The sequence below is a fragment of the Natronomonas salsuginis genome (genome assembly GCF_005239135.1).
Taxonomy (GTDB): Archaea; Halobacteriota; Halobacteria; order Halobacteriales; family Haloarculaceae; genus Natronomonas; species Natronomonas salsuginis.
This window is the reverse complement of the sequence record NZ_QKNX01000005.1, coordinates 57672-172055: the sequence shown is the minus strand read 5'-3', so window position 1 is coordinate 172055 and position 114384 is coordinate 57672. Positions and strand designations below refer to the sequence as shown.

The 114384-nt window shown below is 56.2% G+C and carries 108 protein-coding genes and 14 pseudogenes (1 of these 122 cut by a window edge); 79 read left to right on the top strand and 43 right to left on the bottom strand.

What is annotated here, in order from left to right:
* Positions 1 to 1114, top strand: the 3' portion of a protein-coding gene (locus tag DM868_RS12465; RefSeq protein WP_137277163.1) for a carotenoid oxygenase family protein. The gene continues 365 nt to the left of window position 1, outside the view; only the last 1114 of its 1479 coding nucleotides appear in the window; the start codon falls outside the window, past its left edge; it ends in the stop codon at positions 1112 to 1114.
* 396 nt (positions 1115 to 1510) lie between these two features.
* Here DM868_RS12465 and DM868_RS12460 read toward each other — a convergent pair whose 3' ends face one another.
* Positions 1511 to 1906 (bottom strand): PKD domain-containing protein, encoded by a 396-nt coding sequence (locus tag DM868_RS12460; protein WP_137277162.1) that lies wholly within the window; start codon positions 1904 to 1906, stop codon positions 1511 to 1513.
* A 364-nt stretch (positions 1907 to 2270) separates the two neighbouring features.
* Here DM868_RS12460 and DM868_RS12455 point away from each other — a divergent pair, with 364 nt between their 5' ends.
* Both DM868_RS12455 and DM868_RS12450 read left to right on the top strand, forming a co-directional pair.
* Positions 2271 to 3266 carry a ParA family protein gene (locus DM868_RS12455; RefSeq protein WP_137277161.1) on the top strand — a complete coding sequence of 332 codons (996 nt, stop codon included), beginning with the start codon at positions 2271 to 2273 and terminating at the stop codon, positions 3264 to 3266.
* Positions 3263 to 3706 carry an acyl-CoA dehydrogenase gene (locus DM868_RS12450; RefSeq protein WP_137277160.1) on the top strand — a complete coding sequence of 148 codons (444 nt, stop codon included), beginning with the start codon at positions 3263 to 3265 and terminating at the stop codon, positions 3704 to 3706. Before DM868_RS12455 ends, DM868_RS12450 begins: the two co-directional genes overlap by 4 nt.
* Positions 3707 to 3737: 31 nt before the next feature.
* Here DM868_RS12450 and DM868_RS12445 read toward each other — a convergent pair whose 3' ends face one another.
* Positions 3738 to 4130, bottom strand: a complete 393-nt coding sequence (locus DM868_RS12445; RefSeq protein ID WP_137277159.1) for a winged helix-turn-helix domain-containing protein — start codon at positions 4128 to 4130, stop codon at positions 3738 to 3740.
* 112 nt (positions 4131 to 4242) lie between these two features.
* Between DM868_RS12445 and DM868_RS12440 the strand changes: the two genes are divergently transcribed.
* Positions 4243 to 4911 (top strand): DUF7509 family protein, encoded by a 669-nt coding sequence (locus DM868_RS12440; RefSeq protein WP_137277158.1) that lies wholly within the window; start codon positions 4243 to 4245, stop codon positions 4909 to 4911.
* 92 nt (positions 4912 to 5003) lie between these two features.
* On the opposite strand, the pseudogene DM868_RS15355 reads toward DM868_RS12440, so the two are convergent.
* From DM868_RS15355 to DM868_RS15815, 3 pseudogenes are all read right to left on the bottom strand, one after another.
* A pseudogene (locus DM868_RS15355) lies at positions 5004 to 5567 on the bottom strand (hypothetical protein); the annotation flags it as partial.
* 35 nt (positions 5568 to 5602) lie between these two features.
* Positions 5603 to 6875 (bottom strand): annotated as a pseudogene (locus DM868_RS15715) (RNA-guided endonuclease InsQ/TnpB family protein).
* A 118-nt stretch (positions 6876 to 6993) separates the two neighbouring features.
* Positions 6994 to 7403, bottom strand: a pseudogene (locus tag DM868_RS15815) (hypothetical protein); the annotation flags it as partial.
* A gap of 219 nt (positions 7404 to 7622) precedes the next feature.
* Between DM868_RS15815 and DM868_RS12420 the strand changes: the two are divergent.
* Positions 7623 to 7925, top strand: coding sequence for a hypothetical protein (locus DM868_RS12420; protein ID WP_137277157.1), 303 nt, complete (start codon positions 7623 to 7625; stop codon positions 7923 to 7925).
* Between the two features lie 157 nt (positions 7926 to 8082).
* On the opposite strand, the gene DM868_RS12415 is transcribed toward DM868_RS12420, so the two are convergent.
* Positions 8083 to 9150, bottom strand: coding sequence for a 2,3-butanediol dehydrogenase (locus DM868_RS12415; RefSeq protein WP_137277156.1), 1068 nt, complete (start codon positions 9148 to 9150; stop codon positions 8083 to 8085).
* Positions 9151 to 9251: 101 nt separating this feature from the next.
* On the opposite strand from DM868_RS12415, the pseudogene DM868_RS12410 reads away from it, so the two are divergent.
* The 4 genes and pseudogenes from DM868_RS12410 to DM868_RS12395 all read left to right on the top strand — a co-directional run bounded on the left by DM868_RS12410 (position 9252) and on the right by DM868_RS12395 (position 11855).
* A pseudogene (locus DM868_RS12410) lies at positions 9252 to 9886 on the top strand (IS6 family transposase).
* Between the two features lie 266 nt (positions 9887 to 10152).
* Positions 10153 to 10350, top strand: a pseudogene (locus DM868_RS15540) (hypothetical protein); the annotation flags it as partial.
* A complete protein-coding gene (locus DM868_RS12400) occupies positions 10328 to 10777 on the top strand; it encodes a universal stress protein (RefSeq protein WP_137277155.1) in 450 nt (149 codons plus the stop codon). The pseudogene DM868_RS15540 and the gene DM868_RS12400, both read left to right, overlap by 23 nt.
* Positions 10778 to 10949: 172 nt before the next feature.
* Positions 10950 to 11855, top strand: a complete 906-nt coding sequence (locus tag DM868_RS12395) for a hypothetical protein (protein WP_137277154.1) — start codon at positions 10950 to 10952, stop codon at positions 11853 to 11855.
* A gap of 22 nt (positions 11856 to 11877) precedes the next feature.
* Here the strand turns inward: DM868_RS12395 and DM868_RS12390 are convergent, their stop codons facing one another.
* The 3 genes and pseudogenes from DM868_RS12390 to DM868_RS12380 form a co-directional block, all read right to left on the bottom strand.
* The gene (locus DM868_RS12390) at positions 11878 to 12699 is read right to left on the bottom strand and encodes an IS5 family transposase (protein ID WP_137277153.1); all 822 of its coding nucleotides are present in this window, start codon (positions 12697 to 12699) and stop codon (positions 11878 to 11880) included.
* 71 nt (positions 12700 to 12770) lie between these two features.
* Positions 12771 to 13050: pseudogene (locus DM868_RS12385) on the bottom strand (ParA family protein); the annotation flags it as partial.
* A 431-nt stretch (positions 13051 to 13481) separates the two neighbouring features.
* Positions 13482 to 15065: a transposase gene (locus tag DM868_RS12380; RefSeq protein WP_137277192.1), complete on the bottom strand. Its 1584-nt coding sequence runs from the start codon at positions 15063 to 15065 to the stop codon at positions 13482 to 13484.
* A gap of 356 nt (positions 15066 to 15421) precedes the next feature.
* Here DM868_RS12380 and DM868_RS12375 point away from each other — a divergent pair, with 356 nt between their 5' ends.
* From DM868_RS12375 to DM868_RS12365, 3 genes are all read left to right on the top strand, one after another.
* On the top strand, positions 15422 to 15646 hold the full coding sequence (locus tag DM868_RS12375) for a DUF411 domain-containing protein (protein ID WP_137277152.1): 225 nt from the start codon (positions 15422 to 15424) through the stop codon (positions 15644 to 15646).
* 61 nt (positions 15647 to 15707) lie between these two features.
* A complete protein-coding gene (locus DM868_RS12370; protein ID WP_137277151.1) occupies positions 15708 to 16079 on the top strand; it encodes a hypothetical protein in 372 nt (123 codons plus the stop codon).
* A 7-nt stretch (positions 16080 to 16086) separates the two neighbouring features.
* Positions 16087 to 16959 (top strand): class I SAM-dependent methyltransferase, encoded by an 873-nt coding sequence (locus tag DM868_RS12365; protein WP_137277150.1) that lies wholly within the window; start codon positions 16087 to 16089, stop codon positions 16957 to 16959.
* Between the two features lie 10 nt (positions 16960 to 16969).
* Here DM868_RS12365 and DM868_RS12360 read toward each other — a convergent pair whose 3' ends face one another.
* The 4 genes from DM868_RS12360 to DM868_RS12345 are packed head-to-tail and all read right to left on the bottom strand — an operon-like array spanning position 16970 to position 21356.
* Positions 16970 to 17632: a class I SAM-dependent methyltransferase gene (locus DM868_RS12360; protein ID WP_137277149.1), complete on the bottom strand. Its 663-nt coding sequence runs from the start codon at positions 17630 to 17632 to the stop codon at positions 16970 to 16972.
* The gene (locus DM868_RS12355) at positions 17629 to 18771 is read right to left on the bottom strand and encodes a succinylglutamate desuccinylase/aspartoacylase family protein (RefSeq protein ID WP_137277148.1); all 1143 of its coding nucleotides are present in this window, start codon (positions 18769 to 18771) and stop codon (positions 17629 to 17631) included. The genes DM868_RS12360 and DM868_RS12355 overlap by 4 nt, the downstream gene beginning before the upstream one ends.
* On the bottom strand, positions 18768 to 19385 hold the full coding sequence (locus DM868_RS12350) for a methyltransferase family protein (RefSeq protein WP_137277147.1): 618 nt from the start codon (positions 19383 to 19385) through the stop codon (positions 18768 to 18770). Before DM868_RS12350 ends, DM868_RS12355 begins: the two co-directional genes overlap by 4 nt.
* A 15-nt stretch (positions 19386 to 19400) precedes the next feature.
* A complete protein-coding gene (locus DM868_RS12345; RefSeq protein ID WP_137277146.1) occupies positions 19401 to 21356 on the bottom strand; it encodes a heavy metal translocating P-type ATPase in 1956 nt (651 codons plus the stop codon).
* A gap of 24 nt (positions 21357 to 21380) precedes the next feature.
* Here DM868_RS12345 and DM868_RS12340 point away from each other — a divergent pair, with 24 nt between their 5' ends.
* Positions 21381 to 21599, top strand: coding sequence for a hypothetical protein (locus DM868_RS12340; RefSeq protein ID WP_137277145.1), 219 nt, complete (start codon positions 21381 to 21383; stop codon positions 21597 to 21599).
* A gap of 277 nt (positions 21600 to 21876) precedes the next feature.
* Here the strand turns inward: DM868_RS12340 and DM868_RS12335 are convergent, their stop codons facing one another.
* Positions 21877 to 22074, bottom strand: coding sequence for a heavy-metal-associated domain-containing protein (locus DM868_RS12335; protein ID WP_137277144.1), 198 nt, complete (start codon positions 22072 to 22074; stop codon positions 21877 to 21879).
* Between the two features lie 134 nt (positions 22075 to 22208).
* On the opposite strand from DM868_RS12335, the gene DM868_RS12330 reads away from it, so the two are divergent.
* From DM868_RS12330 to DM868_RS12290, 9 genes are all read left to right on the top strand, one after another.
* Complete coding sequence (locus DM868_RS12330) at positions 22209 to 22799, top strand: AsnC family transcriptional regulator (RefSeq protein ID WP_137277143.1); 591 nt, start codon at positions 22209 to 22211, stop codon at positions 22797 to 22799.
* A gap of 93 nt (positions 22800 to 22892) precedes the next feature.
* Complete coding sequence (locus tag DM868_RS12325) at positions 22893 to 25499, top strand: heavy metal translocating P-type ATPase (RefSeq protein ID WP_137277142.1); 2607 nt, start codon at positions 22893 to 22895, stop codon at positions 25497 to 25499.
* A 22-nt stretch (positions 25500 to 25521) separates the two neighbouring features.
* A complete protein-coding gene (locus DM868_RS12320) occupies positions 25522 to 25746 on the top strand; it encodes a DUF7123 family protein (RefSeq protein ID WP_137277141.1) in 225 nt (74 codons plus the stop codon).
* Complete coding sequence (locus DM868_RS12315) at positions 25743 to 26744, top strand: DUF63 family protein (protein WP_137277140.1); 1002 nt, start codon at positions 25743 to 25745, stop codon at positions 26742 to 26744. The genes DM868_RS12320 and DM868_RS12315 overlap by 4 nt, the downstream gene beginning before the upstream one ends.
* 11 nt (positions 26745 to 26755) lie before the next feature.
* Positions 26756 to 27205 carry a hypothetical protein gene (locus tag DM868_RS12310; RefSeq protein WP_246049105.1) on the top strand — a complete coding sequence of 150 codons (450 nt, stop codon included), beginning with the start codon at positions 26756 to 26758 and terminating at the stop codon, positions 27203 to 27205.
* Between the two features lie 13 nt (positions 27206 to 27218).
* Positions 27219 to 27956 carry a DUF1405 domain-containing protein gene (locus DM868_RS12305; protein WP_137277138.1) on the top strand — a complete coding sequence of 246 codons (738 nt, stop codon included), beginning with the start codon at positions 27219 to 27221 and terminating at the stop codon, positions 27954 to 27956.
* A complete protein-coding gene (locus tag DM868_RS12300) occupies positions 27953 to 28687 on the top strand; it encodes a CPBP family intramembrane glutamic endopeptidase (protein ID WP_137277137.1) in 735 nt (244 codons plus the stop codon). The genes DM868_RS12305 and DM868_RS12300 overlap by 4 nt, the downstream gene beginning before the upstream one ends.
* A 135-nt stretch (positions 28688 to 28822) precedes the next feature.
* Positions 28823 to 29131, top strand: a complete 309-nt coding sequence (locus tag DM868_RS12295; RefSeq protein ID WP_246049103.1) for a cupredoxin domain-containing protein — start codon at positions 28823 to 28825, stop codon at positions 29129 to 29131.
* Positions 29132 to 29208: 77 nt separating this feature from the next.
* Entirely contained in the window at positions 29209 to 29649 is a 441-nt protein-coding gene (locus DM868_RS12290; protein ID WP_137277136.1) for a cupredoxin domain-containing protein, read from the top strand.
* Between the two features lie 135 nt (positions 29650 to 29784).
* Here DM868_RS12290 and DM868_RS12285 read toward each other — a convergent pair whose 3' ends face one another.
* From DM868_RS12285 to DM868_RS12275, 3 genes are all read right to left on the bottom strand, one after another.
* On the bottom strand, positions 29785 to 30306 hold the full coding sequence (locus DM868_RS12285) for a metal-dependent hydrolase (RefSeq protein WP_170964507.1): 522 nt from the start codon (positions 30304 to 30306) through the stop codon (positions 29785 to 29787).
* 60 nt (positions 30307 to 30366) lie between these two features.
* On the bottom strand, positions 30367 to 31596 hold the full coding sequence (locus DM868_RS12280; protein ID WP_246049102.1) for an APC family permease: 1230 nt from the start codon (positions 31594 to 31596) through the stop codon (positions 30367 to 30369).
* Positions 31597 to 31761: 165 nt separating this feature from the next.
* Complete coding sequence (locus DM868_RS12275) at positions 31762 to 32061, bottom strand: hypothetical protein (protein ID WP_137277134.1); 300 nt, start codon at positions 32059 to 32061, stop codon at positions 31762 to 31764.
* Positions 32062 to 32093: 32 nt separating this feature from the next.
* On the opposite strand from DM868_RS12275, the gene DM868_RS15195 reads away from it, so the two are divergent.
* Positions 32094 to 32243, top strand: a complete 150-nt coding sequence (locus DM868_RS15195; protein ID WP_170964506.1) for a hypothetical protein — start codon at positions 32094 to 32096, stop codon at positions 32241 to 32243.
* A 374-nt stretch (positions 32244 to 32617) separates the two neighbouring features.
* On the opposite strand, the gene acnA is transcribed toward DM868_RS15195, so the two are convergent.
* Together acnA and DM868_RS12265 are read right to left on the bottom strand one after the other, a co-directional pair.
* On the bottom strand, positions 32618 to 35395 hold the full coding sequence (acnA, locus tag DM868_RS12270; RefSeq protein WP_137277133.1) for an aconitate hydratase AcnA: 2778 nt from the start codon (positions 35393 to 35395) through the stop codon (positions 32618 to 32620).
* A 101-nt stretch (positions 35396 to 35496) separates the two neighbouring features.
* The gene (locus tag DM868_RS12265; protein ID WP_137277132.1) at positions 35497 to 36231 is read right to left on the bottom strand and encodes a hypothetical protein; all 735 of its coding nucleotides are present in this window, start codon (positions 36229 to 36231) and stop codon (positions 35497 to 35499) included.
* A 120-nt stretch (positions 36232 to 36351) separates the two neighbouring features.
* Here DM868_RS12265 and DM868_RS12260 point away from each other — a divergent pair, with 120 nt between their 5' ends.
* Complete coding sequence (locus DM868_RS12260; RefSeq protein ID WP_222845537.1) at positions 36352 to 36909, top strand: hypothetical protein; 558 nt, start codon at positions 36352 to 36354, stop codon at positions 36907 to 36909.
* 34 nt (positions 36910 to 36943) lie between these two features.
* On the opposite strand, the gene DM868_RS12255 is transcribed toward DM868_RS12260, so the two are convergent.
* Complete coding sequence (locus tag DM868_RS12255; protein WP_137277131.1) at positions 36944 to 37594, bottom strand: plastocyanin/azurin family copper-binding protein; 651 nt, start codon at positions 37592 to 37594, stop codon at positions 36944 to 36946.
* Between the two features lie 116 nt (positions 37595 to 37710).
* Here DM868_RS12255 and DM868_RS12250 point away from each other — a divergent pair, with 116 nt between their 5' ends.
* The 3 genes from DM868_RS12250 to DM868_RS12240 are packed head-to-tail and all read left to right on the top strand — an operon-like array spanning position 37711 to position 38629.
* Positions 37711 to 38061 carry an ArsR/SmtB family transcription factor gene (locus DM868_RS12250; RefSeq protein WP_137277130.1) on the top strand — a complete coding sequence of 117 codons (351 nt, stop codon included), beginning with the start codon at positions 37711 to 37713 and terminating at the stop codon, positions 38059 to 38061.
* Between the two features lie 2 nt (positions 38062 to 38063).
* The gene (locus tag DM868_RS12245; protein WP_137277129.1) at positions 38064 to 38351 is read left to right on the top strand and encodes a DUF7521 family protein; all 288 of its coding nucleotides are present in this window, start codon (positions 38064 to 38066) and stop codon (positions 38349 to 38351) included.
* A gap of 2 nt (positions 38352 to 38353) precedes the next feature.
* A complete protein-coding gene (locus tag DM868_RS12240; RefSeq protein WP_123115045.1) occupies positions 38354 to 38629 on the top strand; it encodes a DUF7521 family protein in 276 nt (91 codons plus the stop codon).
* Between the two features lie 104 nt (positions 38630 to 38733).
* On the opposite strand, the gene DM868_RS12235 is transcribed toward DM868_RS12240, so the two are convergent.
* Both DM868_RS12235 and DM868_RS12230 read right to left on the bottom strand, forming a co-directional pair.
* Positions 38734 to 39639: a universal stress protein gene (locus tag DM868_RS12235; protein ID WP_137277128.1), complete on the bottom strand. Its 906-nt coding sequence runs from the start codon at positions 39637 to 39639 to the stop codon at positions 38734 to 38736.
* 16 nt (positions 39640 to 39655) lie between these two features.
* On the bottom strand, positions 39656 to 39898 hold the full coding sequence (locus DM868_RS12230; RefSeq protein WP_246049101.1) for a hypothetical protein: 243 nt from the start codon (positions 39896 to 39898) through the stop codon (positions 39656 to 39658).
* 375 nt (positions 39899 to 40273) lie between these two features.
* Between DM868_RS12230 and DM868_RS12225 the strand changes: the two genes are divergently transcribed.
* The 11 genes from DM868_RS12225 (at position 40274) to DM868_RS12180 (ending at position 48034) form a co-directional block, all read left to right on the top strand.
* Positions 40274 to 41662: a permease gene (locus DM868_RS12225; RefSeq protein ID WP_137277127.1), complete on the top strand. Its 1389-nt coding sequence runs from the start codon at positions 40274 to 40276 to the stop codon at positions 41660 to 41662.
* Positions 41663 to 41770: 108 nt separating this feature from the next.
* Positions 41771 to 42472: a DUF7546 family protein gene (locus DM868_RS15920; protein ID WP_449289572.1), complete on the top strand. Its 702-nt coding sequence runs from the start codon at positions 41771 to 41773 to the stop codon at positions 42470 to 42472.
* A gap of 192 nt (positions 42473 to 42664) precedes the next feature.
* On the top strand, positions 42665 to 43261 hold the full coding sequence (locus DM868_RS12220) for a helix-turn-helix transcriptional regulator (protein WP_123115214.1): 597 nt from the start codon (positions 42665 to 42667) through the stop codon (positions 43259 to 43261).
* A 408-nt stretch (positions 43262 to 43669) separates the two neighbouring features.
* Entirely contained in the window at positions 43670 to 43810 is a 141-nt protein-coding gene (locus DM868_RS12215) for a YHS domain-containing protein (RefSeq protein WP_123115048.1), read from the top strand.
* 89 nt (positions 43811 to 43899) lie between these two features.
* Positions 43900 to 44490, top strand: a complete 591-nt coding sequence (locus DM868_RS12210) for a winged helix-turn-helix transcriptional regulator (protein WP_123115049.1) — start codon at positions 43900 to 43902, stop codon at positions 44488 to 44490.
* A 235-nt stretch (positions 44491 to 44725) separates the two neighbouring features.
* Positions 44726 to 45046, top strand: coding sequence for a hypothetical protein (locus tag DM868_RS12205; protein WP_123115124.1), 321 nt, complete (start codon positions 44726 to 44728; stop codon positions 45044 to 45046).
* Between the two features lie 55 nt (positions 45047 to 45101).
* Positions 45102 to 45464 (top strand): SHOCT domain-containing protein, encoded by a 363-nt coding sequence (locus DM868_RS12200; protein ID WP_123115050.1) that lies wholly within the window; start codon positions 45102 to 45104, stop codon positions 45462 to 45464.
* A 531-nt stretch (positions 45465 to 45995) separates the two neighbouring features.
* Positions 45996 to 46415 carry a DUF302 domain-containing protein gene (locus DM868_RS12195; RefSeq protein ID WP_123115051.1) on the top strand — a complete coding sequence of 140 codons (420 nt, stop codon included), beginning with the start codon at positions 45996 to 45998 and terminating at the stop codon, positions 46413 to 46415.
* A 2-nt stretch (positions 46416 to 46417) separates the two neighbouring features.
* Positions 46418 to 46789 carry an SHOCT domain-containing protein gene (locus tag DM868_RS12190; protein WP_137277126.1) on the top strand — a complete coding sequence of 124 codons (372 nt, stop codon included), beginning with the start codon at positions 46418 to 46420 and terminating at the stop codon, positions 46787 to 46789.
* Positions 46790 to 46965: 176 nt separating this feature from the next.
* Positions 46966 to 47274 carry a thioredoxin family protein gene (locus DM868_RS12185; protein ID WP_123115053.1) on the top strand — a complete coding sequence of 103 codons (309 nt, stop codon included), beginning with the start codon at positions 46966 to 46968 and terminating at the stop codon, positions 47272 to 47274.
* Between the two features lie 25 nt (positions 47275 to 47299).
* Complete coding sequence (locus tag DM868_RS12180) at positions 47300 to 48034, top strand: plastocyanin/azurin family copper-binding protein (protein ID WP_123115054.1); 735 nt, start codon at positions 47300 to 47302, stop codon at positions 48032 to 48034.
* 95 nt (positions 48035 to 48129) lie between these two features.
* Here the strand turns inward: DM868_RS12180 and DM868_RS12175 are convergent, their stop codons facing one another.
* The 3 genes from DM868_RS12175 to DM868_RS12165 are packed head-to-tail and all read right to left on the bottom strand — an operon-like array spanning position 48130 to position 50334.
* Positions 48130 to 48882 carry an ABC transporter permease gene (locus DM868_RS12175; protein WP_137277125.1) on the bottom strand — a complete coding sequence of 251 codons (753 nt, stop codon included), beginning with the start codon at positions 48880 to 48882 and terminating at the stop codon, positions 48130 to 48132.
* Positions 48879 to 49616, bottom strand: a complete 738-nt coding sequence (locus DM868_RS12170) for an ABC transporter permease (protein WP_123115055.1) — start codon at positions 49614 to 49616, stop codon at positions 48879 to 48881. Before DM868_RS12170 ends, DM868_RS12175 begins: the two co-directional genes overlap by 4 nt.
* Complete coding sequence (locus tag DM868_RS12165) at positions 49609 to 50334, bottom strand: ABC transporter ATP-binding protein (RefSeq protein ID WP_137277124.1); 726 nt, start codon at positions 50332 to 50334, stop codon at positions 49609 to 49611. The genes DM868_RS12170 and DM868_RS12165 overlap by 8 nt, the downstream gene beginning before the upstream one ends.
* A gap of 238 nt (positions 50335 to 50572) precedes the next feature.
* On the opposite strand from DM868_RS12165, the gene DM868_RS15190 reads away from it, so the two are divergent.
* The 4 genes from DM868_RS15190 to DM868_RS12150 all read left to right on the top strand — a co-directional run bounded on the left by DM868_RS15190 (position 50573) and on the right by DM868_RS12150 (position 51856).
* A complete protein-coding gene (locus DM868_RS15190) occupies positions 50573 to 50737 on the top strand; it encodes a hypothetical protein (protein WP_170964505.1) in 165 nt (54 codons plus the stop codon).
* Positions 50738 to 50836: 99 nt separating this feature from the next.
* Complete coding sequence (locus DM868_RS12160) at positions 50837 to 51058, top strand: hypothetical protein (protein ID WP_058365172.1); 222 nt, start codon at positions 50837 to 50839, stop codon at positions 51056 to 51058.
* A 126-nt stretch (positions 51059 to 51184) separates the two neighbouring features.
* Positions 51185 to 51553 (top strand): SHOCT domain-containing protein, encoded by a 369-nt coding sequence (locus tag DM868_RS12155; RefSeq protein WP_058365173.1) that lies wholly within the window; start codon positions 51185 to 51187, stop codon positions 51551 to 51553.
* Positions 51554 to 51562: 9 nt separating this feature from the next.
* Positions 51563 to 51856 (top strand): hypothetical protein, encoded by a 294-nt coding sequence (locus tag DM868_RS12150; protein ID WP_058365174.1) that lies wholly within the window; start codon positions 51563 to 51565, stop codon positions 51854 to 51856.
* Positions 51857 to 52066: 210 nt separating this feature from the next.
* Here DM868_RS12150 and DM868_RS12145 read toward each other — a convergent pair whose 3' ends face one another.
* A complete protein-coding gene (locus DM868_RS12145; protein WP_123115056.1) occupies positions 52067 to 52591 on the bottom strand; it encodes an ArsR/SmtB family transcription factor in 525 nt (174 codons plus the stop codon).
* Positions 52592 to 52788: 197 nt separating this feature from the next.
* On the opposite strand from DM868_RS12145, the gene DM868_RS12140 reads away from it, so the two are divergent.
* From DM868_RS12140 to DM868_RS12120, 4 genes are all read left to right on the top strand, one after another.
* On the top strand, positions 52789 to 53004 hold the full coding sequence (locus tag DM868_RS12140; protein WP_006667201.1) for a heavy-metal-associated domain-containing protein: 216 nt from the start codon (positions 52789 to 52791) through the stop codon (positions 53002 to 53004).
* 4 nt (positions 53005 to 53008) lie between these two features.
* Positions 53009 to 54928, top strand: a complete 1920-nt coding sequence (locus DM868_RS12135) for a heavy metal translocating P-type ATPase (RefSeq protein WP_123115057.1) — start codon at positions 53009 to 53011, stop codon at positions 54926 to 54928.
* Positions 54929 to 54940: 12 nt separating this feature from the next.
* Positions 54941 to 55594, top strand: coding sequence for a hypothetical protein (locus DM868_RS12130; protein ID WP_089769851.1), 654 nt, complete (start codon positions 54941 to 54943; stop codon positions 55592 to 55594).
* Positions 55595 to 55793: 199 nt separating this feature from the next.
* Complete coding sequence (locus DM868_RS12120; protein ID WP_235853656.1) at positions 55794 to 56006, top strand: stress response translation initiation inhibitor YciH; 213 nt, start codon at positions 55794 to 55796, stop codon at positions 56004 to 56006.
* Positions 56007 to 56094: 88 nt separating this feature from the next.
* Here the strand turns inward: DM868_RS12120 and DM868_RS12115 are convergent, their stop codons facing one another.
* On the bottom strand, positions 56095 to 56535 hold the full coding sequence (locus DM868_RS12115) for a TRAM domain-containing protein (protein WP_058365043.1): 441 nt from the start codon (positions 56533 to 56535) through the stop codon (positions 56095 to 56097).
* A 46-nt stretch (positions 56536 to 56581) separates the two neighbouring features.
* Positions 56582 to 57157, bottom strand: coding sequence for a hypothetical protein (locus DM868_RS12110; RefSeq protein WP_058365044.1), 576 nt, complete (start codon positions 57155 to 57157; stop codon positions 56582 to 56584).
* Positions 57158 to 57289: 132 nt separating this feature from the next.
* Here DM868_RS12110 and DM868_RS12105 point away from each other — a divergent pair, with 132 nt between their 5' ends.
* The 8 genes and pseudogenes from DM868_RS12105 to DM868_RS12070 all read left to right on the top strand — a co-directional run bounded on the left by DM868_RS12105 (position 57290) and on the right by DM868_RS12070 (position 64391).
* A complete protein-coding gene (locus DM868_RS12105) occupies positions 57290 to 57721 on the top strand; it encodes a hypothetical protein (RefSeq protein ID WP_058365045.1) in 432 nt (143 codons plus the stop codon).
* Between the two features lie 376 nt (positions 57722 to 58097).
* Entirely contained in the window at positions 58098 to 58598 is a 501-nt protein-coding gene (locus tag DM868_RS12100) for a DUF7342 family protein (RefSeq protein ID WP_137277123.1), read from the top strand.
* Positions 58599 to 58770: 172 nt separating this feature from the next.
* Positions 58771 to 59046: a hypothetical protein gene (locus DM868_RS12095; protein WP_137277122.1), complete on the top strand. Its 276-nt coding sequence runs from the start codon at positions 58771 to 58773 to the stop codon at positions 59044 to 59046.
* A gap of 97 nt (positions 59047 to 59143) precedes the next feature.
* Positions 59144 to 59893 (top strand): helix-turn-helix domain-containing protein, encoded by a 750-nt coding sequence (locus DM868_RS12090; protein WP_137277121.1) that lies wholly within the window; start codon positions 59144 to 59146, stop codon positions 59891 to 59893.
* A gap of 72 nt (positions 59894 to 59965) precedes the next feature.
* Positions 59966 to 61870, top strand: a complete 1905-nt coding sequence (locus tag DM868_RS12085) for a heavy metal translocating P-type ATPase (RefSeq protein ID WP_137277120.1) — start codon at positions 59966 to 59968, stop codon at positions 61868 to 61870.
* 4 nt (positions 61871 to 61874) lie between these two features.
* A pseudogene (locus DM868_RS15805) lies at positions 61875 to 62030 on the top strand (MFS transporter); the annotation flags it as partial.
* A 125-nt stretch (positions 62031 to 62155) separates the two neighbouring features.
* Positions 62156 to 63160 carry a Cdc6/Cdc18 family protein gene (locus tag DM868_RS12075; RefSeq protein ID WP_137277119.1) on the top strand — a complete coding sequence of 335 codons (1005 nt, stop codon included), beginning with the start codon at positions 62156 to 62158 and terminating at the stop codon, positions 63158 to 63160.
* A 97-nt stretch (positions 63161 to 63257) separates the two neighbouring features.
* A complete protein-coding gene (locus tag DM868_RS12070; RefSeq protein WP_137277118.1) occupies positions 63258 to 64391 on the top strand; it encodes a CRISPR-associated protein Cas4 in 1134 nt (377 codons plus the stop codon).
* Between the two features lie 29 nt (positions 64392 to 64420).
* On the opposite strand, the gene DM868_RS12065 is transcribed toward DM868_RS12070, so the two are convergent.
* Positions 64421 to 64858, bottom strand: coding sequence for a MarR family transcriptional regulator (locus DM868_RS12065; protein ID WP_246049100.1), 438 nt, complete (start codon positions 64856 to 64858; stop codon positions 64421 to 64423).
* A gap of 416 nt (positions 64859 to 65274) precedes the next feature.
* Here DM868_RS12065 and DM868_RS12060 point away from each other — a divergent pair, with 416 nt between their 5' ends.
* Positions 65275 to 67044, top strand: a complete 1770-nt coding sequence (locus DM868_RS12060; protein ID WP_137277116.1) for a transposase — start codon at positions 65275 to 65277, stop codon at positions 67042 to 67044.
* A 406-nt stretch (positions 67045 to 67450) separates the two neighbouring features.
* On the opposite strand, the gene DM868_RS12055 is transcribed toward DM868_RS12060, so the two are convergent.
* Positions 67451 to 69046 carry a transposase gene (locus DM868_RS12055; protein WP_137277115.1) on the bottom strand — a complete coding sequence of 532 codons (1596 nt, stop codon included), beginning with the start codon at positions 69044 to 69046 and terminating at the stop codon, positions 67451 to 67453.
* A gap of 266 nt (positions 69047 to 69312) precedes the next feature.
* Here DM868_RS12055 and DM868_RS12050 point away from each other — a divergent pair, with 266 nt between their 5' ends.
* On the top strand, positions 69313 to 70134 hold the full coding sequence (locus DM868_RS12050) for an IS5 family transposase (RefSeq protein ID WP_137277114.1): 822 nt from the start codon (positions 69313 to 69315) through the stop codon (positions 70132 to 70134).
* A 74-nt stretch (positions 70135 to 70208) separates the two neighbouring features.
* On the opposite strand, the gene DM868_RS12045 is transcribed toward DM868_RS12050, so the two are convergent.
* Positions 70209 to 70658 carry a low molecular weight phosphatase family protein gene (locus DM868_RS12045; protein ID WP_394347531.1) on the bottom strand — a complete coding sequence of 150 codons (450 nt, stop codon included), beginning with the start codon at positions 70656 to 70658 and terminating at the stop codon, positions 70209 to 70211.
* Between the two features lie 625 nt (positions 70659 to 71283).
* Between DM868_RS12045 and DM868_RS12040 the strand changes: the two genes are divergently transcribed.
* The 4 genes from DM868_RS12040 to DM868_RS12025 all read left to right on the top strand — a co-directional run bounded on the left by DM868_RS12040 (position 71284) and on the right by DM868_RS12025 (position 75057).
* Positions 71284 to 71961 (top strand): metal-dependent transcriptional regulator, encoded by a 678-nt coding sequence (locus DM868_RS12040; protein WP_137277112.1) that lies wholly within the window; start codon positions 71284 to 71286, stop codon positions 71959 to 71961.
* A 128-nt stretch (positions 71962 to 72089) separates the two neighbouring features.
* A complete protein-coding gene (locus DM868_RS12035) occupies positions 72090 to 73349 on the top strand; it encodes a multicopper oxidase domain-containing protein (RefSeq protein ID WP_137277111.1) in 1260 nt (419 codons plus the stop codon).
* A 1-nt stretch (position 73350) separates the two neighbouring features.
* On the top strand, positions 73351 to 74607 hold the full coding sequence (locus DM868_RS12030; RefSeq protein WP_137277110.1) for a ZIP family metal transporter: 1257 nt from the start codon (positions 73351 to 73353) through the stop codon (positions 74605 to 74607).
* Positions 74608 to 74631: 24 nt separating this feature from the next.
* A complete protein-coding gene (locus DM868_RS12025; protein WP_137277109.1) occupies positions 74632 to 75057 on the top strand; it encodes a plastocyanin/azurin family copper-binding protein in 426 nt (141 codons plus the stop codon).
* Between the two features lie 133 nt (positions 75058 to 75190).
* Here DM868_RS12025 and DM868_RS12020 read toward each other — a convergent pair whose 3' ends face one another.
* The gene (locus tag DM868_RS12020) at positions 75191 to 75976 is read right to left on the bottom strand and encodes a sulfite exporter TauE/SafE family protein (protein WP_137277108.1); all 786 of its coding nucleotides are present in this window, start codon (positions 75974 to 75976) and stop codon (positions 75191 to 75193) included.
* Positions 75977 to 76110: 134 nt separating this feature from the next.
* Here DM868_RS12020 and DM868_RS12015 point away from each other — a divergent pair, with 134 nt between their 5' ends.
* The 4 genes from DM868_RS12015 (at position 76111) to DM868_RS12005 (ending at position 80266) form a co-directional block, all read left to right on the top strand.
* Complete coding sequence (locus tag DM868_RS12015) at positions 76111 to 76329, top strand: DUF7350 domain-containing protein (RefSeq protein ID WP_449289571.1); 219 nt, start codon at positions 76111 to 76113, stop codon at positions 76327 to 76329.
* A gap of 558 nt (positions 76330 to 76887) precedes the next feature.
* Positions 76888 to 77178 (top strand): heavy-metal-associated domain-containing protein, encoded by a 291-nt coding sequence (locus DM868_RS15530; protein ID WP_246049098.1) that lies wholly within the window; start codon positions 76888 to 76890, stop codon positions 77176 to 77178.
* 135 nt (positions 77179 to 77313) lie between these two features.
* Positions 77314 to 79560 (top strand): heavy metal translocating P-type ATPase, encoded by a 2247-nt coding sequence (locus DM868_RS12010; RefSeq protein ID WP_246049097.1) that lies wholly within the window; start codon positions 77314 to 77316, stop codon positions 79558 to 79560.
* Positions 79561 to 79606: 46 nt separating this feature from the next.
* Positions 79607 to 80266, top strand: a complete 660-nt coding sequence (locus tag DM868_RS12005; protein ID WP_246049096.1) for a cation diffusion facilitator family transporter — start codon at positions 79607 to 79609, stop codon at positions 80264 to 80266.
* Between the two features lie 702 nt (positions 80267 to 80968).
* On the opposite strand, the gene DM868_RS11995 is transcribed toward DM868_RS12005, so the two are convergent.
* From DM868_RS11995 to DM868_RS11985, 3 genes are all read right to left on the bottom strand, one after another.
* Entirely contained in the window at positions 80969 to 81247 is a 279-nt protein-coding gene (locus tag DM868_RS11995; protein ID WP_137277107.1) for a DUF7521 family protein, read from the bottom strand.
* Positions 81244 to 81621 carry a winged helix-turn-helix domain-containing protein gene (locus DM868_RS11990; RefSeq protein ID WP_137277106.1) on the bottom strand — a complete coding sequence of 126 codons (378 nt, stop codon included), beginning with the start codon at positions 81619 to 81621 and terminating at the stop codon, positions 81244 to 81246. Before DM868_RS11990 ends, DM868_RS11995 begins: the two co-directional genes overlap by 4 nt.
* 146 nt (positions 81622 to 81767) lie before the next feature.
* Entirely contained in the window at positions 81768 to 82028 is a 261-nt protein-coding gene (locus DM868_RS11985) for a TFIIB-type zinc ribbon-containing protein (protein ID WP_137277105.1), read from the bottom strand.
* A gap of 444 nt (positions 82029 to 82472) precedes the next feature.
* Here DM868_RS11985 and DM868_RS11980 point away from each other — a divergent pair, with 444 nt between their 5' ends.
* From DM868_RS11980 to DM868_RS11970, 3 genes are all read left to right on the top strand, one after another.
* The gene (locus tag DM868_RS11980; RefSeq protein ID WP_246049095.1) at positions 82473 to 83138 is read left to right on the top strand and encodes a CPBP family intramembrane glutamic endopeptidase; all 666 of its coding nucleotides are present in this window, start codon (positions 82473 to 82475) and stop codon (positions 83136 to 83138) included.
* 267 nt (positions 83139 to 83405) lie between these two features.
* The gene (locus DM868_RS11975; RefSeq protein WP_137277189.1) at positions 83406 to 85247 is read left to right on the top strand and encodes a multicopper oxidase family protein; all 1842 of its coding nucleotides are present in this window, start codon (positions 83406 to 83408) and stop codon (positions 85245 to 85247) included.
* 214 nt (positions 85248 to 85461) lie between these two features.
* Positions 85462 to 86556 carry a hypothetical protein gene (locus tag DM868_RS11970; protein ID WP_137277103.1) on the top strand — a complete coding sequence of 365 codons (1095 nt, stop codon included), beginning with the start codon at positions 85462 to 85464 and terminating at the stop codon, positions 86554 to 86556.
* A gap of 70 nt (positions 86557 to 86626) precedes the next feature.
* On the opposite strand, the gene DM868_RS11965 is transcribed toward DM868_RS11970, so the two are convergent.
* The 3 genes and pseudogenes from DM868_RS11965 to DM868_RS11955 all read right to left on the bottom strand — a co-directional run bounded on the left by DM868_RS11965 (position 86627) and on the right by DM868_RS11955 (position 93938).
* Complete coding sequence (locus DM868_RS11965; RefSeq protein ID WP_137277102.1) at positions 86627 to 89116, bottom strand: heavy metal translocating P-type ATPase; 2490 nt, start codon at positions 89114 to 89116, stop codon at positions 86627 to 86629.
* An 837-nt stretch (positions 89117 to 89953) separates the two neighbouring features.
* Positions 89954 to 92416: a heavy metal translocating P-type ATPase gene (locus DM868_RS11960; protein ID WP_137277101.1), complete on the bottom strand. Its 2463-nt coding sequence runs from the start codon at positions 92414 to 92416 to the stop codon at positions 89954 to 89956.
* Positions 92417 to 92994: 578 nt separating this feature from the next.
* Positions 92995 to 93938: pseudogene (locus tag DM868_RS11955) on the bottom strand (arsenic resistance protein).
* Between DM868_RS11955 and DM868_RS11950 the strand changes: the two are divergent.
* The 6 genes and pseudogenes from DM868_RS11950 to DM868_RS11925 all read left to right on the top strand — a co-directional run.
* Positions 93835 to 94128, top strand: a complete 294-nt coding sequence (locus DM868_RS11950) for a hypothetical protein (protein ID WP_222845533.1) — start codon at positions 93835 to 93837, stop codon at positions 94126 to 94128. The pseudogene DM868_RS11955 and the gene DM868_RS11950 overlap by 104 nt on opposite strands.
* A gap of 57 nt (positions 94129 to 94185) precedes the next feature.
* Entirely contained in the window at positions 94186 to 94575 is a 390-nt protein-coding gene (locus DM868_RS11945) for a cupredoxin domain-containing protein (RefSeq protein WP_246049093.1), read from the top strand.
* A 109-nt stretch (positions 94576 to 94684) separates the two neighbouring features.
* The gene (locus tag DM868_RS11940) at positions 94685 to 97315 is read left to right on the top strand and encodes a heavy metal translocating P-type ATPase (protein ID WP_137277099.1); all 2631 of its coding nucleotides are present in this window, start codon (positions 94685 to 94687) and stop codon (positions 97313 to 97315) included.
* 50 nt (positions 97316 to 97365) lie between these two features.
* The gene (locus tag DM868_RS11935) at positions 97366 to 98301 is read left to right on the top strand and encodes a cation diffusion facilitator family transporter (RefSeq protein ID WP_137277098.1); all 936 of its coding nucleotides are present in this window, start codon (positions 97366 to 97368) and stop codon (positions 98299 to 98301) included.
* A 289-nt stretch (positions 98302 to 98590) separates the two neighbouring features.
* Complete coding sequence (locus DM868_RS15525; protein WP_342776396.1) at positions 98591 to 99037, top strand: CPBP family intramembrane glutamic endopeptidase; 447 nt, start codon at positions 98591 to 98593, stop codon at positions 99035 to 99037.
* A 165-nt stretch (positions 99038 to 99202) separates the two neighbouring features.
* Positions 99203 to 99811, top strand: a pseudogene (locus DM868_RS11925) (multicopper oxidase domain-containing protein); the annotation flags it as partial.
* Positions 99812 to 99876: 65 nt separating this feature from the next.
* Here DM868_RS11925 and DM868_RS11920 read toward each other — a convergent pair.
* On the bottom strand, positions 99877 to 100878 hold the full coding sequence (locus DM868_RS11920) for an arsenic resistance protein (protein WP_137277096.1): 1002 nt from the start codon (positions 100876 to 100878) through the stop codon (positions 99877 to 99879).
* A 169-nt stretch (positions 100879 to 101047) separates the two neighbouring features.
* Here DM868_RS11920 and DM868_RS11915 point away from each other — a divergent pair.
* Positions 101048 to 101617 (top strand): annotated as a pseudogene (locus DM868_RS11915) (multicopper oxidase domain-containing protein); the annotation flags it as partial.
* A 148-nt stretch (positions 101618 to 101765) separates the two neighbouring features.
* Positions 101766 to 102968 carry a hypothetical protein gene (locus DM868_RS11910; protein WP_137277095.1) on the top strand — a complete coding sequence of 401 codons (1203 nt, stop codon included), beginning with the start codon at positions 101766 to 101768 and terminating at the stop codon, positions 102966 to 102968.
* A gap of 145 nt (positions 102969 to 103113) precedes the next feature.
* Here DM868_RS11910 and DM868_RS11905 read toward each other — a convergent pair whose 3' ends face one another.
* Both DM868_RS11905 and DM868_RS11900 read right to left on the bottom strand, forming a co-directional pair.
* Positions 103114 to 103299 (bottom strand): DUF7333 family protein, encoded by a 186-nt coding sequence (locus DM868_RS11905; RefSeq protein WP_137277094.1) that lies wholly within the window; start codon positions 103297 to 103299, stop codon positions 103114 to 103116.
* Between the two features lie 164 nt (positions 103300 to 103463).
* A pseudogene (locus DM868_RS11900) lies at positions 103464 to 105961 on the bottom strand (heavy metal translocating P-type ATPase).
* A 648-nt stretch (positions 105962 to 106609) separates the two neighbouring features.
* Between DM868_RS11900 and DM868_RS15800 the strand changes: the two are divergent.
* The 3 genes and pseudogenes from DM868_RS15800 to DM868_RS11880 all read left to right on the top strand — a co-directional run bounded on the left by DM868_RS15800 (position 106610) and on the right by DM868_RS11880 (position 110226).
* A pseudogene (locus DM868_RS15800) lies at positions 106610 to 107110 on the top strand (winged helix-turn-helix domain-containing protein).
* 102 nt (positions 107111 to 107212) lie between these two features.
* Positions 107213 to 107470: pseudogene (locus tag DM868_RS11890) on the top strand (site-specific integrase); the annotation flags it as partial.
* Between the two features lie 716 nt (positions 107471 to 108186).
* Positions 108187 to 110226, top strand: coding sequence for an archaea-specific SMC-related protein (locus DM868_RS11880; RefSeq protein WP_137277093.1), 2040 nt, complete (start codon positions 108187 to 108189; stop codon positions 110224 to 110226).
* A 66-nt stretch (positions 110227 to 110292) separates the two neighbouring features.
* Here the strand turns inward: DM868_RS11880 and rdfA are convergent, their stop codons facing one another.
* Both rdfA and DM868_RS11870 read right to left on the bottom strand, forming a co-directional pair.
* A complete protein-coding gene (gene rdfA, locus DM868_RS11875; protein WP_137277092.1) occupies positions 110293 to 110946 on the bottom strand; it encodes a rod-determining factor RdfA in 654 nt (217 codons plus the stop codon).
* Between the two features lie 347 nt (positions 110947 to 111293).
* Positions 111294 to 111912, bottom strand: a pseudogene (locus DM868_RS11870) (IS6 family transposase).
* A gap of 1135 nt (positions 111913 to 113047) precedes the next feature.
* Here DM868_RS11870 and DM868_RS11865 point away from each other — a divergent pair.
* Complete coding sequence (locus DM868_RS11865) at positions 113048 to 113821, top strand: IclR family transcriptional regulator (RefSeq protein ID WP_137277091.1); 774 nt, start codon at positions 113048 to 113050, stop codon at positions 113819 to 113821.
* Positions 113822 to 114384 lie beyond the last annotated feature (563 nt).

Here is a 114384-nt window from a genome sequence, read left to right as displayed (position 1 = left end):
TACGAACATCATTGCCGAGCGGGTCGACGGCGAGTACGTCGCCCTGACCGAGTCGCCGCGAAAAGTTCGATTCGATCCGAACACCCTCGACACCCTCGGTCACGTCGAATACGACGACGGCCTGGCCGGGCATCTGTCGTGTGCACATCTCAAGCGCGATCCCTCCTCAGGGGTTCTGGTCAACGTCGAGACAGCGTTTGGCCGCCGGAGTCAGTATCACGTCCACGCGACGACGCCCGCGGGCAAGCGGCGACACATCGGGAGTGTCGACACCGACAAACCCGCATACATGCACAGTTTCGCGCTGACGCCACACTACGTCGTGCTGACGGAGTTCCCCTTCCGTCTCGATCCACGGCGGTTTCTCAAACCGGGTCGACAGGCCCCCTTCATCGAACAGTTCGAGTGGGAACCCGACCGCGGCACCCGTCTCATCGTCCTGGACCGGACGAGTGGTGCGGTCGTCGCAGAGCCGGTGACAGACGCTCTCTTTGGGTTCCACCACGTCAACGCCTTCGAGCGAAACGAGGGGAGCGAACTCGTCTTCGATCTCGAAACGGTCCCGGACGCGACGACGATCGATTCACTGTATCTGGAGCACCTCCGGGCTGGCGAGTTGAGTGCCATCGCCGGGCGCATCGAACGCTTCACGGTCGACCTGGGGTCTGCGGGGCGTCGACGGCGCTACGGGATCGGCGAGCCGACCGTCTCCCGTGAGTTGCTCTCCGAGGATGGCACTGCACTGCCGACCGTCTCCCCCTCGCGGTGGTGTCGTCCCCACCGGTACGTCTACGCGATGGGGATGGACACGCCGGTCACCGAGTGGGCGCAGCGCATCCTCAAACTCGACACCCGGACCGGCGCTCTCAAGGCCTTCGACGAGGGCGGTGAGTACTTCGGCGAGCCGATTTTCGTCCCCGCACCCGACGCCGAGGCCGAAGACGACGGCGTCGTCCTGACGGTTGCCCTCGACACGACGGCAAACCGCTCGCGCCTTCTCGTTCTCGACGGCGAGACGTTCTCGGAGCGGGCGCGTATCACCCTGCCACACGCAGCCCCCTTTGATTTTCACGGCCGGTATTTCCCCGAACTTCGGGCGGCCTCTCCTGCGTGAACTGGGTCGGGAGGCCCCGGACACGAGCCACGTAGCGTCCGGATTGATCGAACCACTGCTTCCCTGTTCCGTAGGCGTCTCGCAGACGAGGCTGCCGGTGGGGTGCTCCCTCCAGGGCTGCTCTTTTCCGGGGTCTTCATCCTTCTCGGCTTGTGGGGGCTCCACAGAGCGCTCTTGCATCCAGACTACACGGTCACTCTCCGTGGTGGCGGCGGGGGTGGGAGACCCTAGAGCAGGGGATACTGTGGCAGGACTCGTCTCATCGCCGACTCCTCACACATTCGTTGAACACCCGTCGCGACCCGGATTACCGTGACCCCGTCTCCCCTCGCGACTTCGTCGCACTCTGCATCGGCAACGACTGTTCGGTGGTGGGTAACTGACCCGTTCGAACAGTCACATCTCATCCCCACGTCGTCGCCAGACAATCAGCCCCGCAGCCAGCAAGACGAGGAGTGCGAACGCCGGCCCGAACGTCAGGAGTGGGCTGGACGACTGCGCCGGTTCATCGTCCGACTCGTCTGTCGCGGTCGTCTCTTCGCCCGACTCGTCTGTCGCCCCGGGTTCATCGCCAGTCTGGACACTCAGGGTTGCGGTTGCTGTCGACGTCTCTCCGGCATCGTTGCGGATTATCAACCTAACTGTGTATTCGCCGGGCTCGTTCACCTCGAGGGTCGCCGTCTCACCGGTGAGTTCCTGATCTGCAATTGACCACTCGTAGGCCACGATCTCACCGACAGAGGGGCCTGATAATAGGACGAGCCGAGACCGGCCTTCGTGGGTAGGAGAAATACGAGAGGCTCACCTCATCAAACAATTGCAAGCCGAGAATCAATCGCGATCTGTTATTGGCCCATGATGAACGTCTGTAACAGCTATCTGTAACAATTTGATGGATGCCAGCTGCATACCCACAAGTTCGCCACGGATATCTATCACAGAATTCTGTAATTGTTATCTGTAACGACTATCTGTAATAAATGAAGTTGTACAAAATCACGAGACTTCCATGATTACAGCTATCTATTAAAGCTATCTGCTACAGCTATCTATTACAGCTATCTATTACAGCTATCTATTACAGCTATCTGCTACGGAAAGAAGGTACAGATGTCTGACACAGATTTATGCTATAGGAGGTGAAATTACGAGGCGTATGATTACGGCCGTGGTTTACTCGGAGTCAGGTGGAACGTACAAGACGACAATGACAGCCAATGTCGCAGTCGCGCTCAAGCGCATGGGTCAGAATATCCTCGTGCTGGATCTTGATCCACAAGAAGGGAATCTGACCAGTCTCTTCGATGTCGGCGAGCGCCGGGGTGATCCAGAAGCAGATAATCTGGTCAAACACATTCTCGACATGCCAGACGGAGACTTCCGCGATCTCATCGAAACAACTGCTGAAGGCGTCGATATCATCCCAAGCCACGATATGCTCAGCGATTTTACATCCAACCTAGAGCAGAAAATCTCCTACGAAACGGGAATGCAGAACATGAGCCGCGAAGAGTATCCCCGGTATGAGCTGTTGTATGAATTGCTCTGGAACAAGCAGGAACTACACGAGGAATATGACGCCGTCCTTATCGATCCAAATGCACGAGCGGAGGATCTACTCTATAACGCCATTTTCGCACTGCGGACACTCGTCGCACCCGTCAAACCAGCTGGGAAGGGGAATCTAAGTTTGGAAGGACTGGAGGAACTCGTCGGGAACATGGAGAGTCAATTGGATATCGAGATCGGACTGTCCTGTGTCGTTCCGTCAGGTGTTGGTCAAACGAACGCCCACCAGCAATACCAGCAGCAGTTCGAGGACACCGAGGCATTTGCCACCCCCGTCACCATCGGGAATCGAGAAAGTCTCATGGATGCCATGTGGGAGGCCAGAGGATCGGCGTTCAAGGTGATCGAAGAGCGATGGAAAACCTTCGAGAAGGATGGTAAGATGGTAAGTGAACCCGGCCAGCGACGAGTGCGTGACAGAGAAATAGAGACGCTACAGAAATTGTATGAACTTGCCTGGTTCATTGCAACCGACACGTTCGACGCCGACGTCGACCCAGTACTGGAACTCGAGATTCAGGATCACGAAAAGAAGATCATCAACCTACGAGAGGCCGATACAACGGAGGTGACAACCGCATGAGTAATTTCAAATCCGGCTCGGGGAATCTTGATTTCGGCGGGAGCGACGGAACTGATGAAGAGGACGAAGCTCCCGCCGAAACAACGGAGACTCAGGCCGAGGAGGAAAAGCCCAAATCGAAACCGGCGGAACAGGCCCCCCCAACTGCACCGACGCAAGGAACCACAGAAGAGTCAGAAGCTGGTTCTCCAACCGAGGAATATCCGTATTTTGTTCGGCGAAACAACGTCGGGGACGAACGCGACACGCGGCTCGAAATCCATGTTCGAGACAAAGTAGCGGATCAGGAAGCCGAATTCCGAAATGCAGTTGCCAACCAGCTCGGAGTGAACGAGATCTCGAAAACAGACGCTCGAGAGTTCGCCCTTCTCGCCGCGTTTCACCATCCCGAGCGTGTCGCTGAACTAATGCGGAACGAGGGGTTTGGTGCCCTCGGTTGACGTCCTCCTGCGACTAACGCGGAGGAGGATATCATGAATAAGCGTCGTTGAATTCGCGTTCACGGCGCATCAGTTCCTCAACGCCGTGCTCGAGGATGCCGCGCCCCATCGCTGTCGGCCGATAGTACGTGTAAAAGCCCTGGCTGTCGGCGGTCCGTCGCTGTCGCTTGTCGACGAGCCCGACGTCGACCAGTTCGTCGAGATGGTAGTGGAAATTGTGGGATTCGACATCGACCGCGGCCTTGAGATCGGCAGCACTCAGCTCGTCGTTGGCGACGAGCGTGCGGAGGATCCGGAACCGCGTCGGGTGACCGATCGCCTGTTGCATCGCGAGGTACTCCTCGAGCGTCAGCCCGCTATCTTCGGGAAGAGGTGGCTCCGGCTGGCGAACCTCCTCTGTTGGCTGGTGATTGGTTTCAGACATCTGAGGGTGCCTCAGGTCCTACGTTGGGACGCCACGTACTTAGTCGTTCTCGACTAGAATATTCCTGAAAACACCGATATTTATACACTGCCGTTCCGAATCGACGAGTCGAATGCGGCAACGGATTATCGACAACCTCCCCCGTGCCGCCGGTGATTCAGCTGCGCTCGCTCCAGTCCAGCGGGAACAGTTTCTCGTCTATTTGATGGGCCCATACCGGACGTTCGATGTCGACGCGCTGCTGCCGGCGGACGCCGATATCAAAACCGATGCCCCGTCGTTTGCGACGTGGGACGAGACCAGCGGCGAGTACGCCGAAGATGATGTCTTGCGGCTCCTCCAGGAAACGCGGGATTGTCTCCGCGATCGTGGCTTCAATGCCTTCCTCGCGATCGACGTGGGAATCCCGCTCGACAAGATGGATGCTGCCACACAGAGTATCGCCTTTGCGCAGGCGAGTAATGCAACGATTTTCATCGCCCCACAGGTCGGCGATAATCTCGGTGTTGGAATCGAGATCGGCAGCGTCCTCGAGGATATTCTGTCGACAGCTGGAATGCAGGGGCCGGCAACCGACGCGACGCCACCAGAGCGCACACGGCGGGTCATGGTCGCGACCGAACCATCGGTTCGAAGTGCAATGCTTGGCGCCGTCCACGCACGTTGGGACGCCGGTGTCCGGACGTTCAGCGATGCCGCGAACTGCTGTCGGCTCTGCGCGCAGTTCTGCACCCACATTCAGAACGAGGAGCTCTATGGCTCGCTTGATCGCCTCGACTGATCGGACTCGCAGTCAGCTAGGAATGTTCGATTGAGAAGCTGTCGCCGCCGGATCTGCTGCGAGCGTTACCCGGCAGCGATACTCGTCATTCCTCACTGCACCTCGGAACCAGTACGAAAGCTCGTGAGTTCGTCGATCCGCTCTTCCAAGTCCTCAATCTCGCTACGGAGGACATCCGCCTCCTCGCTTTCAGTGGTCGCGAGTCGGTCCTTCAATCCCTGCAATCACGTCGCTTTCACGTCCTCGTTGACGTCGGCCTTCCTGACGTACGCCCGCTCGTCAATGTCGTAGACGTCCTGCTCGTGGCGGTCAGTCACGTCAAGTGCGTCATCGACCTTGTCCGGGTCAACGCCGAGTACACGATCCCGATCGATACCGGCATCCTCCACCGCGGCGAGGACCTCTGTATCGTCCTTCAGTGAGTTCGAGCGGCGAGAAGTTCGCTGGACGGAGCCGCACTGGGCATGAACTGGCTGGTCGTGATGGACGCGATCAAGGAGGCTGCCGGCGATGTCTTTCCGAAGGTCGTTCGCGCCACGTTGCACGTCCGAGAGTAGCGTGTAAAGGTCGATGAGGGTCTCCGTCTCCAAGGTGTTCATGCGGGTCGGATCGTGGCGTTCTATTGCGTCGATCAACAGGAGCGCATCAGCGTGAACTACCACGGGCGCGGTGGCCCGTGGCTTCCTGTGGATTAATCGGACACACCCGCGACACCATCGGCGTGATGACCTATAGCGGTGTCGTGGGTTACGGTCGGCTGGTTCACACAGCCCGATGCCTGCCGTCGCATCTTTCGTACGTTGGGAAGCGTCTTGAGAGCAGGCACATCTCGATTCAGTTTCTCCAACCCTTTCTTGGCGACGTTGATAGCCGCATTCCGGTCAGCGTGGTCTTGTCGCCCACACTCCACACACTTGAACCGCTTCTTGTCCCGATTTGCACGAGTCGTATGCTCACACTCAGTGAGCGAACACGACTGACTCGTATATTCAGGTTTAATCTCCTCGCTCGGGATGTCTTGAAACGCGGCCTTGTACGTGATGAAATCCCGGAGTTTGCGGAACGGGAGACTGTGGAGACGACGGTTCAGCCGGGTGCCGTAGTCAATCGAGTCCCGCATCTCTTTGAGGTCTTCAAAGACGATGACAGGACAGTCGAACTGCGACACCCACTCCACCACTCGTCGTGATACTTTGTGGAGTTGGTCATGGACGAACCGTTCTTCTTTTTGCTCGAACGCCCGGTCGAACGATAACTTCTCGGCGTTCTGCATCCGTTTCCGCATCGTGAAGTATCGATGTCGTTCTTCCTTGATTTCCGGGTAGTCGATGACAACCGAATTAACGATGTCGTATTCATCGAGCGCGGCGAGAGCAACACAGTCCTCGTTGATGTCCACACCAATCACCGTCTGTTGAGTCCTGCTTGTCCCGAACGCTTGCCTCCGTGTGGGTGATGTTGATGTGGAGTTCGTAGTTGCCGTTACGCTTCATGGCTTCCGCTGTACCGACACGCCACGCATCCGATTCGATAGCGGTTCGGAGTTGTCCAAGGGCATCGGGAGAACCGTGGAGAGTTCCCTTCACCGGGTGGTACGGCTTCGCGCTAATTCGGTAGCGGATGCAGTCGTCTTCGAGGAACAGGTTGTAGCCTTCCTCGTAGTTCGACCGGAGCGGATACGCACCGTCTTTGGTGTGGCTAGGTTGGTTGTAGTCGTCGTACTCGTAGTAGTTCTCCATCGCTCCCAGCGATTTCTGTACGACGAGTTGCGCCGTGTTATTCACGAGGTCAGCGTCGGACTCCAAGTCCTCTCGAATTTCTCCCCAGTCATCACCGTGTTTCGCTCTGCGGATTGTTTCGTTATATGTGCGGCGGGATTCGAGGAAGGCGTCGTTCAGAAGTTGCGGACCATTCTCGTCGGGGTCAAGTTCGAAGACGAGTGTTTTGGTCAGCGACTTCTGCATATTTGAATCGTGGTACTGCGGTATTGTAAACATATGGACTACAGGTTATGGGTTGGTCGAGTGTCAGGCTTCATCCCCGACCACGGTAGGTCGGGGTACTCGCCCTCGCCCTTCTAGTATAGACGCCGACATCCGGCTCAGTTCTATCGGCAGTCTCGGCAGGGCCATCATCAATCGCCTGGGTCGAATCTGGAGCGTCCGTTTCAACGAGTATCCCGGCATCCTCGTCAATCTCGAATTACGGATGGAGCGTTAGCATGGCAGCATAGGGTTCGGCATCCGGCGGAAGCCGGTCAAGCTCAAAGCCGCCACTCGCATCCTGAACGCGTCGATAGAGCGTTTCGAACTGGTCGCGCTGGAGCGGCTGAGAATCGTCCGAGTCAGAATTTCGATGATGACGCGGTGTTCTTGTATATCGGTGATACGAAACTTCGTGTGTGAAAGCGGTGTGATGAGAGTGGCATCCGAAGAAAGCTCCTCGGCCGCTTCGAGGAGTGTGTGCCAGTTTCCGCTGAACGACGTATCTATACTCTCGCTGCTGAGAGCTTAAAATCCCCAGTCCGGCTAGGTTGCAGGGTGGACAGAGCTGTCGACAGAAGCTCGTCGTACTCGTGTACATCCCAATACGATCCACTCGCCACTATCATAGTCCGTCAATACGCGTGAGCGAATCAACAGCGGAGCGGACGAACCTGCAGGAATCATGCGGTCCGCGCATACTTGTACGAACGGGTGGTAGCATCGGCCATGACGGATGAGGATGAGCCGGTCCAGGATTGCACTCTGGACGAGCCGGTGGATATCCCAGCAGCACTCGAGGCGGCCGCAGTCGAATATCTTGATGTCGACGACCAGCGGACGATCGTGATCTATCAGCACGCGATTCTGATGGTTATCGCCAGTACGGGACGAGTAACGGAAACACGAGAATTTACAGTCGAACTCTGGGAAGAGCCGCCGGACGGCCTTCCTCGAGACCCGAATGATCTCGTCACAGCATTCCTCGATGAACTACTGGCAACCACCGATGCAGTTCGTACTGAACCCTGAATTCCGCCCACTACGGAAGGATATTGACGAGCACGACGGTCTAGCCTTTTGTATAGAGAGCCATCGTAGAACCGAGAAAGAAGAGGGACCGATGGCACAGGCACCGACTATCACCGAGGCAGCGATCCGCATCCTCGCTCGACCTAACTTGCTGCCGTCAGGGCGAGACGAGGATCTTCACCTGTTCGCCCGGTTCGGTGAGCGCTTCGAAGCCGTCTTCGACCACGTCGTCGAGGTCGATCCGCTTCGTGACGAGCGGATCTGGGTCGAGTCGGTCGTCCGATAGCGCCTCCAGCACGGCCGCGAACTCATATTCGGCGGCCCGTGGCCCGGTCCGGTAGGCGATCGAGCCGACGATCGACCGCTCGGCCATCATCAGGTAGTTCGGCTGAATCGTCGCCTCGTCTTCGAACACGCTGACGAGCAGTACCTCGCCACCGCGGATCGTCGTCCGGATTGCGGTTTCGAGCGCCGGTTCGACGCCTGCCGCCTCGTAGGCCACGTCAGTACCTCCGTTCGTCCGACTCGATATCCAGCGGACGGGGTCGACATCGGTCGGGTCGATGCCTCTCATGCCGAGTTCGTCGGCGACGGCCCGACGGCCGTCCTGCGGTTCGCTCACGTAGACGCGCCTCGCCCCGGCCAACCGACTGGTCTGGGCGATGCCGAGGCCGATCGGTCCGGCACCGAAGACGGCGCAGTCGTCACCGGACTGGAGGCTCGACCGACGGACGGCGTGCAGTGCGACGGCGTACGGTTCGGTGAGTGTGGCATAATCGAGGCCAACGTCGTCGGGGACGGGGACGACTTGCGAGGCAGGGACCACGGCTCGTTCGGCGAGACCACCACCCCATCCAGCGAGGCCGATACTCCCGCCGGAGACACAGCGGTGGTAATTGCCCTCCTGACAGAACCGGCATTCGCCACACCAGATAGCCGGGTTGACCGTGACGCGGTCACCGACAGTGACGTCATCGACGGCTTCCCCCGCGTCGCTCACGGTCCCGCTGAACTCGTGGCCCAGCGTTAGTGGTAGGGTTTCGTCGGTGAGCGAGTGCGTATTCTCATCCGGAATCGCGATGGGGCCGGCCGCGTACTCGTGGACGTCGGAGCCACAGATACCGCAGTAGGCGACCTCGATTGCCACGTCGTTCGGACCGACGGACCGGGGTTCGACGTTTTCGACTCGCACGTCTCGTTGACCGTGGTAGACTGCAGCACGCATACACGGCTGTTCCGGATGCCTGTTTAAATAAGTGTGCTCCGCCTAAGGGGCGGTGTTCAGATAAGGATGAAGAGTGAGGCGGTTCGTTTTCTGAGTGCTCTATGCCCGAAAACGACCGCCTCGACAGCTGTTTGAGCGATATCGAGTTAGGTTTTGTGGAACGAGAGGCGACACCGAAACTGCTGATGAAGCTCGGTATTCAGCTCCATCATGCTGGCTTATCACTTTCGAATACCGTTTCGATTCTTGAAATATTCGGTGTCAGTCGAGCTCGGTCCACCGTTCACAACTGGATTCACAAAGCAGAGCCACAGCCTGAATCTGGTCGGAGTCCGGATCACGTCGCGGTCGACGGAACTGTGATCCGACTCAACGACGAGCAGTATTGGCTGTACGCTGCTATCGATCCCGAAACAAACGAATTACTGTATACAACGCTTGAACCAACCACAAACAGCGTAATCGCTCAAACGTTCTTTGCTGAACTCCGCGAGAAACACGACGTTGGCAACGCCGTGTTTCTCATCGATGGTTACCACTCATTGAAATACGCCTGTCGCCGTCACAGCCTCGATTTCAGATATGAAAAACATAGACATCGGAATAGTGTCGAACGTCTATTTTGAGAGATAAAACGACGAACACCAGTTTCTCAAACTGTTTCAGCAACGCCGAAGCAGACACCGCCGACAATTGGCTTCGATCCTTCGTTTTCGCATGGAATCAGCTTATCTGAACACTACCGGATCATCCATTTCGATCACCTCGAATCGAGGCTCTCATCGACGATCGCCTGCATTGTCTGGTGCCCTGCGCCCATCTGACGGGCGCAAAAACAACATATCATTAACCAACATTGGGCCCAGAAAGCGAGCGCCTGTTGGTTAATTAACCCACGGGCCGCAACGATCCAACGCTACCCTTTCTCGGTCTCAGAACAGGGGAGCCTGATCAGTTCCGAAGTCGGAGCCAACGGATGAGTTTACCGGCAGTTTATTCACTCGCTCGAACGTGGCGTCGGTGTTTTTCGGTTTGCGGCAGCGACACGGTGAGACGCTGTGGGCGAGAACGTGGTTCGGTCAATTCCGCGAACTTGTCATGGGATCAATGGTGCGAAACTTCGAACGCGCCACCGAGTATGCAAATCTATTTGCCGTTTTGGATGAAGAATACTGGTATGGCAATACTCGCTGCAATTGATGAAGATGAACGGTCCAGAATCGTCGCCAGAATCGCGTTCAATCTTGCGGAAGCATATGATGACACTCTTGTTGCTTTACACGTAATTCCGGAGGAAGATTTTGAGGCACATAAAGAGTCTTTAAAAAGTATACCCGAGTTTCGGGACTATTCGTTTACACAGGCCGCGGATGCCGCGGCAGACTTCGCCGAGGACTTCGTGCTGGAGACGGTCGATGATATGGATTCGCAACAACTCGAAGGTCGGGGGCGTATGGGAGATGTCGCACAAGAAATTTTGTCAGAAGTTGACTCTCTTGCCCCTCGCTTTCTCGTCATAAGCGGACGGCGTCGATCGCCTACTGGGAAAGCGTTATTTGGGGACACAGCTCAGAAGGTCTTGTTGAATGCTGAGTGTCCTGTCGTGACACAAATGAACGAACAATGAGTATCAAGAATACACAATCCATCATTGAGTAATCTGGCTCTGTTGAAATCCTATTGTTCCGACAGCTTTCCCGCTGAAACAGCTGTTGGGTAGGTGTGCAGACAGAGCAACTAGTAATACTTCCTGAATGACCAGTCTTATATGTGATTTATGACTGCCAAGAAAAAACGTGATGGGAGATCCGGTTGGCTCTGACGAGATTGGTCAACACTACGCCGACCTTGCCGAGGATGTATCGGCCCGGGAAAGGCAGTTGCGGGAAGAACTTCCGATTGAATCGACCGCAGAGATCCATACGCACCTGCGTGGGGTCGTCAACGACTGGGAGAGCGGACGGAAGTCCGTCCGGACGGTCCCGGTCTGTAAAGTCTATACCCAGGAGTTAGGCAAGCCGCTGGAGGAGTCGCTGACACAACTCCTTACGGGACTCGATGCCAGTATTAACGTTCTCGATGATATCATAGACACGCAAGAACTCACGCCTCAGGTCAGGATCGGTCTCACGGTCAACGCGTTGTTTTCGGCGGTTCTCCTCGCCGAGAACTGCCCACCAGGAACTCATGACGAGGTGGGAAACCAGCTACGCGAGTATTTCACCGCGCTATTCCAGATCCCCCTGGTCGAACAGCGGCTATTTGCGTCGATGGAAGATGCTGGGGCGGAGTATCAACGACAGCAAGCAGCCGAGCAGATCTATGCGTACCGATCCCGAGACATCGATGCGTTCGCAGACACAGCTGCCGTCGTCACCGACCTCGACACTGAAACCAAACCGCGGGTCCGCCACGATCTCCGAACGTACCGTGCGCGTCGCCTCTTGTTCAAAGATATCCGTGACGTGGAGCGAGATTTACGTGATGACAATATGACGCCCGTAGTGCAACTTCTTCGGCATCACGAAACAACAGATGAGACTGTTGCCGCAGTAATGGACCTGTATCGTCGCTTCTCGTATTCTGAGGCAGGAAACGAACGGTACATCGATCGGCTCTACGAATTAGAAGGGAAACCAGACGACCTTGAGTCACTACTAACTGAGGCCGAAGAGCGTGTTGACGCAGTTGGGGCCGTCCGATAATTGAGCCCTCTGTATCTAACGTTCAGAGTGTCTTGTCGATGTTGTGAGTGAGACAGCCGACAATGAGTTCCCGGAACTGCTTCCACCAGTGGCTTGAGCGAATGAATGCACCGTACTTTCGTTTGATGCGAGAGTTCACCGTCTCGTTCTGACTCCGTTGGCCGTGGAGGTCGCCGTCCAACCGAACGTTCCACGCTTTGTGGAGTGGCGAGAACTCGCGGGGCTTGATCAGGGGACGAACACCATCTTTTCGAGCTAGGGCACGAACCTTCTGGTCGTCATATCCTTTGTCGCCAAGGAGAACCGCTATTTCGCTGGAATTTCGCTTGATGAGTGACGGCGCAATCTGTGAGTCGTGTTTCCGTGTCGTCGTTACGTGTACGTCGATAATCGCGTTCGACTTTGTGCCTACGAGAAGCGTGACTTTCAACTGCTGAATCGTCAATTTCGCTCGCTTCGTGTAGTGCTTCGAGGCGTAACTGCGGTCAAATCCGGAAGCGTCGATCCCGACGACACCGTTAGTCGGGAGAAGCGTAATTGAGAGGTTGAGAATAACACGCCAGACTGCCATATCGAGCCGGCTACACGCTTTACACAACGTTGAGGGTGACGGGAGTTCGTCCAGATTGATGGCTTTCCGAATGCGGGGCATCTCGATGAGTTCGTCGAGGAGCGTCCTGTAGGTCGTGTTCTTCCGAACTTTGAGACAGAGTAGAACGATGTGCTGGTGGAGTGTGTAGCGTCGTTTTGAGAACTTCGAGGAGTAACGAGCGACAGCTCGACGTGCCAAGTACATCGCTTGCTCAACGAATCGGAGCAACCGCGATTTCAGGAGGGTTTCCATCCGGTCAGACTACTGGCTGAATCTGTAACTCCCTGAGGATTTCAACAGAGCCAGTAATCTCTGATCAGCGTCAGGTCGGAGCCGCTACTCATCGGCGGCTCCTTCCCCTCGACAGTTCGAATGAGGCCATCGAAGTCCCCCTTTGGTCGCCGGATCATATGACGAACGATATTATCGGCAGACTCTGTCCGCTCGTCGTCGACGCGAAATAACCGAGAGAGATCGCCATCCTGTGGAACGAGCGGGACGACAAGCGGTTTTAGACCCGCGCGCGTGCGAGACGGCCAAGTTCGCTGCCGTGGTGGTTTTCCCGACGCCACCAGCCTCGCTGTACGTTGAGTACGCCAACATACGACATTCATCGATTTCAATCATGTTGAGTGTTCGTCAGACATATATTGCACAACAATGTATTGTTCAATTTAATAGATACGTATTGTTCACTTGCATAGTTATGTGTTGTAACTGGCGTGTGGTATTATTAATTAATTGTTTAGTAAAACACAAATAATGAATGTCTGTAGTGAAGATTACTGTTTCTATGGCTTGAAGCGACTAATAACTAGGTTTTCAAGCGTTTGTACCGTTAGCAACACAGTTTCGGAGGATAGGCCAGTTTCAGGTCGAATTATCATCAATTCGTGGTTCCTCTCACCGACCAGTCCTGATTTGGATCCCTACTGGTCGCATCTACCGGACGAGCGTAGGAAATTGCGCGGATTTTGGCGCTGCTGAATACGGTTGTCACTCTTGAGCGGCGGACCCAGCGAGATCTCAGCGGGTTAGTCGTGTGGAATCAACGACGAGGCAACGAGCTCAACACACTCACCCGCAGTCAACACGGGTGCGTAGTCCATCTCTCCGTCGACACCTGCTTTCAGCAGGAAATCGGTGAGCCGCCAGATATTGTACAAGAGGATCGCGAACACGAAGTAGAACAGGCGAACGCGGTAGTCTTTCGAGGAGGTCTTGGCGAGAAAGTCACCTTTGATCGATTTGTACTCACTCTCGATCTGCCACCGGCGGCTGTAGCGCTGACAGAACGACTCGGCTTCCTCCGGACCGACTCGGAGATTCGTCGCGAAGACGGCCGTCCCCTCACCACTCGTCGACGGCACGTACAGGAGCCGCATTGGATGCGATCCAGATTCCACATGGACAGAAGCTGACTCAACGGCCACCTCTTGGTCGTCTTCCTCCATTTGTTCGAGTACATCCCGTTCAGAGCTGGAGACTCGCTTCGGAATGAGGTAGTTCACATCGAGGTTTGAGAGCGTCTGAAACACGCGTATCGAATCGAACTCCCGATCACACAGCACTGTCTCGATCGGAACGTGTTCTTTCGCTCGTCGAACCAGTCGCCGCACAGTGCGATGAATCTGATTCGACGAGTTCTCATCCCACTCAGAACTCTCTCGAACCGGCTCGACAGCTAAGATCAGCGGAATGTTCTGTCCGATGATCGAAAGCGTCGCAAATTTGAACGCGCGACCCCCATCATCTTTCGTCCCGCTGACCATCGGCATCTCCTCGACATCGCCGTAGTACGGAATAGTCGTGATGTCGATCGCAGCGGTTACTGGTCGACGAAAGGATGCTTCGGAGGCGATAACTGAGAGCAAGCGATCTGTCGTCTCATTGAATCCATCTACGAGATTTTCAGAGTCGAACTGCTTGACAGCACGAAGGTGCGTGTCACCGTGTGGTCCGTACTCCGCGCCGCGCCGATACTGGAAGCGCGCAGCTCCTTGGGCGGTGCCGCACCGAACCATCCCCATGAAGGTCTGTAACTCGAAGAACCGCGTGTCCTCGTAGGACGCGTTGTCGGCCCGCCCAGATTCGAAGTAGCCGAAGGCGTGATCGCGTGCGAGGCGCGTCGTCTGGACGATCTCGTCCTGTGAGAAATGGTCATTCTCCACTGAGTCCTCCTCTACTGGAGGCTCGTCGACGATTTCTGCCTTGGGGCGAACCTCAGGTGCAGGGATGTCGGAATCGTGGACCTCTTTGACGACGAAGTGAGCCGCGGTCTGCACGTACTCCTGAACAGCGTTGTCGAATCGATTCCGCCACGCCCGCGAGAATGCTGATTCGTCAGGAACACGGCCGAATCCGAAGATTGTGGTGACTTCGGGTTGTCGCGTCAATCGACGTGTGAAGGCTGCGTAGGAGTCGCCTGTGATCTCCATGAAAATGAACGAGAGCACCATCGCGCGAAAGGAAAGCGGGGCAGGATGCCACGCTGGATACTCGTCTTCGATGGCATCGATTGATTGATCGAGACGCTCGAACGCGGTGACGAGGTCAGTTTCAGGGAGATTATTTCGGATAGCTATCCCAATCTGATACGCTTCGCACAGATAGCGCATTCGTGGACTCTCACGAGGATGCGAGCCGCTAGAACCACTCATGCGAGGTATTGGGAAAGATTACAAAATCAACGCTTCGGAGCTTGGTAAGGGTTTGTGGATAGTCTATAATTCAGCTGCTGAGGTCTATAACTAAACCTTCGTGTCCGTGTTCGTGCTGTACAACGTTTGGCAGCTCGTAGATTTGTTGGTCAAACTCGTCATTAATGGCGAGAACTCGACATAGGAACCGCGTGTGGACGCGAACCAAGTCTTGACAGTGGCAAAAGTACTACAGTCTCGACTCGCCGGACTAACGACAGATGTCGTTGCGTGTCTACTGCTTGCTGAGCGGCGGCACTGTTTGTTGACCGCTTCTGAATCAGAGTTATCACACCCTCGTTCTCGACGAGTACGTCGTCGAAGGACACGTCCCTGACGAGGTCATCGCGGCAATGCTCAACGAAAACCCGGCGATCGACGGCATCTCGTTGCCCGGTATGCCGGCCGGGTCGCCGGGGATGGGCGGGACGAAGTCCGGCTCGTTCACCGTCTACGCACTCGGTGGCGGGAAGACAGGTGAGGTGTACGCCGAAATATAGGTGCCTGATCGAGTGAGCACCTGGTCAAGATACTTTGGGACGGCGGACGACGGTCTGAACGATGATTAGACGACTCCTCCACGACATCGGATATGTGATCGCATATGTTCTCTTTGTCGGCGCGAATACACCGGAATCGGTCGTCAAGCGTCTCCGCGTGGCGTACCGAATCGTCGGCGTCCGGATCGTCGAGACGCCGCAAGTCGATTCAGTTGAGCGGACGATCTTCCTGTGTCCATACCGGAATTTGGCTGCCAACTGGTTTGGTGAGAAGTGGATTTGTCACGACATTCTCGACCGCGTTGACGACGGATACGTGACGTATCTCCGCCGGCACAAGGGAATAGAGTACCAGCGCCCCCGCGGGTGTGCCGACCTCGCTTACTGCGACGAGTCCGAGTACTGTTACTCGGAGGTTTCCGGACTCGAGTAGGCCTTCTATGGATAAGAACCCCCTCCGCAAGCGTATCACCGACCAGTTCTCCTACCGCGGTGATCGGGCCGGCATCTGGCGGGCGTTCGACCTCCTGCTCGACACTGACGAGTTTCTTAATCTCGGCTACTCGGAGTGGTACCAACCGCATGTCGTCGGGTCGAGTCAGCGTCGCCTTGTTGGGGAGGTCGGATCGAGGGTCGCGTCGTACCTGCCCGCCACGGACGGCATTCGGCTCCTCGATGTGGGGTGTGGACGGGGTGGTCCGGCGATCCACCTCGCCGATCGATTCGGATTCAGCGTCACTGGACTAGACCTCGTTCCGTACAACATCGAGCGGGCAACCGAGAACGCACGTGAGGAGCACGTCGAGGCCGGATTCGTCGTCGGCGATGCGACGCAACTTCCGTTCACGGAGGCATCGTTTACCGCGTGTACAGCCATCGATGCGCTCGTGTATCTCCCCGACCGGAAAAGCGTCTTCGCCGCGATCGCAGATGTCCTCGAACCTGAGGGGGTCCTCGTGCTTTCCGATCTCGTGATGCAGTCCGACGTGGGCGAGAAGGAACAAGTGTTTGTCGACTCGTTCGCAGACGCGTGGGATATGCCGTCGTTAGGTACTGTCGAGGGATACAAATCCGCTCTCGACAATGCGAGTTTTGAGGTTAAAACGGTCGAAGATATCACGCGACACAGTGTTGGACGATTCCGGAAATGGACGACGCTGTACCTCCAACTTCTCAGGAGCCCGATCCGGCCTCTCTTGGAGCGACTGTTACGAGCGTATGATCTCGATCCATCGGCGATTACCAAGCAGGTGAGAAATGCGCACCACGCGTTGCCGTTCCTCCAGCACGTCATCCTTGTTGCGAAGAGGTGACCTTCGCTCCTCACACGAACCGAGAAAGAATCGAGCCTCCGCGTCGGCGTTTGAGCGTTCCACGGACGATTGGAACGACCTGCGGGATGTTCTCCAGTCGCGTGTAATCGACGAGTTCGAATCGCTCGTCGTCCCGGAATATCTCGTGGGTGTTGCGATTCAGGTGACAACCGCCAGCGACGGTATGCCACGCTGGAGCGAGTACGTCGTGTGCGACACCGATAGCACCCTCTCCGCGGACGTGTTCGAGGAACCGGAACTCGCCGCCCGGCTTCAGTACCCGTGCAACCTCGGAGAGCGCAGTATCGAAATCGGGGATGGTGCAGAACACGAGTGATGCGATGACGACATCGAACGAGTCGTCCGCGAACGGGAGTGTTTCCGCCCCGGCACTCTCTATCTCGATATCGAGTCCCAGTTCGCGTGCTCGTTCGATTGCTTGCCGGCGCATGTGGGGGTCTGGCTCAATCGCGAACAGCGTGAGATCGTCACCACCAGTAGCGGCTTCTGCGAAGTACGGAAACATCGCGCCCGTCCCCGTCCCGAGATCCAGAACATGCCCGGACAAGTCGTCCACGAGGTAGCGTCGATGGTCGGCAAGTACGATTCGCTCCGCTGGTTTCATCACCGGATCGTACAGTCGTGCGAACATCGGATGAGACGGGTCAGTCATCTGTTTTCCTCCCGTTCAGTTTCTGAGATATTTCTTGCATGTTTTGACTTAGTGCCATGTCCATGTGTTGCGTACCACTGCGACTCGGGCCACTGGAAACCGCCTTCACGGTAGACATCGAAAACGCCCCGCTCGATGTCGTCTCGTATGATGTCAGCGGTCGTCTCGTCGACGCTCACGAAGTGACACAGCGGGTGGCCCGGATATGCGACTGCATTTTCAAGGACCCCCACGACGAGGCCAGTCGACGGCGCACGAACGACTTCGACTTCGTCTTTGAAGTGATCAGAAATCGTGAACAGCGGTTCGCCATCTTCAACGAGGGAGTGTGGGCCCCACTTCATCTCGACGAGCCCACCAGTGTCGGCGCGGAGCCACGACTTCTCACCATCACGGGCGATGACGCGTGTCCAGCCGGGCCAGGAGACGGGGTGATCCGGAAGCACCTCGTGTTCGGCGAGGACGCTCGCGACGCAGTGGAGCGCCCGGTCGAGGTGTGTCGTTTGGAAGCGGTGTGCTCGTCCCATCTCGACGGTGACGGTGGGGATCCCGTCCTCGCAGGCTACGCGTCGGAGCGTCCCTTGTGAACCCTCGCCGTCGAGAATCACGCTCGTCCCGAACGCCCGGGCCAGTCGTTCGACAGCGGGGTCGTTCATGTCGGCGCGGACGTGGTACATTGTCGTTCGGTTGCGCGTCGATGTGTGGAAGTCGAGACCGAAGTCACACTTCGAAACGAATTCCTCGCAGATGGCGTTGGCGAGTCGTTTTGTGGTCGTACTCCGTGAGTTGCCGGGGAACGAGCGATTGAGATCTTCGTCGTAGATGGGGATATAGCGCTGCTGGGCGAGAAAGCCTGGTACGTTCAACACGTGCAGGCAGACGAGCGCTCCGTGAATGTCCTCGGGAGCGTAGTGGCCCGCGACCTCCTGGATTATTTTGATGCCGTTGAGTTCGTCGCCGTGAACTGCTGCAGTCAGAAAGCCTGTGGGTCCAGATCGTGTGCCGTTGATGACCGTGACCGGAATCTCAATCGGATCGTCGTTAAATGTCGTTCCAACGGCGTACCGGAACTGAACCTTCCTGCCTGAAGGGACCACGCGGTCCCCCACTTCGAGCGACTGGTGACTGTCGCCAGTCATGGATCATCTCTCCGTGAGGTGTTGGTGCGTTCCTGTGGTTTTTGTCGCTGGTTCGGCCGACCGATGAATCTGGGAACTGACTCGCGGTACGTTTCGTATACCTCTCCGTACTGTTCTCGGAGCCACGGTTCCTCCGCGAGTGGTGCCAGCAGGAACCAGACGATTCCAAGCAGGGCGAGTACCGCCGTCATCCAGGACCCGGCGAGAACCGCTCCGCCGACGAGCATCGCGATGTAGCTGACGTACTGTGGATTCCGGGAATACTGATACGGTCCATCGGTGTTCAACTGCCCTTCGAGACCGGCACTCTCGTGGAATCCGAGCCGCCACACAGCCCAGAGCGAGACGGCGGCACCGACCAAGAGCAACAGGAAACTGATCATCTGAATCAGTATCGACGGCCGGTACCATCTCCACAAGTCGAGATACGCAACTCCGAACAGACTGCCGACGTAGACGACCCAGGCAGTCCAGCTGAGCCAGAACGTCCAGTTGCGGGTGCCGTGGGGCCAGAACCGGTGAGACTGGCTCCAGATGCTCACGAGAACTCCACCGAGAAGTATCCCTCCAGACAGGAGTCCTAGACCGAACAGCGATGTCGTGATGACGGGCATGGCTATGATAGTGGATTACGCAGCCACCGAGAGATTGATATTCCGCAGTCTGCGCGCATTAATCGCGACGATGATCGTCGACAGCGACATGAACACGGCGCCGATCGCCGGTGAAAGGAGGATGCCGATGGGCGCAAGTATCCCCGCTGCCAGCGGGAGCGCGAATACGTTGTATCCGGTCGCCCAGACGAGGTTCTCCTGCATCTTCCGGTAGCTCGCCTTCGACAGCCTGATGAGGCGGACGACATCCAGGGGGTTGTTGTCGACGAGGATGATGTCGCCCGACTCGATGGCGACGTCCGTTCCGGAACCGATGGCGATGCCGACGTCGGCGCGGGTGAGCGCGGGGGCGTCGTTGACGCCGTCGCCGACCATCGCGACCAGCTTCCCCTCTGATTGGAGTTGTTCGACCTTCGTGTCCTTCTCCTCGGGGAGGACCTCCGCGAAGTACTGGTCGATGCCGAGTTCCTCCGAGACAGCCCGTGCGACGTCCTCGGAGTCACCGGTCAGCATCGCCACCTCGATGTCCATCGCATGTAGTGCCTCGATGGCCTGCCTGCTTTCTTCCCGAATAACGTCCGCCAGCGCGAATGCTGCGACAACTTCGGATTCGTCGTGAACCAGGTAGATAACCGTCTCTGCGTTCGAGCCAGCTTCCTCCGCGAAGGCAGCGATGTCGTCAGATCGTTCGATACCGAATTTCTCAATCAGGTTCGGTCCACCGATATGAACCGTCTCGCCGTCCACAGTGGCTCTGACGCCGAGACCGCGGAAATTCTCGAAGTTCGAAACGCTCGCTCGCTGGATGTCCCGTTCCTGGGCGGCGTCCCGGATGGCACGCGCGATCATGTGCTCGGAGTCACCCTCGACACCAGCGGCGACTTCGAACGCTCTCTCTTCACTCCAGTCACTTGCCGTCTCGACACCGACGACGCCCTGTTCGCCCTTCGTGAGTGTCCCGGTCTTGTCGAACATCACCGTGTCCAGATTACGGGATTCCTCCATGGCAATGCGGTCGCGGATGAGCATCCCGTTCTTGGCAGCGGTTGAGGTGTTGATCGCTACCACGAGCGGGACGGCCAGGCCGAGTGCGTGGGGACACGCGATGACCAGGACCGTCACGACACGCTCGAGGACGGTGATGTTGTACCCGGTGGCGACGACCCACGCGACGGCCGTAATCGCCGCGACGCCGAGTGCCACGTAGAATAGCCAGCCAGCTGCCTTGTCGGCGAGCAACTGGGTTCGAGATTTCGATTTCTGGGCTTCATCAACGAGCCGCATGATGCCCGCTAACGTCGTCTCCTCGCCCGTCTTCGTGATCTTGATGCGGAGGCTCCCGTCCTGGTTGACCGTCCCGGCGACCACTTCTGATCCAGGTTCCTTGCCCACCGGCCTGGATTCGCCCGTAATCATCGATTCGTCGACTGATGATTCGCCCTCAACGACTTCGCCGTCGGCGGGAACCGAAGCACCGGGACGGACGAGCACGACATCGTCCTCGCCGAGTTTGGAAACGGGTACTTCCTCGGTATCCCCACTCTCGGTGATACGCTCGGCAGTATCGGGCATGAGCTTCGCTAGTTCGTCCAGCGCCCCCGAGGCCGCCCGGACCGACCGCATCTCGATCCAGTGCCCGAGGAGCATGATGTCAATCAGCGTGACGAGTTCCCAGAAAAAGGGCGTCGTTCCCGGGAGGAAGAGGCTCGCAACCGAGTAGACGAACGCGACCGAGATGGCTAGCGAGATGAGCATCATCATCCCTGGCTCGCGGGTCTTCAGTTCGGTGCGTGCCATCGAGAGGAACGGCACGCCACCGTACGCGAAGACGATCACCGCGAGGACCGGCGTAATCCAGACGCTGCCGGGGAACGACGGCGCAGTGTACCCAAAGACGTCCTGAATGAATTCGCTGAAGACGATGACCGGAATCGAGAGGACGAGCGACACCCAGAACCGCCGCCGAAACATCGCCTCGTGGCCTGAGTGATCCGTGTGATCGCTGTGATCTTCGTGTCCGTCCTCGTCGACGCCTGCACCGTGATCGTGCCCGTCGTGAGTGGGCTCTGTCTCTGCAGAAGGTGGCGATTCAGCATCGGCGTGATGGTGACCGTGTTCGGCGTCGGGATCGTGCTGTGCGTGTTCCTCCGTGGAGTCGGACTCGGTACGAGCACCGTCCCCTGTCGGGTGAGCCTCGTGTCCCGGGGAATGTGAGTGCTGCTCGGACGTCGCTTGAGCCGTTGGACGCGCTTCTTCGTCTGCGTGTAACTGGCAGACTCGGCAGCAGTAGACGGGACCGTCGGTCTGGGGTGATGTCTGAGAATCCGATGCGGATGTATCGGACTTCTCGCGATTTGGATCGTTGTCCATTTATTGAATATTGATGCCGTCCCCCATGATTTAGTCCTGCCCCCGACATCGCGAAGGAGGTCAAGAGGACCCGGAGTCGAAAGGAGCGGCTGGGCCTCCGGTGACGACGATTCGGTGGTTCTCAGGCGTGTGCCGTATATCCAGCGTCTTCGATGGCCTGGACGAGTGCCGTGACATCAGCGTCGCCGTCAACGTCCGCCTGTCCGGACTCGTGATCGGCGCTCGCATCAGTTACGCCGCTAACCTCCTGAAGCGCATCTTCGACAGTCTGTTCACAGTGCCCACAACTCATCCCTTCGACGGTGATGGTCTGGCTCATATCCAATACTGAATAGGGGCTGTTGTTCTATGTGGTTTTCTGCTTAGAATCCAAAGTTTGTTAGGCCGTAGATCGGCGGTGTCGAAGGCATTTCGTGGGCAACAATAATGTATTCTGCGAGCCGAGGCATCGGTATGCGCAACTTGGATGAAACCGACCTGGAAATTCTCTCGTTACTGGCTGAAAATGCTCGCCGCCCATTCAGCGATATTGGTGAGGAGGTCGGTCTTTCGGGGCCTGCCGTTTCCGATCGAGTCAAACGATTACAGGAGGCGGATGTCATCAACAACTTCACGATCGATGTCAATCGAGCCCATCTCCGGGCCGGTGTTCCAGTGTTTATCCAAGCCGAGATCGGCCCGGGAGTACTGGAGGCAGCCCGTACCCAGGTTCGCGAGTCAGACGGCGTCGAACACGTCTTTACGACATCTGAGGGAGACCTTTGGTTCTACGCTCGCGTCGAAGCACAGAACATTCGTCGGTGGGTGAATGGACTCTTCGACGAGATCGAGATAACGGAGTATACAGTCACACTCGTCGACGACATCGAATGGACGCCATCTGTCGATGGCGTCGAATTCGCTCTTACGTGTGCTGAGTGTAACAATACCGTCGATAATGAGGGGGAGACGACGCGAATCGATGGCGAGATCTACCACTTCTGCTGTCCATCCTGTCTTGCACGGTTTGAGGATCGATACCAGCGATTAAAAGAAGGCGCATAACGGGCCTTTGGAATCCTAATTTTGTTGGGGCTCATACCCGGGCTCTCGTAACAACAAATCGTCTAAACATGGACCCCGTATAGTTAAACCAGCATGACAAGCCGAACAACCCATCTCGATATCACAGGGATGACCTGCGCCAACTGTTCGGCGACAGTTGGCGACGCGCTAGAGTCCCTCGACGGCGTCGTTGAGGCGAACGCGAACTTCGCCACCGACGAGGGCTCCGTCGAGTACGATCCTGACGAGGTAACGCTCGAAGAGATATACAAGGCGATCGAAGATGCCGGGTACGGGGCGGTGTCTGACACGGTGACTATCGGCATCTCCGATATGACCTGTGCCAACTGTGTACAGACCAATGAGACTGCCCTTGAGAACACGCCAGGTGTCATCGCAGCCGAGGCGAACTTCGCCACCGACGAAGCCCAAGTCCGGTACAATCCCGCGGACACGTCGCTGGATGCGCTCTACGATGCCATCGAGAGCGCGGGCTACTCGCCCGTCCGAGAGGACGGCGACGACGGCGACTCCGGTGAGGACGCGCGCGACGCCGCGCGGCAGGCCGAGATACGAAAACAGCTCCGACTGACACTGTTCGGGGCAGTCCTCTCTGCGCCGTTGCTGTTCTTCCTCATCGACAACTATCTTCTCGGCGGCGCCTTCGTCCCCGAGACCGTCTTCGGCGTGGAACTCGGTTGGGTCGAGTTTCTGCTCGCGACACCGGTGCAGGCGCTTCTCGGCTGGCCGTTCTACAAGAACTCGTACAATGCGCTGGTGAACAACAAGCGTGCCAACATGGACGTGCTGATCGCGCTGGGATCGACCACCGCCTACGTCTACTCCGTTGCTGTGCTACTCGAGGTGATCGCGGGCGGTCTGTACTTCGACACGGCGGCGCTTATCCTCGTGTTCATCACGCTGGGCAACTACCTCGAAGCCCGTTCGAAGGGACAGGCCGGTGAAGCACTCCGCAAGCTGCTGGAGATGGAGGCGGAGACGGCGACAGTCGTCGACGAAGACGGCAACGAAGAGGAGATTCCGCTCGAAGACGTCAAAGTCGGTGACCGGATGAAAGTCCGGCCCGGCGAGCAGATCCCGACCGACGGTGTCGTCGTCGACGGGCAGTCGGCCGTCGACGAATCGATGGTGACGGGCGAGTCCGTCCCCGTCGAGAAGGGCGAGGGCGACGAGGTTGTCGGCTCGACGATCAACGAGAACGGCGTGCTCGTCGTCGAGGCCACGAAGGTCGGTGAAGACACCGCCCTGCAGCAGATCGTCCAAACGGTCAAAGAGGCCCAGTCCCGCCAGCCTGACATCCAGAACCTCGCAGATCGCATCAGCGCGTACTTCGTCCCCGCAGTCATTGTGAATGCTGTGCTGTGGAGCGTGGTCTGGTTCCTGTTCCCGGAGGCACTGGCAGGCTTCGTCGACTGGCTCCCGCTGTGGGGGCAGGTCGCCGGGGGGCCGGCTGCTGCGGGCGGAACCGTCTCGGTGTTCGAGTTCGCCATCATCGTGTTCGCGTCGGCAGTCCTCATCGCGTGTCCCTGCGCGCTGGGGCTGGCGACGCCCGCGGCGACGATGGTCGGGACCACGATAGGCGCACAGAACGGCGTCCTGTTCAAGGGTGGCGACATTCTCGAGCGCGCCAAGGACGTCGACACCGTAGTCTTCGACAAGACCGGCACGCTCACCGAGGGTGAGATGGAGCTGACTGATGTCGTCGTCTTCGACGGAGATGGCCAACCTGTCACCGATGGTGGGGATCCTGCTGCCGATGGCGGCCAGCTGTCCGCTCGGGATCGACTCAGTGAGGACGACGTGTTGCGGCTCGCGGCTAATGCCGAAAGCGGCAGCGAACACCCACTTGCCCGCGCCATCGTCGAGGGAGCCGAAGACCGCGGGTTAGACGTCACCGGCCCGGAGGACTTCGAAAACGTCCCCGGTCACGGGATCCGTGCCACCGTCGGCGGGAGCGAGGTATTGGTCGGTAACCGCAAACTCCTCCGCGACAACGACATCGACCCCACGCCCGCTGCGGAAACGATGGAGCGCCTCGAGAACGAGGGCAAGACCGCGATGCTGATCGCCGTCGACGGTGAGCTGGTGGGTGTCGTCGCCGACGCCGACACGGTCAAAGAAACCGCGAAGGACGCGGTCAACGCGCTCCAAGAGCGCAATGTCGACGTGATGATGATCACGGGCGACAACGAACGGACCGCTCGCGCGGTCGCGAAGCAGGTCGGCATCGACCCCGCCAACGTTCGTGCGGAGGTACTCCCAGAGGACAAATCCGACGCCGTCGAGTCCATTCAGGCCGAGGGGCGGCAGGCGATGATGGTCGGTGACGGCGTCAACGACGCTCCCGCACTCGCCGTCGCACACGTGGGTACGGCGATCGGGAGCGGGACGGACGTCGCCATCGAGGCGGCTGACGTGACGCTGATGCGGGACGATCCGCTGGACGTGGTGAAAGCGATCCGCATCTCCGACGCGACGCTACAGAAGATCAAGCAGAACCTCGTCTGGGCGCTGGGCTATAACACCTCGATGATCCCACTGGCATCTCTCGGACTGCTCCAGCCGGTTCTGGCTGCGGCGGCGATGGCGTTCTCCAGCATCTCGGTGCTGTCGAACAGCCTGCTGTTCCGTCGGTACACGCCCGACCACGATTACGAACTGTTGGGGAAGCTCCGGTAATCACGCGTCGTCCCAGTCCATCATGTCCAATATTTCACGTCGTGCGGTACACACATACCTCGTCGAGACGGCCGATACCGAGCCCACCTACCTCCGGGCGCGTGACATCGCCAGCGACCTCAACGGATCGCCGAAAGCCGTCGCACAGTATCTGAGCCAGCTTCAGGACGACCTCGCCGACGTCTCGCTCGAACAGTGGGGTCGGTCGAAGAGCACAACGTGGCGAGTCGAGGTGGACGAGTCGTGAGCACTGTCACACAGCGCGTCGAAACCGTCCTCCCCGACACGGGGACTCGTGAGTGGTGGGCGCTGTATCTGCTTGCCCCGGTCGTCCTCATCGGCGCAGCCCTCCTCGCATTCCCAACGCTCGTCTACGATCGGTTCGTCTGGCAGTATCTCTGGGGGCCGGTCGTCGCCGACGCCGCCAGCCAGCCGGTCACGCACGAGGGGATACGGGCCGTCCGGGGGTATAATGCCGTGAACATGGTGACCTATCTCGGTGCAGTCGTGTACAGCCTTCCCGGCCTCCGAGCGTATCTCAACCACCTCGGTGTCACGTTCGACGCGCGACTCGCATACGGGTTCGCGCCGATAATCGTCGCCGGCGGGGCGATGCGTGCACTCGAGGACATCGGACTGCTCGGTGACTACGCGGTGTGGTTCATCACCCCGTCGATCTATTTCGTCGTCACAGGCGTCACAGTCTTCGCGCTCGGCCTTGGCACACTCGTGCGCGACAGAGGCATCGGATCCATCCCGGCGACGGTCGGCGTCGTCGGGACAGTCTGGGCCGTCAGCGCCGTCGGATGGGCACTCTGGTACGGACTCTCGACGGCGACCCCGCTTCGCCTGTGGGTCCCCGTCGCGACGACGGGAATCGCCCTCACCGTGACTGCTCTCTACTACTGGGGGACGAGCTTCGTCGACGTCGCACACCTCCGGCATCCACTCTTCCTGCTGGCCGTCTTCGGACAGACGTGGGACGCCGCACAGAACCTCATCGGCGTCACGTTCCTCGGCTACTCGCCGAAGCTGGTCATCACGAACTTCGTGTATCAAGCGACTGGCTTCTCCGGATCGACGTTCGTCCTCAAACTCCTCGTGACCGGCGGAATCGTCTGGTACCTTGCGGACGCGAAAGACGAGATGAACCACACCTGGTGGTGGCTCATGACGTTCTTCATCGGGGCGATCGGACTCCCGATGGGAGTCCGTGGGTCACTCCGGATGATGCTCGGTGTCTGACAATGGATACGATGAACACAGATGATACGACACGACTGTATGGCGCGGCAATCGCACTCGTCTCGGGACTGTACTCGCTGCTCTCGGTGACAACCGGCAGTGGAATGATGAGTTCGAACAGCGGGCTCCTCATGGCGCTCCTTGGTGTCATCGTGCTCGTCCATGGAGTCGTTCTTCTGACACCCTACGCGAGCTGGCTCGGGAACGCGAGTGGGCCGCTGATGATCGGCTACTCGCTCCTAATGTTGCTCAATCAGGCACTCGTCGGCGTTACCGGGAGTATGGACTGGGGTATGGGTTCCGGAATGGGCAGCGGTATGAACGGCGGGATGGGCAGTGGAATGGGCTCGTCGATGACTGCCGGAATGGGCTGGGATCTCGGCATGGTCGCGCTCGCAGTGCTGATGCTTCTCAGTGGGGTTATTATGACGAACCGGCGAACCGACAGTTCCGGGATGTAATTCAGCGAGACGAATGCCTTCCACACCTACAGCGACCACAGATCGTCTGCCTAACTACCTTGCCCCACTCCCCCGGCAGCTGGAGAATCTTGCACTCCGATGTGCGTGGCTCATTGTCATAATAAACCTCGCGGGGACCGCGTTCGGGTTCTGGTACTACCGCTTCCAGCTCGCCCAAACTCCGCTGGTCATGTGGCCGTTCGTCCCCGACAGCCCCGCCGCGACGCTGCTCGTCGCGCTCAGTCTCGCGGCGTGGAAACTGGACCTCGACATTGAGTGGCTCCACATGCTCGCCTTCTTCGGCAACATCAAACTCGGACTCTGGACGCCGTTCGTCCAGCTGTTTCTCAACGGTCCGGGGGGTATCGAACCCTGGCTCTACTGGTTCCTCATCGTGAGCCATCTCGCGATGAGTCTGCAGTCGTTCCTGATCTATCGCTATGCCGAATTCTCGGTCGGAGCGGTCGCCGTCGCAACCGTCTGGTACGGGTTCAACGATATCGTTGACTACTTCGTGCCACTCGTCGGGGAATTCCATCACACGTTCCTGCGGGCCGAACTCGTCGACGGCACGCTCAACCATGCGCTCCGGGCTCACGACCTCGCAGCGGCCGCCGCGGTGACGCTCACGCTTGTCGCAACGTTCCTCGCACTGGCAACACGGGTCAAAAATATCGAGCTTCAACGATCACCTGCCCCAGAACAGCGAGGATCGGCAACTGATTCGAATGGAGGGGGTGTCGAGCCGTGACGAACGGTCGGCAGCAAATCCGTGCCGTGGGGATTACTCTCGGGATCGCGCTCGGGAGCTTTGTCGTGGGGGCGATTTTCTTGATGCTCGTTTCACAGGCGCTCAGTGCCGTCGGGATTTCTCTCTCGGATCGTCCGGCGCTCCGTCTGGGAGTGAGCACAGTGTTACTCCAGGGAGTGACGTTTGGCGGTGTTGCCCTCTTCTATCTACAGACCCGCGATATTGGCTTGGAATTTATCCGGGTTCGCGTTCCAACACGCCGTGATATCGCTTGGGTCACAGGGGGATTCATTATGTTACTGGTTGCCGTCCGGGCACTCTCGGCGATCATCGCGTATCTCGGATTCGACCACGCCAGCAACCAGATCATCGAAGTCGGGCGGGAAGAGCCAACCGTCTTTCTGGTGCTGATCCCGCTCTCGTTTCTGCTGGTGGGCCCCGGCGAGGAACTTCTGTTTCGAGGGCTCATTCAGGGAACATTGCGGGAATCGTTCCATCCGATGCGAGCGGTCGTCTTGGCGAGCCTCATCTTTGCGATGGTCCACGTCTTTTCACTCCAGGGGAGTGGGAAACTCGTATATATTGGCGTGGTCTTTACGCTCGCCCTCGTGCTCGGGGTGACGTACGAACTCACCGATAATCTCGCTGTGCCCGCACTTATCCACGGCGCATACAATGCAGTCCAGTTCGGCCTTGCATACTATACGGTTACACAGGGTACTGCGTTGTAGGAGGCCCAGATGCCATCGAACACACACTCACGACGGTCGGTGCTTCGCCAGGGTGGACTCGTTGTAGCGACCGGAATGCCCGCTCTCTCGGGGTGTCTCGGCGGACTCAGTGGCTCTTCGGGCCCGACCGTGACTATGACTGACGACCTTCGGTTCGACCCAGCCGAGGTCACCATCGAATCTGGAGAGACTGTGACGTGGGAAAACGAGAGTGGGGCCCCTCACACGGCGTCAGCGTACGAGGAGTCGCTTCCAGAGGGGGCAGCGTATTTTGGCAGCGGTGGGTACGAATCCGAACAGGCTGTCCGACAGAGCACGTCGGCACGCGGCTTTCTCGAACGCGGCGAAACGTATCAATATGCGTTTGAGGTTACCGGGACGTACCAGTATTTCTGCCTTCCACACGAGGAGAACGGGATGATCGGAACCGTCATCGTGGAGTGAGACGCTGTTTGAACTGGATGTGGCGTCCTCATCAAAACAACTAATGACTGCAACAAAGTAGTTTGTTAACTAGAAACATGATTCGGAGGAGGCGTTTCCTGACAGTTACAGCCGCGAGTACAGTCCCTCTCGTAGCTGGGTGTACGGGAGCAAACAACGGGGGAAGCGGGAGAGATGGTGCTACTGTTGAAGAGACATCGGATGTCTCAATGACGGGCAACCAGTTCCAACCCCGGAACATCCACGTCGACGCTGGGACGACAGTCACGTGGTCGAACGACGACGACTTCGATCATACTGTCACAAGTGCTTCGGAGAACTGGGACAAAGACACGAATGTCTCTGGTGAGGGTCAAACGACACACACGTTCGAGAATAATGGCGTGTACGATGTATATTGTACGATCCACGGCGGATCTGACCTATCGGGGATGAGCATGAAAGTCGGTGTCGGCGACGCCACAATCGAAAGTCCACTCGGTGGCGATAGCGGGGGCAGTGGTGAAGACCCATACTGAACGATCCCCTGAAGAAATTACGCGTCGTATCGCATGTCGAACGGGAAGCGTAGTTTCCGTGGTCTTCAATTGCTGTTTTGTATAGCGGTGGTTGCCTTGGGTACGATCCAATAGCTATCTTGAAAGCCATCATAGTCAGTATCTCGTTGAACCAAAACTTCCATACCCTGGTTTCCCATCGTAGAGCCAGAGAGCAACTGCGAGAATCGTTATTCCGGTCTGTGCAAGTACGTACGGCGAGGGTGTGACCAGGGAAAGTAGCTCCTGAACGGTGTCGATATGATGGTAGTCAGTTATCAGCGGCCAGAACAAGAACACGAACGTCTCCTCTGGAATAAAAAGAGAATCAACGAGGTCTGCACCGAGATGGGAGAAGTGACCGAGAATATAGGCTAATGCGTCCTTTGAGCGGCCGAGACGGCGGCTAATATAGACGACAACCGCGATGAGGAAAATTGTTGTGAAAATTGAGTGGGCGAGCGACCTGCTCGGGGCAGACGAGAATACGAATGACACCGGTTTGTCGATGAGGTCAGGAAGCAACGCACCGGCCATGAGGGCAAGCATCACCCCTCTATCGATGTCACCACGTCCAGAAATAGAGAGACTCGTTCGGTAAACGAGATACGCGACTGCAGCGTGGACCCAAAAGAGCACACTCGACAATACGATTCGAACTATATAATAATTCAAACACCACGAGAGATCACGATCCCATCATCGTTGGATGCCGTCGATTCCTGAGCGAATAGTCTCGCGCTCGAAATAGAGGACCTCCAGTCCAAGAAGACCGACCGTCACAACGAGTGCCACACTAAAGACGGCAGGCTCCATAACTGCCAGGTGGTACACTAACGAGGGGAAGAACAGTACTGCACCCACCACGCCGACCACAGGAAAAATACCTGTGCAGAACCCCTCCCGATATCTGAACGCGAGAAGACTCATCGACCCGAAGACCGTGATGAAGGCAAGCGACGCGAACGACGTAATCCCCTGAATACACCCGTAGGCGGTGAACACGGACGTAATCAGACCCAAAACAAGAAGTGTTCGCGTAGGAACACCATCGACATTGGCGTCTCCAATCCGATCGGGGAGGAGATCGTCTTCAAGCATGCCCGACGCAAAGTGGGTCGCCGAGAACAGTGTCGCGTTGATCGCGCTCCCAGTCGAGAACAGCGCCGCCAGAGAGATGAGGATGAACCCCATCTGACCCATGAACGGTTCGGCCGCGATAGCGAGCGACACCTCGGGGTTCGCGGCGATCGTTTCTGGCTGAAGTAGGCCCGTCGTGACGACTGTAACCAGGACGTATAGCCCGAGGGACGCAGGAATAGAGAGATAGATCGCCCGTGGGATGGTCGTCCGAGCGTTCCGAAGACTTCCCTCGTCGTAGAAGAGTAGCTGCCAACCCTGAAAGGCGACGAACGACAGGGAGGCGGACATGAGCAATCCGCCGGTGGCAACGGAAGAGAGTCCGGTCGTCAGCTGTCCTGTCTGTGCTCCAAAATAGAAACCCCATACACCGAAAATGAGGAGAATCCCAACCTTCGCGGCGACGAGGAGCACCTCGGTCACGCCACTGGCCCGAGCACCGAGGACGTTCAGTACCACGAATCCAAGGACGCTGAGAACCGATACGACGGGTCGAAGTGGAATGCCGAGAGCGGTTTCGACGCCGAGGAGTTTCGTCGCGAAACTGCCGAACGCGAACGCGTACATACCCATCGACCCGATATAACCGAACAGAAGCGTCCAACCGACCATCCCAGCAACCGTCGTCGACTGGACGAACTCCTCCAAGAAACTGACCGATCCGCCGGTCACGTCTCCAACCCGCTGGAGGCGAACGTACGAGTAGCCAGCGCAGAAAGCGACGATACCACCGCCGGTAAAGGCGAGCCACGCCGCGGGCCCCGTCATTTCCGCAACGACGCCAAGCACCGCAAAGATCCCACCCCGATCATGCCATCTAGCGCAATCGAGACTGCACCGAGAAGGCCCAGTTTCTCGCTCATTGTGTCTCCTTTAGGGTGCCCCGTTTAGGCTGCTTGTCGTTATGAATCCAAACCAGCTGAGTCCTGAATCGGAAATCGGCTGCGTCGACGGTCAGGTTCGAAAGAGCGAGTAGAACCACGCTTCAGTATCTGGATGGAGACCGTTATGAACTGCCTGGACCGCCGCAGCGATTGACCCGGCGAAGATGGCGTGAACGAGGTGTGTCGGAACCCAGTCGACCGCTACTGCGCTCACTCCGAGGACTGCAGCACAGAGCGCACCAACGCCGATTCTGAAAAAGAACGGGCGCTGAATCACTAGCACGATGTCCCCATAGAGCAGGATGTAGCAAAGGAACGCAAGCCCACCAGCGACGAGTGCCGAGAGGAGCGAAAGCAGTAGCGCTGTCATCGAAGTTCTCCCCCAAAATGTCCAAGTCGCGGGTGGATGTATCCGAATACGCCGATTACGACAGTAACACCGAGGAGAGCGCCTGTTTCCACGGCAGCGAGCAGGCCGTGCGGAAGCGGCGTGACCATCCCAAGATGGACAATCCCGAACAAGAATCCGACAAGCGGTACTCCAACGAGTAAGCGCCCATATCGTCCCTCGTATTGAGACCAGATCGCGGGCGTTTTGCTCGCGGTGTACGCGGTGCTCGCGAGGATGATACTGGTCAAGAGAAGTTCGCTGGGGGACGTGAGCATATGGCTGTTCTCACCAGCCAGCTATAAGTTCATTACTCCGCATCCGAACTGCTACACCCTTTGATTCCAAACTCTCCTAATTGGTTTTCTCGTGATGACATACCGCAAACCTATTCGCCGATATCGCATAAAGATGCTCTTCCTTGCCGATTCACGTGGAACGTAACGCTTCTTCTGGAAGAAAACCGGCTCCGCGGTGGATCACATCCGACAGTGACCAACCAGCCCGGAGTTCGTGGGGAGACACTAGAGAGGCGTAGTTATCCTTGGGAGAGTAGTCGTCGGAGGACGAGGTGGAGAATGCCTCCGTTCTCGACGTATCGAACGGCTGCAGGCGTACCAACCTGGGCAGTAACCGGGAATTCAACGGTCGATCCATCAGCCCGTTCTGCGAGGACGGTCAGCTCGTTGTTCACGTCTAACCCGTCATCAAGGCCACGGATCGCGATGATCTCCGAGCCGTCGAGATCGAGCGACTCCCACGAGTCTCCCTCTTGGAACTGCAGCGGCAGGACACCCATACCGACGAGGTTGTCGCGGAAGATTCGTTCGTAACTTTCGGCGATAGTGGCACGGACTCCCAACAGATCCGTCCCCTTCGCAGCCCAGTCACGACTCGATCCCGTTCCGAGTTCCTCGCCAGCGAACACGACAAGCGGCGTGTCGTTCTCGCGGTAGCGACGACTGGCCTCGAAGACCGTCGTCTGTTCGTCCGTGGGGTTGTGAATCGTGTAGCCACCTTCGACGTCGTCGAGCATCTGATTCTCGATGCGGACGTTCGCAAACGTCCCGCGCATCATCACCTCGTGATTCCCTCGCCGAGCACCGTACGTGTTGAACTCGTGCGGTTCGACACCGCGCTCCACGAGCCATTCCCCAGCCGGTTGCTCGCGACTGAACGGTCCGGCGGGACTGATGTGGTCCGTGGTGACCGTGTCCCCGAGCAACAGGAGTGTGCGGGCGTCTTCAACGTCCGCCACGCCGGGTTTCTCCAGCGGGAAGTCCTTGAAAAACGGCGGCTCTCGGATATACGTCGAAGACTCGTCCCACTCGTAGACGTCACCGCTCGGCGCATCGAGCGCATCCCAGTGTTCGTCCCCCTCGAACACCTCGGCGTACTTCTCCTCGAACATCGCCGAGTCGACGCTATCGTGAACCGCCGTATGAATCTCGTCGGGGTCGGGCCAGATGTCTGCGAGGTAGACTGGGTCGCCCTCAGCGTCCGTTCCGAGCGAGTCGTGTTCGAGGTCGATGTCCATGCGGCCGGCGAGGCCGTAGGCGACCACGAGTGGCGGACTGGCGAGGTAGTTCGCCCGGATCTTCGGATGGATGCGTGCCTCGAAGTTGCGATTGCCCGAGAGGACACTCGTCGTCCAGAGGTCTTCGGCGTCGATCGCGCGTTCGATCGGCTCGGGCAGTGGTCCGGCATTCCCGATACAGGTCGTACAGCCGTAGCCGACCACGTTGTAGCCGAGGTCTTCGAGATACGGAAGGAGGCCCGATTCCTCGAGATATTGGGTGACAACACGACTTCCCGGAGCGAGACTCGTCTTGACGTACGCGGGGACGTCAAGCCCACGCTCGACAGCGTTGCGAGCGAGGAGTCCTGCCGCGAGCATCACCGAAGGGTTCGACGTGTTCGTACAGCTGGTGATGGCGCTAACTACGACGCTCCCGTGGCCGATTTCAGTCGTTTCGCCGTGTACGTCGACTTCGACCCGTTTGTCGAGGTCGCCGACGTCCGGCTCCGGAAGATCGGGGTCCGGTCGGTCATCGGCAGCGCTGCTTTCGCCAAGCCATCGGGTGAGCGCGTCCTCGTCGATTTCGTCCACTTCGTCTTCGAATTCACCGTGGACCAATCCACGGAAGTGCGTCTTCATGTCGTCCATCGGGACGCGGTCCTGAGGCCGCTTCGGCCCGGCGAGACTGGGTGTTATCGTCGAGAGATCGAGCTCGACTGTTTCGGTGTACTCGGGGTTCTGCTCGCCGAACAGCCCCTGGGCGTCGAGATATTCACGGACCAGTTCGATGTGCTCCTCGTCGCGTCCCGTAAGCTCGAGATAATCGAGAGTCGCCTCGTCCACCCCGAACATCGAGATGGTCGAACCCTGTTCGGGTGCCATGTTCGCGATGGTCGCCCGGTCCGGAACAGTGAGGTTCGACACGCCCGGTCCGAAGAACTCGACGAAGCGGTCGACAACCCCGACCTCGCGGAGTTGCTCGGTGACGTGGAGGACGAGGTCGGTCGCTGTCGCACCTTCGGGTAGTTCGCCGGTGAGTCGGACGCCGACGACCTCGGGGAGCTTCATCGTGATGGGCTGGCCAAGCATCGCGGCTTCCGCCTCGATGCCGCCAACGCCCCACCCGACGACGCCGATACCACCGATCATCGGCGTGTGGCTATCAGTTCCGACGAGGGTGTCGGGGAGCAGCCACTGCTCGCCATCACGCTCTCGGGCGTGGACGACCTGGCCGAGGTATTCAAGGTTCACCTGGTGGACGATCCCGGTTCCCGGCGGTACGACGCGGAAGTCGTCGAAGGCCTGTTGGGCCCACTTGAGCGCTCGATAGCGTTCGCCGTTGCGCTCATACTCCAGTTCGACGTTCTTCTCGTATGCGTCCTCAGAGCCGAAGTAGTCGACCTGAACGCTGTGGTCGATGACGAGATCGCACGGGATCTCCGGTTCGACGAGGGTTGGATCCTCGCCCTTGCGCTCAACCGCCGAGCGGAGTGCCGCGAGGTCGACGACGGCGGGAACACCGGTGAGGTCCTGGAGGACGACCCGCGACGGCGTGAACGGAAGTTCGACATCCGGCACGTCAGGCTGCCACGAAGCGACGTTCCGAACGTCCTCAGCCGTAATGGTGTCGCCGTCGACGTTCCGAAGGACGGATTCGAGGAGGACACGAATGCTAACCGGAAGGCGGTCCAGTTCGCAGAGGCCGGCCTCTTCGAGAGCGGTGAGATCCGCCATTTGATAGGCGTCCCCATCGAACTCGAATTCACGTATCGCATCGAAAGGATCAGTTTCGACCATGGAGTGAGCTACGCTTACCCAGCCCTTGAATTGTTGGCTCCGAACAGTCGGAAGACCCAGTCACTGCAGCACTTCATACAGCTGTCGCGAAGGGCCTTCGTTCACAGAATCCGGCTAAGCGCCTCCGTTATCGAGCGAACTCTGACGATACGGAGCCCCGATACAGCCACTTCTGTCGGTTCGTCCGCCGGAATGACCAAAGCCCGTGCATCAAGTCCTCGTGCTGCATGGGCTTTCGTCTCGATCTCCCCAACGGGAAGCAACGCTCCTTCGTCGTCGACGATTCCCGTGATGAGCGTCTCCGGTGTGAGTGACTGCTGGCGGAGGCTGGCGACGAGGGCGACCGTGAGTCCTGCTTCCCAGCTCTTCCCGCGAAGTGCGAGCACACTGTCCGTGGGAGAATCGAACGTGACGTGCGTCGCCGTTCCGGCCAGCGAGCTGTCGGTGAGCCGCGTGGCCGTCGCAATCGCTTCACGAAGCGCGAGCTGGAGGTCGTGGCGGACTTCGATTCCATTCAAATTCACGAACAACTCGCCCTCGCCGTCGGTGAACTCAAATGCCACCGGAACCATGAGGCCGCTATCGGAGCCGTCGACTGCTGGAAGATAGTACCGTGTTGTTGCGGGAAGTGTGGCCCCACCAGCGAGTGTCGCCAGCGACTGAAATCCCTCCCCCGCTCGCGTGAGACCGAAAACCGCACCGGCGCCCCCAAGGCTCCCCAGGCCGAGTCCGGCAAGAAACCCCCGACGTGACAGAGCCGTCTCTTCAATCCGGCCGATTACGTCGTGCTCCGTATAAGCCGACCGAGAGACGGAAGCGGGTTCGTCGGGTGGCATGGTAGTATGGTGACCGGCTACAGTTAGTATTCGTGTGAGTGAGTAACAGGTGAAGGATAATAAAGGCTCTTCGCAGTGTGGACTTCGAACGGATACGCCTATTTTGACTGACTCTCACGTATGAAACGGTCGTTGTCACATATGCCGTCACAGTACCGGTCACTGGTCGGGTTGACTGTCGTAAGTAGCGTCGTGACCGGTATCGGCGTGTGGAGTGCCTATCAGTTCGAACTTGCCCTGCTTCAGGTGACGACCGCAAGCACGTGGACTCTTCTGGTTGGGCTCATCGAGGAGGCGTTCGTCCGTCTCATTCCTTTGATACTCGTTTTCTACGGCTGGAGCTACTGGCAAGGTCAACTCCTCTCGAAAACCGAGGGACTACTCGCAACCGTGGCCTCCGGTCTGACAGTCGCCTTCCTCGAACTGGTGCTCAAACTCGAATACCTGTCACGTCTCGAGGCGACAGCCCAGTTCGATTCGCTCGTGCTCCCGCTAGTATTCGTTCACCTACCGTTCGCACTCATTGCCGGGCGGTTCGCGTACGCGCTCGGCGAGCGGATTCATCATACCGACGAGGTAGGCTTACCGTCGCTGTCGCGACGAAATCTGGCGGTACTCGGTCTTGGATATCTCGGCCTCGCAGTACTCCATATCGGCTACAATCTACTTGTACGGTAGGAGGGGGCGCGCTGCTGAAAACGTCCGGGAGTGATTAGTGGTCGTCGCCGAGGGCGGTCGAAATCATTCCGTTCAGTTCTTCGAGCTTCTCGCGGACCCGATCGGGCTTGTCTGCCGGCGGATCCTCGAGGGCGACCTCCTCGTGGGGATCCGGTTCACCGACGATGACGCTCCCGATCATCCCGAGGCTCTCGTGGGGCGTGCAGTAGTAGTGGTAGACCCCCTCGGTCTCGAACGTGTGTTCGAACGTTGCGCCCTGTTCAGAGACGATGCCACTGTCCCAAGACGCCGCTCCGTCGGGAACGAGCTGGGGCTGGTCGTTTTCGGAGTGGTACGCGGTCGTCGAGTGACTCCCGCTCTCGTTGTGCCAGGTCACGGTCCCACCGACGTTCACCCGCACAACGTGTGGCTCGAAGTGGTAGCCCCCGTCTTGGGTGATCATGTTCACTTCGGCCGTATCGGACGGCGCTCCGACCGCTTCGTCATGCCCCCCATCGTCGTCGTGACTGTCCTCGTCGTCGCTGTGGCCGGACTCCGTGCTGGTCTCGTCGTGGCCACTCTCAGTCGGCGATCCGCCCGCCGCCTCGCTGTTGTTGTCCTGAGTCCCTGTGCAACCGGCGAGGCCAACGACTGCTGCACCGCCAGTCAGCTGGAGCATCCGTCGACGCGTGAGTGAATCGGTCATGGCATCGGTCACCTTACACGTGAATATACACACTCGGGGCATATAGTCCGGAAAGCAGATTTGCTGGGTCAGCAAATCGGCGTTTCTTTATATACCCATCCACAGAAATGTAGAATGTGAGTGAAGAGCGAGACATCTCGGGGATCCTCGCCATCCTCGACGACGACTATGCACGAGCGATCCTCGAGGCGACTCGCCGAACACAGATGTCTGCCAAGGAACTCAGTGATGAGTGCGATATGTCCGTCTCGACGGTTTCCAGGCGAGTCAATACGTTGCTCGAGTACGACTTTCTCGTCGAACGAACGCACATGGACCCCGACGGTCATCATTACAGCGAATACGAAGCCCAGCTCAACCGGGTCGAGGTTCAACTTCTGGAGTCTGGGTTCGATGTCCGCATCGAACTTCGGGAAGACGCCCCCGACAGATTCTCTCGGTTGTGGGATACAATGAGGAACGACTAACCATGCACATCGGTCTCGTCATCGCAAAACTCGTCACCATGACTCTCGGGTTCGTGATCGCATACCAAGCCTATCGAGGATACCGTCGAAGCAACGGCCAGTCAATGTTGTATCTCGCTATCGGCTTCGCAATTATCAGCTTCGGTGCAATCATCGAAGGGGTGTTATTCGACGTTGTTGGCCTGACGTTGCACAATGCTGGAATAGTGGCGACAGTAATCGTCGCGCTCGGGATGCTCACGATCCTGTACGCCCTGTACGGACGCGACCCGCGGAAACTGGAGGAATAAGAATGGTGGACGCAACAACAGCGATTCTTGTAGTCGTTCGCTTGCTCGTTCTCGCACTCGGTATTCTGATCACGTACTACAGCTTCGAGGCGTATCGACGAACGGGCACGTACTATATGCGAAACGCCGCGATCGGATTCGGGATCATCACTCTCGGTGTCTTCATTGAAGGAGTGCTGTTCGAATTCGCGGGAGTTGACCTCGCTGTCGTCCACGTCATCGAATCAGTCGCCATTGGCCTCGGATTCGTGGTTCTTCTCATCTCGCTTCGCCGGTAGCTCCAGACACCTCTCTGGAAACGCAAGCCGAGTGTCTCAAGGCGAGACTAAACGCGATTTACACTGATGAGGTGAGTGCTCCGGAGCTTGCCCCCGATGGCGGTTCACGCTCCTCGAATGGTCAGAACTGGCCCATCAGCGTTCCGGAGAACTCGTTCAGTCACACTTCCGATGAGGTGTCGTGAAATACCGGATCGACCGTGCGTCCCCATAACGATGAGGTCAACGCTATGCTGGTCACAGTACTCCGATATTTCCTGATGGGGGACGCCGTGGGTTATCTCAGCAGTGACTGCAACCCCGTCAGAAGTCGCTCGAGATCGGACATCTTCGAGGACCGTTTCTCCAGTCTGCTCTAGCACTTGCTGCAGTTCGTCCCATGTCCATCCCGGACGAGACGCGTAGTCACCCCTATCAACAACATAAAGAGCGTGAACTGCCGCATCGTACATCTTAGCCACTTCGAGTGCGTGATAAAAAGCCTCTCGTGCCGGAATACTGCCATCTGTCGGAAATAAGATGCGGTCGAATCCAGCTCGTATCTCGGCTTCAGAACTCGCTTCAGCCGGCTTCGAATTGATGCTAAGGACAGGGATGTTAACAGTGCGGATAATTCGGGTCGTTACACTCCCAAGCAGAAATCGGTCGAGGCCAGTGTGTCCTCGGGTTCGCATACAGACGAGATCGATTCCGGCGTCGGTGATGTAGGATCGGATTTCTCGCGCTGGAACGCCACGGCGGACCTCAGAAACTACGTCGAGATTGTGTTCTGCGGCTCGTGTCGCGATCTGTTGCGTGGCGGCATCCCCAGCGTCATACCATTGGTCTGGAAGCGGCTCCAAATCGGGAGTCAGCGCGGTCAGTTCGAGTTTCCGTTCGATCGGCGAACTGTCGACGACGTGTAGAGCGTGAACGGTTGCATCGTATCGGTCCGCGATGTCGAGCCCGTACGTGATCGCGGGTTCGACGTGATCGCTGCCATCGGTTGGGATGAGGATATCGGTGTACATGGCGTAGTTCTCCGATTTACCGTGTGAAGGAGTTGTACAGCCAGGCGAAGGCGTACACGAGGACGAAGCTGGCCACCGCGGCTTCAACCATACCTGCTGCTGTCCCGACGATGGTCGGTTCGAAGAACAGGTGCCACTGTTCCATTGCCTCAATCCCCTGCTCGTAGACTCCAATCGCTCCGAAGACGCCGAAGAGCAGCATCACGACGGCAGAGACGACGGCAGCTGCACCTGACAGCGCCAGTGCGTCGAGGGACATCGTGCGGGGCTTGGATTCCATGTCATGCGCGTCCTGAGTTCTGGTAGTCGTGCTCATATGTAGAGATACGCCTGGCTCATTCAATCGAGTTTCTATTACAATTCGAAAGAACACCCGGCTGGGTAACGAACCATCATAAAATGCGGGGACAGAAGGAGGATATTGCGTCGCTGTCTGGGTAATTAGTCGTTCAAAAGGCCATAGCGATTCACCAACTGGAGCCCGAACTCCCAGTATTAAATTAGTGAGAGGGCATTTCAAGCAGGGAGTTGTTGTCTCTGGTGGTTTGTGCTTTCGAATGCAAATTTTATAGAGGGTCACAAGCCCATATTTCTAAGGGCAATTGACAAAACAGAGGCTTGTGATGGTCTACGTATGCAGGCCGCCCTCGTCGACGGAATCCTCGAATCGTTGCGGATCGGTGTCGGCTTTCTCTGGACAGCGGCCTGGGCGATTATTATGGGCCTCACGATTACGAGCCTCGTCCAGGTCTACGTCTCCAAAGAGCGGATGGCCCAAGTCCTTGGGGAAGGGGATCTGAGCGGACTCACGAAGGCAACGGTCTTCGGTGCTGCGAGTAGCGGCTGTAGCTTCGGTGCAGTAGCGATTGGTAAGGGACTGTTCAAGAAGGGAGCACACACAGTGAATTTCCTCGCCTTCATGTTTGCCTCGACAAACCTCATCGTAGAATTGGGGCTGATGATCCTGATTCTGCTGGGGTGGGAGTTTCTGGTCGCCGAACTCCTCGGCGGCCTCATCCTTATCGCCGTCATGGCGCTCCTGGTCCATTTGACTCTCCCGGAGAACCTCTTCGACGAAGTTCGGGAGGAACTGAATCAACGTGATCACGAACACGGCGTCACCGAGGATCCGACCTGCGGGATGGAGGGCAAAGACGAGTACTCGCTGACGACCGACGGGGGTGAAACGGTGAAGTTCTGCTCGAAGGGGTGTATGGAGACATATCAACAGGAAATCGCCAGTTCCGGTGGGTGGCGTGACGAACTCCTCTCGTGGGGCGGGTGGTACAAGGTCGGGAACCAGTACCGCAAGGAGTGGTCGATGATCTGGAAGGACGTCATCGCGGGCTTTCTGATCTCAGGGTTCGTCATCGTCTTCGTCCCGCAGTGGGTGTGGAACACGCTCTTCCTTCAGGGCGACAGTTTGCTGGTGAGCGCAGAGAACGCCATCATGGGCGTGACGATCGCTGTCCTCAGCTTTGTCGGCAGTATGGGCAATGTCCCCTTTGCCGTCGCGCTCTGGGGCGGTGGGATCAGCTTTGCGGGCGTCATCGCGTTCGTCTACGCCGACCTCATCACGATTCCTGTCCTCAACGTTTACCGGAAATACTACGGCTGGAAGGTGATGCTGTACATTCTCGGCATCTTCTTCGTGACGATGGCCTTCACAGGCTTCCTCATGGAAGAACTGTTCAACATCCTCGGAATTGTTCCAAACCTCGCCGGCGGTGAGACTGCGACCGAACAAACGTACTTTGAGATCAATTACACCTTCTATCTCAACATTATCGCGTTCGGGCTCTCCGGATTCCTCCTCTACGTCTACCGGCGTGGCCTCGGTGCCCCCGGCCAGTACCGCGATCCGGTCTGTGGAATGCGGACCGACGAGAAGGGACCGACCGTGACCCACGACGGGGAAACATACTACTTCTGCTCTCAAGCCTGTAGGCAAAAATTTGAAAAGAAGCCGAATGAATTCGCTCATCAGAAACCAGAATTTCAAGATCACAGTCACGACCACTAACGCCAGTAGAGTGGGATAGTCATTTGTCTAGATCCGAACTCTTTTTCATTATCAGTGGAGAGTGCTTCACAAATCAACACTTAAACCGCTCCCAGCCTGTTTTGCCCTATGACAAAAACAACAAGCGAAATCCAATCTCTCGGTCAGATTCTCGAATCGAGTACGTGGCTTAACTTGATACTAGCCATCCAGCTGGTGGTTGGAATCACTTACGTGTATGTGACAGGTGATACCGTGGGACGATGGACTCACTTCGTTATACCGTTTATTTGGTTTACCGCATCTGGATGGGTTTTATGGCATACCCGTCCCCCTACAACGAGCTGGATATACCGAGTCGGTGCCGGGTTATTTGTCGCAATCTACTTTCTCATTATGTTATATTTTTCAGGCTTAGTCGGCCCATCTACCTCCCACCTCGGGCAACTCACTGGGGCCACCGATTACGGCTTGACGTGGGGGCGCTCACTAGGCTGGAGCCCCGTTCTACTCTACACTGGGAATATAATTACAGCTACAATCATACCCTATCAAGCAGTCGGCCTGTTCGCAATGGCATATCTTGTATATGACGCAGTACTGAGCTTTTCTCAGTCAGCGGTTGGGGGCGTTATAGGAATCGTGGCGTGTCCGGCCTGCGTCAGCCCAATCGTGCTAGCACTTGTGGGCGGAGTGGGTGGCACTACAACGACAATATTGTTCGGTACCTATGGATATGAATTTGCGACAGTCCTATTTCTTTTAGGGCTAGCTATTCTCTATCATCGAAATCGGCTTGCGATAGTAGTCTCGCAGTTACAGGGGAGCTAACTCGATCGAATACGTTCTACCCACTTTGCGCCAGCGTTACAACGGTTAGCTGGGAGAATATTGACGGGTCGTGGGACACACAGAGGGGATAGACAGCCACACTGAACTGTTCGTATCTATCGAAACTGGTACAGTAATGACTCGCGAACACCAGATAATGAATGGTAGCTATTCCGGACTGAGGTGGAGTATATGAATAAACGGCGAGCGGACTTCCTCGCCAGTCTCCTTGTCACTGCTGTCCTCCTCATCGGCAGTGCGCTCGGTTGGCAAGCCTACCAGCAAAAACAATCCATCGAGCAAATGGGGTCGATGATGGGAATGGATTCATCGGTAGGGGCGATGCATGGGACGAACCCCATCTGGTACATCGGTGGGACTCTTCTCGTCTCAGCGGTCATTATTGGGGGATATCTTTTGATTCGGAACGACCTCACTAACACAGCTGTACCCGACGACACGCAGGCCAAGACGGAGAGTCAAACTGTTTCCGAGACGGATAACTCGCCCGAGGAAGCGGCCCAATCGAGCGGCGTTATCAATCCAGAATCTCAACCGCAGGCACGTGTGTTGGACCTGCTGCCCGATGACGAACGTCGTATCCTCGAGCCAGTCCTCTCCTCACCCGGCATCACCCAGATCGAATTGCGGGACCGATCGAACTTCTCGAAGAGCAAGGTGAGTCAGACAGTAAGTGCCCTCGAGAAACGTGGGCTGTTGTATCGTGAACGCCAGGGGCGAACGTATCGTATCTATCCAAGTGATGATTTACAGGAGAATCAGGCATAGTAACTACCCTGCTACGCAGTCGTTACTCGCTTTTGCTCGCACGTTGAGGACGGAACTCGCGCCTTCCATGGAGGAAATGACCTACTATCTTGGGGCAGTTGCCCCTCCACCCACGGACATTCGCCTTGTTTGACGGTCGAAACTTGGTGATCAGCAGTTCCCGCCCAATAGGGTGACTTATCAGACACTCTCCAGCCACGAGCCTCCTTTTTATATTGGACTGAGATAAGAAACTGTGGGTTCGCCCAAGCGACCCATTCGGTATCGTGCTAAAGCAGTGGCCCATCCGCCGCTCTGAGCCTTCAGAACGTTCAGAACTGCTCAGGCCGGTCGGTATCTCGACTTTGGATTGTTAAGAGCAAAGTGCTTGATTTATCGCCCCGTACATTAGATGCGGGGTGAAACCGAATGGCAACTGATCCCGTCTGTGGAATGGACGTCGACGAAACCGATGCAGCGGCTACTGCCGAGTACGATGGTCAGACGTACTACTTCTGTGCCGAAGGATGCAAGGACACGTTCACCTCGGCACCGGAGGAATACGTCTAAACGTCACAACCACCGAGAAAGCCCCGCGTCTGGCGTCGTAGCTTCCCCCTCAACCCACCCCCCTTTCCCCACCCCCGGTTCATCTTTCAATGACACAAAATGCGATTGACGACACGGATCGTGAGATCCTCCGACTCCTCGAGGAGAACGCACGTCGTTCGTACAATGAAATCGCTGAAGCAGTAAATCTCTCAGCCCCGTCTGTTTCGGCGCGTATCCGTCGATTGGAACAAGACGGCGTTATTCGTCAATTCACAGTCGACACCGATCGAACGCAGTACGAAAACCGGGTGCGTATCATGGTGCGTTTCCAATCTGTACTCGATAGTGCGGACTCACTTCGAGAGTCAGTTATCCAGGCCCCATACGTGGAACACGTATTCACAACTGCTGAAGGTGAGATTATCGCCGTGGCGACTCCACCACGCCCCACAATCGGAAGCTGGGTGCAACAAAATATTCCACTGAGTGATGTCCGGCGATACGATGTGCAATTGCTGTCGAGCATCACCCACTCCACGTATTCAAACGGAACGGAGTCTACACTTACATCCGCAAACTGTGGGAGCACGGTTCGCGAAGACGGATTAGCCTCGCGTGTTGGTGGTTCCCTCCAACAGTTTTGTTGCGAAGAATGTGAATCTGCATTTCGGAAACAGCATGAGGATTCCCCAGGATAACGGGGACTATTTTTTCAATAGGCCGAGCAGGCCAATTGCCGCAGGGTCTGCCCCCGAGCCGGTTCACGAAACGTGGGAAAAGCGGGGAGCTCCTCGAATTCGGCGGATATGAACGGTCGCATCTCTGAAAAACAGTTATAACGCTCTATACACGCTCTCGAACGTTCTCCTGCGTGGATTCACACCCACGTCGATAACCCCCGAGCGGTCCTACGAGTAACCGAGGAGAAAGACAATGACTAATTTCAAACTCGGCCGCTGGCTGCTGGTGGCACTCGCGATCATCGGACTCGCGTTCGCCGCCCCCGCGGTCAGCGCACACGGCACTGACACGACCGCAGACGACGCGCCCACGGACAATACCACCGCAGATGAATGGGCCACGTGGATGGAGGCACAGATGACCGAACACATGGGCCCTGGTAGCGTCGAGTGGATGGAGTCGCACATGGGTGTGACCGTCGACGAAATGGCCCAGGACATGGCTGACGAGGAATACCACGACGGGACTGACGACGACTACAACGGCGGGATGTACGGGCAGGGCCACTGCTGATAGGCCCTGACCGTTTCGATCGCTTCGACTGAACGCAATTCACCAATCCACAATAATGACGCAACTCACCACGCACATCGGACGCACTGCTCGTCGACTCACGATACTCGCTGTTCCGCTGTTGGTCGCGGCGACTGGAACGGCTGCTGCCCACGGTAGTGGAAGCTACGGCGGCGGTATGATGGGCGGCGGCTGGGGCGGAATGGGCGGACTCGGCGGCTTCGGGATGCTCGGAGGCGGAATGTTCCTCTGGCCGTTGCTCCTGATCGGACTCGTCCTGCTCCTCATGTACGGGACTAACCGCGAAGAACAGACCTCGAAGACGGATACTGCACTCGCTGAACTCCGCGAGCGCTACGCGCGGGGTGAACTCTCGGACGAGGAGTTCGAGAACCGACGATCCTCGCTCACCCAGTGAGTATCAACACCCTCCGTCCATGTACCCTTCCACGTCGTCCACATACATTCGTATTGCCGGCTGGCACCTTCAGGGGTGCTACAGCGACCACGAGAGAGTGGACTAGAATGACGGGGCGATTTGCTGGGTCAGCAAACGGACCTGGCCGGTTATGCCTCGTGCAATCGTCCATAGTATTGTGGAGAGAAAGAACGAACACACAAAATGTTGAAAAAGCAACTGAGCTAACCTGACGACAAGGACTCTCCGACTCCGTCGGGGACGACTCAAGCGATCTAAACAGACCTCGGCGTGCGTCGACTCCAGTCACAGACCGAGACGAAATGTGCGTCACGACAAAATCAACCACCACAATGAAGCACTCACAACACAATATCCGAATCGACTCACGAAAACAACGCAGACAGGCTGCCGAACGCCGACGACTCCGCGCATTCACCGCCTCAGAAGCGTCTGGCGGCGCTGGATTGACCGAAGCGGAAGCAACGAAGCTCATCGCAAGCTTGGAAGCCAAAAACACCCGATAGACCAATGACGTATACCATCACCACAACGATCGATGCACAGTTCGACGATGTCGTAACCGCAGTCACGACCGCACTACAGGACGAAGGCTTCGGCATCCTCTGTGACATCGACGTCAAAACGACCCTGAAGGAAAAGCTCGATGTCGACGTAGACCAATACCGGATTCTCGGGGCGTGTAACCCTCCACTCGCCCACGAGGGGCTCGCCGAAGAGCCGGAATTGGGGGCCCTGCTCCCGTGTAACGTCATCGTCTACGAGACGGATGCCGGTGACGTCGTCGTGAGCGCCGTCGACCCCCAGCAACTGGTCGGCATCACGGAGAATCCAGACCTCGACGAGATCGCGGTCGACGTGCACGAACGATTCGAGCGCGTCATCGCAACGGTCTCAGACGAGTTGGGAACGGTGCCAGAGGAGGAGTGACGATGTCTTCGTCGAATCAACTCGACACCACGACTATCGTGCTCCTGATCCTCGGGGCGTTCATCGTCCTCCCGTTGCTCACCATGGGGATGGGGTTCGGAGGGATGATGGGCTACGGAGGGATGATGGGCTACGGAGGGATGATGGGCTACGGCGGGACCACCAGCGGGTGGTGGCCGTTCGTCGGGATGCTCGTCCCGCTCATCTTCCTCCTCATCCTCCTTGGCGGTGGCTACCTCGTCGTCCGACGTGCGAATGAAAGCCAGACGTCTCGAAACCCCGCGATGGAGGAACTCCGCACGGCGTACGCTCGCGGCGACCTCACCGACGAAGAGTTCGAATCCCGCCGCGAGAAACTCGAACGGTCGGAGTAAACTCAACGAGTACACACCCAGGTGCGTATATCCGGAGCCTGTGTATTCGATTTCGTTCGTCAAGCTATTCCCTATCACCACTGTGTGAGCAGGACTTCGAATCGAAGAAATGGGAGACTCTCAGCTTACGATTCTGAATAGTAATGTGGTTAAGTTACAATACCGTAGTATACAATGTGACCGAAGTAATCCTCTTCACCCAAGAGACGTGCGGGGCATGCACAACACAGCGGGAGAAAAACGACGGCCTCGAGGACAAGTATCCGGACGTGCAGTTCCGGGAGGTCGACATCCGGAAAGATCTGGAAACGGCCGAAGAATACGGCGTCCGAAAGACGCCGACGACACTCGTCTACGCGAACGGAGAGCAGACCGCCGAGTTCATCGGCATCGTCGACCGGAACGACCTCGAGTCAGCCATCGAGCGCGCGACCCAGCAACCGTCTGGACTCGTCCAGCGCCTCGTCGATGCCGTGCGAAAATAACGACCAGCAGACCGATTCAAACCACATGACGAACTATAACCGACGTCAGTTCCTGGGAGTACTCGGTGCCGGCGCAATCGCCGGTGTAGGGATCACTCAGCCAGCGAGCGCACAGGAGACGCCCGTCGTGAAGATGGGCAACAACTACTTCGACCCGATCGGACTCCACGTCGAACCCGGCACGACCGTTCGCTTCGAGCTAGCGGCCGGAGCCCACTCGGCGACCGCCTACGAGAATCGGATTCCATCCGACGCCAGCGCATTCAACAGTGGAACCATCTCGTCGGGATCCTTCGAGTACACGTTCGAAGAGCCAGGCACGTACGACTACTACTGCATCCCGCACAAGTCGGTCGGGATGGTCGGCCGCATCGTCGTCGGCAGCCCCGGCGGCCCGGCCGAGGAGAGCTCAATCCCCGACGGCGAGGTCCCCGATAGCGAGACGATCGTCCAGAACGGCGCCGTGGCCATCGGCTCGGACGTCGACGGAAGCGGGAGCACCGGTGGCGGCATGATGGGGCCCGGCGGAGGGGGCATGATGGGTGGCTCGAGAGGCGGGTGGGGCGGCGTCCCGTTCGTCGGCGGGGCACTCGGAATGCTCGGCTTAGCTGGCGGACTCCTCTATTGGGCACTAGGACGAGGTGACGCATCTCCCGAGAGCGATGATTCCGCGATGGAAACCCTCCAACGCCGTTACGCACGAGGCGAGATCGACGAAGAAGAGTTCCAGAAGCGTCGTGAGCGGTTGGAAGACAGGTGAAACGCCTCGTCGATGTTCGGTAAGTCAGCGAATCGCGTCGGGTGCCCTCGATCGATCCGTCCGGCCGCGGATACCACCTTCGTTCGAGCGCGTCGTCACGTCGTTCGAGTTCCGCGGTAGTACACCCACACGGCGAGGAGTCCGACGACGAGGAGATAGCCGGCCCCCCAGCCGAGCGACGCAGCCGTGTCCAAGTCCGTCGTGAGTCCGGTATCGACCATCACGCGGACGGGATGGTAGCCCGGGAAGAGTTTCATCCACCACTCGGGTTCAGACTGGACGAACAGCGGGTCCTGAAACAGTCCGATATCGATCATCGGGAGGATCAACATAATCCACAGGCCGGCCAGGCGGTTGAAGACGGCGCCGACGAGCATCCCAATAAGTCCGTAGGTAACTGAAAGGACGAGCATCGCGGCGACGAACCACCACAGCTGTTCGGGCTGGAAGTCGATGAGCATCACCCCGACGGAGACAGCGACCACGACAAGCGTGATGACTGCAAGGACGCCGAACCGTGCGGCGATGACCTGCCGTGCTCGGTAGCCGACGACAGCGAGGCGGCCGTCCGTGTCTCTCGCCTCGCGCATTAGGAATAGACCGGCCAACCCGACGATGAACGAACTCGTGATCGGTGTCATGATCACGCCGTGGACCTCGGGCATCCCCCGCATCACGGTCGTCGTCTCGCCGTCGACGACCGTCCGGACCGGCATCTGGACGTCCTGGGTGACCGCGAAGGCGAGCGTGATGAACGACACTGGGAGGACGACCAGGAGCGCTACGAGGACGTAGTTGCGGGCGTGTTCCCGGAGCCCGATACCGAACGCCGTGGCCGTTCGGTTCACGCTGACCACCCCCCGGCCGTGCGCATCGTCGCACCGAATACGGCAGTCACGAGGACGAGCAACACGAGAAGGTACCCGCCGACGAAGACGAGGTCACCCGCAGCGAACGTACCGTCGAAGGCGGCCGACTGGAGGAGTTCCTTCGGATGATACAACGGGAAGTACCGGACGAAGTCGGGGACGTCCGCGGCGAGCGGGCTGTCGCCACTGAGGAACGCGTCCATCATCGCGAGGAAGACGACGACGAGCGACCCCTCGAACAGTCGCGGAAGCACTGCGCCGACGAGCGCACCGAGGAAAGCATAGACGACGCCCGCGAGCGCGAGGAACGCGAACACAAACAGGGGTGCTTCGACGTCGATCGTCAGCCAGAGGACGCCGAAGTTCACCCCCGCGACGACGATCGTGACACCCGCGAGAGTCGCCAGCCGCGTCGCGAGCAGCGTTCGTGGCGCGTACCCGGTCTGAACGAGCCGTCGGTCAGCCTCCCGGGCACTGATCATCTGGACCAGTCCCATCAGCCCGGCGATGATGGCGACGCCGAAGATCGCGCCGAGGAGGCGTCCCAGGTCGAGCGGAATCCCCTCGACGGTCGGCATTGACGGCAGTCCGGCCATCGCCTGGCCCCACCCCTCGATGACCACGAGCGGGAGCACCAGCGCAAGGACGACGTTCAGAGGTGTCCGGACAAACGTCTGGAGATTCGCCCGAACGCCGACGACGAACCTATTCATGTTCCCCCTCCGGGTCGCTCCTGAGTTCGCTCTCGGTCTCTTCGTCGGTCACGTCGTGAACCAGTCCGTCTCGCACCTCGAAGACGCGATCGAGTCGACTCCGCTCCTCAATTAGGTGGGAGATCATGACGACGGCAGTGCCGTCGTTCGCGAGGTCCTGGGCCATGTCCCAGAATCGCAGGTACGTCTCCCAGTCGAACCCCGTGTAGGGTTCGTCGAGCATGAGGACATCCGGGTCGTGCATCAACGCGACACTGAGGTTGACCTTCTGTCGGTTCCCGCCGCTGAGCTGGTCGACCCGGTAGTCAAGGTACTGCTCGAAGTCGAGTTCATCCGCCAGTCTTTGCTTCGCCGCGTCGATTTCCTCGCGCGTCATGTCGTAGCCAGCGCCGAACAGCCGGAACGTTTCTGAGACGGTTAGCCGATCGTAGAGCAGGGGTTCCTGCGGACACCATCCGACGGTTCCATGCCGTTGGACCGTGCCCGCGTCGTGGTCGAGAACCCCGACGAGAATCTTCATCAGCGTGGACTTGCCCGACCCATTCTCGCCGACGATGCCGACGATCTCGCCAGCATGGACCTCGATATCCGCACCGGTGAGAACGGGTGTCGACCGTCCCAACGGGAGTCGTGACCCGTAGGTTTTCTCGAGGGCGTTGCCTCGAACGAGCGTCTTGCTACCACCGAGCGTCTCCGTGGGCGCCGTGGTCGTGTCCATACGTAGAAAGACGTTCTACTCATTCAATCGAATTGTTGTTAAGAATCGAAAGTTAACTCCGTCAAAGTACCCAGAGATCGGGTTGTATCCCGAAGAGAGCAATGGATAGCCAACGATTTGGCATTCATTTTGTCTCCAAACAGGAGTAGACTTGGTCGGTAGCCGTGATGAAGATCAGCCACCTATCAGGCGCCGAGCATAGCGTTGATGCGGCTTGCGAATTAACGTTCGAGTATCCATGGTTCAGTGCTACATCTGTGACTCGGAATGCGCTCGCGACGATGAGGTGTTCGTCTGCGAGCACTGCGGGATCTCCTGCCACCGACACTGTATGGCGGAATACGACACCGATGTCTGCCCGAAGTGTGTCGGCGAGCCGATGATCGGAGCGATCGAGTTCTAGTCGTTCCTTGTCACTCACACACCGCCTTCAGCCCGGAGGCGGAGTATATCGATGGTCAGCTGGCGAAATGCGTTTTTGACTCGTGCCCGTAGCACAGGTATGTCTACGACCGTCGAACTCCCCAACGTTGATGAGACGTGCGCCTACTGCAGGTCGCGTATCTTCGACCACGACCCGATCTGTGTGCGCGACTGTACCGACGACTGCGGGTCGCCGACCTACTTCTGCAACTACGCGTGTCTCTCGACCTACGTTGACGAAAACAACTTGACGACTGGCAACGCGTGTGAGTGGTCGCCCGACGACCCCGACTGCTGCTGAGTGGATTCGCCCCAAGCAAGACACAGAGCGACGTATTAGCCGCCACCCAACCTAGGAACCACCAACGGAGCAGTACTGGCCGTCCAACTTTATGAATGCAGCCAACGAAGTCCGTAGTGGTTCACTATGTCAAAAGAGCGCACGTCCGACGGCCTGCTCCGCATCGTCCTGATCGTCCTCGCGGTGATCGTCCTGTTCCCGCTGTTGATGATGGTGTTCGCGATGCCGATGATGGGCATGATGGGCTGGTGGTGGGGTGGTGGCATGGCCGGCGGCCTCTCACCGCTGTGGGGTATCGGAATGATGCTCGTCTGGCTCGTTGTCCTCGTCGGCATCGGCTACCTCCTCTATCGCGGCCTCGTCGGTGGTGTCGGGTCGTCGCTGACCAGCGATAGAGCACTCGAGGAACTCCGAGTGGCGTACGCTCGTGGCGACCTCTCCGACGAGGAGTTCGAGGAACGGCGTGCGAAACTCACCCGCGAGGAGTCGCAGTAGTCTGCAATCATGTCCTCGACAGTACAGCGACGCGAGTTTCTCACTGCGCTCGGAGCCGGCATCGCAGGTCTCTCCGGATGCGTTGGAAATCTCCCGGGCAGTGGCGACGGCGTCGACAGGACGATCTACGTCGGAGGCTACCACTGGGGCTTCGTTATCATCGGTGCGAGTCTGTTCGCCTACGACGTTCTCAAGAAACGCTTCGTCCGCCGTGACGAACCTGATTCCATCTCTGACGGAACGATCATCTCCCGGCGAATCTTCGCCGAAGGAGACGCGGGTTCCGAACTCGACAACGATTAACGCCCCCAATCACTCGTGTTTCGACGATATCGACGCTGTTAACGTTCTCTTCACGGCGTGCGATTTCATCTGCCAATTCGTTTCACCCGGGTGATCGTGCGCGACACGGGGAACACGGGTCCTGAATGGGGTGACCAGAAGATCCAACAACAACGGAGTCTCTCACCATGGACCGAGTCAGTAAATATCGTTATGAGTCACTGGCGTCGCTTACGATTCCCGCTGAGCGCGGACGAACGCTCGCCGCAGGACGGTCAGCAGGACGTACGTCTCGTACTTCTGGTTCCGACAGTGGTCACACGGCTGCATCTCCGTTGTGATCTCCTCGATAGATTCCTCGTACTCCTCCGTGAGATGGTTCAGTGCCTCCGTGACCTGCGGCTGGATAGCATCCGTCATCTCCTCCACGGCGGCATCAGCCGAACCCGGTAGTGAGTACGAGAGGACGATCGTGTTCGCGTGGTAGTACTTCGTCGTGCCGCCACGCCCCTCCTCAAAGCGGACGACGTCTACGAGTCCGGAATCGCGGAGTTCGTTGATGTGGTGCCGAACGGTGTTTTCGGTCCGCTCGATCCCTCGATCGGTGAGTCGGTCGTGAACCTCGCCTGCCGTCCGTGCCTCATCGGCCAGTATGTCGAGGATCATCGCTCGCATTGGTTCGTCGATGGCGTCCGAAACGCGGGTATCCCTGATCGCGATGTCGTCGAGATGGTGGTCGGCACCGGAACTGCTCATAATGGGACTGTGAGACACGTGCGGGAAAAGGTAGCGGCGAACACTGCTGTCGAGCACTTCGACCGGACGACTGGCCTGCGGTCGGATCGAGTCGAAGCCCTAGACGACCTATTGGACTGTTCCAACGACCTATATCTCTATTCAAACATATCATCTAAAAAATGTATATGGCGGTCCGGGTGCTACGTAGAACTGTGATGAACGAAACGACCCAACTCCGTGTGATGGACTTCGACTGCCCGACCTGCGCGAGCACCGTTGAACGCGCCCTCTCGAACGTCGACGGCGTCCAGAATGTGAAAGTCCACTACACGACCGGCCGAGTCGAGATCGAGTACGACGACGACGTCGCTGACCCCGACGCCTTCGCACAGGCCATCGAAAACCAGGGCTACACGCCCCAGCCCGCCTAGACCAATGAACGCACAAACGATCACACAGTACTACCGGAAGAACCGGAAAGCCATCGTCACGGCGTCCAGCGGCCTCCTCTACGGTGGCGGCTGGAGCCTCGGCCACTTCACCGGCTTCGATACAGCGAGTGCCGGTATTCTCATCCTCGCGGCGATCATCGGCGGCTACGACATCGCCAAAACCGCCTACTACGAGGTCACCAACCGAACGCTCGGCATCAAGACGCTCGTGACCTTGGCGGCCATTGGTGCCATCGTCATCGGCGAATACTGGGAAGCTGCCGCCGTCGTCTTCCTGTTCAGCCTCGGCAGCTACCTAGAAGGCCGGACGATGCGGAAGACCCGGACGGCCCTCCAGGAACTTCTGGAGATGACGCCCGACACGGCGACCGTCCGTCGCGACGGAGACCTCCAAGAAGTACCTGCCCGCGACGTCGAGGAGGGTGAAGTTGTCATCGTGAAACCGGGCGGAAAGATCCCGGTCGACGGGAGCGTCGTCGACGGCGAGAGTGCCGTCAATCAGGCCCCGGTCACCGGCGAGAGCGCGCCCGTTCACAAGACCGACGGTGACGAAGTCTACGCGGGGACGGTCAACCAGGAAGGCGCACTGGAGGTCCAGACGACGGGTGCGGGCTCGGATACGACGCTCGAGCGCATCATCCGCCGCGTCGAGGAGGCCCAGGAGGCCCAGTCGCCCACGGAGAGTCTCATCGACCGGTTCGCGAAGTACTACACCCCAGCCGTCATCGTGCTCGCAATCGGCGCGTACGCAGTCACGCAGAACGCGATCCTGTCGCTCACCTTGCTGGTCATCGGCTGTCCGGGCGCGCTGGTCATCGGACCGCCGGTCAGCATCGTCTCGGCCATCGGGAACGCCGCCCGGTCGGGAGTCCTGATGAAGGGTGGCGAACACCTCGAACGTGCCGGCAAGATCGACCTCGTTGCCTTCGACAAGACCGGCACCCTCACGAAGGGCGAGACCACCGTCGCCGACGTCGAGGGGTTTGGCGTCGACGACGACGAGGTAATCTCGCTCGCGGCGACTGCCGAGAAGAAAAGCGAACACCACCTCGCCGACGCCATCGTCGACGCAGCACGCGACCGTCCGACCGCCGCAACCGATGGCGGAACTGCGGTCGCCCATTCCGATGCCGCGAGCGCCGAACACCGGTCGGTTCCGGATCCGGATGACTTCGACGTGGTCGCCGGCAAGGGTGTCGTCGCCCATACGGACGGCCACGAGGTCGTCGTTGGGAACCGAGCGCTGCTCGACGACCGCAGCATCGACATCCCGGATTACATCGCCGAGTACGTCCGTGGCCGCGAGGAACGCGGTGAGACGGTCGTCCACGTCGTGCGAGACGGCAGCATCATCGGCGTGATCGCGATGCGCGACGAACTTCGAGAGGCCGCTCCTGGCGTCGTAGCGGCGCTTCAGGATGCCGGCATCGAGACGGTGATGCTCACCGGCGACAACGAGCGGACGGCAAGTGCCGTCGCAGGGGAAGTGGGCATCGACGAGTACCGCGCCGAACTCCTCCCCGAGGACAAACAGACCGTCATCGAAGAATACCAGGCCGACGGCCACGTCGTTGCGATGGTCGGCGATGGCATCAACGACGCGCCATCGCTGGCGACCGCCGACGTCGGTATCGCGATGGGCGCTGCCGGCACGGACACCGCCATCGAGACGGCGGACATGGCGCTGATGGCCGACGACCTCGAACGCATCCCGTACGCGGTCACACTCAGTAAAGCGACGCGCTGGAACGTCCTCGAGAACGTCGGGCTCGCGGTGCTGACCGTGACCGTCCTGCTCGCTGGCGTGCTCACCAGTTACGTCACGCTCGCCGCCGGGATGCTCGTCCACGAAGCCAGCGTTCTCCTCGTCATCCTCAACGGGATGCGACTGCTCCGACACTAATCTCCACAACCAATGACAACAAATTCACCTGCGACTGACGCGACGCACACTAGCACCGACTGGCAGGTCGACTACGACGCCGACCCGATCGAAATCCGCGACCCCGTCGCGGAGGCCCTCGGCGTCCTCACATCAGGCGATCCGTTCGTCGTCACCTACACGGACGCGGTGAAAGAGGCCGGTCACTCCTGTCCGACTGCCTCGGGCGCCTACCGGATCGTCCAGCTCGGGCTCGATGCCCTGTATCCCGATGACTATCCAATCCGAAGCGAAATCGAAGTCCAGGCAGCCGGCCCGCGAGACGATGCTGCGTACGGCGTGATGGGGCGCATCATTTCGTACGTGACTGGCGCGACCGACGACGACGGATTCAGCGGGCTCGCCGGTGGTCACGGGAGCCGTCGTGATCTCCTCGTCTTCGACGCGTTCGACCCGGGCACGCACGAACCGACGTTCCGGTTCCGGCGAACCGATACGGACGAGACTGTTGAAGTGACCTACCACGTCAGCGACGTTCCCGACGGCGGCCCCGCAATCGGGAATCTCCAGCGGATTCTAGAGGGGTCCGCGAGCGAGGAGCAGCGGGCGGCATTCGCCGAGGCCTGGCACCGGCGCGTGCAGGTCGTCCTCAACGACGATTCGCTGTTCACCGTCGAAGCGGTGTGAACACGACAGTGCAGCCCTCGTACGCTATATGAATTCACTGCGGTATACTGTCGATATCTTCGAGCGCCTCGATAGCAACGTCTCCTAACTCTCCAGCCTGATATGAGAATACCGCTCTCGCACCATCTCATCGAAATTATCTACGCTACTGATTCGATGGGGCAATCCGCTCGCTGATCTCGATCGGGCGACAGAACAGGTGACTGTCCGAACGGAAGAACGCCGGTATGGAAAGAAAATGGTCGTCGTCGAGGGGTTCGAAGGTGGCACCGATCTCGACTCACTCGCCTCAGAACTGAAATCTACACTTGGAACTGGTGGCACCGTCAAAGAAGGGCACATCGAACTCCAGGGCGATCACGAGGAACGCGTCCGCGAACTTCTCAAAGCAAACGGATACTCCGTCAGATAAAACAGTACGATTCTTCATATCCTGTAGAACACTCCACTGGTTCCGTCGTTACCGACAGCATCAACTAAACGATTTGGTAGAGGAGCACTCACAGCGTTCGGGGGTCCGGCTCAACGATCGTAGCAAAGGCGACGTTCTGTTGCACCTGTTCGATCTCAACGGTCGGTTCGTCACCGGGCTGCCCCTCCGGAACGATCACGACGTAACCGCGGTCAACCTTCGCGATGCCGTCGCCCTGGTCACCAATCGTCTCAATCGTCACCTCCCGAATCTCACCCTCTTCAACAGGCGGCTCGGGGGGTCCCTGCTCCTGAGTGGTCGGGGAGGTCTCAGACGATCTGTCCGCGGACGGTGTATCGGATAGCGCCGTTGTATGCCCGGTTTCGAGAACAGCGATTCGATACGTTTCACCGGGTTGAATAGCGTCGTGACGTACCTCACTCGCTGGAACCTCGAATGTGCAGCTTCCGTCCTCGGACTCAATAGTCGCAGTAAATACCGAGCGAAGTGTATCAGGGATGTCGACCATCACGAGAAGATTCAGTATCCGACGCAAATAGTCGTTCCTCACGCCGTCAGTCCGGCGCGTAAGCATCCTCAATATAGTCACGAAGGTCATCGGGCGTCGTCCACGTGTACGCACGATCCACCCGCTCCATCGAGAGGAGATAGTGTGCGAACATCCCGTCGTAGGCCGCGTACTGTTCCTCCTCAGTCTCGTACGTTCGATAGAAGGCTCGCGTTCGCTCCCGATAGGTCGGCTGATCGATGTAGCCCGCTTCCCACGCGTGTCCGCCCTGGGAGTGTTCGTACACCCCGACGATATGATCCGCGTAGCTGACCAACAGCTTGAATTTCGACGTGAAGAACTCCGAGATGTCCAGAATATCGTCCATCAGGAATGCGTCGACACCATCATCGGAGTTTGAGGCTGCGGCATCGCTCGCAAGTTGGTCGCGAACAGCCTCCAATCGTGGTCGCTCCTCCTCACCGTAGGAACCGAGAACGAAGTAGGACGTGTTGTTGATGAATCGTCCGAGGTCCTCGTGCATCGCGGTCTGGATCGCCTCGACCCGTTCGGGTGTGAGCGTCTCGCCCGGCTGGTCACCCAATTTGTCGATGACGGGACGGGTAGCGTCGTCGTTGGTCATACTGGGTAGGATTCACTACCGCCACCTAACGGTACGGAAATACGACCGGAAGTGGAATGCCCCGGCACTCTGGGTACCACTTCGAGTTTCACCGAAATGGTTATCTGACCAGGGGACAAACACTGAGACACAATGTCCCGGCCTGACGCCACCCCGCTCACGCCAGCCGAGAACGCGGCCGGCCTCGATCCGATCGCAGCGTTGAGTGCCCTCGACGACACGACCCGCGCGAATATCATCGGGACGATTGTCGGTCATCCGAAAGGCGCGCCCTCGAAGAAAGAACTCGAATACTACAACCCGAGCGTCGCCGCGTCGACGCTCACCGACCACCTCATTCGGCTGGAGGAGGTGGGGCTGATCAAGGCCATCGAGCGAGATCGTGAGGGGCTCGAGCGGGGCCAGCCATACCGGTTCTTTCAGCTCACCAATGCCGCCCGCGAGCTGTTCGACCGGAACAACCTCTTCGAGCCCGATGCGTACCGAGAGCTATTCGCCGAAGTCGAGAAAACGGACGAAATCAAGACCGCCGAAGACGTCGACCGTCCAGATGAACGGAACTGAAATAGACCGCGGAGCGTGCGTTTTGCTGAACGGAGAGCTCGACATTCGAGATATTCTGGAAATGTAACCAGCGCAAAGCCCACAATGGAGATCAGTCTCGATTTCGATTCAGAACAGATGAATCGTAACAGAAGGCACGCATCAATTCCATCCTCCGAGGCTGTGCTACCCCAACTTCGCAGTTTGGATTTCTACAAATCACTAGTTCGCTAACATGATAGGGGGTGATCGGTTCGTCTCTCCCGCAAATGAGCCGAAATCCGGCCGTAACGCCCGAATTCTGATAGGTTTCAGACGGCACCCCATTTTGAGTTCGCTCGCACCAAGAGGTTGAGTTTGGGAACTGCTTATTGCATTCTGCCTATTACTGGCTGCTATGGCTGACTCAGAACCGGGTACTGAGGCGTGGAGGAAACATGCGAGCGCCTTCGACAGAGTTCAGGCAGTCAGCCAGTCCCTTTCGACCCCCCGATCAGCTTCATGGATTGCGGCAGAGGCAAGCGTCTCTGAACGCACTGCTCGTGAACATCTCAACCGCCTCGTTAAGATGACGGTCCTTCTCGAATTCAACAATAAAGGGACAAAGGCGTACGCTGCTGACCCGATCTATCAGCGATTCCAAGTAGTCCGTGAGCTCTTGGATGAGCACGATTCCGACGGGCTCCTCGATTTGAAAGAAAATCTCTACGCTCAAATCGAAGCGTGGCAGAAGGAGTACGAAGTGAATTCACCTGAGGGCCTCCGTGAACATGCTACTAGGATCGACAACACCGAGCGAACAACAGAGATACGTCGAACAGCGGCTGAGTGGGACATCACCGAGTACCGTCTCGATGTCGTTGAGGACGTGATTGACAACTACGTCACGTACATGTAGATTTGAGTGATTCCCGACCGCAACTACCGCGAGGATCTCACACGGGAAAGTGCCTGAAAGATTCAGAATCTTGCCCTCTTTCAGGCACCAGAGATGGTTTGCACTCCGCGTAAACCTGGGTTTGGAATATTCCAACTTAAGCCCTATCAGGCTAGTCCACCTAAAACCAGCTATGGAAGACGACACGGAGCGTGTCTGGTTGGTCGAGCGAACGTATTCTGACGACGAACAGAACTTGATTATCCTCGTCTACGCAACCCCAGATGGCAAGCAATACTTCAGAAAAGAGCGTGCGCTGACGAGCTTCACAGATATGCGCGATACGACCGCTGCACTGGATGTTGATCCAGACAACTTGGGTGCTGTCGAGGATGAAGCCGAACGCAAACAGTACGCAGCTGAAGCCAAGCGAATGGCAGAAACTCACGCCCAAGATGACCCGATCTAACGAGCCTGTACGCGTTCATAATCCTTTGAAGAGCGACGAACGGCCTAACCGGGTAGAAGTCCGGTGTATTTTATCGATGGATCTCCTTCCGTCGGGCATGAGAGAACTCGTTTTCGCCCTTGATTACGATCCAGGGTGGAATACGCTTGCGGATACGTTGGCTGATTTCCCCGATGCTCGGGTCCGGTCGCTGTCTCTCCATGCCACAGCAGATAGCCTCTGGCGCGTTGACCATGCAACTGGCTCACCCGACGCTCTCTCGGCTATCGAAGACGCGTTTCTCACTGCCGACTACTACGCAGACTGTCTTGCTACTGAACCGTGTGGAGCGGACTCCGAAACAGAGGTTCTCGATGAGACGGACGATACGCTCGTCCTTTACACGTACTGGCAACGAACACCCGTTTGTACGTCCATCCCGCACCTCGCGCTTGAGCATCTCGGTGATGGATTGCTCTTCGAAACACAGCATGAACAGCGCCGTCACACCTGGCGTATCATCCATCCTGAAGACGCCGATATCCACGGTTTCTTCGACGCCTTACACGCAGAACTCTCGGCTGACGTCAATGTAGAAATCATCCGGCTGACGGGGCTTTCAGCAACGAATACTGCCACGTTCTCCGCTGAGGAGGGTACGCTGACCCGTGAACAGCGCGAGGCGCTAACCGCTGCTGTTCACCATGGGTTTTACAACACCCCTCGGGAGATTGATCTCGGTGAACTTGCCGAAGAACTCGGCCTCCCCCGGTCAACGCTCACGTACCGTGTACGTCGGGCTGAAGCCGAAATCATCAAGCAGTACATGAATCACGATCCGGTTTCACCCTCAGACCCCACCTCGTGATTAGCATACTCTAACTCGCTTTTAGAATATTCCAAATTAAGTCTTATCCTGTCAGTCCTCTACTCTACCAGTATGAGTGATACGGACGACACGGAGGAAAACAACACACAGTGGAGCGGACAGTGGTACCTCTTCCCACCGATACGAAATGCGCTCATCGCAGGCATGATAGCGATTCTCACCTTCGGACTCAGCCTCTTCGACTACCTCCCATTACTGGCCGAAAATGGCCTGTACGTAGTAGCAATGCTGCTCGGAGGTTTCCACTGGGCGCAAGAAGGGTTCGAAGAGTTGGTTGAAGAATACGAAATCGATATTGAGATTCTGATGTTAGCCGCGACCGGTGGCGCAGCCGCGCTCGGCCTGTGGGAGGAAGCAGCGTTCCTCGTCATTCTGTATGGCGCTGCGGAAGGCGTTGAGGAATACACGTTCGCACGGACCCGCGCCTCAATTCGAAGCTTGCTCGATCTCGCGCCTGAAGAAGCGCGTCTCATCACAGACGGAACCACGCAAATGGTCTCTGCACGAGAACTCGACATCGGCGACCTGTTTCGCGTCAAACCTGGCGAATCTATCCCGACCGACGGGCGTGTCGTCGATGGTCGCTCCACGGTCGATCAGGCAGCGGTCACCGGCGAATCCACCGCCGTCGATAAACAAGAGGGCGATCAGGTGTTCGCAGGCACCGTCAATCAGGAAGGAGTCCTCGACATTGAAGCGACCACCACCTTCGAGGACAACACGCTCTCGAAGATGATCCACCTCGTCGAAGAAGCACAGGAAGAAAAGGGGAAGTCCCAGCTGTTCATCGAGAGATTTGGCGGCGTCTACTCGCCGATTGTTCTCCTCGCTGCCCTCGGGCTCATGATAGCACCGTTCGTTATCGCCCTGCCGGACTACTGGGCACGACGCGCAATCGTTCTGCTCGTCGCGGCTGCCCCTTGTGCCTTGGTCATGTCTACGCCCATCGCCATCGCATCCGGTATCGGGCGCGCTGGACGTGAAGGCGTGCTTGTCAAGGGGGGTATCCACCTTGAGAACCTCGGGAAAATCGAGGCCATCGCCTTCGACAAGACTGGAACTCTCACGCGGGGTGAACCAGTGGTTACGGATGTGATTGCGTTTGAGGGTACCGAAGACGACGTGCTTAGACAGGCAGCGAGCGTCGAACAATACTCCGAACACCACCTTGGAGAAGCGATCATGAACGCCGCGGCTGAACGCGGACTCGAACAGACCGAAGTGTCCGAATTCAGCTCGATCACCGGCTACGGCGCGCAAGCCCAACTCATGGAGGAAACCGTCTATGTGGGGAAGCCAGGGCTTTTCGAGCGGTTCGACCTCGACGTAGAAGGGTTTTCAGAGGTTGAAGACCTTCGAAACGAGGGGAAGACCGTCGTACTTGTTGGAACACCTGACCGGATCATGGGGGTCATTGCACTCCGTGATGAACCGCGACCAGAGGCGAAAGACGTCATTCGTGAGCTTCACGAGATGGGCGTTGAGGTTCTCATGCTCACGGGAGACAATGAAGAAACGGCGCAGGCAATCGCAGCAGAACTCGGGATTGACGATGTCCGAGCGGACCTGAAACCGGAGGAAAAGGTCGATGCTGTCAAGGAACTCACGAAGAAGTACGAAGCGGTCGGGATGGTCGGCGACGGGATCAATGATGCACCGGCATTGGCCCAAGCCACGGTTGGCATCGCTATGGGAACTGCAGGAACGGATGCTGCGATTGAGGCTGCTGACATCGCCCTGATGGCGGATGATATCACGAAGGTGACGTATGCGCTTCGGCTCGGCAAGCGTGCACAGGGGATTAGCCGTCAGAACATCGTGTTCTCGCTGCTCGTGTTGGCCGTACTCATCCCCGGAGCGCTGCTCGGTGTACTCGGTATCGCTCTTGCAGTAGTCGCGCATGAAGGCTCCGAACTGCTGGCCATCGGGAACGGACTTCGAGTGAGACGAGGCTAAAAGAGGCGCAGGTGTACTCGGGATGGTACTGGCCGACGGATACTACGCTTGAATCGGCCTTTCGGGAGTTACCGGTGTCGGGATGGCGTTACACTATCCGAACCTGGATTCGGTAGTAAGTGACGCAGCACATCCGCACTGGCGCTCAACTGGGCTTGGTCGTCAACTGACCGATCTGCGGGCTTCACCTGATGATAGCTGATAATCTTTAAGGTTGGTTCGTTCCGGAAATTCGGAAATCACACACTTCCATTTATTTGCCTGGCAGTTCCCGTCGACGCACCCATGATAACAGATGCACGCGTCCTGCAACCAGAATTCATCCCTCGGGAGGTGCAACACCGAGATGCCGAAGTCAACTACCTTTCCAGCGTTCTCATCCCCATTACGGAAGGACAACGAGCTGACCCGGCACTTCTCCACGGCCCGTCAGGTGCGGGCAAGACCTGTATTGCACAGTTCTTGGTAGAACAGTTGCGTGAGGAAGTGGTTAGCCTGAATTACCAGTACGTGAACTGCTGGGAGGACCACAGCCGCTTCAAAACCCTGTACAGGCTGCTGGATGGGATCGGCCGAACCATTGATGTTCACCGGCAATCCACACCGAAGGACGTCCTGCTTGAACGGCTTCGGAAGGCTGACGAGACGCCATACGTCGTCATTCTGGATGAAGTAGACCAGTTAGAAGACAAGTCGCTACTGTATGATCTATACCGGATTCCGCATCTTACGATGATCCTTATCTCCAACGATGAAGAGGAACTCTTCGCGGCTGTTGATGACCGGTTGAACAGTCGTCTTGCTGACTGTGAACGCATTCGTTTCCGCTCATACTGGGAGGGAGAACTCGTTGCTATTCTCAGTGATCGCGTTCGGTGGGGACTCACAGATGGGGTTATCGACACCCCTCGATTAGAGTTGATTGCAGCAAACGCGGGTGGAGACGCTCGTGTTGCAATCGGTATCCTTCGTCGATCAGCACGGAAAGCGAAAAACGAGTCAGTCGATGAGATCACCGCCGACATTATTCAGGAAGAGACTCCGGAAGCGAAATCGGAAATCAAGCAGAAAACCATAGACCGACTCACAACGGACCAAGAACTCCTGTACAACATCATCACGGAGCACGGGGAGATTACCCCACAGAACCTCTATGAGACGTATTGTGCTACTGCGAGTGACCCGAAAACCAAGCGGATGGTCCGGAATTATCTATCTAAACTCGAACACTACAATCTGATCCGCGCTGAAGGGAACACAAAGGCCCGAATCTACCGGACGAGAGCATAACGCGACACCGCTCAGCGTGCTCACCTGGTCGATTGGTGACGGATTCGGAAATTACACGCGGCTGCCTATTGTCTCCCGTCTTCTCACTCGAATCGTGATGAGCGGTCCATCCAGAGACACACCTATCGGAGCGGACTCGCCGTCTCCGAATCCCGACCAGGAAGCGCAACAGATCGTGCGTCAGCGCGTCACGAATCGTGCGTTCAACGATTGGTACAGTGAACAGCAATTCCAGACGAACATCCTCGAAGGGAAGGCGTATTTCAACGGGCCATCGCCACCAAAAGACCCAGAGCGTCATTCACCGAGCAAACTCCTTCAATGTCATCGGAAAGCCAGCTACGCCCGGAAGAACGCGCCACGCGAAGGCACCCCGCCGGAAGGCCTGTTCTGGATTGGCTCCGAGTTTGAAGAACAGGTTATCGTCCCATTCCTGCAGCACATCACCACTCCTGAAACGTACGTAGCGAACTCACTCTGGATTGACACCGAGTTCGTCGTCGATGGTACTTCACTCCAAGTGCGCGGGTCAACTGACCCTGCAATCGTGAATGCCGATGCAGAGCCGTTGTTCCTGACGGAGATTAAAACGACGACCTCCGTCGATCATTTATCAGGCCCGAAACCGCACCACCGGGCGCAACTCCACGCGTACCTATACGCCCTTAACAACGAGTACGACCACTCAATCACGGACGGGATGGTTGTGTACGGGAGTCGGACAACACTGGACATTGAAGCGTTTCACATCGAATTCGATCCCGTGTTCTGGGAGCGCGTTGTAGAATGGATGGCTACTCAAACCGAGTACGAACAAGCATGTGAACTCCCTCCAGCCATACCTGAGCGCGACTGGGAGTGCAACTACTGTTCGTTCAAGCATCGCTGCGGTGAGGCTGATTCACCGTACGCAGATACCGGCTCTGACGGTCTGCTCCCCGTGTTCGATCAGTACGACCGGCACAACCTCCAAGAGTACATAGACGCACACAAGGAGCGTGATGCGCGTCTCACACCGACACTCGCTCACCAATTCCCTGATCTTGCCGAGGAGTACGGAGTCTACAATTGGCGGTGTTCTGGATGTGGTGGCTCATTCGAATGGAATACCGTTGATTGGGACGGCAACACAGACGATCTCCCCTTCTGCCCGGATTGTGCTGAAGCAGGAGACCTCGTTACGTTGAGTGGTCCTGAAGCAGGTTCGCAACTTAACGCTGACCGTGAGTGAAAACAATACCAGACTAGGTACTCAAGATCCTACTCGTCTGCGTCGTTTTCTTCCTCATCTGGTTCAGTGCCCCACTGCTCAACTCTGCCGAAATCCTCCTCAATCATGAACTCATCGTCGTATTCTGGTTCATCCCCGGTATCAACGACGGACTCTCCAAACGGATCTTGATACGGTGTTCGGTCATCCAACCGTGCTAATTCATCTTTGTGATCTTCGACCCAATCGAGTAAATCAGGTAGTTCGCTTTCAACGTCTTGCTGGTAGTCAAGGATCGTCTGAACGGCGTGGATGAGACCCTGACTCTCCATCTGGCGTGCAACGCGTTTCCCGCGCGTCGTGATTCGGTATTCGTTGTTCACACTAGTTTCATCAGTCTCCATCCCGGGAACCACGAGCCCCAGTCCACGGGCTTCAGTGAGACGGAGAGTGAGCGTTGACGAGCTGATCGTGAGGTACTCGTTCAAGTGTTTGAATCGTCGTCCGTCCGCCGTTGAGAGGAGCGTAAGAATACCGAGTGCGCCACGTTTCTGAAGGAAATCACTAATCGACTCAGAGTCGGGCATTCACCGCATCGTTTCGCGTGGACCCCCTTAGAAACTGAAGATAGATTCGAATCGCATTATACTTTGGTCTAAACCGCAGTCATTTCCGGATTCCTCTGTACGGTTCTCGGCTTAAACCACGCAGTACGTACGTTTATTTGGCAATTCGGAAATCGCACGCGCGAAAATATGCTTCGATTCAAAGTAACACTCTGGCACGCCATGCTCGGTTCCCTGCCCGGCCCGGTTCCGATCCGGTCGCAGTTCGGGAGCCACGCGTGGATGCCTGTTCGCTCCGGTGTTACTCAATCGGGACGTGATTCACGGTGGTGGTGTCGGTGACGGCTACCGACGATCACAGTTACTATGATGAGATCCTGAGCTCCATCGAGGAGCAGACAGAGGACTTGTGCCACATTCACGACCACATCACCCGCGTCATCACGAATCTCGACATCGATGAGGACTGGTTCACCGGGTACGATGATCCAGGTCGTGCGAAGTTCGACTTGGAATCGATGGTTCGGTTGTTCCTCTACAAGTACGCGCGCGAGTTCAATCAGTCAGAGCTCGCGCGCCGGCTACGCGGGGCTGCGTACGTGTACCTGCGTCTCGGCTTCGACCGGCCGATCTCTCAGCAGATCATCAGTCACAACAAGCGCAATCGATTCGACCCGGCAGAGCGCAAGCTACTACGAGACGCTGCTGAAGCCATTCGAACGGTGTGTGCCGAGCACGATGTGATCCGGACGAATGAACCCGCGCTTGATCCGGAAGACGTCCAGCACGACCGGGTCAGTGAAGCGGAGATTATGGATGCGGTGAAGCGCGCGACTGACCTCGGGTTCAGTGAGTTCACCGCGGACCGCGCGAGTAACGCGACGTACCCGTTGGAAGCGTACTTCGAACGGCAAGGCTACCTGAACATGTCTCGTGCCGGGACAACGACCGCTTCACGACGGTTCGCCCGGCTCAGTGAACGGGAGAAGGTCCCGCACGGGTCGTCGCATAACCGCACGATGAAGAAGATCGCCAAACCGGAATCCCAACTCACATTCGACGAATTCGTGACGGGAAAACAGCAACCGGAGTGGAAGCGAATCCGTGACGAAGTACTGGAGCCGTTCCACGCAGGCGTTGAGAACATCCTGAACGAGCTCACCGATGAGGACTACGCTGAGGCAGGATTCACAGAGCCGGTTCACGCGGCGATTGACATCACCGCATGGAATTTCTATGCTTCGCCGTTCATGTCCAAGAAGGAGGCCCGCAAGTCCGACAAGACCCCCATCAAGGTGACCATCAAAGGGAAGGAGAAACTGATAGATCCTGACCACCCCGACTTGGTATCTGGGCTCAAGGATAGCGATGAGCGTGGATACAAGTTCGCCACGATCACGATTATCGCTGAGAACACACCGATTGTCCTCGGTGTAGAACCTGTGCGTGATCAGCGACGGTGGGAAAACGAGATGGGATGGGACATCGAGCGGACGTCTCGCGCTGATATTGTGGAGAGCTTGCTAGAGCAGGCTTCCCGTCACGTGGACATTCACAAGGTGTTCCTCGACCGTGGATTCAGTAGCAAGGAGACCCGTGACGTTATCGACCGGCGTGAGTTACTGTACGTACTCGGAAAGCCAGCTCGCGCGAAGGTAGATAAGGAGAACATCGAGGAGATCAAGGACCACGACGTGTACAACAGTCGTATCGGGCACGGCACGCACGAATACGACGGTCGTGAGCACGACATTACGTACGTGTACACGCCGTCGAAGAAGGACGAGGACAAGTACGCGGTGTTCACGATCAACGAGCACGTTGACCATCACCGCGCGGAAGCGTTGCTCGGCCAGTACAGCCAGCGGATGGAGATCGAGAACGAGTACAAGACCATCAAGAAGCACTTCCTGCCGACGTCGGCGTCGAAGGATTACCGGATTCGGTTCCTGTACTTCGTGATTGGAACGCTGCTGTACAACGTGTGGCGTATGGCGAACTTCATCCTTCGAGACGCGGTGGATGTCGATCTCGGTGAGCACCCGCCGATCCTTGCGGGCGAGCTTATCGAGTTGGTCGCGTTCTGCCTGTTCACCCCTCCTGACTGAACAGCGGTTTTCACTGTGGTAGCCAATCCCCGGAGCGGCAGCTGTATTTTCTGAGTAGTGATTTCTCCCGATTTTCGACTGATTTGTGACCCAATGGTACTCTAACTGGCAGTTCTCCCTGCAGTTCCGTCTTCACGATCTGGTCGGACTCCTGAAACGCTGGTGATCCCCTTGTTTCGCTTGTAGAAATGCCAAACAGTCAGGTTGGGTCTACCCACACAGTTTCGGAGGATAGACCAGTTTTGGATCGAACCGCCATCAAATCGTGGTGATTCTCACCGGTCAGGCATCGGTTTTGAATCTTTACTCTCGAACTACCAGACGAGCGTACGAAATTGCGTGGATTTTGGCGCTGCTGGATACGGTTGTCACTCTTGAGCGGCGGACCCAGCGAGATCTCAGCGGGTTAGTCGTGTGGAATCAACGACGAGGCAACGAGCTCAACACACTCACCCGCAGTCAACACTGGTGCGTAGTCCATCTCACCTCCCACACCCGCTTTCAGCAGGAAGTCGGTGAGCCGCCAGATATTGTACAAGAGGACCGCGAACACGAAGTAGAATAGGCGAACACGGTAATCTTTCGAGGAGGTCTTCGCGAGAAAGTCACCTTTGATCGATTTGTACTCACTCTCGATCTGCCACCGGCGGCTGTAGCGCTGACAGAACGTCTCGGCCTCGTCGGGTCCGACTCGGAGATTCGTCGCGAAGACGGCCGTTCCCTCCCCACTCGTCGACGGCACGTACAGGAGCCGCATTGGATGCGATCCAGATTCTACGTGGACAGAGGCCGACTCCACAGCGACTTCCTGGTCGTCTTTGTCCATTTGGTCAAACACCTCCCGTTCGGAGCTAGAGACCCGCTTCGGAATGAGGTAGTTCACATCGAGGTTTGAGAGCGTCTGGAACACTTGTATCGAGTCAAACTCTCGGTCACAGAGTACTGTCTCGATTGGAACGTGTTCTTTCGCTCGTCGAACAAGCCGTCGCACAGTACGATGTATCTGATTCGACGGGTTATCGTCCCATTCAGAACTTTCTCGAACCGGTTCCACGGCAAGAACGAGCGGGATATTCTGTCCGATGATCGAGAGCGTTGCGAATTTGAAGGCCCGACTGTCTCTATCCTTCGTCCCGCTGACCATCGGCATGTCCTCAACGTCCCCGTAATAGGGGATAGTCGTGATGTCGATCGCAGCGGTAACCGGCCGACGGAACGATGCTTCAGAGGCGATCACGGAGAGTAAGCGATCCATCGTCTCATTGAACCCGTTCACGAGCTCTTCAGAATCGAACTGCTTGACGGTGCGAAGGTGGGTGTCGCCATGTGGGCTGTACTCTTCACCCCGCCGGTACTGGAAGCGAGTCGCTCCCTGCGCGGTTCCGCACCGAACCATCCCCATGAACGTCTGTAGCTCGAAAAATTGCGTGTCCTCGTAAGAGGCGTTCGACGCCCGATCAGAGTCGAAATGACCGAAGGCGTGATCACGCGCGAGGCGTGTTATCTGGACGATTTCGTTCTGTGAGAATGATTCGTCTTCTACCGAGTCTATGTTTTCTTCAGTACCATCGACGATCTCTTTCTTGGGGCGAACCTCAGACGCTGAGATATCGCGATCGTGAACTTCTTTGATAACAAAGTGGGCAGCAGCGTGGACATATTCGTGGGTCTCGTCGTCGAATCGATTTCGCCACGCTCGTGAGAAGGCCGATTCGTCAGGTACTCGGGTGAAGCCGAGAATAGTGGCGACTTCCGGTTGCCGGGTGAGTCGTCGAGAAAACTCGGCGTACGAATCTCCGGTGATCTCCATGAAAACGAACGAGAGGATCATTGCTCGAAAGGAGAGTGGCGCAGGATGCCACGCTGGATACTCGTCTTCGATCGCGTCTATCGAGTGATCGAGGTTCTCGAACGCAGTGACGAGATCGGTTTCTTTGAACTCGTTACGGATGGTGATCCCTAACTGGTACGCTTCGCACAGAGTGCATTCAAAAGTTTTCACTAGAAGGTGAATCGTCAGAGGTGCTCATACAATATACTGAGGAAGGTTACAAAATCAACGATTTGAGTGGAAACGTTGAGTAGAACACGTATTTACAGCTAGATTGGAATTCTATTCAAGTGATATATGCTGACTTGATTGTGGTCAATACCTCACAGTGTTACTGGAGAAGAGCACCCACGTAAAGCACAAAGAGAGCCAGAACAACGGAATTGGCTCTGTTGAAATTCTCTGAGAGTTGCATGTTCGTCCTGTAATACCACGAAATGAAGGCTCTCCCGAAATCGCAGATTCTCCGGTTTACTGAGAAAGCTATCCATCTGGCCCGGCGAGCAGTCTTTCGATACTCCTCGAAGCTCTCCAAACACCGCTATACACTCCCGCAACACGTTGGCCAGTTGTGTCTCAAAGTTCGGAAGAACACAACCTACCGTGGCCTGCTTGACGAATTGATCGAGATGCCACGTATTCGTCGTGTTCTCGGGCTAGCCGAGCTTCCTACTCCATCAACGCTCTGTAAGGCATTCAATCGACTTGAGATGGCCGTATGGCGTATCATATTGATTCTCTCAGCGACCCTACTTCCGGCAAACGGCGTCGTCGGAATTGATGCGTCAGGATTCGACCGCAGTCACGCTTCGAAACACTACACGAAACAAGCTGAACTCACGATTCAGCAACTCAATGTGACGTTATTGGTCGATACGAAAGTGAACGCAATCCTCGATCTCCACGTGACGACGACACGAAAACACGATAGCCAGATCGCTCCGTCGTTGATCAAGCGCAACCTCGAGAGTATTGACGTTCTGCTCGGTGACAAAGGCTACGACGACCAGAAAATCAGACGACTTGCCCGTCAACACGAGGTTCGTCTACTGATCAAGCATCGAGAGTTCACATCGCTCCATAAGGCATGGAAGGCGCGCTTAGACGTTGATCTCTACGGCCAGCGGGGTCAATCCGAGACGGTCAACTCTACGCTCAAGCGAAAATATGGTGCGTTCGTCCGCTCACGACGCTGGTGGAAACAGTTCCGGGAACTTACCATCGCCTGTCTCATTTATAATGTAGACCGATCACTCTGAGCGGTCAATACAGAGGAAACAGTCAGCAGCGGCAGGTGCACGTCCTAACCGGTATCGCTGACCGACAGCTGACGTTATTCGTCACCGAAGAACTCGTCGAAGAGGTCGGTGACACGACCCTCGATCTCGCCGCGAATCTCTCGAACGCGGTCGATGTCCTGACCGTGTGGGTCATCAAGTGCCCAGTCCCGAACCTTGACTGAGGCGTCTAACTCCAGCGTTGAGCACCCCATCGTCAGAACGACATCACATTCGTTCAACGTCGCCGTTGACACCTCTTGCGGGACGCGGTCCGAAAGGTCAATGTCGAGTTCCCGCATTGCTTCGACAACCTCCGGGTGGACCTCGTCTGCGGGATGGGTGCCCCCGGTGAGTATCTCTACCTCGTTTTCGAGTCCGCGGCGCTGTCGCTCCCGTTCAGCGAAGGCAGCAGACATCTGACTCCGTCCAGCGTTCTGAACACAGACGAATCCAAACGTCACGTGATCGTTGCTCACGCTCTGTCGGACACGATACCGGGACATGTCGGTTACTATGATCTCTATAGAGCAGTATTGGATTATCAATATCTCACGTTTGCTGCTGTCGCACTACTCCAAACCAATAAACGAAGACCAGTCAACGGCAGATTCACGCTGTCTCTCGCACGACTCTCGGGACCCTCTTTGAGCTGGTAGAATCCTCAACGCTCGATAAGCAACTCTTATCGACCGGCTGTTTCAGGCGAGAACCTATCTGAAGAAGAGGGCTTCAACAGAGCCACGGAATTCAATAGGACGATCAACGGATTACTCCGCCGATATCTACCTCAATTGCCGCACTCCCTACTGTCAGTATCCTCGTCAATCAAAGAACCACTCGAAATCGTAGGCAGCATCCGATGAGTCGTGTGTTCCAAAGAGCGTGGAGAGGGACATTCATACACACCATACAATTTGTTTCTATAAATCTCCCAATACATCTGTACACTTATTTAACGTCTGTTTCACTGAAGGTGGCATTTAAGTAATATAAATTCAACAGAGTGGGTTATTTTTGATGATAGTTCAAATTTAGCTGTGGTTGCTGGCTGGACACAATCGATAATTATCACTCCAAGTAAGACAGACGCAGTAAATTATAAATTTAGCCTTATCTAATTATTTCACAATGCTGAGTGCGATCATGGAAGACTATCTCAAAGCGATCTATTATCTCCAGAACGAAGCGGACGACCGGGTACGAACATCGGTACTCGCTGAGTATATGGATGTAGAGCAACCGACGGTTACCAGTATGATGAAAAAGTTATCAGAGCGTGATTTCGTGCTGTACGAACCCTACAAGGGGGTTGAACTCACTGATACTGGAGTTCCTATTGCTCTTGAAATTATTCGCCATCACCGACTGTTAGAACGATATCTGACGGACCACCTCGAGTATGATTGGGCAGAGGTACACGACGAAGCAGATCGTCTCGAACACCACATCAGCAGTAAGTTTGCCGACCGGATTGCAGAGCAGCTAGGACAACCAGCGGTTGATCCGCATGGCGACCCAATTCCCACCGCGAATCTGGATGTATCGGGAGCAAAGGATGGTGAACGTCTTGCTGATCATCAAGTGGGTGACAGCGTTCAGATCGTACGGGTTCCGGACACAGATCCAGATCTCCTCCGGTACCTGTCCAAACACGGGATTCTCCCCGGAACTGTCGTAGATGTTGTCGAGATTGCGCCATTTGGAATGGTCACACTTGACCCTGATAGCGGAGATGGTCCGGTTGCGCTACCCGAAGAAGTCGCATGTTCCATATCCACCCAATCTCTCACACAGAGTTCTCACTGAGAAGCTCGGAAGTCTGCTAGTCTATTTCTAGATTAGACCTACTCGAAGTTTAGATGGGTCTAATTTATATATTGGGCCCATCCACTATCACATATGGGTATCCGAAGAGTCAACCCGTCGAGGAGATCATGCCCTCGATAGATTACGAGAGTGCGGCAGATGTCACTAAACGACTCGAACAGCGTTTGGTTGGATCACTCACTGGTGAAACGAGCGTCAGTCGTCGCACGGTACTCGGCAGTCTTGGTGTCGCGGGAAGTGCCGCCGTTGGACTCGGGAGTTCACGTGCAAGTGCGTCACCCGGCCACGGGGGCGATGATACACACGGTAACTTCGGTTCGGTGGGCGAATACCAAGATTTGGACTTCGATCCGCATGAGTTCCTCACCGCGTTCAATACCGGAGATAGCGGGCAGGATAACGTTCCGCAGCAAGTCTACGAGGAGGATGGTCGAACCGTACGGGAGTTCGAATTCACCGCTGTCGACACAACGATCACCATCGCTCCGGGCGTCGAGTTCCAAGCGTGGGCATTCAACGGTCAGGTGCCGGGCCCCACGATCCGTGCCGTTGAGGGCGACCTAATTCGCGTTAAATTCACGAACCTAGGACGGCACGCTCACACGATCCATCCGCATCTGAAGAACCTTAACCCGCGAATGGACGGAATCCCCCAAAACGGGCCTGGTGTCCTCGAAACGGGAGAATCATTCACCTACGAGTGGATTGCCCAACCCGCCGGTACGCACTTCTATCATTGCCACTCGCTCCCGCTGAAAGAACACATCCACCGCGGACTCTACGGCACGATCATCGTCGATCCGGACCCCGAACGCGTCAGGGAGAATCCACGCGACTACGTCAATTACCCCGGACCGATTACCGACGACATGCGGACGCGGTTCGTCGAAGAGGCGAAGAGCCGGAACCACGAGTACGCCGAAAACGACGCCGTCAACGAGATGGTCATGGTGATGAACTCGTTCGACACTAACTTCGACGGCGGGAACGAGGTCTACGCGGCGAACACACGGGCGTTCGCATACGGGGTTGGTAGTACCGACGGCACCGGCAACTGGACGGCGGGCGAGACGAAGCGTCCCATCCAGATCGACAAGAACGAACGGCAACGCGTGTATCTCTCCAATGCGACTGAGTTCGACCTCATCAACTCGTTCCACACGCACTCGCAGTTCTTCGATTACTATGACCACGGGACTACGCTGACACCGACGCGCAAGACCGTAGACACGATCATGCAGACGCAGGCGCAACGCGGTATCATCGAGCTCGACTACTCAGATCACGAACCCGGGCTGTACATGTTCCACGCCCACCAATCCGAGTTCGCCGAACTCGGCTGGATGAGCTTCTTTGAGGTGGTCTAACATGGCGGATGAGACACAAAAACCGACGCCAGACGGTGGTGTATCTACTGAAAACGAGGTCACACAGCCGCTCGGACTACCGCGATGGGTCAGCGCGATACTCCCGATCGTGTTGCTCGTGCTCGTCTTGGGTGTGTTCGCGTTCACGTCACCACTCGCGAGTATTCAGAGCCAGAGTGGTGAACCGCTTCCCGACGTGACGATCACGCACACGACGCTTCCGAGCGACGAAACGGTCGTGTTACACGTAACGAACAACGGGCCCGATTCCGTGACGATAGCACAGGTCCTCGTCGATGAGGCCTACTGGAATTTTCAGGTCGAAGGAGCTGGTGGCGACCAAACGCTCGCTCCGATGGAAAGCGCACAGATCGTGATCCCGTATCACTGGAATCCGGGATGGGATCTCAACGTCGCCCTCGTACTCTCTGACGGGGCGACATTCGAGAATACGATCGTCGCTCCGAGTCAGGCACCTGGATTCAGCCTCAGTCTGCTCTGGACGCTTGCAGTCATCGGGCTGTTCGTCGGCGTGATCCCGGTCGCATTAGGGATGCTGTGGTTCCCCTACATCAAGACGATGAGTGATCGGTGGCTGCATGCCGTTCTCTTATTTGCAGCTGGCGTACTGGGCTTCTTGGCGTTCGACGCCGGGTTCGAAGCGTTCGAACTCGCCGAACGAGTTCCAGGCGCCTACGAGGGGAACCTCTTGGTTGTCTCCGGAATATTCGGCGCACTCCTCCTCGTCCAGGCAATCAGTGCGTGGCGTGAGGGTCGCGTCGCCGCTGGTGATAGCCGGGCAAGTAGCGGTCTCTGGATCGCGTATCTGGTCGCGGTCGGGATCGGCCTGCACAACCTCGCAGAGGGGCTGGCAATCGGGAGTTCATTCGCACTCGGGCGTGTCTCGCTCGGCGCATTCCTCGTGATCGGATTCATGCTTCACAACGTGACGGAAGGCCCGGCTGTCGTTGCGCCGGTCGCTCGCGGAGAACGTCCGGCGCTCGGACACTTCGCCGCGCTCGGCGTCATCGCCGGCGCACCCGTCATTCTCGGTGGCTGGATCGGCAGTCTCGCCTATTCACCAACGATCGGCGCCTTCTTCCTCGCGATCGGCGTTGGCGCGATCCTGCAGGTAAACTGGGAGATTGCGAGCATGGTTCGTGATGCAGGCGGTCGCGTGGCCAGTGCCACGAATCTGCTTGCATTTCTGCTCGGTCTCGGTATAATGTACGTGACCGACCTCTTCGTGGCGCTCTAATAGGCACCACCCATCTCTGTTACAATGCCACTCGAAATCTCCGATCGGCGGACGGTGTTGCGACTCAGCTCTGCCGCCCTGGCGACGCTTACCACGGCTGGGTGTCTGGGTGGACAGTCATCGTCGGTCCAGACCGTCACGATGCCCGGCGACCTCAGATTTGAGCCGAAGACCGCGAGGATCGAACCTGGTCAGACGGTTACGTGGACGAACGAGAGTGACATCGAGCACACGGTTACGGCGTATGAAGACGAGATTCCAGACGAAGCGGTGTACTTCGCGAGTGGTGGCTTCGAGACAGAACGTACTGCGAGGAACCGGGTCACCGAGGGACTCATCGCTCCGGGCGAGAACTACGAGCATACGTTCGATCAGCCGGGAACGTACGGATACTTCTGTATCCCACATGAGGGGTCTGGGATGGTCGGGACAATTCTAGTAAATAAATAACAATCTTGTGCTTAAGCAGTCTAAGCTCACGCCCTAGTCGGTAATTAGGATCGAAAGGACTTCGACGGAATACCAGACATGCCAAATTTCGGGTGACAGGAATAACAGTACCTTTACTAATTACGCCCCTTGGTCACCCCAGCGGTTGATATCGTGGAAGCATCGGCGTTGGAATAGTGATGCCGATCGCCATCAATCCATGTCCCAACAAAACGTATCCCAGCAGAATGAAGGCGATACCGAGGAGACGATGGAGTCGTCGGCGATGAATGACATCAACGGACTCAATAAGCGTTCCATAAGCGAAAACAGCTGGTATCGTTCCAATACCAAGCGTCGCTAACGCAAGAAACCCGGACACAGCGGATCCCGTCGCGAACGCATACAGGTACGCGGGATACAATATTGGACAGGGTAACAACCCGTGAAGCGCACCGAGGCCAACAATTCCAGGACTATTCACGTATCGGTCAACGCGAACAGCGATCCAGTTGGTTACTCGCTGAACTCCGGGGATTCCGAGACCAGCAGCACCTCCAAGGAGATATTTCACACCAGATGCGATGATGAATACCCCGATCAAAACGCCAACGCCGCCCCGGATGGGATCTGCGATTGCCGTTAACTGGTCCGCCGAAATAAACACGAAGCCACCAAGCGCGCCGAACATCCCACCAATGAGCGCGTAACTGAGCGTCCGCCCCACGTTAAACAGAGCATGCTGGCGAACCTCGTATGTGGTAAGATGTCCCCGTTGACCCGGAGTACCTGTCCTCTCCGTCCCGCCGTCTACACGTGGAGCCATCCGCTCGGCATACATCGTCACTAGCGGTCCACACATACCGATACAGTGTGCCCCGCCGAGCACTCCGATGGCCAAAAAAAGAAGAATATCAACACGGAGGACTGCTTCGAACATAATAGGTCAATCAGCCGTTCACTACTCTCTCATTTACTTATTTTGGTGCGATTACCGAACACAAATTCTTCGTTTCTCAAACTCTTCGAAGATGCATCACATTTCGGTGGGATGAAGAGCAGAAGTATCTCGCTGTGTCTCCGCGTACGCCCTACAATCGAACGATGTTCCCGATGATGTCGCTTTCGGCAATACTGCAACGTAACGGTGCGTCGGTGTTCGACGGGATTCTGCAGGCGACCATCGATCCGGAGCTCCGCTATCACTACGGAACGATGGTCGGAGACGTGCAGATAGAGGATATATTTACGAACACGGTTGATTCATCGCCACAGACGGCCCGTCATGAATGATACGAGACAGCCTTTGTTGATATGCCAGACGTGCAGATGACGTTGTAGCTCCAAAGATTCGAAGCTAAACCCATAGAAGAAGAACACTGCTAGACCAAAGATGACGACCCTAAGTCCACGTCCGATCCACACATCGGGTGTTCGCCAGTCATCAATGGGCAGAGATGGTCAGTCGGTTACAATAGATCTACTAGCAAAGAACGGAGTTGTCCAAACATCCCTCTTGATTGCGTGGAAATAGCCTTTTGTTCAGAGTGGTTTTGCTCGACCGAGGGTTGACTCTCCCCTTCTCGCTCTTCTTCGTAGGCGTCGCAGTAGATACACATAGAGAAGGGTAGGCAGAGCGCCTGTATAAAACCATTTGACTGCAAGACGAATATTACACTCCTCCTCAAGATCAAACACAGCGAGTATCGAGCAGCTCGGACTAGAACCCAAGGAAGAAACGAATTAACGGCTGTATTAATAACTTAATCTAATTTTTTTAGTACATCTTGATATTATATGGGTAGTCAATAGCAGCTAATTTAATAAGTCTGTAATGGATAGCAGGATGTAATGACCCCACCTGACGAGGAATCCTACAACGGAAGTGGTGAACCACCGGATCACACCCATAACAACGGAGAGGATCCTCACGAGCAGGGCCATACACATGACCACGATCACGATGATCACGAGTACGCCCAGCACACTGGACAAGATGATGATGATGATGACGTTGCCCCACAGCTAGGCCAAGGAGACGTTGCACAGTTCTCTGTTCCGGAGATGGATTGTCCATCCTGCGCAGGAAAGGTGGAAAACAGCGTCGAAAATCTAGACGGTATCGAAAGCGTCGATCCATAAGTGACGACGGGAACGCTGACAGTCTCCTACGACCGCGGACAGACGAACGCCACCGCGATAGTTGATCGTGTTGAAAAGGCTGGATACACCGTGGAGAACACCGGTGAAGTGACCTCGAGATTCACGGTCCCAGAGATGGATTGCCCTTCGTGCGCGGGCAAAATCGAAAATGCTCTCGACCGAGTCGGTGGAGTCACAACATATGACACTCAGCCGACGACCGGAACCGTCGTCGTCACGTACGATTCTTCGAGAGTTGGCGAAGCCGATGTGATCGACGCTATCGAAAGCGCTGGGTACGAGGTGACAGACACGTCGAGCGATGAATCAGGACGGCAGGAACAGACAGAGAATCGCCAGAGTATCTGGACGAGTTCACGAGCACTCAAGACGTGGGTGAGCGGTGGATTCGTTGCCCTCGGCTTACTCTTCGAGTTCTTCCTAACTGGTCAAAATATACAGATTGCAGGTCTTATTGGTACGGATCTGCTCGTCGCCGACGTACTGTTTCTGATTGCAGTGGCTACCAGCGGCCAGGAGATCCTTCGCAACGGCTACTACTCGGCGCGGAATCTGAACCTCGACATCGACTTCCTGATGTCGGTGGCTATCATCGGAGCACTCATTGCGAGTATCGTCTTCGGTGAGGCACTCTACTTCGAGGCCGCCACACTCGCGTTCCTGTTTAGCGTTGCTGAACTGCTGGAGCGGTACTCGATGGATCGCGCCCGGAACTCGCTTCGAGAACTGATGGATCTCTCTCCGGATGAAGCGACCGTCAAACGGGACGGTAGTACGGAGACGGTTCCCGTCGACGAGGTCGCCGTGGGTGACGTTGTCGTCGTCAAACCGGGAGAGAAAATCCCGATGGACGGGGCTGTTGTCAACGGTGAAAGCGCCGTCAACCAGGCACCGATCACGGGTGAAAGCGTCCCCGTCGACAAGACGACGGGCGACGAGGTGTACGCCGGCACTATCAACGAGGAGGGGTATCTCGAGGTGGAGGTTACCTCTGAAGCCGGTGATAACACACTCTCGCGTATCGTCGAAATGGTCGAGGACGCCCAGTCGAACAAGACCGAGCGTGAGCAGTTTGTCGAGCGCTTCTCGACGTACTACACGCCAGTCGTCGTCGCTTTCGCCATCATGACGACGGTGGGAAGCCCGTACATCCTCGGCACGACCTGGTCTACGGCCGTCGTCTACGGACTGACGCTGTTGGTGTTGGCCTGTCCCTGTGCGTTCGTCATCTCGACGCCCGTCTCGGTGGTATCGGGAATTACGAGTGCCGCGAAGAACGCCGTCCTGATCAAAGGCGGTAATCACCTCGAAGCGATGGGCGCGGTCGACGTCGTCGCGTTCGACAAGACCGGGACGCTCACGAAAGGGGAGCTCACCGTCACCGATGTCGTTGCTTTGAACGAGAATTCAAAGGAAGACGTCCTCCGGTGTGCACGTGGGCTCGAACAACGGAGTGAACACCCAATCGGCGAGGCAATCGTCGCTGAAGCCGGCAGCGTTGGAGTCGCTGAGCGCGAGATCGATGACTTCGAGAGCATCACCGGGAAGGGTGTTCGTGCTGATCTCGACGGCACCCCTCATTTCGCAGGCAAGCCGGGACTATTCGAGGAATTAGGGTTCGACCTTTCGCACGTTCACGCGACGACCGATGGTGGCGTCGTGACACAGACGGCCCGGCAGATGTGCGACCGGAACAACTGTCTCGACCTTCTCGAAGGAACCGTCCCTGAACTCCAAGCTGAAGGCAAGACGGTTGTGCTCGTCGGCACTGAAGACGAACTCGAAGGCGTCATCGCAGTCGCCGACGAGATTCGTCCAGAGGCGAAGCGAACAGTGTCGCGACTGAAGCAACTCGGTGTCTCCCGAACGGTGATGCTGACGGGCGACAACGAGCGGACTGCCCGTGCGATCGCCGACCAGATCGGTGTCGACGAGTACCAGGCCGAACTACTCCCCGAAGAGAAGGTGGCCGCGATCGAGAAACTCGTTGACGAGTTTGACGGGGTTGCGATGGTCGGTGACGGAATCAACGACGCACCGGCGCTCGCCACCGCCACAGTCGGCGTGGCGATGGGGGCTGCCGGAACGGATACGGCGCTGGAGACCGCGGATATCGCCTTGATGAGCGATGACCTCGCAAAGCTCCCATACCTCTACGAACTCGCAAATGATGCGAACGGTGTCATCCGGCAGAACATCTGGTCGAGTCTCGCTGTCAAAGCCGGGCTGGCGGTCGCAGTCCCGTTCGGATACGTCCCGATCTGGCTCGCCGTCCTCGCTGGCGACGCCGGGATGACAATGGCTGTGACAGGGAACGCTATGCGGCTCTCTCGAATCACTCCGGAGACAGAGAGCAGCTGACGCTTAAGACGTAATACCGAATTATGAATTTGTTAGGTTGGAACGTATGAGTCGACACGGACATACCCATGAAGAGACGGAGAAACATGAACTAGCAACCGAAACGAGCAGCAATACGTGCCGACTTGCGCTCGTAGCGGTCGTGAATTTCCTTGGCTTTCTTGCCGAACTAGCTGGTGGACTCCTCTTCGGTTCGGTCGCCCTCCTCAGTGATGCATTTCACATGCTGTTCGACATGCTCGCGTACGCGATGGCGTTCGGAGCGAGCTACACCGCAGAACAGTTCGAAGGCAGGGATGAGTGGTCGTATGGTCTTCATCGATTGGAGCCAGTCGCTGCGTTTCTCAACGGGATACTGCTCGTTCCGATGGTCGGATATATTCTGTGGGAGTCCTATCACCGATTCTTGGACCCGGTCTCGATCGATCCCACGATGACGTTGATCATCGCCGTCGGTGGCTTACTTATCAATTTGGGGTCAGTCTATATCGTCCAAGGAAGGGAAATGAGTCTCAACGAGCGCGGAGCATTCTACCATCTCCTCGGCGATGCGGGTGGCTCAGTCGCGGTGATCATCTCCACATTAGCCGTCGTCATATTCGATTTACCCATCGCTGACCCAGTCGCTGCGGTCCTCATCGGCGTCTTAATACTGGTTTCGGCAGGGAAAGTGTTCCGTGGAAGCACATCGATTCTCCTAGAGTGAAGTCCGATTTCACCGGATGGACTTCGGGTCGAACTGACGACTATCGACGGCGTCGTGGACGTTGACGACCTGCACGTCTGGCAAGTTTGTAGTCAGCTGACGGTAGCGACGGTGCGACTTCAATATGAGCCAGCATCATTAGACCAACAACAGACGATTCGCTCTCGAGTCTATCAACTTCTTTCGGACCGGGGAGTCGATCACATGACCGTTGAGTTGGTGAGTGACTTGGAAAACGACACGGGGATCACCGACCACACGAGTCACAACCACTAAGCATGGTTCCCCACAAGTACCCAGATGTTCGAGTTTTTCGATGAAACTGAGTGAGACCCAGTCGCGATACGAGTCGGAAAGGGGACCTGACAGAGTTGAGACGAGATGTACTCACTGCTCGTCGAGAAAACAGACGAATATGGCGCAGTCAGTGTTCTGGAGGTAGTTCTGAGACTGGACGTTTTCGACGTTTCTGTCCCATGTATACGGTATCATCCTTGACCTACGCTACGGGTCGCAGTTCAGTATCAGCCGGTACGCTGCAGTCGGTGATTCGGTCTGGGCGAAACTGCTCGTCGATTGGTGGAATATGATTCGTCCTGTCTGGCCGGTCGCACCCGACCAAATACGTCACTTCGAGATGACAGGGCAATCAACTGCACTTCAGTGGCTTCGGGTGGTAAATATAGGCTGACAAAATCCGAGTCATCTCTGAATATGAAGAGAGTACATGATGACCGCAAGTCCGAAAGAGACGAACACACTATTAATGAGCACACCGCGTGCTAGCGAGAGGGAAAAGAACTGGTTGGCTACACCCGTCAATAGAGCGCCGAGTGTGATGACACCGAACCCAATACCCAGAACACGGATAGAATCCTCACCCGTTCGCAGATAGGCCTTAAATGCGATGTAGGTAATCCCACCTCCAAGGAGCAAGATTACAAACTTAACCACCGCAATCGAGGTTATTACACCGTTCATACCTCATCCCCCATCATTGACCAGATGTCTACAAGCCGTTCGTCGGTAGACTGTGGTGGACGTTCGACACGTACGGAAAACTCACCGGTGTCGTTCATAGAGATCGTCACGTCATCAAACGATCGTTCGTAGTGGGTGACTCGTCCGCCACCCGGATTGATCGTATCCCACTCTTCTAGGAGAGAAGCGGAACGGAGCAGTTCTAATTTGCGATACAACGTCGATTTGGGGATGTCACAAGCATCGATGAGTTCGTTCGCAGTCATGGGTTCAAGGGTTTCACGGAGGATGGCTCGGCACTCGGGATCATCCAGCGCATCGAGGACATCCTGTAACGTCGGTGTGTCCTCGGACGACACTGAATTGTCTCCCATTATTCGATTATATGTGTTCGCCGGGATATGGAGTCCGATTGTCGTCTACGTATTCTCCTGACGGCGCGAATCCAAGCAGATTGCAACTCCCAGTTCATAACCGACGAACTGTCGAAAGAGTCGCGATACGAGGAGCGGCATACTGACTAACGTACATCAGCTGCGTAGTCAGGATACAGGTTCGGCTCTTTTTCATCATGTTCGGACATGAACGCACGCCATTCAGGACCGTGGTCGACGTGGCCCTCTTCGAAAATCAATCCACAGTTCTCACAGGTCGTTTCATCCTGATCGCTGTCTTGGATAATTCGATCTGAGCACTCGGAACAAGCGATCTCTTCGATGGACTCTATGTTGTCCTCGCGTCCATCTGGTGGTTGTTCACGGGAATATTTTTGCTGTGTCATAAATGTAAGCGTGAATGAATTCCCAACAAGTTGTGGAAATTCTTAATGATACTGTGGGACGCACCATAATGAATCGGTGGCGGAATCCCATTCAATAGGAAACCGGAATGTAATTTTGCTATCCAAGCATCTACAAGACGTATTGTGGATTGAGAGCCTTACCGATCAAGATATGTCTCGATATATAATGCACTTGAGCAATTATCGAAAGACGACTCCAGAGATGCCAATCGGCTACAAGCATTTACTGGCTTAACCCAGAGGTACTAATGAACAAACAGATACGTCTCACCTACAACCACAGCTTCTCCTTAGCCAATGCTATTGAGACGGTCAACAGAAGTCGAAACACTCTAGCTACAAAGGACCCAGTTACCTAATATGACACAATTTGCTTCACGAATACGTTCTGTTGGGACTGCAATTGGACTCACGTACGGCTCCATGATCATTGGATCGATCATCGTCGCCATCGCTGCTACGCTTCTAGCCGTATTTGGGATTGACGTCGCTGCTCGCCCATCATTGGGTCTATTGCTGAGTACAGTCCTATTACAGGGAGTAACGTTCGGAGGACTCGCTATCATCTATCTCAAGATTCATGATCTTGGCTTTAACTTCGCCCCGTTTACTATTCCGGATAAGCGAGATATTATTGTCATTAGCAGTGGGATACTTGCGCTCTTGGGGCTAATCGTGATTGTTTCGGCGGTTATTTCTTCATTCGGGATCGATTCAGCACAGAACCAGATTGTCACGATTGGTCAGCAGAATCCAGAAGCGTTCTTGCTGTTAGTCCCCCTTTCGTTTCTACTCGTCGGCCCCGGGGAGGAGCTGCTATACCGTGGGATTATTCAGGGTACACTCCGGGAATCTCTGCACCCATCTCGTGCAATCGTCCTTACGAGTGCCCTCTTTGCGTCGATCCACCTCTTCTCGTTGACCGGGGAAGGAAAACTGGTGTACATCGGTGTCGCGTTCCTTCTAGCCTTGGTACTTGGGATAACCTACGAGTACACCGACAATCTCACTGTTCCTGCTGTGATTCACGGTGCCTATAATGCGGTACAGTTTGCGAGCGCATACCTGACCGCGACAGGTGGGGTATAAAAGTCGTCAATCTCCACCCTGATTATCGGATTCAAACCCCCTTCAAGTCTATAGATTTATCGAGAAGCCAGTTTCATATCGGATCCGCCAAACCTGTAAAGAGAGTGGTTCTTCTAAATGTCAAATATGTTGTTCATGGGACCAGCAAGATGTATAGTTTGTCTTCAAGACCTATCTAGCTTTTCCCGAACATATACACGCGCTCTCCCGCGAATTGGGACTCCGCCGTCTCCCTATGATGGGGCTATGCCAATCACCGAATGTATCATGACCACTCGTTTCGGTATCTCAGAAACTGAACTGTCTCGACGTGATTATCTCCTCACAGCAGGGGGTTCTAGTGTTTCAGCCATTGCAGGCTGTTTGACAATGAACACTGAGCCACCGATCAAGGAGAGTTCAGACCAACCGGAACAAATACCTTCGACAGGGCATACGTCGCCTGAGCTTGACAAGTGGGTCAACGAAGTTCCCCGTCCCGGAACAGTAGAACCGATCGGAACGAAAAACGGCCACCCCTATTATAAAGTGGAAACGCGTGAAGTCGAGCAGAAAATCCACCGTGACCTTCCGGCAACGACTGTCTGGGGATACGACGGCCAGTTTCCCGGGCCGACGATCGAAGCCCAACAAGGCGAGCCGATCTACGTCCGGTGGGAAAACAAGCTTCCGGACACCCATCTCCTTCCTGAGGATACGACGATTCACAGTAATATAATCCCGTACGATTCGACGGGTGTCCGAACAGTAACTCATCTCCACGGCGGTAACGTTGAAGACCAAAGCGACGGCCATGCACAGGCCTGGTTCACACAAGACTTCCAGAAGACTGGTCCAAAGTTCGAAAAGAAAGACTACTACTACGTGAACGATCAGCCTCCGACGACGCTTTGGTATCACGATCACTCACTCGGTATCACACGGTTGAACGTGTACGCCGGACTCGCAGGATTCTATATCCTCCGTAACGAACACGAACGGAATCTTGGTCTGCCGGAGGGTGAATACGAAATTCCACTCGTGTTTCAAGACCGAAGTTTCAATAAGGATGGTTCACTCTACTATCCGACAGGTCCAGAGAATCAAGGAAAAGATGAGTCATACCCTGAGCCGAGCATCATAACTCAGTTTTTCGGCGATGTCTCGGTTGTCAACGGAAAAGCATGGCCTCGGCTTTCAGTCGAACCTAGGAAGTACCGATTCCGAATGCTCAACGGAGCCAACAGCCGCTACTATAATCTCACACTACTTGAATACGATGAAGACCTCGGTGAGACCATCGGTGACGGCCCATCATTCGTCCAGATCGGAAACGATGGCGGACTACTCTCGAATCCAGTCGAAATTGGAAATAGACTTGAACTCGGGTCAAGTAAACGAGCCGATGTTGTCGTTGACTTCTCTGAGTATGCAGGTACAACGTTACTTCTCCACAATAATGCGCCAGCGAAGTACTACGGAACGACTGAGGAGGATCAAGAACCCGTCCAACCGCTCCCCGAGATTATGCTTGTTGACGTGAAGAATACGTCTGGTGGAGCAGATGTGAGTCAGATCCCCGAAACACTAACGCAAATTCCGGAGATTTCTCTAGATTTAGTCGATAACAAGCGATATCTTCCGCTAGTACAGCTCAGCGACGACTACGGACGGCCGCTGTTTCTACTTGGAACAGAGGACGATCAATCGGGACACAGACTCACCGATCCAACGACAGAGGCACCCACCGTCGGTGATACAGAACTTTGGAGCATTGCTAATCTCACAGGGATGTCTCACCCAATCCATCTCCATCTTGTTCACTTCCAAGTTCTTGGACGGCAATCCATTGATTACGATTCCACCGAAGACAATATCAACCCTGACGGACTTCGAGATCCAAAGCCGTTCGAACAAGGTTGGAATGATGTGGTTTCCGTCGACCCCGGCGATGTAGTGCATCTACTCGTTCACTTCGGCGAATACGAAGGGTTGTTCAACGACCAAACTGGTGAGTACATGTGGCACTGTCATATGATTGAACACGAAGACCATGATATGATGCGGCCACTAGAAGTATTACCTGCATCCGCTGATGATATCTCTTCGGAGGAGGAGAAGAGTAGCTAGATTACATAGTTGAATCATTGCCCTCACAATTTGCGCGATACAGGAACGACTACGTCTAGGTATAGTAAGCATATTAGCCAACTAGAAGTAGCTCGTTCCACAAAGCCAACCAATGCCATCAAAAGAGCGTCAATCACATAAGGAAGATACCTGCGGACATACTCCTTGGCATGGATCTTTTTGGCTTTTAACGGTTCTTCTTTCCATCGCGTTTATGACCACGCAAATATCGGTCGTGTCCGCACATGGTGGTAACGGGACGACAGGACTCTCTCAGTGGCATGGGATCGTCGTTATACTTGTTGGTATTGCATCTCTCAGTACCTTCATTTTACTCAAGCGAATGAATCGTATCTCCCCGAGAGCCACAGTTTACGGGATCTTTTTCGGTATAATGATAACAGCTATCGGAGGAATTCTATTCGAAGGGTTAGCACCGGATCCAACGTTTACTGCGAAATCGATGCCATTCGCCCGATTGTGGTACCAACCGCTCGCTATAGGGACCGGTATTTCAATTATGGTTCTGAGTTTTATTGCCGGGGTAGTTCGGTGGCCGACTCGACCACGATACACGTTTCTTGGAATACTGATGGGTGGATGGGTCCTGTATCCGTATTTGTTCCCAGGCTTTTTGGGCTACACCAATCCAATCGGATATGGTCTCGTAATAGGGACTCCCGTCCTCGTAGGGTATATACTCTGGAAAGACACCGGTTCTGTCCTTTATAGAATTCTTCAAGATCCAGTAGCACGCCGATTCGGCGTCGGTGTAGGGGCGATTATGTCTCTGTTCTTCATGTCCACGACGGGATATATGTCGTTCTTTTTGGAAGAGGGTGCCCCTCAAGAGACGACAATCGTGGTTATGTCGGTCCTATACCAGCTCGTGAAGTGGCCGACGATCGAGGCTGTCTTTCCAGAAATCCCATTTTTCATCGCAATTTCTCCAGGAGTAATTATTCTCGTTGGGTTATTAGGCGTCCTTATTGGCTTGAATGCTGCGGTTATCGCTCGATATTGGCTCGTCGAACAACAGGCAGGAACGACACAGGGTACCGCTGGAACCGCTGCTGTCGTCGGTGCTTGCACGTGTGGGTGCTGTGGACCACTCGTATCACAGATAGCGTTCATAGCGGCAGGTCCTGCGATCGCGGCCCCGCTATACTGGATATTCGTTGATTCCGCTTCCCCACTCAGTTCGCTATTCAGTATTGGGAGTATCGTTTTGTTCACCGGAACGCTGATTTATTCGATCGATTCAGCGAGGCTTTCCACACAATCTACATCAGTTGCCCCGGCGGACTGACACAGCGCTATACACTCCGCTGTCCTCTCCCTTCCTCTCTCATAAAATGGACCGAAATCGATGGATCGTATTATGATTTCGCTAACTCTCGCTGGCAGTTGGCTACGATTAGACCACCACAGGCGACTACGGCTACAGCTGCCGTGAGTGGATTAAAGAATCCGACAGCCACAGCCAAGATCGCGATTCCGTTATAAAGAAGAGCGCCGATATTGTTTTGTTTAACGCGATGATTCGCTGCCTTCGCCAAATCGAACGCCGTTTCGACGGAACTAATTTCGTCGTCGACGATCGCAATATCGGCCGCGTCCGCTGCCAACGCTGTACCACTCCCTAATGAGATCCCGAGGTCGGCCGTCGCAAGTGCCGGTGCATCGTTCGTTCCGTCACCGACCATCGCGACCTGTCCACCCGATTTAAGTCGTCGAATCGTTGCAGTTTTCCCCTCCGGGGGAACACCCGCGAATACGTGCGTAACGTCTTTATGACGTTTGAAGAAGTCGGTAGCCTCCTCGTCGTCACCGGTTAGTATGACGACTTCAGTTCCCCGCTCTCCAAGACGGCGAATCGTACCATCCCATCCGTCTCGGGGCTCATCGCCTACGATAATAATCCCCTCCGCGGCTCCGTCGCGCCCGATGATGACCGGAAGTCGTCCGAAGCCCCGGGCCTCAGCGACGCGCGATTCGATGTCGTCGCTTACCATCCAGCCCTGCTGAATAAATAGATCGGGATTACCGACCAGGAGTTTCGTTCCGTCGATCACTCCTTCGACTCCGGATCTATGACTAGTGAATTCGCTTACACGGCCAGTATCTTTCTCTTTGTCTTCGTCGATTACACCCCCATCCGAACGCAGTGAATCAGAAGCATTACTCTCACGAGCGAACGCCGACACGATGGCACTTGCAGCGGGGTGAGACGCCCGCCGCTCTAATTCTGCGACGGCCTCTAGTAACTCTGGTGGTGCGTCTGTCTCGATCACGTCCATCTCCCCAGTCGTAAGGGTCCCCGTTTTGTCGAAGACAACGATGTCAATATCCCGAAGACGTTCAAAGACCGTTTCGTCGAAAACGACTATTCCCCGTCTGAGCGCCTCTTCAAGACTCGTTGCCACTGAAAGCGGTGTAGCGAACCCAAGTGCCCATGGTGATCCAACGAGAAGGACTAGCAAAAATAGGAGGAAAGCATTCACAACACTCATATCGAGTATCGTTGCCGCACCGCCACCCACTACGACAGCCGCACCGCCAACCAGCCCTATAGCCCGTGATGCGAGCCGGTCGGCGTGACGTTGGACGGAGTGCGTGGCACTCTGTAAATCCCAGACAGCAGTCGTAATTCGGTCGATGCTACTCGTTGCGTTCTCTCCGACCTGAATCAGAGCCGCACCGTCCGTGACAATCGACCCACCGATGACGTTATCACCCGCCTGCTTCAACACCGGAAGAGATTCTCCTGTGATGACTGCCTCATCGACAGAACAACTACTTTCGGCGAGTTCACCGTCAACCGGAATCCGTTCGCCTTGGCGGGCAAGTACGAGATCATTCGATGTGAGTTCCTCAATTCCAACCTCATTCGTCGTTCCGTCTGGGGCGTATACCCGTGCAGTATCGACCTGAGAAACCGTAAGTTCCGTGAGGCGGTTCAGCGCACGCTGTTTGACCGATGACTCATAGAACGCTACGGCGGTTACAGCTGCAGCGACAACGATGGTAAGATCGAAAAATAAATCATTTCGACCGAGGAGGACCGCGACAGTACCGTAGACATAGGCACTCAGTACGGTTATTGCTACGAGCAGGTCTGTGTTCGGCCGCCGCATCTTCAGACTGATGAACGCGCCACGTAGCACAGGTAGCCCGGTGAAAAAGAGAATAACACCGGTTAACACGAAGTAAATCCGCAGAAAGATGAGTCCTCCCTGACCACTCATCTGGAATGTATCTTCGAAGAGATGGAGGGCTTCCCAATCAAGAATGGAAGCAAGATGGATTGGATACATGATCGCGACGTACGGAACCATCAGGAACGCGCCAAAAAGGAGTCCAGCGGCATACCGGAAATCGAGAAGCTGATCATCCCGACGTTTTCGTATTCCATCTATCTCCCGTGATCGGCGTGTCGTGCTCGTCGACTCTTGAGCGTTTTTAGAGGCGTGTTCGCGAAGATACGCCGTATAGCCGAGCGTACTCAATGTGTCGCGAAGTTCATCCTTCGAAACGTGGTCACTCTCGTGTATCACACGTATCGTTTCAGTCACATAGCTCGCCTCAGCATCAACCACTCCTTCTTGCTTTTCGGCACGCGATTCGAGAAAAACTTCACACGTCGCAGAATACATTCCATCAATCCGAAAAAACGTCTGGTCGATTCCCTCCCCCAAGGATTCATGAGTATCTTTCTCTTTCGACTCGATAGTTTCGCTAGAAGTCTCATCACCGAGCGTTGTATGAACATCATGACAGCCGGTCGAACAGAATTGTATCTCGGATTTGGTTTCGACTACGGATGATTGAAACTTGCGGCCACATAGATAGCATTCATCAAATGACATGGTAGATCAGTACATACACGCTTGTTTCCACAAGGCTTGACAGGAAGCAAAATATTTGGTGAGTCCACTTGGGAGTGTTTTCATGTCGAAGAGAATAGTCCAAGAGTAGCACTTGAGGTCCAGATTGTTAAGCACACAGTTTGTGTATAGAGAAGGAGTTTAATTAGAGTATCGTTCTATTGCATCAGATAGCATATCTAATATTATTTGGCACCTTTTTACTCCCCCATGCTCTGTTGAAATCATATTCTTCAGACATATTCTCGTCTGAAACAACTGTTCGCCGAAGCCTGCATACTGTTCGATTAGTTGACTGGCCTCAAACTTTATGCAACATGAGAATAGTTGTCTAGGATGCCGGGGACATGCTCAGCATTTACCGCTGATAGCAGTCCGCCGCTGCTATCCCCCCGGCCCGTTGCTGCGAATAGACGGGAGCGCCTCAGCCCCTTCGTTTCAATTAGAAAGAGCTATTTGTGTGATGCCGATTAGAGACTGTTCCGTGAATCCCCTGTACCGAATGATTCGTGAACAGCCTGTACCGAATGATTCGTGAACAGCCTGTACTGACCGATAAGTGAGTTCCCGGTATCTTGCACTCAGTCAGCCTGTGAGGAATTCAACAGAACCTTCCCTCAATATTCTCGTTTGGATTTCTTGAAGTTCTATTCATTAATACTTGTGAGGGGGGTGAACAAGATACATTATATGCTCGCATGATATTACTTTAATCTCGATAGTATTGGGCTCTCAACCGGGAACCAAGCGATCAAGGGCAGTCTCTTCAAGAATAGTTTGTATCGACCACTACCAGTCGATCAACGATGGTTCGGGCGGCTATTCCGATAATAGCGATCGTGAGGAATTAGTCACGACGAGGATACTGCTCATTGCCATCGCAGCCGCTGCAAACAGCGGATTGAGCAAGCCGGTGATAGCCAATGGGATGGCGATAGCGTTGTAACAGAACGCCCAGCCGATGTTTTCTTTCACCCGTCTACCGGCCGCGGTCGAAAGCTCGAACACGGTGGCTACCGACCGGAGGTCGTCATCGACAATAGCGATGTCCGCGGCGTCGATGGCCATCGCCGTTCCCCCACCGAGGGCGATTCCGAGATCGGCCTGCACCAGCGCCGGTGCGTCGTTCGTCCCGTCGCCAACCATTACCGTTTGGCCATCGGATGTCAACCGCGCTACCGTCTCAGCTTTCCCTTCCGGCGGTACGCCAGTGAAAACCCGGTCAATATGGTTGTGTTCATGGAAATGGTCGGCCACGCGGCTGTCGTCGCCAGTCAGCACGACCACGTCGATATCCTGCTGGCTGAGCGATCGCACAGTCTCTTCCCACTCCTCTCGAACTGTATCTCCGAGGACGACGAACCCCTCCGTAGCACCCTCGCGTCCAACGAGAATCGGCATATTACCACACTCCCGCTCTTCAGAAGCCTGCGTGTCGATATCTGTGGGAACGTCCCAGCCTTCGTCAGCGAATAGGTCCGGATGTCCGACAAGGAGACGGGTTCCATCAACGATTCCCGAGACGCCCTTTGCGTGGCTCTCAAATGCCTCGACTCCCTCGACAGGCGCGTTCGCAGTGAACGGTTCGACTTCCTTGAGATCCACTTCTTTGTTCCGACTGTCGTCCGTGATACCGCCGTCGGTAGCGGCCCGGTCCAGTTTTGCAATCGCGGCCGCGACTGGATGGCCAGACTTCGCCTCGAGTCTGGCGGCCGCGGCCAGCAGTTCGTCCGGAGCTTCCGTTCGAACAACCTCAAAATCCCCTGTGGTGATCGTTCCTGTCTTGTCGAAGACAACCGTATCAGCCCCTCGAAGCCGCTCGAAAACCGTGTCATCGAAGACGACGATATTTCGTTCGAGAGCTTCTTTAATCCCGGATGCAACCGCCAGCGGCGTCGCCAATCCCAGCGCGCACGGACAGGAGACGATAAGGACGGTCAACCCGATGAGCAGAGCAGTTGCGATGGAGGCTCCGAACGAGAGGTACGCGGTGGTGACGACGACCGCGAGGACGAGCACTAACGGAACGAAGATCGTCGCGAGCTTATCAGCTAATTTCTGGATACCGTGTGCGGAACTCTGCAGATTCCAAACGAGGTTCTCGATACGATCGAGCGTGTTGGTTGGGTCCTCGTCGACGGAGATGGCTACTGCACCATCTTCGACGACCGATCCGCCCACGACCTCGTCACTTGGCGTCTTGTGGACAGGGAGTGATTCACCGGTCACAACCGCTTCATCGACCGAAGCCCGTCCTTCAACAACGCAACCGTCGACCGGGACTCGTTCACCCTCCCGAACCAATACCTGGTCGTCACCGGATAGTTCCTCGATAGGTACTTCCTCATAAGCATCGTTCTCCAGACGGCGAGCGTGGTCCACTTGCACGGTCGTGAGGTCCGAAAGGAGATCCGTCGCACGTCGTTTGATCGACGATTCATGGTAGTTGCCAACTGTGACAATGACAACGATGGCGACCGTGACATCATAGTAGACATGTGTACCGCCGTTGAGAAGCGTAACCGTGCTGTAAAGGTACGCACTTACTGCGGCGATCGCCACGAGGAGATCCATGTTCGGCGAACGGGTACGGACGCTAACATACGCACCTCGGAGAATCGGCTTCCCGGTGATCAACAGCACAAGCGTCGTGAGGACGGCAATTACAATGAAAAAGTAGTTTGCACCAGATCCAGCCATCATCTCTTCGAGGAAATGCACCATTCGTTCATCGTAGAAGAGCCCGCCGAAGTACGTTGGGTATATAATAACGATGTACTGGAGCATCACCATCATCCCAAAGAGAACACCGACAGCCATCCGAGCGAATGCCCTGTTGTCGGCTTGTCGTTGTCGGAAAGCATCGTCGCGAGGGTACGCTGAGTACCCGAACCCCGACACCGTTTCGCAGAGTTCCTCGCATGTGACTACCTCAGGGTCGTGGTCGATCCGTGTGGTCTCGGTGAGGTAGCTCGCTTCGGCACCGCTCACGCCGTCGATCGTCGTCGCGGCAGACTCAATGAACGCCTCGCAGGTCGCACAGTACATCCCCTCGATTTCGAGGAATGTGCTCTCATGGTCGTCAGGGACTGTCCATTCTTTAGAGTTGTCAGCCGCTTTCTGGCGTCGAACAGCCTCAGTATCGATATCCTCGAGATCTCCCAGGGCATCATATACGTCGCGGCATCCTCGACAACAGAAGGTGCAGCCGTCGGAATCGGCAACTCCCGTCTCGGCAACCGGGAGATCGCAAAGTTTACAGGAGTCGTCAGTTCGCGTCATGTCAAGATAGATTGTCGTGGTCAGATAGAGGTGTGTTATGACTATGCTGTCCCGAATCGTTATATCTGTGTTCGATCTGTAGTATTGCTGTTACCTTGTGTGACATAAGATCGGGCTGTTAGTAGGTGGTACCGTGCCCAACATTGAAACCGTTCTGGTTCACCGCTCGAACAATATTCGTCTTGCCTTATTTCATTGAATTGGCTGCTGAGACCGCGCTTGCGTGAATGGGTGGCATGGACGCAGGTACCCGGTGAGATGGTTGGAGAGAAGTGAACCCGGGACGCAACAATTTGTTTTAGTCTGCTGGGAGACTGATGTAAATTGGGTCGATAACCATGCTATTTCGACTAAATAGATCGCTGTTTCAAACAAGAAGAGACCTGCAATACTCTTCGATAAAAATGTAGTACCCCTGCAAGAAGATACTTTCACGGACGAAACCACACCCACTACGCATCCGATCGACAGCAGGTATCAAACCCTGAACATTCAATGAGTCACGCTTTGGCAGACACATACTACGAGTTACAATTAGTCACTCTTTGTGGTGGAGATCGTGTTGGTTGATGGTACATCTATGCAGTGTCCTCGGACGTACGCAGCCACCATCCACGGTCGCTAATCGCCACGTGTACTTGGGCGATTATCCCCAGTAGGGGAAGTTCCAAGAGCGGGCCGATCACCAGCACAAACGGAATGAGCGGCTCATTCGGAAACGCGACTACGGCGATTCCGAGCGCGGTCGGTGAGTTCCGCGAGAGGATGGTGTTATTGAAACACAAGAGTTCCTCGTACGAGAAGTCGAGCACGCGGCCGACAGCGAATCCCACACCGAGGTTAATCGCGTAAAATGCAATTACGGGGATTGCCATCAGTGCGAGCAGTCGGGGGTTCTCGACGATAACCCCGCCTTGCGAGGCGAACATCGCCCCGATAGCGAGGTTCAGAAACACGATCTGTAGCGGACTCATCTTCGGAAGAAAGCGCCTGTTGAACCACTGTTGGCTCCGCCACTGGATCAGTCCCGATCGAGTCACGCCCCCAAGCGTGAGCGGAACGACCAACACGAGCACGACGCTCTCTACCAGCAGCGCCGTCGGTAACTCAACGAGCGTCCCCGCAAAGACGTACAGATACACAGGCAATAGTACGAGCTGTAACACGAGATTGTACGGCAACAGCGAGGTGGCGAGCGGCACATCTCCGCCTGCGATGTCAGTGAATAACAGGTACCAGTCTGTACACGGGGTGACCATCAGCATAATGAGCCCGACCCACAGCGCCGGGTACTCGCGGAGGAAGACGGCGCCAAGCCCGACGGCCAACAAAGGACTCCAGAGAAAGTTGACGAGGAGACTGGACCCATGACGCGTCGGTTCCCAAAGGCAGCGCGAAGTCGAGATAGCGGGATTCCCGTGAACGCAGCGAGGAGCATAACCATCAGAAACGGGAGAATAAATGAGTCCGCGATCGGCGTCATCGCCGGCGCACCCGTCATTCTCGGTGGCTGGATCGGCAGTCTCGCCTATTCACCAACGATCGGCGCCTTCTTCCTCGCGATCGGGGTTGGCGCAATCTTACAGGTCAACTGGGAGATCGCGGGAATGGTTCGGGATGCAGGCGGTCGCGTGGCCAGCGCCACGAACCTGCTTGCGTTCCTGCTCGGCCTCGGCGTGATGTACGTGACCGACCTCTTCGTGGCGCTCTGATAGGCACCACCCATCTCTGTTCCAATGACACTCAAATTCTACAATCGACGGACGGTATTGCGACTCAGTACTGCCGCCTTGGCGACGCTGAGCACCGCTGGATGTTTGAGCGGGCAGGCATCGTCGAGCCTGGCCGTCACGATGCCCGACGATCACACGTTCGAGCCGAAGACTGTGACGATCGAAACCGAAGGGACAGTGACGTGGACGAACGAGAGCGACATCCAGCACACGGTCACAGCGTACGAAGACGAGATTCCTGCCGAGGCCGTGTACTTCGCAAGTGGTGGCTTCGAGTCAGAGCGTGCTGCGAGGAACCGGGTTACTGAGGGACTCATCGCCCCGGGGGAGAACTACGAGCACACGTTCGATCAACCCGGAACGTACGGGTACTGTTGTATTCCGCATGAGAGTTCTGGAATGGTCGGGACAGTTCGAGTGAGATGATCTAACGGGAATGTTAATAATCAAATACATAGTATTTATTAATATTTAACATAATAGGGGGCATTTTTCGCAGTAGATTTAATAAATCTGTAGCGGCAAGCGGCGAGTAATGACCCCACCTGACGATGATTCCCACGACAAACGTGGCGAACCACCGAATCGAACCCACACGCACGAAGAGGGATCTCAGCATAGTCACGAGTCCACTCAGCATACAAGGGATGTCGATGACACCTCCCCACCACACGGGCAAGGGAATGTTGCACAGCTCTCGGTTCCGGAGATGGACTGTCCCTCGTGTGCAGGAAAAGTTGAGAACAGCGTCGAAAAACTGGACGGGATCAACAGCATCGACCCGCAAGTGACGACGGGAACGTTGACAGTCTCATACGACAGCGAGCAAACCAGCGCTACCGAGATAGCTGATCGGGTCGAAAAGGCGGGATACACCATCGAAGACGTCGACGAGATAACGACGAAATTTACGGTTCCCGAGATGGACTGCCCCTCGTGTGCGGGGAAGATCGAAAAGTCACTCGACAAAGCTGGAGTCACAGCGTATAAAACCCGGCCAACGAACGGAACCGTCGTTGTCACGTACGATTCTTCGGAGGCCGGAGAAGCCGAGATAATCAGTGCTATCGAACGTGCTGGATACGAGGTTACAGACAGTTCGAGCGACGAGTCCGAAGGTCAGAACGCGACCGAGGAACGCGAGAGCATCTGGGTGAGTCCGCGGGCACTCAAGACGTGGATCAGCGGTGGGTTCGTTGCTCTCGGTTTGCTCCTTGAATTCTTCCTCACTGGGCAGAACGGACAGATTGCGAGCCTTCTCGGCACAGAGCTGTTCGTTGCCGACGGACTGTTCCTTGTCGCCGTCGCCTTCGGGGGTCAAGAGATCCTTCGCAACGGCTACTACTCGGCGCGGAATCTGAACCTCGATATCGACTTTTTGATGTCGGTGGCTATCCTCGGGGCGCTGGTCGCGAGCCTCGCCTTCGGTGAAGCGCTTTACTTCGAGGCCGCCACCCTCGCGTTCCTGTTTAGCGTTGCTGAACTGCTGGAGCGGTACTCGATGGATCGCGCCCGGAACTCGCTCCGGGAGTTGATGGACCTCTCGCCGGACGAAGCGACCGTCAAGCGAGACAGTAGTACGGAGACGGTTCCAGTCGACGAGGTCGCTGTCGGTGACGTCGTCGTCGTGAAGCCGGGCGAGAAGATCCCACTCGACGGGACCGTCGTCGACGGTGAAAGCGCAGTCAATCAGGCGCCCATCACGGGCGAAAGCGTGCCCGTCGATAAGGCGATGGGAGACGAGGTGTACGCCGGTACGATCAACGAAGAGGGGTATCTCGAGGTGGAGGTTACCTCCGAGGCCGGCGATAACACGCTCTCGCGTATCGTGGAGATGGTCGAAGACGCTCAGTCAAACAAGACCGAGCGTGAGCAGTTCGTCGAGCGCTTCTCGGCATACTACACGCCGGTCGTCGTTGCCTTCGCCATCCTGACGACAGTGGGGAGCCCGTACGTCCTTGGAATCACGTGGCCCACGGCCGTCGTTTATGGGCTGACGCTCCTCGTACTCGCCTGTCCGTGTGCGTTCGTCATCTCGACGCCCGTCTCCGTGGTGTCGGGGATCACGAGCGCTGCTAAGAACGGGGTCCTGATCAAGGGCGGCAACCACCTCGAAGCGATGGGGAGCGTCGACGTCGTCGCGTTCGACAAGACCGGGACGCTCACGAAAGGGGAGCTCACCGTCACCGACGTCGTTCCACTGAACGAAAATTCCGAAGAAGATGTCCTCCGGTGTGCGCGTGGGCTCGAACAGCGGAGCGAACATCCCATCGGCGAGGCAATCGTCGCTGAAGCCGGCAGTATGGGGGTCGACGAGCGCGATATCGATGACTTCGAAAGCATCACCGGAAAGGGAGTGCGTGCCGATCTCGGCGGCACGCCGCACTTCGCCGGGAAGCCGGGGCTGTTCGAGGAGTTAGGTTTCGATCTCTCACACGTCCATGCGACGACCGACGGGGGTGTCGTCAGGCAGACTGCCCGGCAGATCTGTGACCGGAACAACTGCCTCGATCTGCTCGAAGAGACGGTTCCGAAGCTTCAATCGGAAGGGAAGACGGTCATCCTCGTCGGCACTGAAGACGAACTTGAAGGTATCGTCGCCGTGGCCGACGAGATCCGTCCCGAAGCAGCGCGAACGATCGCTCGACTCAGAGATCTCGGCGTCTCACGGACGGTCATGCTGACCGGCGACAACGAGCGAACTGCTCGCGCGATCGCCGACCAAGTCGGAGTCGACGAGTACCGGGCAGAACTGCTCCCCGACGAGAAAGTGGCTGCCGTCGAGGAGCTCATCGAGGAACACGAGGGCGTCGCGATGGTCGGTGATGGGATCAACGACGCCCCGGCGCTCGCGACGGCAACGGTGGGTATTGCGATGGGCGCGGCCGGGACGGACACCGCGTTGGAGACGGCCGACATCGCGCTGATGGGTGACGACCTCGCAAAGCTCCCGTATCTCTACGAGCTCGCGAACGACGCAAACGGCGTCATCCGGCAGAATATCTGGGCCAGCCTCGGTGTCAAAGCCGGACTTGCTCTCGCGGTTCCGTTCGGGTACGTCCCCATCTGGCTCGCCGTCCTCGCCGGCGACGCGGGGATGACGATGGCCGTGACCGGGAACGCAATGCGACTCTCTCGCGTCGAACCGGAGACAGAGAACAACTGACGCTTGAGAGTCGTAATACCGGACATTACGAATTTATCAGATCAAAACGTATGAGTCAACACGGGCATGCTCACGAAGAGACGGAAGAATATGAACTAACAACCGAAACAGGCAGCAGTACGCGCCGACTTGCCCTCGTAGCGGTCGTCAATTTCCTTGGCTTCCTTGCCGAATTGGCTGGTGGGCTCCTCTTCGGTTCGGTCGCTCTCATCAGCGATGCGCTCCACATGCTATTCGACATGCTTGCGTACGCAATGGCGTTCGGCGCGAGCTACACCGCGGAACGATTCGAAGGCGGTGCTGAGTGGTCGTACGGACTCCATCGACTGGAGCCGGTTGCTGCGTTTCTCAACGGGATACTGCTCGTTCCGATGGTCGGGTACATCCTGTGGGAATCGTATCAACGGTTCCTGGACCCGGTTGAGATCGATCCGACAATGACGCTGATCATCGCCGTCGGCGGCTTGCTTGTCAACTTGGGATCGGTCTATATCGTACAAGGGGGCGAGATGAGCCTCAACGAGCGCGGCGCATTCTATCACCTTCTCGGCGATGCCGGTGGATCAGTCGCGGTGATCATTTCGACACTCGCCGTCGTCACGTTCGATTTACCTGTCGCCGACCCGGTGGCTGCCATCCTCATCGGCGTGTTAGTGCTCGTTTCGGCAGGAAAGGTACTCCGCGGAAGCACCTCAATCCTCTTAGAACGGAGCCCTATCTCACCGGATAAACTTCGAAATGAACTGACAGCTGTCGATGGCGTTGAAGACGTCGACGACATACACGTCTGGCAAGTATGTAGTCAGTTGACCGTAGCGACAGTGCGCCTTCAGTATGAGCCCACATCACTAGACCAACATCAGGCGATCCGCTCTCGCGTCCATCAGCTTCTTTCCGACCATGGAATCGATCACGCAACCGTCGAACTAGTGGGTGAGATGGAGAGGGACCCGGAGACTGCCGACAACACGAGTCACAACCACTGATTTTCAAATGACAGAAATAACGACACGGATTCAGTCTGTCGGGAGTGCAGTTGGGCTCACGTACGGCTCAACGGTTATTGGGTCGGTAATTGTCACCATCGTTGCCGCACTGCTGGGCGCATTCGGGGTCGATGTAACCGCTCGTCCATCGTTGCGCCTCGTAATGAGCACGATCTTGTTACAGGGGGTGACATTCGGAGGGCTCTCAATCCTCTATCTCAGATTCCGAGATCTCGACTTCGAATTCGTTTCGCTTTCGATTCCGGACAGGTGAGATGTTGCTGTAACCATCGGGGGGGTAGGTACACTCCTCGGATTACTCATTGTCTCATCACGCGTTATCTCCTCGCTCGGACTGGAATCAGCAGAAAACCAAGTAGTAACAGTTGGTCAGCAAAATCCGATAGCTTTTCTAATTCTCATTCCTCTATCGTTTCTGCTAGTCGGTCCGGGCGAAGAGCTGTTATACCGAGGACTGGTTCAGGGAACGCTCCGAGAAACGTTACATCCAACCCGTGCAATCGTTCTTGCGAGCGCCCTCTTCGCGTCGATCCATCTCTTCTCGTTGAGTGGAGAAGGGAAGCTCGTGTACGTCGGTATCGCATTCGTACTAGCTCTGGTACTCGGTGCGACCTACGAGTACACCGATAACCTCGTTGTTCCGGCTCTGATTCACGGTGCGTACAATGCGATTCAATTCACGAGCGCGTATCTGACGGCAACAGGTGGAATGTAACTGTTTGCTATCTGTGGGTCTCAGATCTCAGTTCTTTCGACAGCAAACCCTTAGTTTTGCTTGTGAAACCCGTCCGACTGTTGTCGAACATATTCGCTTGCCTTCTCAAAAATAGGGGTTCTGCAGTCCTCGTTTATCGCGACAGCCCAATGTGTCGAATGAACCATGACGACACCTTTCGGTGCCCCCGGAACCGGACTGTCCCGGCGAGAATTTCTTGCTGCGACCGGCGTGACGGGCGTATCAGCGTTGGCGGGCTGTTCATCAAAAATAATTAACGCGCCGACAGCAGCTACTGGCACACCGAGTGAAGCCCAGACGACACCGTCTGACCTTCCCTACACCAGTCCTCCGACGGTGGTCAACGTCGACGAGCAGGGAGGCTCTGTGACGATGGGGACGCAGCCGGCACGACACGCCGTCCACCCGCTCGATTCAATGGGTGGTCCAGTTGAGTTGCCGCGTGTCTGGGCGTGGCAGGTCGACGACAACGATCCGAGCGTTCCAGGCCCGATCCTCCGTACGACCGAAGGTAACGACATGGAAGTGACGCTCGACAACACGAACGGGCGTAGACCGCACACGATCCACTTCCACGGTGTCACGAAGACGTGGAAAAACGACGGCGTCCCGACGTTGACCGGGATCAAAGTTCCCGCGGGCGAGAAGCACACCTATGAGATTCCGGCGAACGTTCCGGGGACGCACCTGTATCACTGCCACCTCCAGACCCACCGCCACATCGATATGGGGATGTACGGCTCTGTTGAAATCCTCAGCAGGTGATATGTTTTTGCAGCTGTGCTGAATATAGAGCGCGAATCGGCCACCGCCGGGAATCACTCACCACTCGGTATAGTGGGCTGGCTGTCGTCAGCCGGCGGAGCCGGAACTAGTACCGCCGGCACGACTCGCGTGAGTACCACCATCCCGCTCAACTCGACCAGCGTCTGCGTCACGATGATAGCCGGCACCAACTCGTAACCCGCTGGCAGCGCAAGCCCCAGCGGCAAGACGACCAGCGAGTTCCGTGTCACGGACGTGAACACCAGTGCCCGCCGCTCGCCAACGTCCATCCCGAACAGGCCGCTCACCAATCGCCCGAGCAACGGCATGACGAACAGAAACGCGACGTAGACCGGCACGACCACTACAATCTGATCGAAGGCGTTCTGTACACGCGGGAGTTGCGAGGCGATGACGACGAACAGTGTTACGCCCATCATCGGCACGGGAAACCACCCCAGCGTCTCCTGCCACCCCGCGACCCGCCCGGAGCGCTCCGCACCGGCCTCGGTGAGCCACGCCAGCCCCAGCGGCAGCGCGATGATCAGCACGAACGCCTCGATGAACGGGCCTGCCTCGATGACCGCCGCAATCTCCGGGCCGACGAACAGCCACAGGTACACCGGGAGCAGGAGCAGTTGTACCAGCATCAGCGCCGGTGTCGTCGCGGTGAGCTGTTCGGCGTCGCCGTCCGCGAGGTCGGTGAAAGTGATGACGTAGTCGATGCACGGCGTCAGTAGTACCATCAGGACACCGACGAGGACGACTCGGTCGGACGGGAGGACTCGGGTGAGTCCCCACACCACGACCGGCACAACGAGGAAGTTCAGCCCGAGGGCCGCTCCGATGAACCGCCCGTTCGTGAACGCCCGGCGGAGCCGCACAAACGGGATTTCGAGGAACGTGACGTACAGCAGGACGGCCAGCACGGGGTTGATGAGTCCTTCGATGGGCGTGGCCCACATCGGACGGCCCACTCCGATGACCACCGCCAGCGCGACGGCAACTGCGTACACGAGGACTTGGTGCCGACGGAGCCACTCCTTAGCGTCCATTCGGACAAGGGTTCGTGGGGACGAGCCTAACACCCTTCGCTACCAGTTACACTATCGCTTCGTCGGGCTGTAACGGGGGAGCTGACGCGAATCAAGAGTCGTTGATAGATACAGCCTCTGTATCTCGCACGCCGGTCCTACCAGTTCCTAAGGATTTCAACAGAGCCGGATGTACGGGATCTTCCGGGTCGATCCCGAGGGCTACGAACCGGCGGACCGGGAGTACTTCATGACGATCAAAGACTGGGACTCGCGGAGCCCGAAGAAGTGGGCTGGTGAAGCGGACTTCACGTACAACACGGCCTCACGCAATCCAGACGTCTTCACCGTTAACGGGAAGAGAGCACCCCGGACGCTCCACCCCGAACAAGGGTCACCGATCATCGTCGATCAGGGCGATCAGGTCCGTATTCACCTCGTCAACGGGAGATACATGTCGCACCCGATGCATATCCACAACCACCGCTTCCAGCGCGTCGAAAAGGACGGCGGGGTCGTTCCGGAAGCCGCCAGACACGACATCGACGTCACGAACATCGCCCCCGCGGAACGGCACACGATCGAGTTCACGGCCGACGCGGACCCCGAGATCTACCTCATGCACTGCCACAAGGTCAACCACGTGATGAACGGGTCATTCTACCCCGGCGGCATGCTTACCGGCGGGGTGTACCGCTCCGTCATGGACTCGGACATCTTCAGTCAGCTCATGGAGTACGCCGGCTACGAACCGAACTGACGCGATCAGATACGCACTTCTGAACCGTTCTGGTCGAGACTCTACAGGACGGTTCCACGCGTGTGCAGACTCTCGGGGTGGTCAGGCAGTACGTCTCGGGGGGGACGAGAGAGACAGATAATTGTGTGTGAGTCTCTAAGCCCTCGCGATGACTCAGAAAGGCCTGAAAGGGAACGCTGATGCTGACAGACCCAGACCTCGACGAAGGTCGCTCCGTCTATTCGTCCTGATTGCTGTCGGGATCTGTCTCCTTTCGCTAATCCCAACAGTTTCCGCCCACGGTAGCGCTGAGTCGTCGGGACTCTCACAGTCGCACGGGCTAGCGATCGCTGGTATCGGCGTCCTCTCGATCGGTGCGCTCGTCCTCCTCAAGCGGAGGAGGCGGATCTCGCCGAGAACCGCTCTGTACGGGATTGCGGTCGGTATCGGAATTACTGTCGGCGGCGCAATCCTCTTCGAGGGTCTGGCCCCGGATCCGGCGTATCGTGCGGACTCGATGCCGTTCCCGCGGTCGTGGTACCAGCCGCTCGCGATCGGAACCGGCTTGGTAGTCGTGGTCGCGAGTTTCCTGACCGGACTCGTGCGATGGACGACACGTCCACGGTACATGGCTCTCGGCATGCTGCTCGGCGGCTGGATACTGTACCCGTATCTGCTGCCCGGATTCAGCGGCTACACCAACCCGATCGGGTACGGAATCGTCCTCGCGACGCCGCTGCTCGTCGGCTACATCCTCTGGAAAGACGTTGGCACGGCACTGTCGACGATCCTTCGGGATCCGGTGGCGCGTCGGTTCGGATTCAGCGTCGGAGCCATGGTGAGCCTCTTCTTTATGGCGACGACGGGATACCTATCTTTCTTCAGTGAAGAGGGCGCTCCGCAGGAGACGACCGTGGCGGTCCTGAACGTACTGTATCAGATCGTGCGATGGCCCACCCTTGAGGTTCTGCTCCCCGACGTTCCGTTTTTCATCGCGATCTCTCCCGGCGTGGTCATCGTGCTCGGACTCCTCGGCGTCCTCGTGGGGTTGAACGCGGCCGCCGTCGCTCACTCGTGGCGTCTCGATCAGCAGGCGGGAGCGACACAGAGTACGGCCGGGACGGCGACGGTCGTCGGTGCGTGTACGTGTGGGTGTTGTGGCCCCCTCGTCTCCCAAGTCGCCGTCATCGCAGCCGGCCCAACAATTGCGGCGCCGATATACTGGATCTTCGTCGATTCGGCGTCGCCGCTCAATTCGATATTCCTGTTAGGGAGCATCGCACTGTTCACCGGAACGCTCGTGTATTCGATCGACTCCTCGACACCCGTCCGGAAAGACGTGTCTGAGCTCAGTGCGGGAGTCACCGAGTAAACATCCCGGCCTCGTCGATTCTCGGCTGCTGATCGCTCATCGAGCCTGTTGAACACGAAGTGCGGACCACCGGTGGTGGTAACTGAATTAGGACGCTTTAGGTGGAGTGACACTGTGACTTTGGGGGCGGTGCCGGACAGGGGCGCTACGGACTACCGCGGAATTCGCCGTGTTTCATCCCGAGGAAGTACGCGACCACCGAGAACGCGATCATCGAGGGGAGAACCATCATAAAAACGGTCGAGGGTGCCATCACGGCGGTTAGCGCGACCGTTGCGACGGCGACGATCACGGCAAGCGGAACCACCGAACGTGTGAAGTCGAATTCCATGGTTGTGGTAGTGTCTGGACAAGAATAGTCCTTTAGAAACAGAAGTGAGTCGGAGCCGGGTGACGACCGCACCGATTGGATCGACGATGTCCGAATAATAGATGGCCACTCTTCCACGTCAGTAGGGCGATTCGGATCCGAGTTCCGTCGGCGACCGTACCTCGCTACCCGAGGAGTTTCCGTCGAGTGTTTACGGCGAGCAACCCACCACTGGCAATGACCGCGGCCGCTGCCGTCAGCGGATTGAAGAAGCCGACGGCCAACGCCGCGAGCGCGATACCGTTGTAGGAGAACGCGAGGAGGTTGTTCTGTTTCACCCGACGGCGAGCCGCCCCCGCGAGGTCGAAGGCGGTTTCGACGGAGCGGATGTCGTTGTCGACGATCGCGATATCGGCGGCGGCGGCGGCTAATGCCGTACCGCCGCCCAGTGAGATGCCGAGGTCGGCAGCGGCGAGCGCCGGGGCTCGTTGGTACCGTCACCGACCATCGCGACCTCCCCATCAGATTTGAGCCGCCGGATCGTCGCCGTCTTCCCCTCCGGCGGAACCGTCGCAAAGACGTGCGTCACGGCGTCGTGTCGCTTGAAGAAGTCCGTCGCCTCCTCGTCGTCGCCGGTCAGGACGACGATCTCCGTGCCCCGCTCCCCAAGCCGAGAGACGGTGTCATCCCAGCCGTCTCGCGGCTCGTCCCCGACGACGATCAGCCCCTCTGCTGTCCCGTCACGACCGATCACGACCGGAAGCTGTCCGAATCCCTGAGCGTCGGCGACCCGAGACCGGATGTCGTCGTTAACGGTCCACCCCTGTTCTGCGAATAGATCGAGGTTCCCGACGAGGTACGACGTGTCGCCGATCACGCCTTCGATACCGGACCGATGGTTCGTGAACTCGCGTATCTGACCGACGCCTTCCGTTCCGACCGGGTCATCTCCCGAGTCCGGCTGAGCCGCTGCGGCGTCGCCATCGTCACTGCCCGCGAACGCCGTCGTGATAGCGTTCGCAGCGGGGTGTGACGCCCGTTGTTCGAGGGCGGCGACGGCGTCGAGTAACTCGGGAGGCGCGTCCGCTTCGATCACCTCCATCTCTCCGGTTGTGAGTGTCCCCGTCTTATCGAAGACGACGATATCGACGTCGCGGAGCCGTTCGAAGACTGTTTCGTCGAAGATGATGATCCCGCGCCGGAGCGCACTGGAGAGGCTCTTCGCGACCGACAGGGGCGTCGCAAGTCCGAGGGCCCACGGCGAGCCGGCAAGGATGATCAACAGCGCGAGGAGGACGGCATCTGGCAGGCCAATCCCGAATGCGAGTACACCGACGCCGCCGACCGCGACAGCGGCTCCGACGACGAGGAAGACGGCGTACGACGCGAGTTGGTCGGCGTGGCGTTGGACGCCGTGAGTCGCGCTCTGTAGGTCCCAGACGGCGGTCGTTATCCGGTCGATACTACTCGTTACGTCTGGGCCGACACGGACCAACGCTGCACCGTCCGTCACGATCGACCCCCCGATCACGTCGTCTCCGGCGCGTTTGAGCACCGGAAGCGATTCACCTGTCACGATCGCTTCGTCGACGGTACAGCTGTCTTCAACCAGTTCACCGTCTATTGGAACACGTTCGCCCTGTCGAACGAGCACGACATCCCCTGTATTGAGATTCTCCACGCGAACTTCCTCAGTCTCTCCGTCCGAGTCGTACGTTCGTGCACTCTCGACCTGTGATATGGTGAGCTCGGTGAGACGATCAAGTGCCCGCTGTTTGATTGACGATTCGTAGAATACCATCGCGGTAACCGCGGCCGTGACGATGATCGCGAGATCATAGAAAATGTCGTTTTGCCCGAGGATAACGGCAGCCGTACTGTACGCGTACGCGCTGATGGCGGTGAGCGCGACCAACAGATCGGTGTTCGGGCGCCGCATTTTGAGACTGATATACGCGCCACGCAACACTGGCAGACCGGTAAAGATGAGAATGATACCAGTCATCACGAAATACAGTCGGAGGAATACGAATGCCCCTTGGCTGTCTAACCGAAATGCGCCCTCAAATATTTCGAGCACTTGCCAGTCGAAAATCGACGCGAGCTGCGCTGGATAGAGGATCGCAACGTATGGGACCAACAGAAACGCACCGAAGAGGAACCCAACGGAGTATCGCATTCCCAAGAGCTGGTCGTCTCGACGCTTTCGAATCCCACCCATCTCCCGTGATCGACGTGTCGTGCCACCGGCCTCTCCCACGTCTGATGAGGCATCCTCACGGAGATACGCCGTGTACCCCAGAGTGCTCAACACCTCGCGCAACGATTCCTTCGAAGCAGTGTTTGGATCGTGTTCAACTCGGATCGTCTCCGTGACGTAACTCGCCTCGGCACTGGTCACTCCCTCTTGTTTCTCGGCGAGAGATTCAAGATACGCCTCACACGTCGCGGAGTACATTCCATCGATCCGGAGAAACGTCCGAGAACGATGCTGATCAGTAGGAACCGCGTCTTCCTCTTGATCGATCCCGTTCTCAGTTGTCTGGGTGGTATCGAGGGAATCGGGAGCTCCAAGCGTCGTGTACACCTCGTGGCACCCACTTGAACAGAATGACCGCTCACTAACAGTCTCAAATGTGGAAGATTGAATCACACGACCACACAAGTCACAGTTGCCAGTCATATCTCAGTATCGGTGGGTCCGTCTGTCTGTCTGTCTGATATCAGATCGATATAAATAGAGATGATGGTACACTCTTTGTTTCCCAAAGTGGTCAAGTGGTAGAGTATCAATCGCTTATACCTTGGTACGCAGGTCGTGTTTATGTCGTTGTTGCTCTCTCCTACTCAGACACACTCTGTAGTAGATATCGTGTCGATGTTATAATATATGGGTGGACTCAAAAAACATAAATAATAGTATGTTTTAATAGCGAAACGAAGGCACGCATCAGATCCATCCTCCGAGGTTGTGTAGCAAGACTCTGGTAGATTCGATATAGCAATGTATGATTTATAGAATGATCAAAATAGAGATTTACGTGTTTGACGGGGCTATGTCCGTTGGATTCGCAGGAATAACCTTCGGTACCAATTGGTCATGATTACCGATAATCACGGCCACTTTGAGGTACCCCGCGCCGTAGGAGAAGCACGAATGATACAATCGCCTCACGTCAAGGCTTATCCCAGGGAAAGCCGCTGAGAGAGTGTGTCTCTCTGTCGTCACTGGGAGAACTCCGAGTTCACCTCTCCAGCGGGAAACGTTATCTGAATTATCTATCATTCATTACAACGATGGCGTACCCGCCCCCGGTCGGGCCAGCCACCCATTCAGCAGCTTCAGACGGTCGTCGACTTCCTCGAGACCCCAGCACTCGCTCGGCTCTACGCCCACATTTTGCAGCACGGTCCCATCACCGTTTCCGAACTTATCGACGAGTTCGATATCCCACAGGAGACTGCCTGCGACCACCTCCAGAACCTCGAAACCGCTGGCTTAGTCGAGAAAATCCGTTGAGCATCGCCCGTACGACTACGACTCCGAGTCGATTGCACTCACACTCTCGACGGATGGCGAAACCCAACCGACCACGCCGGCACTTATCGTCGCGGTTGCCCGCCGCGATAAGGACGAGGATATCGACGCTAGATCGAGCGCCATGGCTTCGATGGTCTTGCTGTCGCCTTCGAGTACGCCTCCGAGCACGTCGACGGCCCGGTTAACCATCGGATTGCGGCACGGGAACTCGACCTCTCTTCGCTTGAAGCCAAGATTATCCTCCAAGCGCTGGAACCGGTTACTACCGAATACGCCGATACGACTGCATGACGACGGTCTACATCGCCGATACCGGCGTCTTCGTCCGGTGTGGTGGACCGGACAAGGACAAATTTTAATGGCCCATCGGGCACTCCGACAGGTTGGTGTTTGACGGACGGGGCACGGTCATTTCTCCAGAGACCCTCTGAGGCCGCTGAAACTGACATCGATCATCCGAAACACGATTATCTCCTACCTCACAGCGGTCGACAAGGGGTGGGAGGAGTTCTTGTGCGGGCCTTCGGATACACAGTCGCCGCCCGGTATCTCGACAACTCTGAGGAGATGGTTTGTGAGCGCTACTCCCCTGTCGAAGCAGACGAAATCAGTGATGTTGCTATAGAGGCGCTTTCGGAGATTGATGGATAGAAGGCTCCGATCTTAATAGGATATAGTAGTATTCGATTAATCGCACGCCGAAAGGAGTTGAATACCCCTATCCGAAACGATGTGATATTCAGACGGCCTTCCGAACGAATCCGAGAAGCGCGTGTACGAACGAGTACGACGGATTCAGTCGTGGGGTTGTTGCTCGTGCTAGTGAGTTTCCTCTTACGGGATCTATGAGTAATTGTTCGGTGGGGTGTGCTCGTCACGCCGCATCGCGGCGGGCGAGCACTACCAGTCTGGTTCCGATTTGAGGTGTTCCGCGAGTGGATTGACCACGCTCGTGACGACACGTTACGTATAAAAAGGGGATCCGACAAACCGTATTGGCATCCCGCCGACCTACAGCCACTTAGACGCGGGCACTCTTAGCTCGCGTCCAGCACCAGCCCTGTGAATGATCGATGACTTCGTATCCTATTTGCTTCAATGGCGCTCCCATGGGAGTGAAAACGCCACCGCATTTGACTCTGTAAGTTGGTCAAGCTAATCTTTCACACCTTGTTTAAGAAACCCAACCAACAATCAAGACTGGCGGGAACTACCGGTATTCGCCCTCATGAATAAAAGCATGCCTGAGCGTGCTATCGTCTAATCATGACCGTGACGGGAATCCTTGTCTGGTAACCTTCGATTTTTTTGTGACAAAGCCGATTCGAAACCGAACTTTTTTATTGTTTTTGCCAAACAAGGTACTAATGTCACAAGCGCTTTCCGAGGGACCTCTCTGTGTTGAGCTCGAAAATATTGGCGGAATTGAGCATGCGGAAGCTGACTTACCACCGGGTGTGACGGTTCTCAGTGGGCGAAACGCGACGAACCGGACCTCGTTTTTGCAAGGAATCATGGCTACAGTGGGGAGCAGCTCCAATCAAATCTCACTCAAAAGCGATACCGACGAGGGTCAAGCAACCCTTCGGCTCGGTGATGAAACGTACACGCGGACGATTGAGCGGGCAGGCGGCACGACTATGATGAACGGCGAGCCGTTTACAGACGAGTCCGAATTACTCGATTTGTATGCGTTTCTGCTGAAAGACAATCCGGTTCGGCAGACGATCGAACGCAATGGCGATCTTCACGAGGTGTTGATGCGGCCGATCGATACAGACGAAATCGAGGCAGAATTGCAACAACTGCGCGCGGAAAAAGAGAATATCGAAGCCGAACTCGAACAGCTCGATGAATACAAACAGCGCATTCCAAAACTCGAAGAACAGCGGACGCAACTCGAAACTGAGCTCGATGACCTTCGAACGACGGAAGCAGAGATCCAAGAGCGGAAAGAAACGCTCGAAGCACAGTTCGACGAGACGGCGTCAGATGAAAAACCAGAGCGAGTACAGGAACTCGAGGAAGAGCTCACCTCCCAGCGAACCGAGGTGAACACTCTCAAGCGGAAACTCGACCAACAGCGAAATCTCCAGAAAGCGGCTATCGACGATCTCGAGGCGATCGATAAACCCGACGCCGAGGAAGCCGAGTTGCGCGCCGAGCGTGATCGGCTCGAAGCCGAACGCGAACGGCTCGCCGACCAGATCGACACCATTCGTTCCCAACGTCAGGAGATCACCTCTGGTATGGAGGCTGCGCGCACACTTCAGGACTCTATGACCTCGATCGAGGAGGCGGTTGGGCAACTCGATGTCGATATTGACCTCCCGGAGGGCCCGCTGACCGCGACCCACTCTGGGGAGTCGGGCGATCTCACTGACACACTCGTCGAGGGTGAACAGATCAGCTGTCTGGCCTGCGGCAGTCAGGTCACGACCGATACAGTCGATGCCGTGATCGACCAGTATCGAGAGATCAATACAGCGTTCCGCGAGCAGATCAATGCGCTCGAATCGGACCAACAGGAGGTCCGGAGCCAACTCAAGGAGGTTGAATCCCAACTCGACCAGTGGGAGCGTGCAGAAAAGCGGCTGGCGGAAGCCGAACGGCAGAAAGAGCAGACAGAGACTCGAATTGAAACGTACGAAGAGCGTCTCGAAGAAGCCAAAGAGACAGTGGCGGATCTTGAAGACGGACTGGAAGCCGCCCGCGAGGACGCAGCGACGGAGCCTGACGAAGCGCTCCGCGCCGAACACGCAGCTGTCGAAGACGATCTTATTGATACGGAGGTCGCCATCCGACAGGCCGAGACAAAGTTGGATGATATCGAGTCAACCATAGCGGACCTCGAGACGGAGCTTGAAGCTGAAGATAGGCTTTCCGACCAACGTGATGAACTCGTCGACGAAATCGAAAGGCTTCACTCCCATGTCGAGGACACAGAACGGAAACTGGTCGAAGAATTCAACCAGACGATTGACACGGTGCTTGAATTACTCGGGTATGCAAACATCGAACGCATCTGGATCGAGCGCAAGCGTAAGGACGTGAAAGTCGGTCGTCGCACTGAAGAGCAGACGGTGTTCGAGTTGAATATTGTCCGTGAGGGCGGTAATGGTGTTTACGCCGATGACCTCCAGCATCTCTCCGAAAGTGAACGCTCCGTCACTGGGCTCGTTGTTGCCCTTACTGGCTATATTGTTCACGATGTTGCCGATCTGTGTCCGATTATGTTGCTTGATAGTGTCGAAATGATTGATAGCGAACGGATTGCTCAGCTTATTGACTATTTTGCGGATGAAACTGAGTATCTCGTCGCAGCGTTGCTGCCAGAGGATTCAGCCGAGGTCAACGACTCGCTGCTAGAAGCGACGCTCATGAAAATCGATACCAAAGTCAAATAGTATTACTCCTGAGCAACACTGTTCCCTTCATCTTTACCTGGACGAACACGATTTCGTGACTAAGTACTAGTCTTGTCGCTTATTTGCTCTGCAGGCGGTACAGCCGCGGTTACCGATATACTTGAGGAGGTCTTGGCGTCGATCGCACTCTGTGCATTCGATACGGAATTGGAGCCGTATATCGTAAGAATCAGGGATAACATCGGCGTTTACGAGTGATTCAAGCCCCTGTTTGGTGACTGCTTCGACGCGCTGTTGTAGATTTGACAATCGGGTATGGACTTTCTCTTGACGTTCTTTCGGTGTCCGTGCTTGTTTTTGTCCGTCGGATGCACTGACATTTCTTATATTTGTTAAATATTTATATACTGTATTGTATGAGACGAGGTCGTCGGCAAGGGCGTCGGCGTCGATGTCATTCTTTTCGATCCAGTTTTTCACTTCGGTGATTTCGACCCGGGAGATGTCTTCGAACCGTTCGGCGTTTGAACCATCTGCCCGGAGTAGGTGTGCGATTCGGTCTGGTGGATGCGCCTGTGGGACTAAGCCTTTGAGTTGCTCGTTGATGACGCTCGTGACGATGCGTTGGTTGACGTACTTTTCGAGATCGTGGAGCGATTCGCTGCTTTCCGGGTCGGTCCATTGTTCGACGAGTTCGTCCCCGAGAGATTCAAGATCGTATTTTTTGATTACCTGTTGTATTTTTTGTCCTTTGGCCATGTTCTAGGAGAGAAGTTCCGTGTTACAAAACGATGCTGGTCGAACCTCGAATACACCGTGGAAGAGAATGTGTGGGCATTTGGTCTGTGCTGGCTGTCAGTTTAGTACGTTGTAGCCACCCAACAAATCGTACCGCTGTATCTTGTAACCTGTATAGCAGAAATATTAATATATCGGGTATGCAACGTCTTATCATCATGATTTTGTTACTATGGGTGGTCCTTATTGACAGATTCAACTTTGGGCGTATATTGTGCATAGATCATCTTTCACCTGAAGGAGTTACACTATGGCGGCGCATGAATTTTAGCTTGCTTGATCCACCGTGATTAGTTAAGCGAATTCCACTAGACAAGGAAGGCTTGCGGCCACGTTTCTTCGACCGCTGGCCGCACGTGGTTGGAAATATTACTAAAAAAACAGATTTATGATCTTATCTATAAAAATATATGTTTGACAGCACACCAATCTCCCAGCCAAACTATTTGAAATCGGAGCACTGGTCGGCGAAGTGTCGTCGCTAGATGCTTAGCGCAGTCAGCGAGAAACACGGCGTCAGAGGCATCATATTTCTCACGATATTTCTGCAGAAACTGTTATGTTAATACCACCGCAGTTGTGGTAAAAACTCGGATTTGAAAGGAATTTATTCATTTCTGGATCGACGGCAACGTACAGCTAAAATTGCTGGCCGTTGAATTGGATCTCGGTCCCGTTGAGTACGACGTGATCTGGCCTCGCATCGTCGGCCGGCTGTAGATCGACTTTCGGTACCTAATCGTGAACGGCTTTCTGTGACTGTGTTTAACCAAACATCTACGATTTTAGAATTGTATTTATAAAATATATGTCAGCTAGGTGGGGCTGAATACCAAGCGCCATCAGATTGCTCGGTGTCCGTACTCGCTCTGTAAAACTCAAACCAATCCAGTCACTGTCACCGCTTGGACCGATGACTTTAGTCATGAACCAGCCGAATATTGCCTCGCATCACTCTTCATCCTTAACTAAACACGGTCCCTGATTGCTATGAAGGCATATGATTTTCCCGCACGACTCCGTAGTGTGTACTTACAGTGCACAATGGAATAGTGTAATCATACTTTTCGATGCATTCCAGAAATAATCTTTAGGGTAAAGCGCCTATATTCCGTGATATCGATTAGTTCGATGCGTACATATTATTTACTCGAAGATCCGTATCACAACTCCGTCTACTATAAGTAAATAAAGCGTTAGGGTGGTATAGAATACGTTACAAGGTCACTCACCGGAGATTAGGGACGTTCTGAAATGCAGAGTTTGGGATACCCGACCAATATCTCCGTCGTCCAGAAACAAAACAATTGTATTCCATTCAAGCGACAGAGGAGACAAAGGTGGTCACGTTCGACGCCCCCGACGTCGCAACACTGATATGGATGGTTGGAAACAGTGGCCTGTGCCACACTGACTAGCACGACTGCTGTCGGCCAGGAGTTGGATGAATCAATGGCCTAAGGGTTCCGGCATCACGGGTGAGAGACTACAACCATCATCGTCATCAATTCACTCATTGTCTACTGTAGGTAGACAACTATGCTAATAGGGTTTTTTGCCCAATGACACGGATTCTTGTGACTCTGTACCGTCATTGCTGTCACACCCCTCTCGTAGCAGCCGGTGATACGCCTGATCCGCCGAGTCTGGTTGAAAATACCGCCGGATGTAAATATTTTATCGTAGGGCTGGCGAGCTGACCAGTATCGCGGAGCAAGCCTTCTCTACCGTTCAACTCTCTCAGAGAATGGTTACAAAACCTGCTGTACTACGATCTATCGGGATGAGCGTACATGAAAATACTTGTGGTTGGCGTGTCTTCTCGAGCAAGCTCACCACCTCAAGTTACCAACTCACTGTAGCTCAACCGAGGGTACTACAGAAATATTCTCATACGCCGGCGAATTCCGTTTATCCGGTGCATGATGTTACCAGATAGTCTCATGAACCATGTAAACTATTCTGTGGGGTCCTTCTCGACAGCTCTCTTCACGCAAAATTGATCAACCCGACTATTCCACTGTGAGTGAATATTAAGTGGCTGGAGATATTAAATACTGACATGGCCTCAAAATCAAACTTGGTGCAATCCGATATTCGTCTATTAAAAATAGTCAATGGTCTACAGGACCTCAACGGGGCCGGCGTGACAGAACTTGCAGAACACGTAGATATGAAAAAGAGTACTGTCTATAAGCATCTGAAAACGCTCCTGGAACAAGAGTATGTGAGAGTTCGGAATCAGAAGTACCACTTAGGTTTTAAATTCCTGGACCACGGGAAATTTGTCCACGACCAGTCAACACTGGTTTCGACCGCCAGGCCCTATCTCCAAGATTTAGCCGATAGTATCGATAAAGTCGTTGTACTCACAGCAAAAGACTATTCTACTGGAGTATATCTCCATTCTTGCAATGATAAATACGATCTTGGCTCCGAAACTCAAACAAGACCGGGTTACAACCGGTTTGAACTTCATACAACCGCGTCAGGTAAAAGTATATTGGCCCAGTTGGAAAATGATGAAGTACGACAAATAGCAAAAAAACAAGGTTTAGACGCCAAACAAGAAAACACGATTTCTGATATTGATGAGTTACTAGAAGAGCTTGATGAAATCCGTGAGAGAGGATATGCCATTAACAGAGGAGAGCGAGTAGAAGGCATCTGGGCCATCGGCTCAGACTTATATTCGCCAGGGGAAGACATCCACGCTGCGATCAGTATCGGGGGTCCAAAAAGTCGTTTCGCAAGCGACGAACTCCATCAAGAATATGCTAACGAACTTCGTGCAACAATAGAGAAGATCCAACTCAGGCTCCAAATTAACGCTTAATTCGGGCTCTCATCACTCGTTATCGCTTTAGCTCAGTTATCCAGTAAATACAGACAACTGTACTGGAAACGATTCTCGGTTTTTCAATCGCACAGAGGCGTAAAATTTCACTCGCTATTCGGAAAGGGTACTAAATACAGTTGCCTTAACTTTGGGCTTCCGCAGCGATGGGATCGCTACGCACCTCCTCTAACAGCGAATCTCGGCTTGGCGAGGGGGAGTGTCTTGTGATTGAAACCCCTAGAGAGAGCTAGGTATAGGAGAATCACCTGGATATAAGACCAGAAGGTCGTCGCCCAGCGTTCAGTCGGGAACGAAGCATTTCACGGCGTTTCAAGCTAACCCCCACGACGACATGATATACTAGCCCTGCAAATCTCCGACAACGTCGAAGACCTGCTTGCCTTGGATATCGTTAGAATTGGCACGAAGAGTTTGTGAACTACTCATAGTAAGCGGGTTTGAAATCTGCTTCACCTAATTTGGAAAGAAACCGTCGTTTTTATAGATGAGTACAAAACGACGGCATTTGAAAGAGCTCAGGCCCAGCAGAAAGAGGCGGC

What these genes read in the sequence shown, in the direction of transcription:
- DM868_RS12325 (WP_137277142.1), top strand. Translation starts at nt 22,893, where the DNA reads ATGACAAGCCGAACAACCCATCTCGATATCACAGGGATGACCTGCGCC.
- DM868_RS12265 (WP_137277132.1), bottom strand. Translation starts at nt 36,231, where the DNA reads ATGCCACCCGACGAACCCGCTTCCGTCTCTCGGTCGGCTTATACGGAG.
- DM868_RS11970 (WP_137277103.1), top strand. Translation starts at nt 85,462, where the DNA reads ATGACCACGCAAATATCGGTCGTGTCCGCACATGGTGGTAACGGGACG.
- DM868_RS12350 (WP_137277147.1), bottom strand. Translation starts at nt 19,385, where the DNA reads ATGCCCGTCATCACGACATCGCTGTTCGGTCTAGGACTCCTGTCTGGA.
- DM868_RS12415 (WP_137277156.1), bottom strand. Translation starts at nt 9,150, where the DNA reads ATGCGTGCTGCAGTCTACCACGGTCAACGAGACGTGCGAGTCGAAAAC.
- DM868_RS12390 (WP_137277153.1), bottom strand. Translation starts at nt 12,699, where the DNA reads ATGGAAACCCTCCTGAAATCGCGGTTGCTCCGATTCGTTGAGCAAGCG.
- DM868_RS12305 (WP_137277138.1), top strand. Translation starts at nt 27,219, where the DNA reads ATGCCTTCCACACCTACAGCGACCACAGATCGTCTGCCTAACTACCTT.
- DM868_RS12115 (WP_058365043.1), bottom strand. Translation starts at nt 56,535, where the DNA reads ATGGTCGACATCCCTGATACACTTCGCTCGGTATTTACTGCGACTATT.
- DM868_RS12030 (WP_137277110.1), top strand. Translation starts at nt 73,351, where the DNA reads ATGGCGGATGAGACACAAAAACCGACGCCAGACGGTGGTGTATCTACT.
- DM868_RS15190 (WP_170964505.1), top strand. Translation starts at nt 50,573, where the DNA reads ATGGTTCAGTGCTACATCTGTGACTCGGAATGCGCTCGCGACGATGAG.
- DM868_RS12090 (WP_137277121.1), top strand. Translation starts at nt 59,144, where the DNA reads ATGAGAGAACTCGTTTTCGCCCTTGATTACGATCCAGGGTGGAATACG.
- DM868_RS12220 (WP_123115214.1), top strand. Translation starts at nt 42,665, where the DNA reads ATGAATAAACGGCGAGCGGACTTCCTCGCCAGTCTCCTTGTCACTGCT.
- DM868_RS11880 (WP_137277093.1), top strand. Translation starts at nt 108,187, where the DNA reads ATGTCACAAGCGCTTTCCGAGGGACCTCTCTGTGTTGAGCTCGAAAAT.
- DM868_RS11985 (WP_137277105.1), bottom strand. Translation starts at nt 82,028, where the DNA reads ATGACACAGCAAAAATATTCCCGTGAACAACCACCAGATGGACGCGAG.
- DM868_RS12395 (WP_137277154.1), top strand. Translation starts at nt 10,950, where the DNA reads ATGGGAGATCCGGTTGGCTCTGACGAGATTGGTCAACACTACGCCGAC.
- DM868_RS12190 (WP_137277126.1), top strand. Translation starts at nt 46,418, where the DNA reads ATGTCTTCGTCGAATCAACTCGACACCACGACTATCGTGCTCCTGATC.
- DM868_RS12020 (WP_137277108.1), bottom strand. Translation starts at nt 75,976, where the DNA reads ATGTTCGAAGCAGTCCTCCGTGTTGATATTCTTCTTTTTTTGGCCATC.
- DM868_RS12335 (WP_137277144.1), bottom strand. Translation starts at nt 22,074, where the DNA reads ATGAGCCAGACCATCACCGTCGAAGGGATGAGTTGTGGGCACTGTGAA.
- DM868_RS12370 (WP_137277151.1), top strand. Translation starts at nt 15,708, where the DNA reads ATGATTAGACGACTCCTCCACGACATCGGATATGTGATCGCATATGTT.
- rdfA (WP_137277092.1), bottom strand. Translation starts at nt 110,946, where the DNA reads ATGGCCAAAGGACAAAAAATACAACAGGTAATCAAAAAATACGATCTT.
- DM868_RS12235 (WP_137277128.1), bottom strand. Translation starts at nt 39,639, where the DNA reads ATGTACACCGATATCCTCATCCCAACCGATGGCAGCGATCACGTCGAA.
- DM868_RS12025 (WP_137277109.1), top strand. Translation starts at nt 74,632, where the DNA reads ATGCCACTCGAAATCTCCGATCGGCGGACGGTGTTGCGACTCAGCTCT.
- DM868_RS12040 (WP_137277112.1), top strand. Translation starts at nt 71,284, where the DNA reads ATGCTGAGTGCGATCATGGAAGACTATCTCAAAGCGATCTATTATCTC.
- DM868_RS12355 (WP_137277148.1), bottom strand. Translation starts at nt 18,771, where the DNA reads ATGACTGGCGACAGTCACCAGTCGCTCGAAGTGGGGGACCGCGTGGTC.
- DM868_RS12380 (WP_137277192.1), bottom strand. Translation starts at nt 15,065, where the DNA reads ATGCGCTATCTGTGCGAAGCGTATCAGATTGGGATAGCTATCCGAAAT.
- DM868_RS12360 (WP_137277149.1), bottom strand. Translation starts at nt 17,632, where the DNA reads ATGACTGACCCGTCTCATCCGATGTTCGCACGACTGTACGATCCGGTG.
- DM868_RS12135 (WP_123115057.1), top strand. Translation starts at nt 53,009, where the DNA reads ATGAACGCACAAACGATCACACAGTACTACCGGAAGAACCGGAAAGCC.
- DM868_RS11905 (WP_137277094.1), bottom strand. Translation starts at nt 103,299, where the DNA reads ATGGAATTCGACTTCACACGTTCGGTGGTTCCGCTTGCCGTGATCGTC.
- DM868_RS12225 (WP_137277127.1), top strand. Translation starts at nt 40,274, where the DNA reads ATGCAGGCCGCCCTCGTCGACGGAATCCTCGAATCGTTGCGGATCGGT.
- DM868_RS12160 (WP_058365172.1), top strand. Translation starts at nt 50,837, where the DNA reads ATGTCTACGACCGTCGAACTCCCCAACGTTGATGAGACGTGCGCCTAC.
- DM868_RS12365 (WP_137277150.1), top strand. Translation starts at nt 16,087, where the DNA reads ATGGATAAGAACCCCCTCCGCAAGCGTATCACCGACCAGTTCTCCTAC.
- DM868_RS12240 (WP_123115045.1), top strand. Translation starts at nt 38,354, where the DNA reads ATGGTGGACGCAACAACAGCGATTCTTGTAGTCGTTCGCTTGCTCGTT.
- DM868_RS12400 (WP_137277155.1), top strand. Translation starts at nt 10,328, where the DNA reads ATGGCAATACTCGCTGCAATTGATGAAGATGAACGGTCCAGAATCGTC.
- DM868_RS12245 (WP_137277129.1), top strand. Translation starts at nt 38,064, where the DNA reads ATGCACATCGGTCTCGTCATCGCAAAACTCGTCACCATGACTCTCGGG.
- DM868_RS12050 (WP_137277114.1), top strand. Translation starts at nt 69,313, where the DNA reads ATGAAGGCTCTCCCGAAATCGCAGATTCTCCGGTTTACTGAGAAAGCT.
- DM868_RS12100 (WP_137277123.1), top strand. Translation starts at nt 58,098, where the DNA reads ATGGCTGACTCAGAACCGGGTACTGAGGCGTGGAGGAAACATGCGAGC.
- DM868_RS12155 (WP_058365173.1), top strand. Translation starts at nt 51,185, where the DNA reads ATGTCAAAAGAGCGCACGTCCGACGGCCTGCTCCGCATCGTCCTGATC.
- DM868_RS12420 (WP_137277157.1), top strand. Translation starts at nt 7,623, where the DNA reads ATGACGGATGAGGATGAGCCGGTCCAGGATTGCACTCTGGACGAGCCG.
- DM868_RS12195 (WP_123115051.1), top strand. Translation starts at nt 45,996, where the DNA reads ATGACGTATACCATCACCACAACGATCGATGCACAGTTCGACGATGTC.
- DM868_RS12345 (WP_137277146.1), bottom strand. Translation starts at nt 21,356, where the DNA reads ATGTTTCGGCGGCGGTTCTGGGTGTCGCTCGTCCTCTCGATTCCGGTC.
- DM868_RS12140 (WP_006667201.1), top strand. Translation starts at nt 52,789, where the DNA reads ATGAACGAAACGACCCAACTCCGTGTGATGGACTTCGACTGCCCGACC.
- DM868_RS12045 (WP_394347531.1), bottom strand. Translation starts at nt 70,658, where the DNA reads ATGTCCCGGTATCGTGTCCGACAGAGCGTGAGCAACGATCACGTGACG.
- DM868_RS12275 (WP_137277134.1), bottom strand. Translation starts at nt 32,061, where the DNA reads ATGACAGCGCTACTGCTTTCGCTCCTCTCGGCACTCGTCGCTGGTGGG.
- DM868_RS11920 (WP_137277096.1), bottom strand. Translation starts at nt 100,878, where the DNA reads ATGGACGCTAAGGAGTGGCTCCGTCGGCACCAAGTCCTCGTGTACGCA.
- DM868_RS12110 (WP_058365044.1), bottom strand. Translation starts at nt 57,157, where the DNA reads ATGACCAACGACGACGCTACCCGTCCCGTCATCGACAAATTGGGTGAC.
- DM868_RS12130 (WP_089769851.1), top strand. Translation starts at nt 54,941, where the DNA reads ATGACAACAAATTCACCTGCGACTGACGCGACGCACACTAGCACCGAC.
- DM868_RS12215 (WP_123115048.1), top strand. Translation starts at nt 43,670, where the DNA reads ATGGCAACTGATCCCGTCTGTGGAATGGACGTCGACGAAACCGATGCA.
- DM868_RS12455 (WP_137277161.1), top strand. Translation starts at nt 2,271, where the DNA reads ATGATTACGGCCGTGGTTTACTCGGAGTCAGGTGGAACGTACAAGACG.
- DM868_RS12150 (WP_058365174.1), top strand. Translation starts at nt 51,563, where the DNA reads ATGTCCTCGACAGTACAGCGACGCGAGTTTCTCACTGCGCTCGGAGCC.
- DM868_RS12290 (WP_137277136.1), top strand. Translation starts at nt 29,209, where the DNA reads ATGATTCGGAGGAGGCGTTTCCTGACAGTTACAGCCGCGAGTACAGTC.
- DM868_RS12145 (WP_123115056.1), bottom strand. Translation starts at nt 52,591, where the DNA reads ATGAGCAGTTCCGGTGCCGACCACCATCTCGACGACATCGCGATCAGG.
- DM868_RS12320 (WP_137277141.1), top strand. Translation starts at nt 25,522, where the DNA reads ATGTCCAATATTTCACGTCGTGCGGTACACACATACCTCGTCGAGACG.
- DM868_RS12210 (WP_123115049.1), top strand. Translation starts at nt 43,900, where the DNA reads ATGACACAAAATGCGATTGACGACACGGATCGTGAGATCCTCCGACTC.
- DM868_RS12075 (WP_137277119.1), top strand. Translation starts at nt 62,156, where the DNA reads ATGATAACAGATGCACGCGTCCTGCAACCAGAATTCATCCCTCGGGAG.
- DM868_RS12010 (WP_246049097.1), top strand. Translation starts at nt 77,314, where the DNA reads ATGGATTGCCCTTCGTGCGCGGGCAAAATCGAAAATGCTCTCGACCGA.
- DM868_RS12170 (WP_123115055.1), bottom strand. Translation starts at nt 49,616, where the DNA reads ATGAATAGGTTCGTCGTCGGCGTTCGGGCGAATCTCCAGACGTTTGTC.
- DM868_RS11910 (WP_137277095.1), top strand. Translation starts at nt 101,766, where the DNA reads ATGACTCAGAAAGGCCTGAAAGGGAACGCTGATGCTGACAGACCCAGA.
- DM868_RS11960 (WP_137277101.1), bottom strand. Translation starts at nt 92,416, where the DNA reads ATGACGCGAACTGACGACTCCTGTAAACTTTGCGATCTCCCGGTTGCC.
- DM868_RS12255 (WP_137277131.1), bottom strand. Translation starts at nt 37,594, where the DNA reads ATGACCGATTCACTCACGCGTCGACGGATGCTCCAGCTGACTGGCGGT.
- acnA (WP_137277133.1), bottom strand. Translation starts at nt 35,395, where the DNA reads ATGGTCGAAACTGATCCTTTCGATGCGATACGTGAATTCGAGTTCGAT.
- DM868_RS12330 (WP_137277143.1), top strand. Translation starts at nt 22,209, where the DNA reads ATGCGCAACTTGGATGAAACCGACCTGGAAATTCTCTCGTTACTGGCT.
- DM868_RS11935 (WP_137277098.1), top strand. Translation starts at nt 97,366, where the DNA reads ATGAGTCAACACGGGCATGCTCACGAAGAGACGGAAGAATATGAACTA.
- DM868_RS15530 (WP_246049098.1), top strand. Translation starts at nt 76,888, where the DNA reads ATGACCCCACCTGACGAGGAATCCTACAACGGAAGTGGTGAACCACCG.
- DM868_RS12095 (WP_137277122.1), top strand. Translation starts at nt 58,771, where the DNA reads ATGGAAGACGACACGGAGCGTGTCTGGTTGGTCGAGCGAACGTATTCT.
- DM868_RS12205 (WP_123115124.1), top strand. Translation starts at nt 44,726, where the DNA reads ATGACTAATTTCAAACTCGGCCGCTGGCTGCTGGTGGCACTCGCGATC.
- DM868_RS12165 (WP_137277124.1), bottom strand. Translation starts at nt 50,334, where the DNA reads ATGGACACGACCACGGCGCCCACGGAGACGCTCGGTGGTAGCAAGACG.
- DM868_RS12295 (WP_246049103.1), top strand. Translation starts at nt 28,823, where the DNA reads ATGACTGACGACCTTCGGTTCGACCCAGCCGAGGTCACCATCGAATCT.
- DM868_RS12200 (WP_123115050.1), top strand. Translation starts at nt 45,102, where the DNA reads ATGACGCAACTCACCACGCACATCGGACGCACTGCTCGTCGACTCACG.
- DM868_RS12005 (WP_246049096.1), top strand. Translation starts at nt 79,607, where the DNA reads ATGAGTCGACACGGACATACCCATGAAGAGACGGAGAAACATGAACTA.
- DM868_RS12450 (WP_137277160.1), top strand. Translation starts at nt 3,263, where the DNA reads ATGAGTAATTTCAAATCCGGCTCGGGGAATCTTGATTTCGGCGGGAGC.
- DM868_RS11975 (WP_137277189.1), top strand. Translation starts at nt 83,406, where the DNA reads ATGACCACTCGTTTCGGTATCTCAGAAACTGAACTGTCTCGACGTGAT.
- DM868_RS11980 (WP_246049095.1), top strand. Translation starts at nt 82,473, where the DNA reads ATGATCATTGGATCGATCATCGTCGCCATCGCTGCTACGCTTCTAGCC.
- DM868_RS11995 (WP_137277107.1), bottom strand. Translation starts at nt 81,247, where the DNA reads ATGAACGGTGTAATAACCTCGATTGCGGTGGTTAAGTTTGTAATCTTG.
- DM868_RS12310 (WP_246049105.1), top strand. Translation starts at nt 26,756, where the DNA reads ATGAACACAGATGATACGACACGACTGTATGGCGCGGCAATCGCACTC.
- DM868_RS11965 (WP_137277102.1), bottom strand. Translation starts at nt 89,116, where the DNA reads ATGTCATTTGATGAATGCTATCTATGTGGCCGCAAGTTTCAATCATCC.
- DM868_RS11865 (WP_137277091.1), top strand. Translation starts at nt 113,048, where the DNA reads ATGGCCTCAAAATCAAACTTGGTGCAATCCGATATTCGTCTATTAAAA.
- DM868_RS12230 (WP_246049101.1), bottom strand. Translation starts at nt 39,898, where the DNA reads ATGTCCCTCGACGCACTGGCGCTGTCAGGTGCAGCTGCCGTCGTCTCT.
- DM868_RS12260 (WP_222845537.1), top strand. Translation starts at nt 36,352, where the DNA reads ATGAAACGGTCGTTGTCACATATGCCGTCACAGTACCGGTCACTGGTC.
- DM868_RS11940 (WP_137277099.1), top strand. Translation starts at nt 94,685, where the DNA reads ATGACCCCACCTGACGATGATTCCCACGACAAACGTGGCGAACCACCG.
- DM868_RS12440 (WP_137277158.1), top strand. Translation starts at nt 4,243, where the DNA reads ATGCGGCAACGGATTATCGACAACCTCCCCCGTGCCGCCGGTGATTCA.
- DM868_RS12070 (WP_137277118.1), top strand. Translation starts at nt 63,258, where the DNA reads ATGAGCGGTCCATCCAGAGACACACCTATCGGAGCGGACTCGCCGTCT.
- DM868_RS12180 (WP_123115054.1), top strand. Translation starts at nt 47,300, where the DNA reads ATGACGAACTATAACCGACGTCAGTTCCTGGGAGTACTCGGTGCCGGC.
- DM868_RS12035 (WP_137277111.1), top strand. Translation starts at nt 72,090, where the DNA reads ATGCCCTCGATAGATTACGAGAGTGCGGCAGATGTCACTAAACGACTC.
- DM868_RS12445 (WP_137277159.1), bottom strand. Translation starts at nt 4,130, where the DNA reads ATGTCTGAAACCAATCACCAGCCAACAGAGGAGGTTCGCCAGCCGGAG.
- DM868_RS11990 (WP_137277106.1), bottom strand. Translation starts at nt 81,621, where the DNA reads ATGGGAGACAATTCAGTGTCGTCCGAGGACACACCGACGTTACAGGAT.
- DM868_RS12085 (WP_137277120.1), top strand. Translation starts at nt 59,966, where the DNA reads ATGAGTGATACGGACGACACGGAGGAAAACAACACACAGTGGAGCGGA.
- DM868_RS12105 (WP_058365045.1), top strand. Translation starts at nt 57,290, where the DNA reads ATGTCCCGGCCTGACGCCACCCCGCTCACGCCAGCCGAGAACGCGGCC.
- DM868_RS15920 (WP_449289572.1), top strand. Translation starts at nt 41,771, where the DNA reads ATGACAAAAACAACAAGCGAAATCCAATCTCTCGGTCAGATTCTCGAA.